Annotated in this window: 112 protein-coding genes, 1 tRNA gene, 1 pseudogene and 1 riboswitch (1 of these 115 only partly in view); of the genes and pseudogenes, 36 read left to right on the plus strand and 78 right to left on the minus strand. The window is 61.3% G+C overall.

The features are described 5' to 3' along the window. Positions 1-85: 85 nt before the first annotated feature. A complete protein-coding gene (locus V6766_RS07735) occupies positions 86-1,903 on the minus strand; it encodes an extracellular solute-binding protein (protein ID WP_448465171.1) in 1,818 nt (605 codons plus the stop codon). 247 nt (positions 1,904-2,150) lie between these two features. On the opposite strand from V6766_RS07735, the gene V6766_RS07740 reads away from it, so the two are divergent. After that, complete coding sequence (locus V6766_RS07740; protein WP_448465173.1) at positions 2,151-2,798, plus strand: invasion associated locus B family protein; 648 nt, start codon at positions 2,151-2,153, stop codon at positions 2,796-2,798. A gap of 77 nt (positions 2,799-2,875) precedes the next feature. Here the strand turns inward: V6766_RS07740 and hspQ are convergent, their stop codons facing one another. From hspQ to V6766_RS07755, 3 genes are all read right to left on the minus strand, one after another. Then, complete coding sequence (gene hspQ, locus V6766_RS07745) at positions 2,876-3,205, minus strand: heat shock protein HspQ (protein ID WP_448428824.1); 330 nt, start codon at positions 3,203-3,205, stop codon at positions 2,876-2,878. A gap of 129 nt (positions 3,206-3,334) precedes the next feature. After that, entirely contained in the window at positions 3,335-4,744 is a 1,410-nt protein-coding gene (gene glnA, locus V6766_RS07750; protein ID WP_448428826.1) for a type I glutamate--ammonia ligase, read from the minus strand. 69 nt (positions 4,745-4,813) lie between these two features. Continuing rightward, positions 4,814-5,152, minus strand: a complete 339-nt coding sequence (locus tag V6766_RS07755) for a P-II family nitrogen regulator (RefSeq protein ID WP_018063299.1) — start codon at positions 5,150-5,152, stop codon at positions 4,814-4,816. A gap of 631 nt (positions 5,153-5,783) precedes the next feature. Here V6766_RS07755 and V6766_RS07760 point away from each other — a divergent pair. Continuing rightward, on the plus strand, positions 5,784-7,247 hold the full coding sequence (locus V6766_RS07760; protein ID WP_448465697.1) for an NAD(P)H-hydrate dehydratase: 1,464 nt from the start codon (positions 5,784-5,786) through the stop codon (positions 7,245-7,247). Between the two features lie 41 nt (positions 7,248-7,288). Here the strand turns inward: V6766_RS07760 and V6766_RS07765 are convergent, their stop codons facing one another. Beyond that, complete coding sequence (locus tag V6766_RS07765; RefSeq protein WP_448465175.1) at positions 7,289-8,089, minus strand: DUF72 domain-containing protein; 801 nt, start codon at positions 8,087-8,089, stop codon at positions 7,289-7,291. A 10-nt stretch (positions 8,090-8,099) separates the two neighbouring features. After that, positions 8,100-11,021, minus strand: a complete 2,922-nt coding sequence (gene uvrA, locus V6766_RS07770; protein WP_448465177.1) for an excinuclease ABC subunit UvrA — start codon at positions 11,019-11,021, stop codon at positions 8,100-8,102. Between the two features lie 252 nt (positions 11,022-11,273). Between uvrA and V6766_RS07775 the strand changes: the two genes are divergently transcribed. Then, positions 11,274-11,774: a single-stranded DNA-binding protein gene (locus tag V6766_RS07775; protein ID WP_448428832.1), complete on the plus strand. Its 501-nt coding sequence runs from the start codon at positions 11,274-11,276 to the stop codon at positions 11,772-11,774. 67 nt (positions 11,775-11,841) lie between these two features. Here V6766_RS07775 and V6766_RS07780 read toward each other — a convergent pair whose 3' ends face one another. Next, positions 11,842-12,492, minus strand: a complete 651-nt coding sequence (locus tag V6766_RS07780; protein ID WP_448465179.1) for a MarC family protein — start codon at positions 12,490-12,492, stop codon at positions 11,842-11,844. A 226-nt stretch (positions 12,493-12,718) separates the two neighbouring features. Here V6766_RS07780 and gyrA point away from each other — a divergent pair, with 226 nt between their 5' ends. From gyrA to tgt, 6 genes are all read left to right on the plus strand, one after another. Further along, positions 12,719-15,535 carry a DNA gyrase subunit A gene (gene gyrA / locus V6766_RS07785; protein ID WP_448465181.1) on the plus strand — a complete coding sequence of 939 codons (2,817 nt, stop codon included), beginning with the start codon at positions 12,719-12,721 and terminating at the stop codon, positions 15,533-15,535. Positions 15,536-15,688: 153 nt separating this feature from the next. Next, entirely contained in the window at positions 15,689-16,183 is a 495-nt protein-coding gene (coaD, locus tag V6766_RS07790) for a pantetheine-phosphate adenylyltransferase (protein ID WP_448465183.1), read from the plus strand. 33 nt (positions 16,184-16,216) lie between these two features. Next, positions 16,217-16,780 (plus strand): peptidylprolyl isomerase, encoded by a 564-nt coding sequence (locus V6766_RS07795; RefSeq protein WP_018063291.1) that lies wholly within the window; start codon positions 16,217-16,219, stop codon positions 16,778-16,780. Positions 16,781-16,837: 57 nt separating this feature from the next. Further along, positions 16,838-17,347 carry a peptidylprolyl isomerase gene (locus V6766_RS07800; RefSeq protein ID WP_448465185.1) on the plus strand — a complete coding sequence of 170 codons (510 nt, stop codon included), beginning with the start codon at positions 16,838-16,840 and terminating at the stop codon, positions 17,345-17,347. A gap of 244 nt (positions 17,348-17,591) precedes the next feature. Continuing rightward, positions 17,592-18,662 carry a tRNA preQ1(34) S-adenosylmethionine ribosyltransferase-isomerase QueA gene (queA, locus tag V6766_RS07805; protein WP_448465187.1) on the plus strand — a complete coding sequence of 357 codons (1,071 nt, stop codon included), beginning with the start codon at positions 17,592-17,594 and terminating at the stop codon, positions 18,660-18,662. Continuing rightward, positions 18,659-19,792 carry a tRNA guanosine(34) transglycosylase Tgt gene (gene tgt / locus V6766_RS07810; protein WP_448465189.1) on the plus strand — a complete coding sequence of 378 codons (1,134 nt, stop codon included), beginning with the start codon at positions 18,659-18,661 and terminating at the stop codon, positions 19,790-19,792. Before queA ends, tgt begins: the two co-directional genes overlap by 4 nt. Here the strand turns inward: tgt and V6766_RS07815 are convergent. The 3 genes from V6766_RS07815 to V6766_RS07825 form a co-directional block, all read right to left on the minus strand. Then, entirely contained in the window at positions 19,785-19,934 is a 150-nt protein-coding gene (locus V6766_RS07815) for a hypothetical protein (protein WP_448465191.1), read from the minus strand. The genes tgt and V6766_RS07815 overlap by 8 nt on opposite strands. 13 nt (positions 19,935-19,947) lie before the next feature. After that, positions 19,948-20,325: a hypothetical protein gene (locus V6766_RS07820; protein ID WP_448465193.1), complete on the minus strand. Its 378-nt coding sequence runs from the start codon at positions 20,323-20,325 to the stop codon at positions 19,948-19,950. 172 nt (positions 20,326-20,497) lie between these two features. Next, positions 20,498-21,022 (minus strand): invasion associated locus B family protein, encoded by a 525-nt coding sequence (locus V6766_RS07825; RefSeq protein ID WP_448465195.1) that lies wholly within the window; start codon positions 21,020-21,022, stop codon positions 20,498-20,500. Between the two features lie 226 nt (positions 21,023-21,248). Between V6766_RS07825 and V6766_RS07830 the strand changes: the two genes are divergently transcribed. From V6766_RS07830 to V6766_RS07840, 3 genes are read left to right on the plus strand one after another with little or no spacing between them, the layout of a single operon-like run. Continuing rightward, positions 21,249-22,490 carry an efflux RND transporter periplasmic adaptor subunit gene (locus tag V6766_RS07830; RefSeq protein WP_448465197.1) on the plus strand — a complete coding sequence of 414 codons (1,242 nt, stop codon included), beginning with the start codon at positions 21,249-21,251 and terminating at the stop codon, positions 22,488-22,490. A 1-nt stretch (position 22,491) separates the two neighbouring features. Next, entirely contained in the window at positions 22,492-23,223 is a 732-nt protein-coding gene (locus V6766_RS07835) for an ABC transporter ATP-binding protein (RefSeq protein WP_448428854.1), read from the plus strand. Further along, the gene (locus V6766_RS07840) at positions 23,213-24,418 is read left to right on the plus strand and encodes an ABC transporter permease (RefSeq protein ID WP_448465199.1); all 1,206 of its coding nucleotides are present in this window, start codon (positions 23,213-23,215) and stop codon (positions 24,416-24,418) included. Before V6766_RS07835 ends, V6766_RS07840 begins: the two co-directional genes overlap by 11 nt. A 249-nt stretch (positions 24,419-24,667) precedes the next feature. Here V6766_RS07840 and V6766_RS07845 read toward each other — a convergent pair whose 3' ends face one another. The 5 genes from V6766_RS07845 to cysG all read right to left on the minus strand — a co-directional run bounded on the left by V6766_RS07845 (position 24,668) and on the right by cysG (position 29,639). Next, positions 24,668-25,480 (minus strand): ferredoxin--NADP reductase, encoded by an 813-nt coding sequence (locus V6766_RS07845; RefSeq protein WP_448465699.1) that lies wholly within the window; start codon positions 25,478-25,480, stop codon positions 24,668-24,670. Positions 25,481-25,703: 223 nt separating this feature from the next. Continuing rightward, entirely contained in the window at positions 25,704-26,207 is a 504-nt protein-coding gene (locus tag V6766_RS07850) for a DUF934 domain-containing protein (RefSeq protein WP_448465201.1), read from the minus strand. Positions 26,208-26,218: 11 nt separating this feature from the next. Beyond that, the gene (locus V6766_RS07855) at positions 26,219-27,874 is read right to left on the minus strand and encodes a nitrite/sulfite reductase (RefSeq protein ID WP_448465202.1); all 1,656 of its coding nucleotides are present in this window, start codon (positions 27,872-27,874) and stop codon (positions 26,219-26,221) included. A 6-nt stretch (positions 27,875-27,880) separates the two neighbouring features. Beyond that, positions 27,881-28,198, minus strand: a complete 318-nt coding sequence (locus tag V6766_RS07860) for a DUF2849 domain-containing protein (RefSeq protein WP_448465204.1) — start codon at positions 28,196-28,198, stop codon at positions 27,881-27,883. Next, on the minus strand, positions 28,188-29,639 hold the full coding sequence (gene cysG / locus V6766_RS07865; protein WP_448465206.1) for a siroheme synthase CysG: 1,452 nt from the start codon (positions 29,637-29,639) through the stop codon (positions 28,188-28,190). The genes V6766_RS07860 and cysG overlap by 11 nt, the downstream gene beginning before the upstream one ends. A 213-nt stretch (positions 29,640-29,852) precedes the next feature. On the opposite strand from cysG, the gene V6766_RS07870 reads away from it, so the two are divergent. Together V6766_RS07870 and mazG are read left to right on the plus strand one after the other, a co-directional pair. Continuing rightward, complete coding sequence (locus tag V6766_RS07870; RefSeq protein ID WP_448465208.1) at positions 29,853-30,440, plus strand: nucleoside deaminase; 588 nt, start codon at positions 29,853-29,855, stop codon at positions 30,438-30,440. Between the two features lie 34 nt (positions 30,441-30,474). Next, positions 30,475-31,314, plus strand: coding sequence for a nucleoside triphosphate pyrophosphohydrolase (mazG, locus tag V6766_RS07875; protein ID WP_448465210.1), 840 nt, complete (start codon positions 30,475-30,477; stop codon positions 31,312-31,314). Positions 31,315-31,586: 272 nt separating this feature from the next. On the opposite strand, the gene hflX is transcribed toward mazG, so the two are convergent. The 8 genes from hflX to dusB all read right to left on the minus strand — a co-directional run bounded on the left by hflX (position 31,587) and on the right by dusB (position 42,225). Beyond that, positions 31,587-32,930 carry a GTPase HflX gene (gene hflX / locus V6766_RS07880; RefSeq protein ID WP_448465701.1) on the minus strand — a complete coding sequence of 448 codons (1,344 nt, stop codon included), beginning with the start codon at positions 32,928-32,930 and terminating at the stop codon, positions 31,587-31,589. A gap of 13 nt (positions 32,931-32,943) precedes the next feature. Beyond that, the gene (gene hfq / locus V6766_RS07885; protein ID WP_018063272.1) at positions 32,944-33,186 is read right to left on the minus strand and encodes an RNA chaperone Hfq; all 243 of its coding nucleotides are present in this window, start codon (positions 33,184-33,186) and stop codon (positions 32,944-32,946) included. A gap of 180 nt (positions 33,187-33,366) precedes the next feature. After that, positions 33,367-34,743, minus strand: coding sequence for a Trk system potassium transporter TrkA (trkA, locus tag V6766_RS07890; protein WP_448465212.1), 1,377 nt, complete (start codon positions 34,741-34,743; stop codon positions 33,367-33,369). 56 nt (positions 34,744-34,799) lie between these two features. Continuing rightward, positions 34,800-36,164 (minus strand): nitrogen assimilation response regulator NtrX, encoded by a 1,365-nt coding sequence (gene ntrX, locus V6766_RS07895; protein ID WP_448465214.1) that lies wholly within the window; start codon positions 36,162-36,164, stop codon positions 34,800-34,802. Further along, positions 36,154-38,430, minus strand: coding sequence for an ATP-binding protein (locus tag V6766_RS07900; protein WP_448465216.1), 2,277 nt, complete (start codon positions 38,428-38,430; stop codon positions 36,154-36,156). Before V6766_RS07900 ends, ntrX begins: the two co-directional genes overlap by 11 nt. Positions 38,431-38,607: 177 nt before the next feature. Next, positions 38,608-40,059 (minus strand): nitrogen regulation protein NR(I), encoded by a 1,452-nt coding sequence (gene ntrC / locus V6766_RS07905; protein WP_448465218.1) that lies wholly within the window; start codon positions 40,057-40,059, stop codon positions 38,608-38,610. Between the two features lies 1 nt (position 40,060). Beyond that, positions 40,061-41,212 carry a two-component system sensor histidine kinase NtrB gene (locus V6766_RS07910; protein ID WP_448465220.1) on the minus strand — a complete coding sequence of 384 codons (1,152 nt, stop codon included), beginning with the start codon at positions 41,210-41,212 and terminating at the stop codon, positions 40,061-40,063. Then, positions 41,209-42,225, minus strand: a complete 1,017-nt coding sequence (gene dusB / locus V6766_RS07915; protein WP_448465222.1) for a tRNA dihydrouridine synthase DusB — start codon at positions 42,223-42,225, stop codon at positions 41,209-41,211. The genes V6766_RS07910 and dusB overlap by 4 nt, the downstream gene beginning before the upstream one ends. Here dusB and V6766_RS07920 point away from each other — a divergent pair. Genes V6766_RS07920 through V6766_RS07930 form a run of 3 tightly spaced genes read left to right on the plus strand, consistent with a single transcriptional unit; the run spans position 42,202 to position 44,073 of the window. Continuing rightward, entirely contained in the window at positions 42,202-42,384 is a 183-nt protein-coding gene (locus V6766_RS07920) for a hypothetical protein (protein WP_448465715.1), read from the plus strand. The two genes, dusB and V6766_RS07920, sit on opposite strands and share 24 nt — an antisense overlap. Then, positions 42,371-43,582 (plus strand): bifunctional 2-C-methyl-D-erythritol 4-phosphate cytidylyltransferase/2-C-methyl-D-erythritol 2,4-cyclodiphosphate synthase, encoded by a 1,212-nt coding sequence (locus V6766_RS07925; protein ID WP_448465224.1) that lies wholly within the window; start codon positions 42,371-42,373, stop codon positions 43,580-43,582. Before V6766_RS07920 ends, V6766_RS07925 begins: the two co-directional genes overlap by 14 nt. Then, positions 43,579-44,073 (plus strand): CinA family protein, encoded by a 495-nt coding sequence (locus V6766_RS07930; RefSeq protein WP_448465226.1) that lies wholly within the window; start codon positions 43,579-43,581, stop codon positions 44,071-44,073. The genes V6766_RS07925 and V6766_RS07930 overlap by 4 nt, the downstream gene beginning before the upstream one ends. Here V6766_RS07930 and V6766_RS07935 read toward each other — a convergent pair. Continuing rightward, a complete protein-coding gene (locus V6766_RS07935) occupies positions 44,064-44,510 on the minus strand; it encodes a type II toxin-antitoxin system RatA family toxin (protein ID WP_448465228.1) in 447 nt (148 codons plus the stop codon). The two genes, V6766_RS07930 and V6766_RS07935, sit on opposite strands and share 10 nt — an antisense overlap. A gap of 296 nt (positions 44,511-44,806) precedes the next feature. Beyond that, a riboswitch (glycine riboswitch) is annotated at positions 44,807-44,893 on the plus strand. A gap of 160 nt (positions 44,894-45,053) precedes the next feature. Here V6766_RS07935 and gcvT point away from each other — a divergent pair. The 3 genes from gcvT to gcvP are packed head-to-tail and all read left to right on the plus strand — an operon-like array spanning position 45,054 to position 49,444. Then, positions 45,054-46,196, plus strand: a complete 1,143-nt coding sequence (gcvT, locus tag V6766_RS07940) for a glycine cleavage system aminomethyltransferase GcvT (protein WP_448465230.1) — start codon at positions 45,054-45,056, stop codon at positions 46,194-46,196. Between the two features lie 18 nt (positions 46,197-46,214). Next, the gene (gene gcvH, locus V6766_RS07945; protein WP_448465232.1) at positions 46,215-46,580 is read left to right on the plus strand and encodes a glycine cleavage system protein GcvH; all 366 of its coding nucleotides are present in this window, start codon (positions 46,215-46,217) and stop codon (positions 46,578-46,580) included. Next, positions 46,580-49,444, plus strand: a complete 2,865-nt coding sequence (gene gcvP / locus V6766_RS07950) for an aminomethyl-transferring glycine dehydrogenase (RefSeq protein ID WP_448465233.1) — start codon at positions 46,580-46,582, stop codon at positions 49,442-49,444. The genes gcvH and gcvP overlap by 1 nt, the downstream gene beginning before the upstream one ends. Positions 49,445-49,530: 86 nt before the next feature. Here the strand turns inward: gcvP and V6766_RS07955 are convergent, their stop codons facing one another. The 9 genes from V6766_RS07955 to V6766_RS07995 form a co-directional block, all read right to left on the minus strand. Beyond that, the gene (locus tag V6766_RS07955) at positions 49,531-50,181 is read right to left on the minus strand and encodes a hypothetical protein (protein ID WP_448465235.1); all 651 of its coding nucleotides are present in this window, start codon (positions 50,179-50,181) and stop codon (positions 49,531-49,533) included. Positions 50,182-50,183: 2 nt separating this feature from the next. Next, positions 50,184-50,417 carry a DUF2188 domain-containing protein gene (locus tag V6766_RS07960; protein WP_448465237.1) on the minus strand — a complete coding sequence of 78 codons (234 nt, stop codon included), beginning with the start codon at positions 50,415-50,417 and terminating at the stop codon, positions 50,184-50,186. A gap of 83 nt (positions 50,418-50,500) precedes the next feature. After that, a complete protein-coding gene (locus V6766_RS07965) occupies positions 50,501-51,478 on the minus strand; it encodes a linear amide C-N hydrolase (protein WP_448465239.1) in 978 nt (325 codons plus the stop codon). A 76-nt stretch (positions 51,479-51,554) separates the two neighbouring features. After that, positions 51,555-52,646 (minus strand): AbrB family transcriptional regulator, encoded by a 1,092-nt coding sequence (locus tag V6766_RS07970; RefSeq protein ID WP_448465241.1) that lies wholly within the window; start codon positions 52,644-52,646, stop codon positions 51,555-51,557. Positions 52,647-52,800: 154 nt separating this feature from the next. Further along, complete coding sequence (locus V6766_RS07975; RefSeq protein ID WP_448465243.1) at positions 52,801-53,139, minus strand: hypothetical protein; 339 nt, start codon at positions 53,137-53,139, stop codon at positions 52,801-52,803. A gap of 87 nt (positions 53,140-53,226) precedes the next feature. Then, positions 53,227-53,817 carry an IMPACT family protein gene (locus V6766_RS07980; RefSeq protein WP_448465245.1) on the minus strand — a complete coding sequence of 197 codons (591 nt, stop codon included), beginning with the start codon at positions 53,815-53,817 and terminating at the stop codon, positions 53,227-53,229. Positions 53,818-53,863: 46 nt separating this feature from the next. Then, the gene (locus tag V6766_RS07985) at positions 53,864-54,277 is read right to left on the minus strand and encodes a DUF2177 family protein (protein WP_448465247.1); all 414 of its coding nucleotides are present in this window, start codon (positions 54,275-54,277) and stop codon (positions 53,864-53,866) included. A gap of 9 nt (positions 54,278-54,286) precedes the next feature. Beyond that, positions 54,287-54,961 (minus strand): ChrR family anti-sigma-E factor, encoded by a 675-nt coding sequence (locus tag V6766_RS07990; RefSeq protein WP_448465249.1) that lies wholly within the window; start codon positions 54,959-54,961, stop codon positions 54,287-54,289. Then, on the minus strand, positions 54,958-55,452 hold the full coding sequence (locus tag V6766_RS07995) for a sigma-70 family RNA polymerase sigma factor (protein WP_448465703.1): 495 nt from the start codon (positions 55,450-55,452) through the stop codon (positions 54,958-54,960). Before V6766_RS07995 ends, V6766_RS07990 begins: the two co-directional genes overlap by 4 nt. 298 nt (positions 55,453-55,750) lie before the next feature. Here V6766_RS07995 and V6766_RS08000 point away from each other — a divergent pair, with 298 nt between their 5' ends. Genes V6766_RS08000 through V6766_RS08010 form a run of 3 tightly spaced genes read left to right on the plus strand, consistent with a single transcriptional unit; the run spans position 55,751 to position 59,107 of the window. Beyond that, positions 55,751-57,109, plus strand: coding sequence for an NAD(P)/FAD-dependent oxidoreductase (locus V6766_RS08000; protein WP_448465251.1), 1,359 nt, complete (start codon positions 55,751-55,753; stop codon positions 57,107-57,109). Beyond that, positions 57,106-57,909 carry a DUF1365 domain-containing protein gene (locus tag V6766_RS08005; protein WP_448465253.1) on the plus strand — a complete coding sequence of 268 codons (804 nt, stop codon included), beginning with the start codon at positions 57,106-57,108 and terminating at the stop codon, positions 57,907-57,909. The genes V6766_RS08000 and V6766_RS08005 overlap by 4 nt, the downstream gene beginning before the upstream one ends. After that, a complete protein-coding gene (locus V6766_RS08010) occupies positions 57,893-59,107 on the plus strand; it encodes a class I SAM-dependent methyltransferase (protein ID WP_448465255.1) in 1,215 nt (404 codons plus the stop codon). The genes V6766_RS08005 and V6766_RS08010 overlap by 17 nt, the downstream gene beginning before the upstream one ends. On the opposite strand, the gene V6766_RS08015 is transcribed toward V6766_RS08010, so the two are convergent. The 12 genes from V6766_RS08015 to V6766_RS08070 all read right to left on the minus strand — a co-directional run bounded on the left by V6766_RS08015 (position 59,091) and on the right by V6766_RS08070 (position 71,248). Then, entirely contained in the window at positions 59,091-59,627 is a 537-nt protein-coding gene (locus tag V6766_RS08015; protein ID WP_448465257.1) for a hypothetical protein, read from the minus strand. The two genes, V6766_RS08010 and V6766_RS08015, sit on opposite strands and share 17 nt — an antisense overlap. Continuing rightward, positions 59,624-60,421, minus strand: coding sequence for a DUF1295 domain-containing protein (locus V6766_RS08020; protein WP_448465259.1), 798 nt, complete (start codon positions 60,419-60,421; stop codon positions 59,624-59,626). The genes V6766_RS08015 and V6766_RS08020 overlap by 4 nt, the downstream gene beginning before the upstream one ends. A gap of 63 nt (positions 60,422-60,484) precedes the next feature. Beyond that, positions 60,485-61,336: an ABC transporter permease gene (locus V6766_RS08025; protein WP_230721938.1), complete on the minus strand. Its 852-nt coding sequence runs from the start codon at positions 61,334-61,336 to the stop codon at positions 60,485-60,487. A 10-nt stretch (positions 61,337-61,346) separates the two neighbouring features. Continuing rightward, positions 61,347-62,603 (minus strand): ABC transporter permease, encoded by a 1,257-nt coding sequence (locus tag V6766_RS08030; RefSeq protein WP_448428918.1) that lies wholly within the window; start codon positions 62,601-62,603, stop codon positions 61,347-61,349. Between the two features lie 153 nt (positions 62,604-62,756). After that, positions 62,757-63,857, minus strand: a complete 1,101-nt coding sequence (locus V6766_RS08035; RefSeq protein ID WP_448465261.1) for an extracellular solute-binding protein — start codon at positions 63,855-63,857, stop codon at positions 62,757-62,759. Between the two features lie 80 nt (positions 63,858-63,937). Continuing rightward, positions 63,938-65,032 carry an ABC transporter ATP-binding protein gene (locus V6766_RS08040; protein WP_448465263.1) on the minus strand — a complete coding sequence of 365 codons (1,095 nt, stop codon included), beginning with the start codon at positions 65,030-65,032 and terminating at the stop codon, positions 63,938-63,940. 314 nt (positions 65,033-65,346) lie between these two features. Continuing rightward, entirely contained in the window at positions 65,347-66,162 is an 816-nt protein-coding gene (locus tag V6766_RS08045) for an MBL fold metallo-hydrolase (RefSeq protein ID WP_448465265.1), read from the minus strand. Between the two features lie 3 nt (positions 66,163-66,165). Next, positions 66,166-66,945, minus strand: coding sequence for a TatD family hydrolase (locus tag V6766_RS08050; protein WP_448465267.1), 780 nt, complete (start codon positions 66,943-66,945; stop codon positions 66,166-66,168). Between the two features lie 10 nt (positions 66,946-66,955). Next, entirely contained in the window at positions 66,956-68,503 is a 1,548-nt protein-coding gene (gene metG, locus V6766_RS08055; protein ID WP_448465269.1) for a methionine--tRNA ligase, read from the minus strand. Between the two features lie 126 nt (positions 68,504-68,629). Then, positions 68,630-69,658, minus strand: coding sequence for a DNA polymerase III subunit delta' (locus V6766_RS08060; RefSeq protein WP_448465271.1), 1,029 nt, complete (start codon positions 69,656-69,658; stop codon positions 68,630-68,632). Then, entirely contained in the window at positions 69,651-70,310 is a 660-nt protein-coding gene (tmk, locus tag V6766_RS08065) for a dTMP kinase (RefSeq protein ID WP_448465273.1), read from the minus strand. Before tmk ends, V6766_RS08060 begins: the two co-directional genes overlap by 8 nt. A gap of 74 nt (positions 70,311-70,384) precedes the next feature. Beyond that, positions 70,385-71,248, minus strand: a complete 864-nt coding sequence (locus tag V6766_RS08070) for a septal ring lytic transglycosylase RlpA family protein (RefSeq protein ID WP_448465275.1) — start codon at positions 71,246-71,248, stop codon at positions 70,385-70,387. A gap of 290 nt (positions 71,249-71,538) precedes the next feature. Between V6766_RS08070 and V6766_RS08075 the strand changes: the two genes are divergently transcribed. Beyond that, a tRNA-Ser gene (locus tag V6766_RS08075) sits at positions 71,539-71,628 on the plus strand. Between the two features lie 260 nt (positions 71,629-71,888). Here V6766_RS08075 and tenpIN read toward each other — a convergent pair. The 12 genes from tenpIN to V6766_RS08135 all read right to left on the minus strand — a co-directional run bounded on the left by tenpIN (position 71,889) and on the right by V6766_RS08135 (position 81,010). Next, complete coding sequence (tenpIN, locus tag V6766_RS08080; RefSeq protein WP_448465277.1) at positions 71,889-72,332, minus strand: type III toxin-antitoxin system TenpIN family toxin; 444 nt, start codon at positions 72,330-72,332, stop codon at positions 71,889-71,891. Positions 72,333-72,539: 207 nt separating this feature from the next. After that, positions 72,540-73,193, minus strand: coding sequence for a recombinase family protein (locus V6766_RS08085; RefSeq protein ID WP_448465279.1), 654 nt, complete (start codon positions 73,191-73,193; stop codon positions 72,540-72,542). A 110-nt stretch (positions 73,194-73,303) separates the two neighbouring features. Beyond that, positions 73,304-73,738, minus strand: coding sequence for a hypothetical protein (locus tag V6766_RS08090; protein ID WP_448465281.1), 435 nt, complete (start codon positions 73,736-73,738; stop codon positions 73,304-73,306). A gap of 2 nt (positions 73,739-73,740) precedes the next feature. After that, the gene (locus V6766_RS08095; RefSeq protein WP_448465283.1) at positions 73,741-74,085 is read right to left on the minus strand and encodes a hypothetical protein; all 345 of its coding nucleotides are present in this window, start codon (positions 74,083-74,085) and stop codon (positions 73,741-73,743) included. A gap of 11 nt (positions 74,086-74,096) precedes the next feature. After that, positions 74,097-74,585: a hypothetical protein gene (locus V6766_RS08100; protein WP_448465285.1), complete on the minus strand. Its 489-nt coding sequence runs from the start codon at positions 74,583-74,585 to the stop codon at positions 74,097-74,099. After that, positions 74,585-74,959, minus strand: a complete 375-nt coding sequence (locus V6766_RS08105) for a hypothetical protein (RefSeq protein WP_448465287.1) — start codon at positions 74,957-74,959, stop codon at positions 74,585-74,587. Before V6766_RS08105 ends, V6766_RS08100 begins: the two co-directional genes overlap by 1 nt. After that, entirely contained in the window at positions 74,952-75,209 is a 258-nt protein-coding gene (locus tag V6766_RS08110) for a hypothetical protein (RefSeq protein ID WP_448465289.1), read from the minus strand. The genes V6766_RS08105 and V6766_RS08110 overlap by 8 nt, the downstream gene beginning before the upstream one ends. Beyond that, positions 75,202-75,432: a hypothetical protein gene (locus tag V6766_RS08115; RefSeq protein WP_448465291.1), complete on the minus strand. Its 231-nt coding sequence runs from the start codon at positions 75,430-75,432 to the stop codon at positions 75,202-75,204. Before V6766_RS08115 ends, V6766_RS08110 begins: the two co-directional genes overlap by 8 nt. Before the next feature lie 577 nt (positions 75,433-76,009). Further along, positions 76,010-78,376 (minus strand): DUF5906 domain-containing protein, encoded by a 2,367-nt coding sequence (locus V6766_RS08120; protein ID WP_448465293.1) that lies wholly within the window; start codon positions 78,374-78,376, stop codon positions 76,010-76,012. 149 nt (positions 78,377-78,525) lie between these two features. Further along, entirely contained in the window at positions 78,526-78,966 is a 441-nt protein-coding gene (locus V6766_RS08125; RefSeq protein ID WP_448465295.1) for a helix-turn-helix transcriptional regulator, read from the minus strand. Between the two features lie 61 nt (positions 78,967-79,027). Next, positions 79,028-80,260 carry a tyrosine-type recombinase/integrase gene (locus tag V6766_RS08130; RefSeq protein WP_448465297.1) on the minus strand — a complete coding sequence of 411 codons (1,233 nt, stop codon included), beginning with the start codon at positions 80,258-80,260 and terminating at the stop codon, positions 79,028-79,030. A 267-nt stretch (positions 80,261-80,527) separates the two neighbouring features. Next, positions 80,528-81,010 (minus strand): M20/M25/M40 family metallo-hydrolase, encoded by a 483-nt coding sequence (locus V6766_RS08135; protein ID WP_448465705.1) that lies wholly within the window; start codon positions 81,008-81,010, stop codon positions 80,528-80,530. 131 nt (positions 81,011-81,141) lie between these two features. Between V6766_RS08135 and V6766_RS08140 the strand changes: the two are divergent. The 7 genes and pseudogenes from V6766_RS08140 to V6766_RS08170 all read left to right on the plus strand — a co-directional run. Then, positions 81,142-81,341: pseudogene (locus tag V6766_RS08140) on the plus strand (IS3 family transposase); the annotation flags it as partial. 278 nt (positions 81,342-81,619) lie between these two features. Further along, entirely contained in the window at positions 81,620-82,237 is a 618-nt protein-coding gene (locus V6766_RS08145; RefSeq protein WP_448465299.1) for a TetR/AcrR family transcriptional regulator, read from the plus strand. Positions 82,238-82,492: 255 nt separating this feature from the next. Continuing rightward, on the plus strand, positions 82,493-83,470 hold the full coding sequence (locus V6766_RS08150) for a TRAP transporter substrate-binding protein (RefSeq protein ID WP_448465301.1): 978 nt from the start codon (positions 82,493-82,495) through the stop codon (positions 83,468-83,470). Positions 83,471-83,588: 118 nt separating this feature from the next. Then, positions 83,589-84,065, plus strand: a complete 477-nt coding sequence (locus tag V6766_RS08155; RefSeq protein ID WP_448465303.1) for a TRAP transporter small permease subunit — start codon at positions 83,589-83,591, stop codon at positions 84,063-84,065. A 23-nt stretch (positions 84,066-84,088) separates the two neighbouring features. Then, on the plus strand, positions 84,089-85,399 hold the full coding sequence (locus V6766_RS08160) for a TRAP transporter large permease (RefSeq protein WP_448465305.1): 1,311 nt from the start codon (positions 84,089-84,091) through the stop codon (positions 85,397-85,399). A gap of 4 nt (positions 85,400-85,403) precedes the next feature. Further along, a complete protein-coding gene (locus tag V6766_RS08165) occupies positions 85,404-85,886 on the plus strand; it encodes a GAF domain-containing protein (RefSeq protein WP_448465307.1) in 483 nt (160 codons plus the stop codon). Positions 85,887-85,905: 19 nt separating this feature from the next. Continuing rightward, the gene (locus V6766_RS08170) at positions 85,906-87,141 is read left to right on the plus strand and encodes an amidohydrolase family protein (RefSeq protein WP_448465309.1); all 1,236 of its coding nucleotides are present in this window, start codon (positions 85,906-85,908) and stop codon (positions 87,139-87,141) included. Positions 87,142-87,226: 85 nt separating this feature from the next. Here V6766_RS08170 and V6766_RS08175 read toward each other — a convergent pair whose 3' ends face one another. From V6766_RS08175 to V6766_RS08220, 10 genes are all read right to left on the minus strand, one after another. Further along, positions 87,227-87,979 carry an SDR family NAD(P)-dependent oxidoreductase gene (locus tag V6766_RS08175; RefSeq protein ID WP_448465311.1) on the minus strand — a complete coding sequence of 251 codons (753 nt, stop codon included), beginning with the start codon at positions 87,977-87,979 and terminating at the stop codon, positions 87,227-87,229. A gap of 15 nt (positions 87,980-87,994) precedes the next feature. Then, positions 87,995-88,738, minus strand: a complete 744-nt coding sequence (locus V6766_RS08180; RefSeq protein WP_448465314.1) for an SDR family NAD(P)-dependent oxidoreductase — start codon at positions 88,736-88,738, stop codon at positions 87,995-87,997. Beyond that, complete coding sequence (locus tag V6766_RS08185; protein WP_448465316.1) at positions 88,735-90,222, minus strand: FGGY-family carbohydrate kinase; 1,488 nt, start codon at positions 90,220-90,222, stop codon at positions 88,735-88,737. The genes V6766_RS08180 and V6766_RS08185 overlap by 4 nt, the downstream gene beginning before the upstream one ends. A gap of 30 nt (positions 90,223-90,252) precedes the next feature. Continuing rightward, complete coding sequence (locus V6766_RS08190) at positions 90,253-90,591, minus strand: carboxymuconolactone decarboxylase family protein (RefSeq protein ID WP_448465318.1); 339 nt, start codon at positions 90,589-90,591, stop codon at positions 90,253-90,255. Continuing rightward, positions 90,584-92,137 (minus strand): alpha/beta fold hydrolase, encoded by a 1,554-nt coding sequence (locus V6766_RS08195; RefSeq protein ID WP_448465320.1) that lies wholly within the window; start codon positions 92,135-92,137, stop codon positions 90,584-90,586. The genes V6766_RS08190 and V6766_RS08195 overlap by 8 nt, the downstream gene beginning before the upstream one ends. Then, entirely contained in the window at positions 92,134-93,123 is a 990-nt protein-coding gene (locus V6766_RS08200) for an alpha-ketoacid dehydrogenase subunit beta (protein WP_448465322.1), read from the minus strand. Before V6766_RS08200 ends, V6766_RS08195 begins: the two co-directional genes overlap by 4 nt. Positions 93,124-93,127: 4 nt before the next feature. Then, positions 93,128-94,183 (minus strand): thiamine pyrophosphate-dependent dehydrogenase E1 component subunit alpha, encoded by a 1,056-nt coding sequence (locus V6766_RS08205; protein WP_448465324.1) that lies wholly within the window; start codon positions 94,181-94,183, stop codon positions 93,128-93,130. 10 nt (positions 94,184-94,193) lie between these two features. After that, a complete protein-coding gene (locus V6766_RS08210; protein ID WP_448465326.1) occupies positions 94,194-95,189 on the minus strand; it encodes an ABC transporter permease in 996 nt (331 codons plus the stop codon). Then, positions 95,186-96,706, minus strand: coding sequence for a sugar ABC transporter ATP-binding protein (locus V6766_RS08215; RefSeq protein ID WP_448465328.1), 1,521 nt, complete (start codon positions 96,704-96,706; stop codon positions 95,186-95,188). Before V6766_RS08215 ends, V6766_RS08210 begins: the two co-directional genes overlap by 4 nt. Before the next feature lie 93 nt (positions 96,707-96,799). Then, complete coding sequence (locus tag V6766_RS08220; RefSeq protein ID WP_448465330.1) at positions 96,800-97,747, minus strand: sugar ABC transporter substrate-binding protein; 948 nt, start codon at positions 97,745-97,747, stop codon at positions 96,800-96,802. 164 nt (positions 97,748-97,911) lie between these two features. Here V6766_RS08220 and V6766_RS08225 point away from each other — a divergent pair, with 164 nt between their 5' ends. After that, complete coding sequence (locus V6766_RS08225) at positions 97,912-98,886, plus strand: sugar-binding transcriptional regulator (RefSeq protein WP_448465332.1); 975 nt, start codon at positions 97,912-97,914, stop codon at positions 98,884-98,886. 107 nt (positions 98,887-98,993) lie between these two features. Continuing rightward, positions 98,994-99,116, plus strand: a complete 123-nt coding sequence (locus V6766_RS08230; RefSeq protein WP_448465334.1) for a hypothetical protein — start codon at positions 98,994-98,996, stop codon at positions 99,114-99,116. 103 nt (positions 99,117-99,219) lie between these two features. Here V6766_RS08230 and doeA read toward each other — a convergent pair whose 3' ends face one another. From doeA to ehuR, 9 genes are all read right to left on the minus strand, one after another. After that, a complete protein-coding gene (doeA, locus tag V6766_RS08235) occupies positions 99,220-100,407 on the minus strand; it encodes an ectoine hydrolase DoeA (RefSeq protein ID WP_448465336.1) in 1,188 nt (395 codons plus the stop codon). Positions 100,408-100,439: 32 nt separating this feature from the next. Further along, on the minus strand, positions 100,440-101,438 hold the full coding sequence (eutC, locus tag V6766_RS08240; protein ID WP_448465338.1) for an ectoine utilization protein EutC: 999 nt from the start codon (positions 101,436-101,438) through the stop codon (positions 100,440-100,442). A gap of 1 nt (position 101,439) precedes the next feature. Then, a complete protein-coding gene (gene eutB / locus V6766_RS08245) occupies positions 101,440-102,438 on the minus strand; it encodes a hydroxyectoine utilization dehydratase EutB (protein WP_448465340.1) in 999 nt (332 codons plus the stop codon). Then, positions 102,435-103,229, minus strand: a complete 795-nt coding sequence (locus tag V6766_RS08250; RefSeq protein WP_448465342.1) for an aspartate racemase/maleate isomerase family protein — start codon at positions 103,227-103,229, stop codon at positions 102,435-102,437. The genes eutB and V6766_RS08250 overlap by 4 nt, the downstream gene beginning before the upstream one ends. Positions 103,230-103,265: 36 nt before the next feature. Continuing rightward, positions 103,266-103,703 carry a universal stress protein gene (locus V6766_RS08255; RefSeq protein WP_448465344.1) on the minus strand — a complete coding sequence of 146 codons (438 nt, stop codon included), beginning with the start codon at positions 103,701-103,703 and terminating at the stop codon, positions 103,266-103,268. A gap of 16 nt (positions 103,704-103,719) precedes the next feature. Then, positions 103,720-105,003 (minus strand): TRAP transporter large permease, encoded by a 1,284-nt coding sequence (locus V6766_RS08260; protein ID WP_448465346.1) that lies wholly within the window; start codon positions 105,001-105,003, stop codon positions 103,720-103,722. Positions 105,004-105,013: 10 nt separating this feature from the next. Continuing rightward, positions 105,014-105,595 (minus strand): TRAP transporter small permease, encoded by a 582-nt coding sequence (locus tag V6766_RS08265; RefSeq protein WP_448432709.1) that lies wholly within the window; start codon positions 105,593-105,595, stop codon positions 105,014-105,016. Positions 105,596-105,682: 87 nt separating this feature from the next. Then, positions 105,683-106,705 carry a TRAP transporter substrate-binding protein gene (locus V6766_RS08270; protein ID WP_448465348.1) on the minus strand — a complete coding sequence of 341 codons (1,023 nt, stop codon included), beginning with the start codon at positions 106,703-106,705 and terminating at the stop codon, positions 105,683-105,685. A gap of 294 nt (positions 106,706-106,999) precedes the next feature. Next, complete coding sequence (gene ehuR / locus V6766_RS08275; RefSeq protein WP_448465350.1) at positions 107,000-108,388, minus strand: MocR-like ectoine utilization transcription factor EhuR; 1,389 nt, start codon at positions 108,386-108,388, stop codon at positions 107,000-107,002. Positions 108,389-108,451: 63 nt separating this feature from the next. On the opposite strand from ehuR, the gene V6766_RS08280 reads away from it, so the two are divergent. The 3 genes from V6766_RS08280 to V6766_RS08290 all read left to right on the plus strand — a co-directional run bounded on the left by V6766_RS08280 (position 108,452) and on the right by V6766_RS08290 (position 112,007). Then, positions 108,452-108,940, plus strand: coding sequence for an Lrp/AsnC family transcriptional regulator (locus tag V6766_RS08280; RefSeq protein WP_448465352.1), 489 nt, complete (start codon positions 108,452-108,454; stop codon positions 108,938-108,940). Between the two features lie 150 nt (positions 108,941-109,090). Then, a complete protein-coding gene (locus tag V6766_RS08285) occupies positions 109,091-110,581 on the plus strand; it encodes an NAD-dependent succinate-semialdehyde dehydrogenase (RefSeq protein WP_448465354.1) in 1,491 nt (496 codons plus the stop codon). 55 nt (positions 110,582-110,636) lie between these two features. Next, positions 110,637-112,007 carry an aminotransferase gene (locus tag V6766_RS08290; RefSeq protein WP_448465356.1) on the plus strand — a complete coding sequence of 457 codons (1,371 nt, stop codon included), beginning with the start codon at positions 110,637-110,639 and terminating at the stop codon, positions 112,005-112,007. A gap of 70 nt (positions 112,008-112,077) precedes the next feature. Here the strand turns inward: V6766_RS08290 and V6766_RS08295 are convergent, their stop codons facing one another. Beyond that, positions 112,078-112,899, minus strand: a complete 822-nt coding sequence (locus tag V6766_RS08295) for a creatininase family protein (RefSeq protein ID WP_448465358.1) — start codon at positions 112,897-112,899, stop codon at positions 112,078-112,080. Continuing rightward, on the minus strand, positions 112,896-113,091 hold the final stretch of the coding sequence (locus tag V6766_RS08300; RefSeq protein ID WP_448465360.1) for an ADP-ribosylglycohydrolase family protein. It continues 857 nt past the right edge of the window; the window shows 196 of its 1,053 coding nt (coding positions 858-1,053); its start codon lies beyond the right edge, outside the window; its stop codon occupies positions 112,896-112,898. The genes V6766_RS08295 and V6766_RS08300 overlap by 4 nt, the downstream gene beginning before the upstream one ends.

Genomic DNA, 113,091 nt, shown 5'->3' on the forward strand with positions numbered 1-113,091 from the left:
GTCGTGACCCTCAATGCAAGGTTCAGAGAGAAAATCATCCAACAGAGTTGATGACGCAAGAGAGAGGTCGAACATCTGGCAAGCCTCACTGCGCGGACCGATCCCACCAGGTGGGCAGCTGATAGCCGTAGATAGGTGTTTCCGCCGGATGTTCAATCCGCGCCCAGCGCGCCACCCACTGGCCTTCGCGGTGATAGAGCGGCAGCATGTAGTGGCCGTTGACCAGAAGCCTGTCGAAGGCGCGCACCGAATCGGTGAAATGCTCGGTCGAGCGGGCTTCCAGCATGTCGTTGATCATCCGGTCGACATCGGCGCTGGCGACGCCGGCGAAATTGAACGTGCCCTCGACATCGCGCGAGCGGCTGTCCCAGCGCCAGATCTGTTCCGCGCCCGGCGAAAGCGAGGACTGGTACCAGAAGCCCGGCGCCAGCAGCACGATCATGTCGTAGTCGAAGGTGTTGAGCCGTTTCTGATACTGGGCGTCGTCGACGGTGCGGATCGAGAGAGCAACACCGATCAGGTTCAGCGTATGCTGATAGGCAAGCGCCAGCTTCTCCTGGCCCTCATTCGTGGTCATGATCTCGAAGGCAAGCGGCTTGCCGTCCGGTCCGGTCATCTTGCCGTTCGTGATCCGGTAGCCAGCCTCGCCAAGCAGCTTGACGGCGGCCCCCAGCACCTTGCGGTCGGCCCCGGAGCCATCGGTCACCGGCATGGTGTAGTCGCCGGCGAGTATGGCCGGATCGATCACGTCGATCGCATCGCCCAGTAGCTCGCGCTCGGCTGCGCTCGCGGGATTGCCATAGGCGCCGAGCGCGGAGTTCTGCCAGTAGCTCTGCGTGCGCTGATACGCGTTGTTGAACAGCGTCCTGTTGACCCATTCGAAATCGAACACATCCGACAGCGCCTTGCGCACCCGGGCATCCTCGAATTTCGGCCGGCGGGTGTTGAACACGAAGCCCTGCATGCCGGTCGGCGTCTTCGGGTGGAACACATCCTTCACCACCTTGCCGTCACTGGCCGCGGGGAAATCATAGGCGCGCGCCCAGTGGCTGGGGTCATCGTCGAGATAGACATCGACAGCGCCCTTCTTGAAGGCCTCGAACAGGGTCGAATCCTGAAGGTAGTAGTCGATCGTGATCGTGTCGTAATTGGCAAAGCCTACCATCGAGGGCGCGTCCTTGCCCCAGTAATCGTCGCGGCGCTCGTAGACGATGCGCTGACCGGGCTCGATTTTGGCGATGCTGTAGGGTCCCGAACCGACCGGCGTCGACATCGTATCGGTGTCGAAGGTTTGCGCGTCGATGGCGTGTTCCGGCAGAACCGGCATCAGCGCGAAGATCAGCGGGGTTTCCCGGTTGGCGTCGGCATTGAAGGTAAATTTCACGCTATTGTCGCCGACCTTTTCCATCGTCTCGACCAGCGCAAGCCGGCGATTATAGGGCGGGCGTCCCTTCTCCTTCAAAAGGTTGAAGGTGAAGATCACATCATCGGCGTTGACCGGTTCGCCGTCCGACCATTTGGCGTCCGGGTTCATGTTGAACTGGACATAGCTTCTGTCATCGTCCCATTCCACGCTTTCGGCGAGCAGGCCGTAGAGCGTGAACGGCTCGTCGCGCGAGCGCTGCATCAGCGGTTCGAACACGAGATTGCCCAGCACCTCGTCCCACAGCCCTCTGGCCGACGAGCGCATGCCCTTCAGCACGAAGGGATTCAGCGCATCGAACGAGCCCACGACGCCATAGGTTATCGCGCCGCCCTTCTTGACATCGGGATTGACGTAGCTGAAATGCTGGTAATCTGCGGGCAGGGCAGGATCGCCATGCATGGCGATGCCGTGAACGGGTTCGGCCGCGGCCGCGCCCGAAAGCGCCGCTGAGAGGAGGAGAGTAGCAAGAAAGCGCATCGATTCGCCCTGTCGTGTCCATTCGTGGAAGAATGGTATCATGGCCGCTGACAAAGCTGAAATAGGCCGCGAAATCGCTTCAAGGCGTAAATTTTGGGCGCCGAGGGGGTAGATTGGCGTCCAATGTGGCGATATCAGAGGAAACACTGGCGGTTGAGGCCCGAAACAGGGGCGCTTTGCCGCATTTCGGTAACAATAGCGATGCAGGGTCCCCGGACCTTACGCAGATGAACCAGGAGAGATTTTGATGCTTTCACGCGCCAGTATTATCAAGCGTGTCGCGGTTTGCGCCTTCACGATTGCGGGCCTTTCGGCCGCCGGCGCTTCGGCTCAGGAACAACAGCAGGCCCAGCAGCCCCAGGCTGGCGCGGCTCCCACGCAGGGCTGGTTCAAGACCTGCAACGACAACGGCAATGGCGGCGTCTGCATCGTGCAGAACTATGCCCGCGCCGAAAATGGCCAGGTGCTGACCGCCGTCGGCCTGATCCAGCCGCAGGGCAGCAACGGCCAGGCCATGCTTCAGGTGACCGTCCCGACCTTCCGCCTGATCCCGGCCGGCGTCCAGATGCAGATCGATACATCCGCGCCGCAGAAGCTCGACTACGCCATCTGCACCAACGAACAGTGCATTGCCCAGGTGCCGCTGAACGATACGCTGGTCAACGCCATGAAGCGCGGCGGCAAGGTGACCTTTACCTCGGTCAACATGCGCCAGCAGCCGAACCCGGTCGACCTGACGCTTTCCGGCTTCACCGCCGCCTTTGACGGCGACCCGATCAGCCAGCCCGACCTGGTCGAAAGCCAGCGCAATCTGGACGAGTCGATCAAGAAAATGGCTGTCGATCGCCGCAAGAAGATCGAGGAAGCCCAGCAGAACGCCACGACAGGCAACTGATAGCTTCGGTCGTTTCGACTTACAAAAAAAGCCCCGGCTGAATATCTCAGCCGGGGCTTTTTGCTTTTCACGTCCGCTCAGTGCGTGCTGGCAAAGCGCGGCGCGAGATGGCCGCTGTCGGTTACCATGAATATTTCGCCGACCTGCGGGTTGCGCAATGGCTCGCCGCTCATGTCCAGCTCGAGATTGCCCTCGGAGACATAGGCGACATAACCCTTCTCTTCGTTCTCGGCCACGAGATGGTAGAACGGTTGATCCTTGCTGGGCCGGATTTCCGGCGGAATGGAGTTATACCATTCTTCGGAGCGGGAGAACTCCGCGTCGACATCGAATACCACGCCCCGAAAGGGAAGCGCGCTATGGCGGACGATATCGCCGATATTGTATTTCGCTTCGCGTATTTTCATGAGCATTTCCTTTCGTATTCTATATGGAAATGCGTTTTGCCAGGTGCAAGGGGTGTGTCCGCGGGGCACCAGGCACAAAAAAAACCGGCCGCCCGAAGGCAGCCGGCTCATCGTCATAACGGTCGGTGATCAGACCGAGTAGTACATGTCGAATTCGACCGGATGCGGGGTCATTTCGAAACGCATGACCTCTTCCATCTTCAGAGCGATATAGGCATCGATCTGGTCGTCATCGAAAACGCCGCCGGCGGTCAGGAACTCGCGATCCTTGTCCAGGCTTTCCAGCGCTTCGCGCAGCGAGCCGCAGACGGTCGGGATTTCCTTCAGCTCTTCGGCCGGCAGATCGTACAGGTCCTTGTCCATGGCATCGCCAGGATGGATCTTGTTCTTGATGCCGTCGAGGCCGGCCATCATCAGCGCGGCAAAGGCGAGGTAGGGGTTCGCGCCCGGATCGGGGAAGCGAACTTCAACGCGCTTGGCCTTCGGCGAGGAGCCGAACGGAATGCGGCAGGAGGCCGAACGGTTGCGGGCCGAATAGGCGAGCAGAACCGGCGCTTCGTAGCCAGGGACCAGACGCTTGTAGGAGTTGGTCAGCGGGTTGGTGAAGGCGTTGATCGCCTTGGCATGCTTGATGATGCCGCCGATGTAATAGAGGCAGGTTTCCGACAGGCCGGCATAGCCGTCACCGGCAAACGTCGGCTTGCCGTCCTTCCAGATCGACTGGTGCACGTGCATGCCCGAGCCGTTGTCGCCGAAGACCGGCTTCGGCATGAAGGTGGCCGTCTTGCCATAGGCATGGGCAACCTGGTGGACGCCGTACTTGTAGATCTGGGTCTTGTCGGCCATGCGGGTCAGCGTGTCGAACACCATGCACAGCTCGTGCTGGGCCGAAGCCACTTCGTGGTGGTGCTTTTCGACGGTGATGCCCATTTCGGCCAGAACCGTGAGCATTTCCGAACGCATGTCCTGAATGCTGTCGACCGGCGGAACCGGGAAATAGCCGCCCTTGGTGCGCGGACGGTGGGCCATGTTGCCGGTTTCATATTCGGTGAAGGCGTTCGACGGCAATTCGATGCTGTCGAGCTGGAAACCGGTGTTGTAGGGCTCGGCGTTGAAGCGCACGTCGTCGAACACGAAGAATTCCGGCTCGGGACCGAAATAGGTGGTGTCGCCGATGCCAGTCGACTTCAGATAGGCTTCCGCCTTCTTGGCCGTGGTGCGCGGGTCGCGGTTATAGGCTTCGCCGGTGAGCGGCTCCAGAATGTCGCAGAACACGACCAGGGTCGACTGGGCGAAGAAGGGGTCCATATGGGCGGTCGCCGTGTCGGGCATCAGCACCATGTCGGACTCATTGATGGCCTTCCAGCCGGCGATCGACGAACCGTCGAACATGATGCCGTCGGCAAACAAATCTTCATCGACAGCCGAAATGTCCATCGTCACGTGCTGCAGCTTGCCCTTCGGGTCGGTAAAGCGCAGATCCACGAACTTGACGTCGTTGTCTTTGATTTGTTTCATAATTTCAGAAGCTGTCGTCATTTAACGTTTTCCTTGCATAAGAAGATGACGATAGGGATGCCCCATCTTTGTCAAAAGAGGAGGGATGGATCAGATGGCGTCAACGCCGGTTTCGCCGGTGCGGATGCGCACGACGCCCTCGACATTGGAAACGAAGATCTTGCCGTCGCCGATACGCCCGGTTTGAGCGGCATTGCGGATGGCTTCGATGACCGCGTCCACGTTTTCGTCTGCCAGAACGACCTCGACTTTGACCTTGGGAAGAAAGTCGACGACGTATTCAGCGCCCCGGTAGAGCTCCGTGTGACCCTTCTGGCGCCCGAAGCCTTTGGCTTCCGTGACAGTGATGCCCTGCAGGCCGACGTCCTGAAGGGCTTCCTTCACTTCGTCGAGCTTGAAAGGCTTAATGATCGCTTCGATCTTTTTCATGAGAAAATTGCTCTCCGCTTCTCCCGTTGAAGCAGGCGTCAGCCCGCTCGGAACTTCTAATGCACATTGCATGCCAAGTTCGATTGTTCTTCGTGCAAATCCACCGAAATGAAATTGCGGCCTCGCGATTGCCGCAGCATTTCGCATGTGGCACCGAAATCAGGTTCGCCAAAAGGCGCCTTCAGGTCAATAGCGCGGCATTTCAAGGGCGTTGACGGCGAGGGCGCATGATTTTTGAGCAGCAACCTGTGTTCAATTAATAGGCAATTGATTACCAACTAGCCAGCATTAATACCAAGGACCGAGGATTATCACCCATATGACTGGAGCGATTTTGAAAGCCGGCTAGGCGAAAGCCGCAGTCGTAGCCATAGCTACGGCGAGGACTTTCAACGACGCAGGCTTTCAAAAGCGCCCGGCCCCGAAGGGGTGCGGCTGGAATGGCCCCCGAGGGCGTCAAAATCCTCGCGCGATGCTCAAGCATCGCTCTGCGGTATTTTCCTACCCGGACGACCATTCCAGCGCGCATCATATGGGTCATAATCATCGGTCCTTGGTATAAGTCGCCTCTTGCATCAGCACGCGGTTTTCCGCTCTATTCACCCGCAACAAAGGAGTGCCGGCCTTGCTGATGACACCGGAAGAAATGGGGCGCGCCGACGCGCTGGCCGCTGAAAGCGGAATCGACAGCTACGCGTTGATGGTGAGCGCGGGACGGGCGGTCGCGGCTTGCCTGCTGCGGCATTATCCGGCGGCGCGGCGCGGCGTGGTGTTGTGCGGGCCGGGCAATAATGGCGGCGATGGCTATGTCGCGGCCCGCGCGCTTTCCGAAACCGGCATGGAGGTAGCGCTGTTTCACCTTGGCGATCCCGCCAGACTTTCCGGCGATGCCCTTCGGGCGCGGGAGGATTGCGACCTGGACAGCAAGCCGCTGGAGGCCTTTCGGCCGAAACAGGGCGATGTCATCGTTGACGCGCTTTTCGGCGCGGGCCTGGCACGGCCGCTTTCCGACGAGATTGTCGCCGTGATCGCACGGGCGGAGGGACTGCCGGTGATCGCCGTCGACCTACCGTCCGGCATCAGCGGCCTCACGGGCCAGGTGCTTGGCGCTGCCTTCAAGGCGGCGCATACGGTCACCTTCATGGCGGCCAAACCCGGCCATTACCTGCTGCCCGGACGCGCGCATTGCGGCCGGCTGGAGGTGTTCGATATCGGCATTCCGCGCCGCATCCTGGCGCAAGCGGCCGGCGACCATCGGCTCAACACGCCGGCGCTGTGGGCCGAGCGCCTGCCGCGCGCGGGCGCCGACTCGCACAAGTTCAAGCGCGGTCATCTCGGCGTGTTTTCCGGTGGCGCCTCGGCCACGGGCGCCGCTCGGCTTGCCGCGGTGGCGGGTTTGAAGGCGGGCGCCGGGCTTGTCACGATCGCGGCCGCGCCGCAGGCAATCCTCGTCAACGCCGCGCATCTGACGGCGATCATGCTGAAACGCATCGAGGATGTCGCGGCGCTCAGAGACTGGATCGCCGACAAGCGGCTGTCGGCCTTCGTTCTCGGCCCCGGATTCGGCGTCGGCGCGGAAACCCGGGATTATGTGGAGACGCTGATCGGACGCCCGCTGGTGCTCGACGCCGACGGGCTGACCGCCTTCGCGGAGCAGCCAGAAGCGCTGTTCGACCGGCTGGGTGCGGCCCCGGAAACCTGCGTCATGACCCCGCATGCTGGCGAATTCGCGCGGCTCTTTCCCGACCTGGCCGAGGACGGCGACCTCGGCAAGCCCGAAAAGGCATTGCGGGCGGCCCGGCGCGCCCATGCGGTGGTGCTCTACAAGGGCGCCGATACCGTGTTCGCATCGCCGGACGGCCGGATCGCGATCAATGCCAACGCCCCGCCATGGCTTGCCACCGCCGGCTCCGGCGATGTGCTTTCCGGCATTATCGGCGGGCTGCTGGCGCAGGGCGTGCCGACCTTCGAGGCGGCCGCGGCCGGGGCATGGCTGCATGGCGAGGCGGGGAACCGGGCAGGCGAGGGGCTGACGGCGGAGGACTTGCCGACCCACCTGCCTCCCATCCACGAGATTATCGAGGGCGGACGCTGAAGCGCATTGCCGCTGAAAGAGCCTGAGCCCTCAGGCCAACCTCACTCGTCGACCAGGCTTTGCAGCTTCTGCGCACCCGCTGGGGCGCGGACCTTGCCGCCGGTGATGAAGAACGCATAGACGTCGCGCGGCTTTGCCTCCGGCGCATCGCCGGCAAGACGCGGCAGATCGTCGGGCGCGCCGCCCTTTGACCAGAGTTTCAGCTTGTCCGCCCATTCCTTCAGCGCCTTGTCGGGATAGCAATGCGGATTGTCCTCCTCACCCTTCTGCAGGCGGGCATAGACGAAATCGCCGGTGACATCTGCAATCATGGGGTATTCGGGATGATCCGCGCAGACGATCGTCGCGCCGTATTTGCGGGCGAGCGCCACGAAATCCGGATCGAGAAAGGAGGGGTGGCGGACTTCCAGCGCATGTTTGAGGGCAATACCGTCCCGCTCTTTCGGCAGTAGCTTGAGGAAATCCTCGAAATCCTCCGCCTCGAATTTTTTCGTCGGCATGAATTGCCACAGGATCGGCCCCAGCCTGTCGCCAAGCTCGGTGATGCCCTGGCCGAGAAACTTGTCGATCGAGCCCTCGGCCTCGGCGAGCTTCTTGCGATTGGTGCAGAACCGGCTCGCCTTCAGCGAAAAGATGAATCCGTCCGGCACGCTCGCCGCCCATTTGGCGAAGGTGGCGGGCTTCTGCGACGAATAATAGGTGCCGTTGACCTCGATCACCTTCAGCTTCTCGCCGGCATATTCAAGCTGGCGCGTCTTCGGCAGCTTGTCCGGATAGAAACTCTCGTTCCATGGATCAAAGGTCCATCCGCCGATACCCACACGAATTGCGCCTGCCGCCATGTCCCGTCTCCTATTCCGCCGCTTCCGTCTTCTTCGGCGGCCGCCGCTCCAGAAGCTCCTGAAGATACTGGCCGGTGTAGGAGGCCTTTTCCTTCACGATGTCCTCCGGCGTCCCGGATGCGACGATCCGGCCGCCGCCATCGCCGCCCTCGGGTCCGATATCGATCACCCAGTCGGCGGTCTTGATGACCTCTAGATTGTGCTCGATCACCACCACGGAATTGCCCTGTTCGACAAGCTGGTGCAGCACCTCCAGCAGCTTCGCGACGTCGTGGAAATGAAGCCCGGTGGTCGGCTCGTCGAGGATGTAGAGCGTCTTGCCGGTGGACCGGCGCGACAGCTCCTTGGCGAGCTTGACGCGCTGCGCCTCGCCGCCTGACAGCGTGTTGGCCTGCTGGCCGACCTTGATATAGCCGAGGCCGACATCCTGAAGGGTTTGCAGCTTGTCGCGCACAGAGGGAACGGCGGAGAAGAACTGGACGCCTTCCTCCACAGTCAACTCCAGGATATCGGCGATCGACTTGCCCTTGAAGCGCACCTCCAGCGTCTCGCGATTGTAGCGCTGGCCGTGGCAGACGTCGCAGGTGACGTAGACATCCGGCAGGAAGTGCATCTCGATCTTGATCAGCCCGTCACCCTGGCAGGCCTCGCAGCGCCCGCCCTTGACGTTGAACGAGAACCGGCCCGGCTGATAGCCGCGCGCCTTGGCTTCCGGCAGGCCGGCGAACCACTCGCGGATCGGGGTGAAGGCGCCGATATAGGTGGCGGGATTCGAGCGCGGCGTGCGGCCGATCGGCGACTGGTCGATATCGATGACCTTGTCGACGAATTCCAGACCCTCAATGCGGTCGTGCGGGGCCGGATTCTCGCGCGCGCCCATGATGCGGCGCGCCGCCGCCTTGTAGAGTGTCTCGATCAGGAAGGTGGATTTGCCGCCGCCGGAAACGCCGGTGACGGCGGTGAACAGGCCGAGCGGGATCGAGGCGGTGATATCCTTCAGGTTATTGCCGCGCGCGCCGACCACCTTAAGCGCCTTGCCCTTTTTCTGCGGCCGCCGCTCGGCGGGCACGGCAACGGCGCGCGCGCCGCTCAGATATTGCCCTGTCAGCGATTTCGGATTGGCCATGATCGCCTGAGGCGTGCCCTCGGCTACCACCTCGCCGCCGTGAATGCCGGCGGCGGGGCCGATATCCAGCACGTAATCGGCGGTCAGGATCGCGTCCTCGTCATGCTCGACGACGATGACGGTGTTGCCGATATCGCGCAGATGTTTCAGCGTGTCGAGCAGCCGCGTATTGTCGCGCTGATGCAGGCCGATCGAGGGCTCGTCGAGCACATAGAGCACGCCGGTGAGCCCCGAGCCGATCTGCGAGGCGAGCCGGATGCGCTGGCTCTCGCCGCCGGAAAGCGAACCGGAATTGCGCGACAGCGTAAGATATTCCAGCCCGACATCGTTCAGGAACCGCAGCCGCTCGTTGATTTCCTTGAGGATGCGCACCGCGATATCGTTCTGCTTCTGCGAGAAGTGCTTCGGCAGGTCCTCGAACCAGTCGCGCGCCGCGCGGATCGAAAGCTGGCTGACCTCGCCGATATGGCGCTTGTCGATCTTGACCGCCAGCGCCTCGGGTTTCAGCCGGAAGCCGTTGCAGGCCGGGCAGGGGGCCGCCGACATATAGCGCTCCATCTCCTCGCGCGCCCAGGCGGAATCGGTTTCCTTCCAGCGCCGCTCGAGATTCGGCATAATGCCCTCGAAGCTCTTGGTGGTCTTGTAGCTGCGCGCGCCGTCGGCATACTGGAACTCGATCTTGTCCTCGGTCCCGTTGAGGATCGCGTTGGTGGCCCGTTCCGGCAGCTTGTCCCAGCGGTCCGTCATCTTGAAGCCGAAATGCCGGCCAAGCGCCTCCAGCGTCTGCTTGTAATAGGGCGACGAGGATTTCGCCCAGGGCGCGATCGCGCCATCTGACAGTTTCTTGGCCCGGTCGGGAACGACCAGCCCCTCGTCAATCTTCTGCTGGAAGCCGAGCCCGTCGCAGGTCGGGCAGGCGCCGACGGGGTTGTTGAACGAGAACAGGCGCGGCTCGATCTCCGGAATTGTGAATCCGGAAACAGGACACGCAAATTTCTCCGAAAAAACAACGCGCTCATGGGTTTCGTTGAGAGATTTGTTCTTCGCGCCGCCGGCCGCCGTCTCGTTCTCCGGCAACGGCTTGTCGGCAAATTCGGCGACCGCCAGCCCGTCTGCGATTTCGAGGCAGGTTTCCAGGCTGTCGGCAAGCCGGGTTGCCAGATCGTCGCGCACAGCAACGCGGTCGACCACCACGTCGATATCGTGCTTGTATTTCTTGTCGAGCTTCGGCGCCTCGGCGATCTCGTAGAATTCACCGTCGATCTTGACGCGCTGGAAGCCCTTCTTCATCAGATCCGCCAGTTCCTTGCGGAACTCGCCCTTGCGGCCGGTCACCAGCGGCGCGAGGATGTAGAGCCGCGTGCGCTCCGGCAGCGCCAGAATGCGGTCGACCATCTGCGTCACGGTCTGGCTTTCGATCGGCAGTCCGGTCACGGGCGAATAGGGCACGCCGGTGCGCGCGAACAGAAGCCGCATATAGTCGTAGATCTCGGTCACCGTGCCGACGGTGGAGCGCGGGTTCTTCGAGGTGGTCTTCTGCTCGATCGAGATCGCCGGCGACAGGCCCTCGATCCGGTCGACATCCGGCTTCTCCATCATCTCCAGGAACTGGCGGGCATAGGCCGACAGGCTCTCGACATAGCGGCGCTGCCCCTCCGCATAGATCGTATCGAAGGCCAGCGATGATTTGCCGGAGCCCGAAAGCCCGGTCATCACGATCAGGCTGTTGCGCGGCAGGTCCACGTCAATGCCTTTGAGATTATGCTGGCGCGCACCGCGGATGGAGATATTCTTCAGTTCGCTCATGGGATCAGGCTTCTCGAGAAGGGAAATTGCTTCCTATGTAGTTCGCGCCGCGGCTCTGTCGAGGTGCAGCAAAACAGACAGCTTGAATGTCCAACGTTGAATCGCTTGACTCGATCATAGCAGAGCGATAGAACAAATAAAGAACATTTTTAATTGTGGATTGTCCCGTATCGGTTGATCGCTTTTGGAGAGATCGTCTATGCTGCCGAAAATTCTCTAAAGCGCCGCAACGCGGTTATACAGGTGGTAGTCATGGCAGGTAGTGTAAACAAGGTCATCCTCGTCGGCAATCTCGGAGCGGACCCGGAAATCCGGCGTACACAGGATGGTCGGCCGATCGCCAACCTGCGGGTGGCCACGTCGGAAAGCTGGCGCGACCGCAATTCCGGCGAGCGCAAGGAGCGCACGGAATGGCACCGCGTGGTGATCTTCAGCGAAGGTCTCTGCAAGATCGCCGAGCAATATCTGCGCAAGGGCTCCAAGGTCTATATCGAAGGCCAGCTGCAGACCCGCAAATGGACCGACCAGGGCGGCCAGGAGCGCTATTCGACCGAGGTCGTGCTGCAGGGCTTCAACGCCACGCTGACCATGCTGGACGGCCGCGGCGAAGGCGGCGGCGGGCAGGGCGGCAACTTTGGCGGAAGCCAGGGCGGCGGTGGCTATGACGATTACGGCTCGCAGCCGTCTTCCGGTGGCGGCGGTCGCAGCGGCGGCGGCTTCTCGCAGGATCTCGACGACGACATTCCGTTCTGATCGACCTCGGATCGCTTTTTTGAGGCGGTCTGACAGTCTTCCCGCCATCGGCGGCAGAGCATAGATTTCAGCCGGCGACCGCGGGCGGCGGAGCGTGCATCACCGTCGTAACGCCGTCGATGACGAACTGCACTGCCAGCGCCGTCAGCATCATGCCGAGAATGCGGGTGAGAATGTTACGTCCGGTTTCGCCGAGAAGCCGGTCGATCAGGCCGGCGGCGAGCATTGCCAGCAGCACGACCAGCGTGGCGACGAAGATCACCAGAACGAGCGCCAGCTTGTCCAGCACAGTTTCCATCTTGGAGCCGAGCAGGATCGTCGCGGAGATCGCGCCGGGGCCTGCGATCAGCGGCATGGCCAGCGGGAAGGCGGCGAGATTGGCCAGGCCATCCTTCGTAATGGCGGTTTCCGTGGTTTTCTCCTTTCTTTCGACGCGTTTTTCGAAGATCATTTCCACGCCGATCCAGAACAGAAGAATGCCCCCGGCGATACGGAACGCGCTCATGGAAATACCGAGCGCGTTGAGGATGTCATCGCCCAGCAGGGCAAAGGCCAAGAGCAGAAAGAACGAAATCAGGCTGCCTCGGATCGCCACCTTGCGGCGCTGCGCCTGGGTCATGCCCACCGTCAGCGCCAGGAATACCGGCACCATGCCGGGCGGATCCATGGTCACCATCAAGGTGGTGAAGCCGTTTATCAGCGTTGCCAGTTCGTTCATCCGCCCGTTTCCGCCTGTTTTTCTTCTTGATGGGCCACGCCGCCGCGGCAAACCGCAGGCGGCATAAGCAGCGCTCTTGCCAGCTTGCCACAAGATCACCACCTGACACGAATAAAAACTTGGAATCCGCCGTCTGTCCACTGTCAGGAGGCTTGCGCAATTGGCGTCAGCCATCGGATTCGGCTATAAAAAACCAGATGATTCTAGCTTGAGATCGTGATTCACATTGACTGATCAAACGACACCTTCGGGCGGCGGCCTGCCGCCGGGCATCGAGCCCATCTCCATCATGGAGGAAATGCAGCGTTCCTATCTCGATTACGCCATGAGCGTGATCGTCAGCCGCGCGCTGCCGGATGTTCGTGACGGCCTGAAGCCGGTGCACAGGCGTATTCTCTATGGCATGTCCGAAATGGGCGTGGACTGGAACAAGAAATACGTCAAATGCGCCCGCGTCACCGGCGATGTCATGGGTAAATACCATCCCCATGGCAACGCCGCGATCTATGACGCGCTGGCGCGCATGGCGCAGGACTGGTCGCTGCGCCTGCCGCTGATCGACGGGCAGGGCAATTTCGGCTCCGTCGACGGCGACCCGCCGGCGGCCGAACGCTATACCGAGTGCCGGCTGCAGAAGGTCGCGCATACGCTGCTCGACGATCTCGACAAGGAGACCGTCGATTTCCGCGAGAACTATGACGGCACGCTGTCTGAGCCGTCGGTTCTGCCGGCGAAGTTCCCGAATCTTCTGGTCAATGGCGCGGGCGGCATCGCCGTCGGCATGGCCACCAATATCCCGACCCACAATCTGGGCGAGGTGATCGACGGCTGTATCGCGGTGATGGAAAATCCCGCGATCGAACTGCCGGAACTGATGCAGATCATCCCGGGACCGGACTTCCCGACCGGGGCGCAGATTCTTGGCCGTGCGGGCATCAAGTCCGCCTATGAGACCGGGCGCGGCTCGGTGATCATGCGCGGCAGGGCCACGATCGAACCGATGCGCGGCGACCGCGAGCAGATCATCATCACCGAGATTCCCTATCAGGTGAACAAGGCGACGATGATCGAGAAGATGGCCGAACTGGTGCGCGACAAGCGCATCGAGGGCATTTCCGATCTGCGCGACGAAAGCGACCGCGAAGGCTATCGCGTCGTCATCGAACTCAAGCGCGACGCCAATGCCGAGGTCATCCTCAACCAGCTTTATCGCTACACGCCGCTGCAGACCTCGTTCGGCTGCAATATGGTGGCGCTGAATGGCGGCAAGCCGGAACAGCTTACCCTGCTCGATATCCTGCGGGCCTTCGTCGCCTTCCGTGAAAGCGTCGTCAGCCGGCGGACCAAATATCTGCTGAGAAAAGCGCGCGAGCGCGCCCACGTGTTGGTTGGTCTGGCCATCGCCGTTGCCAATATCGACGAGATCATCAACCTGATCCGCCGCGCGCCCGATCCGCAGACGGCGCGCGAGCAGTTGATGGAGCGCCACTGGCCGGCCCAGGATGTGGAGGCGCTGATCCGCCTTATCGACGACCCGCGCCACAAGATTTCCGAGGACGGCACCTATCAGTTGTCCGAGGAGCAGGCCCGCGCCATTCTCGAACTGCGGCTGTCGCGCCTGACCGCGCTCGGTCGCGATGAGATCGGCGACGAGTTGAACAAAATCGGCGATGAAATAAAGTCTTATCTCGAAATCCTGTCATCGCGGATGAAGATCCAGGCGATTATCAAGGAAGAGCTGATCGCGGTCCGCGACGAATTCGGCACGCCCCGGCGCACCGAAATTCTCGAAGGCGGTCCGGACATGGACGACGAGGATCTGATCGCTCGCGAGGACATGGTCGTCACTGTGTCGCGCAACGGCTATATCAAGCGCGTGCCGCTGACCACCTACCGCGCCCAGCGTCGCGGCGGCAAGGGCCGCTCGGGCATGTCGATCCGCGACGAGGATTTCGTCACCCGGCTGTTCGTGGCCAACACCCACACGCCGGTGCTGTTCTTCTCCTCGCGCGGCATCGTCTACAAGGAAAAGGTCTGGCGCCTGCCGATCGGCACGCCGCAATCGCGCGGCAAGGCGCTGATCAACATGCTGCCCCTGCAGCAGGGCGAGGCGATCACCTCCATCCTGGCGCTACCGGAGGATGAAGAAAGCTGGTCCGAACTCGACGTGATGTTCGCCACCACGCGCGGAACCGTGCGCCGCAACAAGCTGTCGGATTTCGTGCAGGTGAACCGCAACGGCAAGATCGCGATGAAGCTCGACGACGAGAACGATCGCATCCTGTCGGTCTGGACCTGTACGCCGGATGACGACGTGCTGCTGACGACCGCCATGGGCCAGGCGATCCGCTTCCCGGTTCCCGCCATCCGCGTCTTTGCCGGCCGCAACTCGATCGGCGTGCGCGGCATCGGTCTGGCGGAAGGCGACGAGGTGATCTCGATGACCATCGTCAGCCATGTCGACGCCGAGCCTTGGGAGCGCGCCGCCTATCTGAAGCGGGCAGCGCTCGAACGCCGCACCGAAACCGGGGAGGGCGAGGATATCGCGCTCGTCGGCGAGGACGTGGCGGAAGAGGGCGTGCTCAGCGATGACCGCTATGAGGAGCTGAAGTTCCGCGAGCAGTTCATCCTGACCGTTACGGAAAAGGGCTTCGGCAAGCGGTCGTCCTCCTACGACTTCCGCATCTCTGGACGCGGCGGCAAGGGCATCCGCGCCACCGACACCTCGAAGACCGACGAAATCGGCAAGCTGATTGCCGCCTTCCCGGTTCTCGACGGCGACCAGATCATGCTGGTTACCAATGCCGGGCAGCTGATCCGGGTGCCGGTCTACGACATCCGCATCGCCAGCCGCACTGCCAAGGGCGTCACGGTGTTCAAGACCGGCGCCGAGGAAAAGGTGGTCTCGGTCGAGGTCATCAGCGAGCCGGACGACGATGAGGTGATCGAGGATGCCGTGGAAGCCGGTGTCGATGTCGAGGCCGGCAGCGAAGGCGCGGCCGAGGTGACGGACGCCCCTGACGACGGAACCGACGAGACCTGATCGGCAAACAACGGGAATGAACACTGGAGCCGGGCCTTGCGCCCGGCTTCTTCGTTTCACGTCACCGTTTGCAGCCTGAACCGGCTTGCAGACCGGCACTTTCCATGACAAAAGGCCGTGACCGGAAACGGGGCCGAGGACGCGACGAAGCATATGGCGAAGGCATTTTACACAGGCTCATTCGACCCGATGACCAACGGGCATCTCGACGTCGTGCTGCAGGCGCTGAACGTCGCGGAAAAGCTCGTGATCGGCATCGGCGTGAACGCCGGCAAGACGCCATTGTTCACCTTCGACGAGCGGGCCGATTTTCTGAAGCGCGGCGTTGCCGAAAACCTGCCGGAGCGGGCAGGGGATATCGAGGTGATCGCTTTCAGCGGCCTTGCCGTGGATGCCGCGCGCGAGGCAGGCGCCAGCCTGATCATCCGCGGACTGCGCGATGGCACGGATTTCGACTACGAGATGCAGATGGCCGGCATGAACGGCGAGATGGCCCCGGACATCCAGAGCGTGTTTGTCCCGGCAAAACCGGCCTCGCGTCCGATATCGGCCACATTGGTGCGGCAGGTCGCGGCCATGGGCGGCGATGTGGCGCGCTTTGTGCCGGACTATGTAGCGGCGGCGCTGAAGGCAAAACACTCGCGGTAGCCTGGTGAGGAAACCTTTTTCAAGGAGAACGACATGCGCAAGATGATTGCGGGACTGGCAGCGGCGACGCTGATTTCGACATTCGCGGGTACGGCCATGGCCGCCGACACGCTGACCTTCAACACCACCGAAGGCCCCTTCACCATCGAGCTTTTCGAAGATCTCGCGCCGCAGAATGCCGCGCGCGTGAAGGAGCTTGCAGAAAGCGGCGCCTATGACAATGTGGTGTTCCACCGCGTGATCGACGGCTTCATGGCGCAGACCGGCGATGTCCAGTTCGGCGATACCGAGGACGGCTATGACCTCAACCGCGCCGGCATGGGCGGTTCCGACATGCCGGACCTGCCGGCCGAATTCTCCGACGTGCCGTTCAAGCGCGGCGTCGTCGGCATGGCCCGCGCCCAGGATCCGAACTCGGCCAACTCGCAGTTCTTCGTCATGCTCGAGGACGGCCCGTTCCTGAACGGCCAGTACACCGTGATCGGCGAAGTGGTCGACGGCATGGACAATGTCGACAAGATCAAGAAGGGCGATCAGGCCCAGAACGGCAAGGTTAGCGATCCGGACCGGATCCTGGACGTCACCGTCGGACAGTAAGTATTGAGCCCGCCTTGCCGGACCGGCGGGGCGGGTAAACCGCCACAGGAGAAAATGATGGCCGAAATCAAGGACCCGGAAAACACCTTCATCATGGAAACGACCAAGGGCAAGGTCGTGATCGAGGCGTTTCCGAACGTCGCGCCCAAACATGTCGATCGCATCCGCGAACTGGTGCGCGAGGGCGCCTATGACGGCGTCGTCTTCCACCGCGTGATCGCCGATTTCATGGCCCAGGGCGGCGACGTCGAGCACGGCAACACCAATTCGGACAAGTTCAACCCGGGCCGCGCCGGTACCGGCAGTTCCGACAAACCCGATCTTCCGGCCGAGTTTTCCGCCACCCGCCACGTGCGCGGTACCTGCTCCATGGCGCGTTCGCAAAACCCGAATTCCGGCAACTCCCAGTTTTTCATCTGCTTTACCGACGCTCCCTGGCTCGACAAGCAGTATTCGGTCTGGGGTCAGGTCATCGAGGGCATGGACGCCGTCGACAAGTTCGAAAAGGGCGAGCCGGTCCGCAACCCTGACCACATCATCACGATGAAGGTTGCGGCTGACGTTTGAGGCGGGAGCCGCCCTTCAATCTCTCCCCTTGAGGGAGAGATGCCCCGACAGGGGCAGAGAGGGGTGAAACCTCTCCGAGAGCACAGTGTTTGCGGCTTCTAGGGCTTACGCCCTTTACCCCTCTCTGTCGCTTTCGCGACATCTCCCCCTCAGGGGGGGAGATTGGTTGGAGCAAAGCTGAAAAGCCATCGACCCGTCCGGCCAAGGCCGGCGGGTTTTCGAATTTGAGAAATGTCCTGATACAATGCGCGTAGACCTCTTCGATTTCGACCTGCCGGACGAGAATATCGCCTTGCGGCCTGCTAGCCCGCGCGACAGCGCGCGGCTTCTGGTGGTGCGACCGGGCGAGGGGCTTGGCGATCATGTCGTCTCCGAACTCCCGTCCTTCCTGAGGCCGGGCGACGCGCTGGTATTCAACGACACGAAAGTGATCCCGGCCCAGCTCGAAGGCGTACGGCTGCGTGAGGGCGGCGAGGCGGTGCCGGTTTCGGCCACGCTGCATCTGAGGAAGGCGGACAACGTCTGGCACGCCTTTGCCCGGCCGGGCAAGCGCATCAAGCCTGGCGATGTGCTGCATTTCGTTTCCGCCGATGGTGCGACGACACTTTCCGCGATTGTGGAGGAAAAGCGCGACGGCGGCGAGGTGGTGCTCAGCTTCGAAGCGCGCGGCGGTGCGCTTGATGAAGCGATGATGCGCGTCGGCCACGTGCCGCTGCCGCCCTATATCGCCTCCAAACGCGCCGAGGACGGCAAGGATCGCGACGACTACCAGACAATCTACGCCCGCGAAAACGGCGCGGTTGCCGCGCCCACGGCCGGCCTGCACTTCACGCCGCGCTTGATGCAAGCGCTGGAAGACGCCGGGATCGAACGCCATTTCGTCACGCTCCATGTCGGCGCCGGCACCTTTCTGCCGGTCAAGGCCGATGACACCGACGACCATGTGATGCATTTCGAGCGCGGCATCGTAACTGCGGAAACCGCCGAGGCTCTGAACGCGGTCAAGGCGCGGGGCGGGCGGATCGTCTCCGTCGGCACCACCTCCCTCCGGTTGCTCGAAAGCGCGGCTGGCGAAAACGGCGAGATTGCGCCGTGGGAGGGCGAGACCGGCATCTTCATCACGCCCGGCTATCGTTTTCGCGCCGTCGACATGCTGATGACCAATTTTCACCTCCCGAAATCGACGCTTTTCATGCTGGTTTCGGCCTTTTCCGGTCTGGAGACCATGCGGGCGGCCTATGCCCATGCGATCGAAACCGGCTACCGATTTTATTCCTACGGCGATTCCAGCCTGCTGTTCAGGAAAGATAGATGAGCGACGATTTCCGTTTCACCCTGAAGGCCACCGACGGCAATGCCCGGCTTGGCGCGATCACCATGCCGCGCGGCGAGATCCGCACGCCGGCCTTCATGCCGGTCGGAACCGCCGGCACGGTCAAGGCGATGTATCTCGACCAGGTGCGCAATCTCGGCGCCGACATCATCCTCGGCAACACCTACCACCTGATGCTGCGCCCGGGTGCGGAGCGTGTCGCGCGCCTTGGCGGTCTGCACTCGCTGATCCGCTGGCCGCACCCGATCCTGACCGATTCCGGCGGGTTTCAGGTGATGTCGCTGGCTGATCTCAGGGAAATTGACGAGAAGAAGGGTGTCACGTTCAAGTCCCATATCGACGGCAGCGTCCACCATATGAGCCCTGAACGCTCGATCGAGATCCAGGGGCTTCTGGGCTCCGATATCCAGATGCAGCTCGATGAATGCGTCCGGCTACCCGCCGAGCGCGCCGAAATCGAGAAATCCACCGAGATGTCGCTTGCCTGGGCAGAGCGCTGCCGGGAAGCCTTTGGTGATCAGCCGGGCAAGGCGATGTTCGGCATCGTCCAGGGCGGCGACATCCCGGACCTGCGCGTCCGCTCGGCGCGCGGCCTCGCCGGTCTCGACCTCAAGGGCTATGCCGTCGGCGGCCTAGCCGTCGGCGAGCCGCAGGCGGTGATGCTGGCGATGTTGGAGACAACGCTTCCCGAGCTGCCAAGCGAAAAACCGCGCTACCTGATGGGCGTGGGCACGCCGGACGATATCCTGAAATCGGTCGCGCGCGGCATCGACATGTTCGATTGCGTGATGCCGACAAGGGCAGGGCGTCACGGTCTCGCCTTCACGCGTCGCGGCAAGGTCAACCTGCGCAATGCCCGCCACGCCGAGGATCTGCGCCCGCTGGACGAGGAAAGCGACTGCCCCGCGGCCCGCGACTACTCACGCGCCTATCTGCACCACCTGGTGCGTTCCAACGAGTCGCTGGGCGGCATGCTGCTGACCTGGAACAACCTGCATTATTACCAGAAGCTCATGCAGGGAATCCGCAAGGCGATCGCCGAGGGTCGCTACGACGATTTCGTGGCGGAGACCCAGGAAGGCTGGGCGAGGGGCGATGTCGCCGCTATCTGACCGGCGGCAATTCCCACCACCGGTAAAGCTCGTCAAGCGCCTTTGCGCTATGGCATTCGACCGTCGGCAGGCCGGAGCGGCGTAAGGCCTCGGCGTATTTGGTCGCGCTGTTTCGGGTCTTAAACAGGATCCAGTCAATCATCTCCCATTTAATGCTATCCTGCGCGCCTTCCAGGTGGCCGGCGCGTTCGGCCCGATTGACCGTTGTTCGCCTGATATAGCGCGCCAGCCGGCGCCAGCGGCTGGATGCGATTGAGGATCGCGCCGGTCGCACGCGCAAGGCGCTGCGGCATCAGCCGGCTGTAATTGCCGTCCATGACCCAGCGCTCGCCCATGATGGCGTCATCGTGCAGTCTGGCAAACTCGGCCTCGGGGCGCGGCTTCCAATCGGTGTTGGGCAGATGCTGGAACTGATCAAGATGGATCGCCGCGATATCCAGCTTTCTGGACAGGGCGACGGCCAGGGTCGATTTGCCCGCATTGGAGGGGCCGAGGACGACGATCCGCGTCCCGAGCGAATCGAGATCAAGCATGAGTGCACGCAGTCTGTTTTGCAGATTGTTTCTATGTGTCCCGCAGGGAACAGCACAAGGCGGACTCACTGCAATAAAGATCACATAATGTGGATTATGGAACTTATGGATGCCGCCGACGACCTGATTGTGCAGTCGCCGGTGCTCGCATTCCCGCTTTGACGAGCGGCGCTTAACGTAGCTCCATCAGTCGCTTGTGCGCAGCAGTGAAACCTTTCAGTGAAGCGCCAATGCTGAACTTCTCGTTGCCGTCGATCGGCTGGGCGATGATGTTCAGCGCGCCGCCATTCTTCATCCGATCGGCCATCGCTGCGTCGAATTCAACGGGCACGAGGCAGCCCTGCGGCAGACATGTCGAGAAACCGAATGTCTTGCCCTCGGTGGCGTCATCGATCGTCAGCGTCACGCCCTGGGCCAGCGCCAGGCCGAACGGCATGATGACGACGCCCTGGAACTTGTCATCCGGCGTCACCGACAATTCAACCGTCATCACCCGCTGGCCGCTATCCTTGGCCACCTGATTGTGGATCATCGCGCAGCGGTCGACGCCTTCGTTGGAAATGCAGGTGACGCGCCAGTCCTGATAGGTCTCGTTGATGGAGCTCGCGCCTTCCGGCAAGGCCGAAATGGCCGGGCTCGCGGCTGCGCCGAAAAGAAACGCCGAAACGATGCCGGCTGCGATGTGACGAGGTTTCACCAGGAATCTCCCAAATCCGTCTGATTTTCGCGTGAAACTAGCATGATTCGTCGGATGCCAACACCGGCAACCCGCTTGCGCGATACGCATGTTTTCGGGTTCCGCGCAAAGATGTGTGCGGCGATGCCGCGACGCCCGGTTTAATCCGCGGCAATGCTTGCATGGCCGCCGGTTCCTCGCCATAGTCGCCGGCAAATCGTAAGGCGTACAGACAGGAGAATTCCCGATGTCCTCGCACGGAAGGCGCGATGAACAGGAAGGCCATGCGCGGCCGCCCGTTCCCGATATCATGGCGATTCTCGGCGAGAACAAGCCGCGCCGGCGCTTCCCCTGGGGTTGGCTGGCGCTCGTTATCGTCCTTATTGCCGCGGGCTATGGCGGCTACCGCTTCTACCAGAGCGGCGACCTGCAACTGGTCGCGGCCCGGCCGGGATACACGACCGCCGAGGTGATCCGCGGACTGATGAACATCACCGTGCGCGCCACAGGTGCGATCGAGCCGATCAACCGTGTCGAGATTTCGAGCGAGCTTTCCGGCACGGTGAAGGACGTGCTGGTGGATTTCAACAGCGAGGTCAAGGCCGGTGACGTGCTGCTGGAACTCGAGACCGACGAACTGACGGCTGATATATTGAGCGCCAAGGCCAAGCTTGCCGCCGCCAATGCCGACGTCGCGTCGAGCGTCTCGGATGTCGAATCCGCCAAGGCGACCATGGATCGCACCGAGACTCTGGTGAAGCGCAATGTCGCGCCGCGCCAGGATTTCGAAGATGCGCAGTTTGCCTATGCGGCCGCCGTCGCCGACCGGCAGAGCGCGGAGGCGCGGCTCGATGTCGCCAAGGCCGAACTGGCACTGGCGGAACTGCGGCTCAGCAAGGCGACGATCCGCTCGCCGATCGATGGCATCGTGCTTTACCGCAATGTCGATGTCGGCCAGACCTTCACCACCTCGCTGGAGGCCCCTACTCTGTTCGTCATCGCCGGTGATCTCGGCCAGATGGAGCTGCGCGTCGATATCGATGAGGCCGATGTCGGCAAGGTCGAGCCGGGACAGAAGGCGAGCTTCACCGTCGAGGCCTTTCCGGATAAGCGTTTCCCTGCCGAAATCGCCTCGATCCGCTATGCCTCCGAGCTCAATAGCGACGTTGTGACCTACAAGGCGGTGCTGCTGGTCGACAACTCCGAGCGCCTGCTGCGCCAGGGCATGACCGCCACAGCCGATATTCTGGTGAGCGAATCCGAGGACGTCATCCTGGTGCCGACGGCGGCGCTGCGCTTCGTACCGGCCGGCGTTGATGCGCCGACCTCTTCGGGCGACGAACGCACCGCCTGGCTGCTGCGGAACGGCGAACCGCTGCCGGTTCCGATCACGGTCGGCGCCAGCGATGGCCGCTATACCGCCGTCGTGGATGGCGATCTGCGCGTAGGCGACATGGTGGTCACGGGCAATGGCCGGGAGGTTCGATGATATGAACGCAGCTCCTCCCCTTATCGAATTCCGCAAGGTCTCGCGGATCTACGGCTCCGGCGAAGCTGAAATCGCGGCCCTGAACAACGTCGATTTCTCGATCGAGGCCGGCGAATTCCTCTCGATCATGGGCCCGTCGGGCTCCGGCAAATCGACGGCGATGAACATTCTCGGCTGGCTCGACCGGCCGACCAGCGGCCAGTTCTTCTTCCAGGGCGTCGACACGACCGAACTGCCCGGCCCCAAGCTGACCCTGCTGCGCCGCCATCTGCTGGCCTTCGTGTTCCAGCGTTACAATCTTCTGCCGCGCTCCTCGGCGATCGAGAATGTCGAACTGCCCCTGCTCTATCGCGGCATCAGCCGCACCGAGCGCCGCGAACGCGCGGAAAACGCGCTCGATCAGGTGGGCCTCGGCGACCGGCTGCACCAGCGCACCATGGAGCTTTCCGGCGGCCAGCAGCAGCGCGTGGCGATTGCCCGCGCGCTGATCACGGAACCCGCCGTTCTGCTCGCCGACGAGCCCACCGGCAATCTCGATACCAAATCCAGCAACGAGATCATGGAACTGGTCACCAGCCTCAACGTCGATATCGGCATCACCGTGGTCATGGTCACCCATGACGAGAACGTCGCGCGCTACGCCAGCCGGCGTATGCATTTCCTTGATGGCAGGGTCGATGGCAGCTATCGGCCGGGCCGCGGCGAACGGCGGGAGGACGACCATGTTTCTTGAGATGCTGAAACTCGCGCTGCGGGCCGTCAGGCGCAACCTGCTGCGCTCGTTCCTCACCGTGCTCGGCGTCATCATCGGCGTTTCGGCGGTGATCGTCATGGTCACGGTGGCGAACGGCACGGCGGAACAGGTGCGCACCGAAATCGCACGCCTCGGCACGGATGTCCTGTTCGTGCGGCCCGGCCAGCGCGCGCCCGGTGCGGCCTCCGAAGCCGCCAAGGGCTTCACCGAGCGCGATATCGCGGCGCTTCGCAACCAGATACCCGATCTGCGCGCCGTTGCGCCCCAGAACATCATCGACGCGACCGTGGTCGCCGGCGGCAACAACCGCAAGACCGTGGTCATCGGCACCAGCGACGCGTTTCTCGATGCCCAGGACTGGACCATCGAAAGCGGCAGCGATTTCGCCGGCGCCGAGGTCGCGGCCGGCGATACCGCCTGCATTCTCGGCGCGACGGTGAAACAGGCGCTCTTCGCCGACGAGGATCCGGTCGGCCGCAATGTCCGCGTCGGCACTATTTCCTGCGCCGTTATCGGCACGCTCGGCGCCAAGGGCGAGGCCGGCATGGGCCGCGATCAGGACGATATCGTGCTGATGCCGATCGCCACCTTCCAGCGACGGCTCGGCGGCGACAGCTATATCGAAAGCATCGTGCTCGCCGCGAAAGACGGCGTTTCCACGCAGGATATGAAGGCCGAAGTCGGCGAACTCCTGCGCGAGCGGCGCAACATCCTGCCGGGCCGGCCGGATGATTTCGAGGTGAACGACATGACCGAGATCACCAACGCGGTCTCCGGTACCCGAAGCCACCTCACGGGCATGCTGGCGGCGATTGCCGGCGTCAGCCTGCTGGTCGGCGGCATCGGCATCATGAACATCATGCTGGTTTCGGTCACCGAGCGCACCCGCGAAATCGGCCTCCGGCTCACCGTCGGCGCGCTGGAGCGGCAGGTTCTGCTGCAGTTCATCGTCGAGGCGCTGGTGCTGTCGATATCGGGCGGCGTGGCCGGCATCGTGATCGGCCTCGGCCTTGCCTATGCCGCCGTGCAGTATCTCTCCCTGCCCTTCGTCATCGACCCCTGGATGATCGCCGGCGCATTCGGCTTCTCGGCCCTGATCGGCTTGATTTTCGGCTATTTCCCGGCAAGGCGGGCCGCACGGCTCAGCCCGATCGATGCGCTGCGGTTCGAGTGAGTAAGCCGAGGCCTCTCGGCCCACAATCTCCCCCCATGAGGGGGAGATGTCGCGAAAGCGACAGAGAGGGGTAAAGGGCGTAAGCCCTAAAAGCGCATGCTCCGTGCTCTCGGAGAGGGTTCACCCCTCTCTGCCCCTGTCGGGGCATCTCTCCCTCAAGGGGAGAGATTGATGGCTGCAACGCCTCGAGAAAACACGATGACTATGAGGACTTGGCGGGTTTCAAACGGCGGGATAGGCTGAAGCGCCTTACCCCACAAAAGCCCGTTCGATCACGAACTGCGACGGCTTGTTGTTGGCGCCTTCGGTCAGGCCGGCGGCTTCCAGAAGCGCCTTGGTGTCCTTCAGCATCTCGGTCGAGCCGCAGATCATGGCGCGGTCCGTTTCCGGGTTCAGCGCGGGAACGCCGAGGTCCTCGAAAAGCTTGCCGCTGGCGATCAGGTCGGTGATGCGGCCGGTGCGCACGAAATCCTCGCGGGTGGCGGTGGCGTAATGGTGCAGCTTGCCGCCGACGACTTCGCTCAGGATTTCGTCATTCTCGATCTCGTTGACGAGGTCGAAGCCGTATTTCAGCTCGGCCACTTCGCGGCAGGTGTGGGTCAGGATCACCTCGTCGAACTTTTCAAACGTTTCCGGCTCGCGGATCAGGCTCGCGAACGGGGCAATCCCGGTTCCGGTCGAGAACATGTAGAGCCGCTTGGCCGGCGTCAGTGCGTCGAGCACCAGCGTGCCGGTCGGCTTCTTGCGCATCAGCACCGTGTCGCCGGGCTGGATCTTCTGCAGATGCTGGGTCAGCGGACCGCCCGGAACCTTGATCGAGAAGAATTCCAGCGTGTCGGCCCAGGCCGGACTTGCGATCGAATAGGCGCGGTAGATCGGCTTGCCGTCGACCATCAGGCCGATCATGGCGAACTCGCCCGAGCGGAAGCGGAACCCGGCCGGTCGCGTCATGGTGAAGCGGAACAAATGGTCGGTGTAATGCTCCACGCTCAGCACGGTCTCGCCGTAAACCCCGGCGGGCAAGGCAGTCGCAAGATCGTCGGTATTGGTCTGCACGTTCATGTCTGGTCCTGTCATTCTGTCTCGTCGGCGCCTTCGATCCGCTTGCGGGTCATCTCCTCCAGCGCTCAAATACTACCGCTCGCCGACAATTGCAAAGTCAGCGAAAAATTCTTAGAGCGCCGTGCATCCATTCGGATGCACTAAGGACGCTCTAAGCTATTGAATCTACGCATCGTGCTTTCCGAAAATCGATTTCGATTTTCGGGCCGATGCTGTAGGCTTTTCACGCGCCCGCCTGGCGCCGCCAGCTATAGCCGGGCACCGCGGCGGCGGGTTTTGCTGCGGGCTGATAGTAGCGCGTCACCGCCGGCAACCGCCCCTCCCCGAGCCGGCGGATCGCCGTCTCGTTGGTCACGGCGAAGCTGTCGAAACCGCAACGCAGCATATGCACCAGCGGATCGATCAGCACGTCGCCGATCGCGCGCAGTTCGCCGGTATAGCCCAGCCGCTCGCGCAAAAGCGTCGCCTGCGAAAACGCGCGGCCATCGCTGAAGGCCGGGAAGGTGAGCGCCACAAGCGCGATCCGGTCGAGATAGGGTGCCAAACGCGTGGGATCGTCGAACGGGCCGAGCACCACGCCGACGGGTTCATTGCCGTCGACGCCATGCTCGATGATCTCGGCGTAGGGCGTCAGAGCGCGTTCGCCCTCGCCGGCCTTGCGTTCTTCGGTTTCCGCCACCCAGGGGTCGTTCTCGACGAAGCCGCCTTCTTTCCAGATTGCAGTCATGCGGTGTCTCCTCAGGCAGCCCTGGCTTTTTCGGGATAGAGCGCATCCTTGAAGGGCTGCGCGCCGAGCCTGCGATAGGCTTCGATGAATGTTTCGTCCTTGGCCGATCGCAGCGAAAGATAGGTATCGACGATCGTCTCCACCGCATCCGTCACCTTGGATGGCTCGAAGCCGCGGCCGACGATCTCGCCGATAGAGGTGTTCTCGTCCGCCGAGCCGCCAAGCGTGATCTGGTAGAGTTCCGCGCCCTTCTTCTCGACCCCCAGAAGGCCAATATGGCCGACATGGTGATGGCCGCAGGCATTGATGCAGCCGGAAATCTTGATCTTCAGATCGCCGATCTCGGCCTGACGCTCGGCATTGCCGAAACGGCTCGAAAGTTCCTGCGCCAGCGGGATCGAACGCGCATTGGCGAGCGCGCAATAGTCGAGCCCGGGACAGGCGATGATGTCGGTGATCAGCCCGGCATTGCCGGTTGCGAGCCCCGCTTCCTCAAGCGCGCGATAGACGGCCGGCAGATCGGCGCGGGCGACATGCGGCAGCACCAGGTTCTGCTCGTGACTGACGCGTATTTCATCGAAACCGTAACGCTCGGCGATATCGGCGACCGCTTCCATCTGCGCGTCGGTCGCATCGCCGGGAATACCGCCGATCGGCTTCAGCGAGATCGTCACCATCGCATAGTCGTCGCGCTTGTGGGCGACTGTGTTGCGGGTCAGCCAGTTGATGTAGCCGGCATCGGCGGTATCGAACCGGTCGCGCTCGCGGGCCGGCAGTTCCGGCGGCGCGAAATAGGCGCGGATCGCCTCGACATCGCCTTCCGGCAGCGTCAGTTCGCCGCCCTTCAGCGCCTCGAACTCCTGTTCGATCTGCGCCTTCAGCTCCTCGGTTCCGGTCTCGTGGACGAGGATCTTGATACGCGCCTTGAACTTGTTGTCGCGGCGGCCATTGAGGTTGTAGACGCGCAGGATCGCTGTCGCATAGGTCAGCAGATCGGCTTCGGGAAGGAAGTCGCGCACCTTCTTGGCGATCATCGGCGTGCGCCCCTGCCCGCCGCCGACATAGACGGCAAAGCCGAGTTCGCCGGCCTCGTTCCGCTTCAGATGCAGGCCGATATCGTGAACCTGGATCGCCGCCCGGTCGCGTTCCGCGCCGGTCACGGCGATCTTGAACTTGCGCGGCAGGAACGAGAATTCCGGATGCAGCGACGACCACTGCCGCAGGATTTCCGCATAGGGTCGCGGATCGGCGACCTCGTCGGCGGCCGCGCCCGAAAAATGGTCGGCGGTGACATTTCGGATGCAATTGCCCGAGGTCTGGATCGCGTGCATTTCCACGCTCGCGAGATCGCGCAGGATCGCCGGAATGTCGGAAAGCTTCGGCCAGTTGAACTGGATGTTCTGGCGCGTGGTGAAATGGCCATAGCCGCGGTCATAGGTCCGCGCCACATGGGCGAGCATGCGCATCTGTCGGGCATTCATCGTGCCATAGGGCACGGCGATGCGCAGCATGTAGGCGTGAAGCTGGAGGTAAACGCCGTTCATCAGCCTCAGGGGCTTGAACTGGTCCTCGGTGATCTCGCCGGAAAGGCGGCGCTCGACCTGGTCGGCGAACTGGTCCACCCGCTGGGCGACGAAATCCTTGTCGAATTCATCGTAACGATACATGAGGTCTTACGCCTCCACGCGTTCTGGTTTGGCGGCGGCATAGCCGGCCGCATAAGGAATGGTCGGGCCTTCGGCGCGGATGCGCTCGCGCAGCCTGAGCGGCCAGATGCGCCCGTCGGGGCGCTCCTCGACGTCGATGACGGCAAGATCGACCACCTTGTTGGCGGAGAAATCACGCTTGCCGATCTCGTCGAGGCTATCGATCGCCGCGTCGTGGCGGGCCACCAGAGCGGATTGCAGATCCTCGCACCAGCAGCCATTGGCATCGAGCCAGACGGCAAGGCCATCGGTCAGGCGATTTGCGGTCAGAACCTTAGCGGACATGGGCAACTCCCTTGAATTTCGTCTGGGCGACCTGGTTATCCTGCGAAAGCGCGCTCGAATGCTTCAGATTGGCGCCGGCCACCGCGTCGCCAATGATCACCATGACAGGGCCGGAAAGGTCCTCGCGGGCCTCAAGCAGCGCCATCTCGGAAAGCACGCCGTGGAACAGGCGTTGATTGCTGCGGCTGGCGTTTTCGATCACCGCGATCGTGGTGTCGGCCGGAACGCCCGCCTCCTGAAGCCGGGCGCCGAGCTTGGCGGCAACGGAACGGCCCATATAGACGGCAATGGTGGCGCCCCGGACCGCGAGCGCGGCCCAGTCCGGCAGGGTGTCACCATTGAGGTCGTGGCCGGTCGTAAAAACCAGGGTCGAGGCGACGCCGCGCAACGTCAGCGGCAGTTCGAAATCGGCGGCCGCAGCCGTGGCGGACGTGATGCCGGGCACAACCTCATAGGAAACGCCGGCCGCGCGCAGCGCCGCCATCTCCTCGCCGGCGCGGCCGAAGATCAGCGGATCGCCGGATTTCAGCCGCACGACGCGCTTGCCTTCTTTGGCAAGATCGACCAGCAGATCGTTGATTTCGTTCTGAGACTTCGAATGGCAATTCTTGCGCTTGCCGACGGCAATGCGCTCCGCATCGCGGCGGCCCATATCGACGACGGCCTGGGGAACGAGCGCATCATAGGCGATCACATCGGCTTCCATCATCAGCCGGTGGGCGCGGATCGTCAGCAGGTCCTCGGCGCCGGGGCCTGCGCCGACAAGCGCCACGTGACCGGAGACCTTGCTGCCGTCGGCGATGATCTCGTCGGCAAGACATTCGGCCTCGAGCGCCCTTCCCTTTTCGATGGCGTTTGCCACCGAACCGTTGAAGAAGCGTGACCAGAAAGCGCGGCGCGCAGCGCCGCGCGGGATGTTGGCGTCGACCTTGTCGCGCAGGCGATTTGCGAGCTGTGCAAGGGGCCCGAGGGAACGCGGCAGCATGGTATCGATCTGGGCGCGGATCATCTGGGCAAGCACGGGGCCGGCACCTTCGGTTCCGATGGCAACGGCGACCGGAGGACGCGCGACCAGCGCCGGCGTGTAGAAATCGCAATCGTCCTTCTGGTCCACGGCGTTGACAGGGATGGAAGCCGCGCGGGCGGCCTCGGCTATCAGGTGATCCTGATCGCTGATCCCGGTCGCGGCAAACACCAGCACCGCGCCTTGAAACTGTTCCGGAGCAAAGGATGCTTCCACAAGCTCATAGCCGTGCTCGGCGAGAAACGCCCGGTAGTCGTCCTCCGCGCTCTCGGCATAGGCCATGATCGCGGCGCTGGTCTTGGCCATCAGCCGGGCCTTGGCAAAGGCCTCGTCTCCGCCGCCGAAAATCGCGACCTTGCGGCCATCGACCCGGAAAAACGCCGGGAAAGTCGTCAACAAATCGTCTTTCGTGCCCATTGCGCACAGTCCTTCTCAAGATTGGCACAACAATCGCTCTGTGTTGGCAATGTTTGAAGAAACGAAAATGCGCGGGCGCGCGGGATGGAACATTTCATTCCTCAAATCCGTGCAATGCAGGGCAAATTTACCCGCAGTGTCAGGCCGAGGCTTGCGCTCGCATGCCAATGTCCTTTTAAATCGGGTTCTCCAATCTGCCGAACTGGAATCACCGTGGACGACCAGACCCTCACCGACCGCCTCCTTGCCGTGATCGAAGACGATATCCTGCCCAAGACGCTCAAGGGCGTCAGCGGCGGCAACAAGGTTTTCGGCGCGGCCATCCTGCGCAAGGACGATCTGTCGCTGGTGATCGCCGGCACCAATGACGAGACCAGCAATCCGCTCTGGCACGGCGAGGTGCATACGCTGAAGCAGTTCTACGAACTGCCCGACCCGCCCACGACGCGCGATCTGATCTTCCTGTCGACCCACGAACCCTGCACAATGTGCATGTCGGCGATCACCTGGGCCGGATTCGACAATTATTTCTATTTCTTCAGCCACGAGGATTCGCGCGACAGTTTCGCCATTCCCCATGACCTCAAGATCATGAAGGAACTTTACGGTCTGGAGCCCGGCGGCTATCGCCGCAAGAACGCCTTCTTCACCGCGCGCTCGATCATCGACATGGCCGAGGCAAGCGCGGAGCCGGCGCGCAGCGGGTTCATGGAACGGATCGACGCTATCCGCAAAACCTACGCCCTTGCCTCCGACACCTATCAGGCGCACAAGGGCGACACCAAGATACCGCTCGGCTAAAGCCCGATCGCACAGCAATACGGAGTCCGAACCCGTGGAAGCCTCCCGCGACATCACGCGTCTTCTCGAGATCATGGCCGCCTTGCGCACGCCCGAAACCGGCTGCCCGTGGGACCTGAAACAGGATTTCGACAGCATCAAGCCCTATACGATCGAGGAAGCCTATGAAGTGGCCGACGCGATCGAGCGCAAGGATTTCGACGATCTTTGCGATGAACTCGGAGATCTGCTGCTTCAGGTGGTGTTCCACGCCCGCATGGCGGAGGAAAAGGGCCTGTTTTCCTTCGGAGACGTGGTTCACGCCATCACCGCCAAGATGATCCGCCGCCACCCGCATGTCTTCGCCGTCAACGCGGCCGATACGCCGGAAGCGGTCAAGATCCAGTGGGACGAGATCAAGCGGCAGGAAAAGGCCGAGCGCGCCGAACGACGGGCGAAAAGCGGGATCACCGAAGACTTCAAGGCCGGACATCTCGGCGGCGTCCAGCGCTCCTTTCCCGCGCTGACGGAAGCGCTGAAGCTGCAGGAGCATGCCGCCCGCGTCGGCTTCGACTGGTCCGAACCGGAACCGATCCTCGCCAAGTTCGAGGAGGAGATCGGCGAGTTGCGCGAAGCGTTTCAGACAGGCGACAAATCCCGCATTTCCGACGAGCTCGGCGACCTGATCTTCGCCGCCGTCAACCTCGCCCGCCACACAAAGACCGATCCCGAACAGGCGCTGCGCGGCACCAACACGAAATTCCGCCGACGATTCAATCATATCGAAGAAACGCTCAATGCCTCCGGCGAGACCCTCGACGAAGCGACGCTGGAACGTATGGAAGCGCTGTGGCAGGACGCCAAGGCCATCGAGCGTCAGCTTGCCGGCGGCTGAGGGCACTTATCCAGCTATTAGCCGTTAAAGGTGGGCCCCAAAATATGCCACACGGCCGAACAATCTCCCCTCTTGAGGGAGAGATGCCCCGACAGGGGCAGAGAGGGGTGCAGCGAACACCGCTCACTCTGAGCTGATCGGAAAGGGTTAACCCTCTCTGTCGCTTTCGCGAAATCTCCCCCTCAAGGGGAGAGATTGGGTGAGGCGACGCATTACATCATATCGAGGGCTTTGGTTTTGCACGACCTCATCACCGTCAAAACCTGAGCGCATCACTCCGCCAGCATGCTCTCCAGCCGCTGCGCCTCGCCGCCGGCAAGGCGCAGGTCGAGGCTGACGGAGCCGTCCTCGAGATCGCGGCGTTCGTCGACAAGCGCGTGTTCGTAAAGCCAGGGGAGCAGATGCAGCTGGTCGGGCGAGAGCGTGATCGTGGTCTCGGTCAGCACGCCCGCAAGCCGGTCGGCGATGCGGTCGACAAGCGCGTCGACGCCCTCGCCGGAAATGGCGGAGACGGCCATGACGTTTTCGGTGGAGGACGCCCGCGCCATCATCACATCGTGTTCTTGCGGACCCAGCAGATCGACCTTGTTCCAGACCTCCAGAATGCGGGCATTCTGCTCGGCCTCGTCAATGCCGAGTTCGCCGAGAATGCGTAGCACATCGGCCGATTGCGCATCGCGGGCGGGATCGGCCATGTCGCGGACGTGGAGGATAAGGTCCGCTTCCAGCACCTCTTCCAGCGTGGCGCGGAAGGCGGCGACCAGGTGGGTCGGCAGGTCCGAAATGAACCCCACGGTATCGGACAGGATCACGGTGCGCCCATGCGGCAGCTTCATCCGGCGTAGCGTCGGGTCGAGGGTCGCAAACAGCATGTCCTCGGCCAGCACCCCTGCCCCGGTGATCCGGTTGAACAGCGTCGACTTGCCGGCATTGGTGTAGCCAACGAGAGCCACAATCGGATGCGGCACCTTCTTGCGCTTGGAACGGTGAAGCTGTCGGGTGCGGACCACCTGCTCCAGCTCGCGTTCGAGCTTGGTGATGCGCTCGCGCAGCATCCGCCGGTCGGCCTCGATCTGGGTTTCGCCGGGGCCGCCCATGAAGCCGCCGCCGCCGCGCTGGCGCTCAAGGTGGGTCCAGCTTCTGACCAGACGGCCGCGCTGGTAATTGAGATGGGCGAGTTCGACCTGAAGCCGCCCCTCCTTGGTGGAGGCGCGCTCGCCGAAGATTTCGAGAATCAGCCCGGTGCGGTCGATGACCTTGGCGACCCAGGCCTTTTCGAGGTTGCGCTGCTGCACCGGCGAAAGTGGGTGATCCACGACCACGAGACCGATATTGTTCTCGTCCAGCAGGGCATCGAGCTCTTCGATCTTCCCGGTTCCAAGCAGGGTTGCCGGCCGCGGATCATTGATCGTCACGATTTCGGAGGCCGCAACCTCGAGCCCGATCGCGCGGGCAAGGCCTTCGGCCTCCTGCAGGCGGCTTTCAGGCGCGCGCGCGGACAGCGCGGTGCGTTCGGCCTCGGCCCGCGACTGTTTGATGACCGGCACGATCACGAGAACGCGGGAGGAATCCCTGTTCTCGTATTCGCTCTCGGGAAATTGGGTATTGTCGGAAATGGAAGCTCACCTATCAGGAAGCGTTGTCATCGCCTTCGAACATCTGCACCGGCTGGCCCGGCATGATCGTCGAAATGGCGTGCTTGTAGACAAGCTGCGAATGACCGTCACGGCGCAGCAGAACACAGAAATTGTCGAACGACGTCACCACGCCGGTCAATTTCACGCCGTTGATCAGGAAGATCGTCAGGGAAATTTTCTGCTTGCGAACCGTGTTGAGAAAAAGATCCTGCAAATTCTGAGAACGTTCCGCCATAGCGCCGCTTCTTTCTTTCTCTTGCCGGCCGGGGCCGGTTCCACCTCTTCGTTGCCATCGAAAACGTCAGGGCAACAGATCATGAACTTTTGGTAGCAAATCACCGGCGCTTCCGCAACGGCGAAAAACATGAGCCGCCGAGACTCCTTTTTCGTGGGCCATGCGGGCAGGCCTGATCGCTCAGAAATACTGGATCGAAACCCGGAAAAGCTGCTCGACGTGACGCACTGCGGAAGCCGCCGCAAACAGGATCACCCGGTCATGCGCCTTGATCTTGAGGTCGCCATGCGGTCGGATCACATCCTCGCCGCGGTAGATCGCGCCAATACGGATGCCGTCGGGCAGGTCGAGGTCGCGGAACGGAGTGCCGACCAGTGGCGATGTCGCCAGCGCCTCCGCCTCGATCACTTCGGCGGCGCCCTTCTGCACGGCATAGACCGAGCGGATGCGGCCCTTGCGCACATGCTGCAGCACGCGCGAAATTGTGACAGCGCGCGGATTGATATAGGCATCGATGCCGAGCGACTTGGTGACGTCGTGGAACGAGGGATTGTTCAGAAGCGCCAGATTGGACTTGCAGCCGAGCTGCTTGGCGATCACCGAGGACAGGATATTGGTCTGGTCGTTATTGGTCAGCGCCACCATCAGATGGGCGTCGGGCACGTCCGCCTGCACCATGATGTTCTGGTCGAGCGCCGAACCCTGGATGACGATCCCGTGGTGGAGCGCGTCCGAGACCGCCACCGCCTTGTCGCGGTCCTGCTCGATCATCTTGATGCGAGTCTTGGGCTGCAGATCCTCGATCGACTTGGCGACGAAGAAGCCGATATTGCCGCCGCCGGCAATCACGATCCGCCGCGCCTCTTGTTCCTCATGGCCGAACAGCGCCAGCGTGCGCCGGATATGCTCATGTTCGCACACCACATAGACGAGGTCGCCAGCGAGGATCTGATCGGTGGAGTGCGGAATGATCACCTCTTCATGGCGATAGATGCCGGTCACCGTCGCGTTCAGGTCCGGAAAAAGCTGGCTGAGCTGGACGAGCGGCGTGTTCAGCACCGGGCAGTCGTCATTGCATTCAACGGCGAGCATCGCGATCTTCTCGTCGGCGAACCGCACGATATCGGTGGCGCCGGGGAAGGAAATGCGCCTGAGCACCATCTTGCCGACTTCGACCTCGGGCGAAATCGTAACGTCAATCGGCATGTGGTCGCGCGAAAACAGGTCCGAATAATGCGAATGCAGATAGCTTTGCGAACGGATGCGGGCGATCTTGGTCGGCACGTTGAACAGCGAATGCGCCACCTGGCAGGCCACCATGTTGATCTCGTCATGCAGCGTGACGGCGATGATCATGTCGGCCTGATCGGCGCCGGCCTTGGCCAGCATGTCCGGATGGGCACCGTGGCCGACATAGCCGCGCACATCCAGAAGCTCGGTGATGGCGGTGATGAGCGAGGCGGACGTATCGATAACGGAGACGTCGTTATATTCCTGGGAAAGCCGCTCGGCGATGCCGAAACCGACCTGGCCAGCGCCGCAGATGATGATTTTCATAAGAACCCCTCTGGGGTTTGGTATGTTCAGTTGGCCGCAATCTGCCCGGTTTTGGCTTAAATGCCAAGCGACTTCAGCTTGCGGTGCAGCGCCGACCGCTCCATCCCGACAAATTCGGCGGTGCGCGAAATGTTCCCGCCGAAGCGGTTGATCTGCGCCATCAGATAGTCGCGTTCAAAGCGCTCTCGGGCCTCTCTCAACGGCAGCGTCATGATATGCGCGTCACCCGAGGTCTGGATCTGCGGCAACACGTCGGAAAGATCGGCCGGCAGCAGATCGGCGGAGATCGGCGCGGACGCATCCTCTTCGCGCGACAGGATCAGCAACCGCTCCAGATTGTTGCGCAACTGCCTGATATTGCCCGGCCAGTCATGGGCCTGCAATATCGCCATCGCGTCATCGCCGATCGAGCGCTGGCGGATGCCGGCCTGCTCGCAAAGCTGGCGCATGACGAAATCGACGAGGAAAGGGATATCCTCGCGCCGCTCGGAAAGCGACGGGATGCGCACCGGCACCACCGCCAGCCTGTGAAACAGGTCCTGCCGGAACTGTCCCTCCTGGATACGCGCCTGAAGATCAAGCGCAGTGGAAGACAGGATGCGGACATCGACCGACACCCGCCGGCTGCCGCCAACCCGCTCGAACTGCTGGTCCACCAGCACGCGCAGGATCTTCTTCTGGGTTTCGAGCGGCATTTCGCCGATCTCGTCCAAATAGAGCGTGCCGCGATGTGCGCGTTCCAGCGCGCCGGTCTTGCGCGTCCGTCCGCCGCCCGCTTCCACCCCGAAAAGCTCTGTCTCCATGTTTTCAGGCGTGATGGCCGCGGCGTTCAGCGCCACGAACGGGCCCTCGGCGCGCAGGCTCTTCTTGTGCATCAGCCGGGCCACGACCTCCTTGCCGGAGCCGGAGGGCCCGAAGATCATCACGCGGGAGTTGGTGGGGCCGACCTTGTCCACCATCTGGCGCAGTTGCGAGACCAGCAGCGAAGAGCCGACGAGTTCTTCCGGGTCGCCGCTCTTGCGCTTGAGTTCCTGCACCTCGTTCTTCAGGCGCGAATTTTCCAGCGCGCGTTCGGCGATCAGAACCAGCCGGTCGGCCTTGAACGGCTTTTCGATGAAATCGAACGCGCCGCGCTTGATCGAGGAAACGGCGGTTTCGATATTGCCATGGCCGGAGATCATGACCACCGGCAGATCGGCATAGCGCGACTTGATTTCCTCCAGCAGCGCCAGCCCGTCGAGCCGGCTTCCCTGCATCCAGATGTCAAGGAAGATCAGGCGCGGAACCCGGTCGGCGATCGCCGCCAGCGCGCTGTCGCTGTCATGCGCGACGCGGGTTTCGTGTCCCTCGTCGGACAGGATGCCCGATACGATATCGCGGATATCGGCTTCGTCGTCGACGACAAGAATATCAGAGGCCATCTTGTTTCTCCTTGTCCGTTTCCTGGCGCTCGCCGTCGTGGATATGCGGCAGTTCAACGCGGATCATCGCCCCTCGCCCGCCGGCGAAGTCTTGCGGCGCATCATGCAGTTCGAGTTTGCCGCCATGCTCCTCGATGATCTTGCGAACGATCGCGAGACCAAGGCCGGTCCCCTTTTCGCGCATGGTGATGTATGGCTCAAGGATCATGTGGCGATTTTCGACCGGTAGTCCCTTGCCGTTGTCGATGAAGTCTATGACGTAGCGATCACGGGTTTCGTCATGCGCGGCACGCACCAGTATCTTGCGCTCGCCGTCGAACTCATTTGTTGGAACCGCTTCAATGGCTTCGACGGCGTTCTTGATCAGATTTCCGAAGGCCTGGCCCAGCATGCGATCGTCAAACAGGCCCGTTAGCGGCTCGTCGCCAAGATCGCGCAGGAAGGTCACGTCGGTGCGGCCCATTTCCAGCAGGAAAATCGCGTCGGAAAGGATCGTGCGCAGGTCGCCTTGCGTCTTGGACGGCTTTGGCATGCGGGCGAAGGAGGAGAACTCGTCCACCATGCGGCCGATGTCGCCCACCTGACGGACGATTGTATCAGTACACTGATCGAAGACCTTGCGATCTTCCTCGTCCTCGATCTTCCGCCCGAAGCGCCGCTTGATCCGTTCCGCCGAAAGCTGGATCGGGGTCAGCGGGTTCTTGATCTCGTGGGCGATGCGCCGCGCCACATCGGCCCAGGCGGTTGAGCGCTGGGCAATGATGAGGTCGGTGATGTCATCAAGCGTGATGACATAGGCGTTCGAACCATCACGCGAATCCTCGCGCGTCACCTGAACCGAAAGCGTACGTTCCTTGCCAAGCCGCACGAGATTGATCTGCTGGCGGAAGTTCTGCCGGCTGCGCCGCATGGCGGCGGTCATCACCAGATCGATCTCAGGCGATATCTCCTCCAGCCTGCGACCGAGCAATTCGTCGTCACGTGCCGCCAGAAGCTCGCCTGCGGAGACGTTCACGATCGTCACCATTCGGTTTTCATCGACGCCGATCACCGCGGCGGTCACGCCGGAAAGCACCGCCTCGATAAACCGACGGCGGTCATCGACCTCGTCCTTGGCCACCAGAATCTCGCGCTGCTGTTCGCGGATTTCGGCGACCATCTTGTTGAACGTGCTGGAAAGCCTGCCGACATCGCCGTCGATGGAGCGCACCGGCACGGCAACCTTCATGTCGCCGGAGGCGACCTGGTCCGCGGCCCCTATCAGCATGCGGATCGGCAGCACGATGCGGTCGGCGACCGCGATGCCAGTCCAGATCGCGGCGAGCAGAACGATCAGCGCGAAACCGAGATAGAGCACGGCGAAGGCGACCTGGATCGAAACCCGGCCTTCCTCCATCGAACTGTATTCGGAGACGTTGTCCTCGATCATCCGCATCGCGCCCATCACGGTCGGATCGACGGCGCGGACGGTGTAGAGCAGGCTGTCGGGTATTGCTTCAAGTGCGATGATCGCGCCGACCAGATTGGTGTCGCCCGGCGGGATCAGCGTCGGCGTGCCGGCAGCGGCCTTCTCCAGCGCGTCCTTCGGAATATCAGGCAGCGGCTTGTCGTCGCCGAGATCGGCCTCGACGATGACGCTGCCATCCGCGCGCACCAGCGAGGCGCCGAGCAGGCCGCGTCCCCGCGCCTGCCGCGTCATCAGGTCCGAAAATCCCCGCCGGTCGAGCAGATAGAGCGAGCGATTGCGCTCCAGATCGTTGCCCATGGACAGCGTCTGGCCCTGCAGGTAGCTGGCATTCTCCATCATATAGGCCTGCGCCACATTCAGCGAGGACTGAACGATGGACTGGGTCCTGAGCGCAAACCAGCGATCGAGCCCGGCATTGAGCGTCAGCGTGGCGAAGATCGCGACCAGAATGGCGGGCGTGATCGCGACGATCGAAAACAGCGCCACGATGCGGATATGAAGCTGGGCCGCCGCCCGGCCGCGTCTTCGGGCCTTCAGCAGGTGGCTGACCTCCCGCCCTATCAGGAAGGCCATGGCGATGACGAACAGGGAGTTGGTCGCCACCAGCGCGATCACCACCTTGCCGGTAGGCTTGATCGGCGTCAGGCCCAGCAGAATGAAAAGCGACAGGAAAGCGGTGATCAGCGCGCCGCTGACAACGAACATGCCGGGCGATCTGAGAATAGCCCGCGCGCCGCCGCGCCCGTATGGCGCGCCATCGTGGCTCCCCTCCTGATGGACGGAGTGCGTCTCCGCCATGCTGCCCTCTGCAGTCATTATCGCCCTTCTTGTCAGGGCCGGCCCATCATCATGCACCGCCCATGGAGCGGGTGAACGCAAGCCGTCATGCCGACTCGCGCGTTTCCCTTATGAGGAGGATATGCAACAGATTGTGGCACAATTGCAACGGAAAGCTGCAACCGGCGGCTCGCAGCGTCAGGAACTGCGGGAGCTGCGATAGACCGAGACGCCGAGTTCGCGGATCTTCTTGCGCAGCGTGTTGCGGTTGAGGCCGAGAAGGTCGGCGGCGCGGATCTGGTTGCCGCGCGTGGCCGTCAGCGCCGCCAGGATCAACGGATACTCAACCTCATTCAGCACCCGCTCGTAAAGGCCGGAGGGCGGCAGTCCGTCGCCGAAGCCGGCGAAATAGGTGCGCATGTTTTCTTCCACCGCCTGGGCGATGGTTGGCATGCCGTTCCTGACCGATGTACCCTCGGCGGGCGCTTCCGGCTGATCGGCCTGCAATTCCTGTTCCACGATCTCGCGGGTGATCACTTCCTGCGGATAGAGCGCCATCAGGCGGCGGACGAGGTTTTCCAGTTCGCGGACATTGCCCGGCCAGGCGTAGGATTTCATCGCGTCCAGCGCCTGCTGCTCGAAGCGCTTGCCGCCAAGCCCCTCGACCTCGCCCTCATTGACGAAGTGGCGCACCAGATCGCCGATATCCTCCGCCCGTTCACGCAGCGGCGGCAGGCGCAGCGGCACGACGTTGAGGCGATAGTAGAGGTCTTCGCGGAACAGGCCCTGATTGATCGACTGCTTCAGATCCTTGTTGGTCGCCGCCACGATCCGGACATCGGTGCGGATCGGCGTGCGCCCGCCGACGGTGGTGTATTCGCCCTGCTGCAGCACGCGCAGAAGCCTTGTCTGCGCATCCATCGGCATATCGCCGATTTCGTCCAGAAACAGCGTGCCGCCCTCGGCCTGCTCGAACCGGCCGGAAGACCGCGTCTGCGCGCCGGTGAAAGCGCCCTTCTCGTGGCCGAAAAGCTCCGATTCGATCAGATCGCGCGGGATCGCCGCCATGTTGATCGCAACGAACGGCCCGTTGCGGCGCTTTCCGTAATCATGCAGCGCACGGGCCACCAGTTCCTTGCCGGTGCCGGATTCGCCGGTGATCATCAGCGTCAGGTCGGTCTGCATCAGGCGAGCCAGCACCCGGTAGATTTCCTGCATCGCCGCCGAGCGGCCGACAAGCGGCATGCCGTCCTGCATGTCGTCGCCGAGCTTGGCCGGCTTGCGCTTCGGTTCCGACAGGGCGCGGCCGACGATCGCGATCAGCTCCGTCAGGTCGAAAGGCTTCGGCAGATAATCATAGGCGCCCTTCTCCGAGGCGCGCACCGCCGTCATGAAGGTGTTCTGCGCGCTCATGACGATCACTGGCAGTTCGGGTCGCGATTTCTTGATGCGCGGCAGAAGGTCGAAGGCGTTTTCATCGGGCATCACCACATCGGTCAGCACCAGATCGCCCTCGCCGGCGGAGACCCAGCGCCACAACGTGGCGGCGTTCGAGGTGATGCGGACGTCATAACCGGCCCGGCTCAGCGCCTGGTTCAGCACGGTGCGGATCGCCGCGTCGTCATCGGCAACAAGGATCGTAGCTGTCATGTCATGTATCCATATTCGGGCTGGCCATCTCCGGCGGCAGCGGCAATACGTCTTTCGAGACCGGCATGAGGATGCGGAAGGTGGTGCGGCCGTTCATGTTCTCGCACTCAATGATGCCACCATGACCGCCGATGATCTTGGCGACCAGCGCAAGGCCGAGGCCGGTGCCGTTCGGCTTGGTGGTGATGAACGGATCGAACAGATGCGGCATCAGGTCGGCCGGCACGCCGGGGCCATTGTCCTGCACGCAGAACTCCAGCGGCAGCGAAATCTTCTCCCGTGTGCCGGCAACCGACATGCGGATGCCGGGACGATAGGCCGAGGTCAGGATGATTTCGCCATCCGGCTTGTCGCCCACGGCTTCCGATGCGTTTTTGATCAGATTGAGGAACACCTGAACCATCTGGTCGCGATTGGCGAAGACCTGCGGCAGCGAGGGATCGTATTCCTCGGTGATCTTGATGTTGCGGGCAAAACCGGCCTTGGCGACCGCCTTCACATGATCGAGCACGGAATGGATGTTAAGCGGCACCCGGTCGATCGGCCGCTCGTCGGAAAACACCTCCATCCGGTCGACCAGCGAGACGATCCGGTCCGATTCATCGCAGATCAGCCGGGTCAGCGCCCGGTCGTCGTCGCTGGCATTGGTTTCCAGAAGCTGGGCCGCGCCGCGAATGCCCGACAGCGGGTTCTTGATCTCGTGGGCGAGCATCGAGGCGAGCCCGGTCACCGAGCGCGCGGCGGCGCGATGCACAAGCTGCCGGTCGATCTTGTCGGCCATGGAGCGGACCTGGAAGACGAGGACCACCGCCCCCTCCTCGCCCACCGGCGCGACATAGATGTCCACCAGCTTGTCCTGCCCAAGGCGCGGTGAGGACAGGTCGACGCGATATTCGTTGACCGGCGCGCGACGCTCGCGCACCTGCGCGATCAGCGCCAGAAGCGGGCTGTCGAAGGGAATGAAATCGGACAGCGTCTTGCGCGACAGGTGTGATGCGCTGGCACCGAAGAAAACCTCCGCCTCCCAGTTGGTATAGGAGATGCGGCCATCCTCCTCGACCAGCACGACGGGGTTTTGAATCGCGTTCAGAACCTGAAGAGCGACGGCTTCCGCGCCGAGGCGCTGGCTGCCATTGCCGATGACGGAATTCATGCCGCTTTCCTTTCGGGCGATGCGTGTTCGAAGATGGCGGCAAGCTGCGCTGACACGAAATCCGGGTCGTCGGCGGTCATGATCGAGGACCGCGCCTCCGCGCCGATGCCGGGCGCAAGCCGCTCAAGGTACCAGCCGAGATGCTTGCGCGCGTGACGGACGCCGACGGCGGGACCGTAGAAGCCGATCATGGCCTGATAATGCTCGATCGCGATCCGCGCCTTTTCGCCAAAAGCGGGTTCGTTCCGGCCCGCCAGATAACCGGCATGCCAGGGACGGCCCTGACACGACCGACCGACCATCACGGCCGTGATGCCGGGTCGCGACAAAAGATACGCTGCGTCTTCCCGGCCTTCGATATCGCCATTGGCGATGAAGGGAACGGAAACGACATCGGCAACGCGCTCGATCGCCTGCCAGTCGGCTTCGCCCTTGTAGAACTGCATGCGGGTGCGGCCGTGGACGGTGATTGCCTGGACTCCGGCTTCTTCGGCGCGCTTTGCCAGATAGGGCGCGTTGATGCTGTCATGGTCCCAGCCGAGCCGCATCTTGACCGTGACCGGCACGTTGACCGCGCCCACCGTCGCCTCGATGATTTCGAGCGCCCGCTCGGGCTCGCGCATCAGCGCCGATCCGGTATAGCCGCCGACAACCTTCTTGGCCGGGCATCCCATGTTGATGTCGATGATATCCGCGCCGTTGGCCTCGGCGATCCGCGCCGCCTCCGCCATGTAATGCGGATCGCGCCCGGCGAGCTGCACCATATGCGGCTTCAGCCCCGCGCCGCGCAGCCGAACCCAGCTTTCGGCGGTGTTGAACGTCAGCTCGCGGCTTGCGATCATCTCCGTCACCACGAGCCCCGCGCCATGCCGCCATGCAAGCGCGCGAAACGGCAGATCGGTGACGCCCGACATCGGCGCCAGAATCACCCGGTTGCGGATCTCGATCTGGCCGATCCGAAAGGAATCAGAGAGATTGCGGTGAGGCAAATGGCTATCTTTCATGCAGCACATCACGTTGCCCTATTTTTAGACAAGACGCCAATCCTTGCCAAGCGTTTTCGCTGGCGCCTTACAAAATTTAGGCAGATGCTGGAAAATTGGGTCAATCCGGGTAAGTTCCGGCCAACAGGAATCAACACGCAGGTTCTAGCCGAACATGGCAGCAGGTGAAAGCTACAATCCAGGGGTGGTCGTGGTTGCCGCCGGACGCGGCGAACGCGCCGGCGTGCCTGAGGAAGGGCCGAAACAGTATCGCCTGATCGGCGGCATGCCGGTGATCGCCCACACCTTGCGTGAATTTGCCGCATGGGGCGGAGCGACAGCCGGCATCGTGGTCGTCATTCACCCGGACGACGAGGCCCTGTTTGCCGAAGCGCTTTCTCACCTGACGAACCACGTCGGCATCCGCTTCGTCCACGGCGGCGTGACACGGCAGCAGTCCGTCCTTAACGGCCTCGAGGCGCTCGCGGCCAATGCGCCGAGCCATGTCCTGATCCATGACGCCGTCCGCCCCTTCTTCGATGCCGCTCTGCTTGAGCGGGTGTCCGATGCGCTCAATGCTGGCCACGCCGCGGTCCTTCCGGCCGTGGCCGTTGCCGATACGCTGAAGAAGGCGGATAGTGACGGCAATGTCGGCGCCACCGTCTCGCGCGCCGGCCTTTATGCCGCCCAGACCCCGCAGGCCTTCAGCTTTCCGCTCATTTGTGACGCCCATCGCAAGGCGGCCGCCGAGGGCCTCACCGATTTCACCGATGACGCCGGCATCGCCGAATGGGCCGGTCTTCCGGTGCGGCTGGTGGACGGGCTCGCCGACAATGTGAAGCTGACCTACAGGAGAGACATTGCCATGGCCGACGAGAAGCTGTCGCGCACCCTGATCGCCGATATCCGCACGGGCAATGGCTATGATGTTCATCAACTGGTGCCAGGCGACGGCGTCACACTCTGCGGCGTCAAGATACCGCATGACATGGCGCTTTCCGGCCATTCCGATGCCGATGTTGCCTTCCACGCGCTGACCGACGCACTGCTTGCCACCTGCGGCGAAGGCGATATCGGTGATCATTTCCCGCCATCCGATCCGCAGTGGAAAGGCGCTGCTTCGCACATCTTCCTGGCTCATGCCGCGAAGATCGTGCTCGAACATGGCGGCGTGATTCTCAATGCCGACGTCACCCTGATCGCGGAAGCGCCGAAGGTGGGGCCGCATCGCCTTGCCATGCGCGAGAATATCGCGGTCTGCCTCGGCATCGATCTCGCCCGCTGCTCGGTCAAGGCCACCACCAACGAGACCATAGGCTTTGTCGGCCGCCGCGAAGGCATCGCGGCTATCGCCACAGCCAGCGTGAACTATGGAAATGTGACATGATCGACGCCGATATCACCGAACGCGCCCGCACGCTGATCGAACATTGCAAGGCCGCCGGCCTCACCATCGCCACCGCCGAATCCTGCACCGGCGGGCTGGTGGTCGCAGCGCTTACGGATATCGCCGGCTCCTCGGCGGTCGTCGATCGCGGCTACATTACCTATTCCAATGAAGCGAAGATGGAGATGCTGGGCGTCAGCGCCCGCACGCTGGAGGCCCATGGCGCTGTCTCGCGCGAGACGGCGCTGCAGATGTCGGCGGGCGCGCTGCTGCGCTCCGGAGCTGATCTGGCGGTCGCGGTCACCGGCATCGCTGGCCCGTCTGGCGGCAGCCCGGAAAAGCCGGTCGGTCTCGTCCACCTCGCCGCGCGCGATCGCCGGGGGCACCTGCACCATATCGAAAGCCGCTACGGCGATATCGGCCGCCACGGCATCAGGCTTGCCACCGTGCAGACGGCGCTTGGCATGCTGGAAGGTCTGATTCAGGCGTAGATTTCGTCCGCCCGCGCCTCGAAGGCCTCGGAAAACTTGCGGAACGCCCGCTCGAACATCGAGCCCATCATCGCGCCCAGGATCCGGTTCTTGAACTCGTAATTGATATAGAATTCAACGGCGCAGGCGCCCTCGCCTTCCGGCTCGAACCGCCAGCGATTGTCGAGAAAGCGGAACGGCCCGTCGACATAGCTGACATCGATCTTGCGCTCGGCCTGGTTCAGCAGCACCTGGGTAGTGAAGCTCTCGCGGATGCCCTTGTAGCCGACGGTCATGTCGGCGATCAGCAGCGTCTTGCCGTCCTTCTCGCGCGAGGAGCGCACGGTCAGCGCCTCGCACAGCGGCAGGAATTCGGGATAGCGTTCGACGTCTGCAACCAGATCAAGCATGCGATCGGCGGAATGGCTGACGTGGCGGGTTGTCTTAAACTCTGGCATGATGTTTCAGCTAATGCGGCAAAACGCGGATGGCAAGTCTTTCGTTTCGGGAAGCCGGAAGTTTGAAGGCTGCAACAGGTGTCTAAGGCGTGGTCGTGCGATGGTTTGCGGCCTTTCACACCCCACTCGGGTCACCCTCGGGCTTGACCCGAGGGTCCAGGCGGCATTCTCCGTGCGGCCTGGATGCTCGTGTCAAGCACGAGCATGACTCATCAGCGAGGCTTCCCGACAGTGGATTTCGCACCTGCAACACGCTTCCCCCTTGCAAATTGCGCCGCATACCGGATAATCCATGTCGTATCGCGCTGGGAGAAGCCACGATCAGTGGTGCCGAAGGAGCAACCGCCCCGGAAACTCTCAGGCAAAAGGACCAGCGCGAGGTTCTGAACTCTGGAGACGAGGTCGCGGTTCGCTGTGGCTGGCCGAAGGGATAATAATCTCAGGCAAACGGGACAGAGGGGGCTCATTCGCTTCGGCGTTCTTTGGAACGTCGACCCTTGAGCCGGCGTTTTTCTGGGAAAGACGCAATCCGGAGGCAATCTCGTGGTCTCGCAAGAACCGTTGAAACAGACCCCGCTTCACGCGCTTCATCTGGAGCTCGGCGCCCGCATGGTGCCGTTTGCCGGCTACGACATGCCGGTTCAATATCCGATGGGCGTTCTCAAAGAACATCTCCATACCCGGCAAAAGGCCGGCCTTTTCGATGTCTCGCATATGGGGCAGGTCTGGCTGAAGCCGATTTCCGGCAATCTTGCCGATGCGGCATTGGCGCTGGAAAAGCTGGTGCCGGTGGATATCGCCGGGCTGAAGGCGGGCCGCCAGCGCTATGCCTTCTTCACCAATGACGACGGCGGCATTCTCGACGATCTGATGGTCGCCAATCGCGGCGACCACCTTCTGGTGATCGTCAACGCCGCCTGCAAGGCTGCCGATCTCGCCCATATGAAGGCGCACCTTTCCGACCTCTGCAATGTCGAGGCCTTCTTCGAGGAAAAGGCGCTGCTGGCGCTGCAGGGCCCGAAGGCGGAGGGTGTGCTCGCGCCGCTCTGCCCGGCGGTGACGGAGATGAAATTCATGGATGTTCGCGCCTGCGAGGTCCTCGGCGTCACCGTCGTCATCTCCCGCTCCGGCTATACCGGCGAGGATGGCTTCGAGATCTCGGTGCCGGCCGACAAGGCCGAGGAACTCGCCCGCGCGCTGCTGGCGCATGAGGATTGCGAGGCGATCGGCCTTGGCGCGCGCGATTCGCTCAGGCTCGAAGCCGGGCTCTGCCTCTATGGCAACGACATCGACGAAACCACCACGCCGGTCGAGGCGGCGCTCGTCTGGGCCATCCAGAAGGCGCGCCGGCCAGGCGGCATCCGGGGCGGCGGCTTTCCCGGCCAGGAGCGGATATTCCGTCAGCTTGAGGACGGCGTGCGCCGCAAGCGCGTCGGCCTGAAGCCCGAGGGCCGCGCCCCGGTGCGCGCGCCGGCGAAGCTCTTTGCCGATGACGCCGGCGAGCATGAACTCGGCCACGTCACCTCCGGCGGCTTCGGCCCTTCCGCCGAAAGCCCCGTCGCCATGGGGTATGTATCCGCCGAACACGCCGCCATCGGCACCACGATTTTCGCCGAGGTGCGGGGCAAGTACCTGCCCGTCACCATCGCCGACATGCCTTTCGTTACACCCACCTACAAGCGCTAATCAGCGGGAACACTGTCAATGACCATCAAATTTACCGAAGAACATGAATGGCTGAAGATCGAGGGCGATGTCGCCACCGTGGGCATTACCGCCCATGCCGCCGAACAACTCGGCGACCTCGTCTTCGTCGAACTGCCCGAGGTGGGCGCGACCTTCTCCAAGAATGACGATGCCGCGACCGTCGAATCGGTCAAGGCCGCTTCCGACGTCTTTTGTCCGCTCGATGGCGAGATCACCGAGGTCAACCAGGCGATCGTCGACAATCCCGAGCTCGTCAACTCCGCGCCGATGGGCGATGGCTGGTTCTTCAAGCTGAAGCTCGCCAACCCCGCCGATGCCGACGCGCTGATGGACGAAGCGGCCTATAAGGAGTTCATCGCCTGATGACGACGCCTTCGGAATTCCAGTTCACCGACTACCAGCCCTACGACTTCGCCAACCGCCGCCATATCGGCCCCTCGCCTGCCGAAATGGAGGCGATGCTGGAGACGATCGGTTATGACAGTCTCGACGCGCTGATCGACGACACCGTGCCGGCCGAAATCCGCCAGCAGGAGCCGCTAGTCTGGGGCGCGCCGATGACCGAGCGCGAGGCGCTCGACAAGCTGCGCGAGACCGCCAACAAGAACAGGCCGCTCGTCTCGATGATCGGCCAGGGCTACAACGCCACCATCACGCCGCCGGTGATCCAGCGCAACATTCTGGAAAACCCGGCCTGGTACACCGCCTACACGCCCTATCAGCCGGAAATTTCCCAAGGCCGCCTCGAGGCGCTCCTGAACTTCCAGACGATGATGGCCGACCTCACCGGCCTCGACATCGCCAACGCCTCGCTGCTCGACGAGGCGACCGCCGCCGCCGAAGCCATGGCGATGGCGAACCGCGTGGCGAAATCCAAGGCGACCGCCTTCTTCGTCGACGAAAACTGCCATCCGCAGACGATCGCCCTGATCAAGACCCGCGCCGAACCGCTCGGCTGGGATGTCATCGTCGGCAACCCCTTCGAAGACCTGAAACCCGACGCCGTCTTCGGCGCGATCTTCCAGTATCCCGGCACCTATGGCCATGTGAGCGACTTCACCGGCGTCATTGCCGATCTGCACGAGGCCCAAGCGATTGCCACCATCGCCGCCGATCCGCTGGCGCTGACGCTTCTGAAATCACCGGGCGAAATGGATGCCGATATTGCCATCGGCTCGTCGCAGCGCTTCGGCGTTCCGCTCGGTTATGGCGGTCCGCATGCCGCCTATATGGCCGTCAAGGATGCCTACAAGCGCTCCATGCCCGGCCGTCTCGTCGGCGTCTCGGTCGATAGCCGCGGCAACCGCGCCTATCGTCTGGCGCTGCAGACCCGCGAACAGCATATCCGCCGCGAAAAGGCGACGTCGAACATCTGCACCGCCCAGGTGCTGCTCGCCGTCATGGCCTCGATGTATGGCGTGTTCCACGGCCCGGACGGGCTGAAGGCGATCGCCCAGCAGGTGCACCGCAAGGGCGTGCTGCTGGCGAAGGGCCTCGAGGCGCTCGGCTTCACCGTGGAGCCGGAAACCTTCTTCGACACCGTCACGGTCGAGGTCGGCGCGTTCCAGAGCCTGATCATGAAGAACGCCGTCGAAAACGGCATCAATCTGAGGAAGGTCGGCGACACCAAGCTTGGCATCTCCGTCAACGAGCGCACGCGGCCGGCCCATGTCGAAGCCGTCTGGGATGCCTTCGGCGGCAAGTTCTCGATCGCGGAGTTCGAAGCCGATTACCGCCTGCCGCAAAGCCTTTTGCGGACAAGCGCTTACATGACGCATCCGATCTTCCACATGAACCGCGCCGAAAGCGAGATGACCCGCTATATGCGCCGCCTCGCCGACCGCGATCTGGCGCTCGACCGGGCGATGATCCCGCTCGGCTCCTGCACGATGAAGCTCAATGCCACGGTCGAGATGCTGCCGATCACCTGGCCGGAATTCGCCGACATTCATCCCTTCGCGCCGGAAAGCCAGACGGCCGGCTATCGCGAGATGATCGCCGATCTGTCGGAAAAGCTCTGCCAGATCACCGGCTATGACGCCTTCTCGATGCAGCCGAACTCGGGCGCGCAGGGCGAATATGCCGGGCTTCTGACGATCCGCCGCTATCACCGGGCGAATGGCGAGGGCCACCGCAACATCTGCCTGATCCCGACGTCCGCGCACGGCACCAACCCGGCCTCCGCCCAGCTTGCGGGCATGAAGGTCGTGCCGGTGAAATCGCGCGACAATGGCGATATCGACCTCGACGATTTCCGCGCCAAGGCCGAGCAGTATTCCGCCGAGCTGGCAGCGTGCATGATCACCTACCCCTCGACCCATGGCGTGTTCGAGGCGACGGTATCGGAAGTCTGCGACATCACCCACGAACATGGCGGCCAGGTCTATCTCGACGGCGCCAACATGAACGCGATGGTCGGCCTGTCGCGGCCGGGCGATATCGGCTCGGATGTCAGCCACCTGAACCTGCACAAGACCTTCTGCATACCGCATGGCGGCGGTGGGCCGGGCATGGGGCCGATCGGCGTCAAGGCGCATCTGGCCCCGCACCTGCCCGGCAATCCGGCAACGGATGCGGACGGCGGCGCGGTCTCGGCCGCCCCGTTCGGCTCGCCCTCGATCCTGCCGATCTCCTGGAGCTACTGCCTGATGATGGGCGGCGAAGGGCTGACGCAGGCAACCCGCGTGGCGATCCTCAACGCCAACTACATCGCCGCCCGGCTGAAGGGGTCCTACGCGGTGCTCTACAAGTCGGACAGGGGCCGCGTCGCGCATGAATGCATCATCGACACGCGCCCGCTGAAGGATAGCGCCGACGTCTCCGTCGACGATATCGCCAAGCGCCTGATCGACTGCGGCTTCCATGCGCCCACGATGAGCTTCCCCGTCCCCGGCACGCTGATGATCGAGCCGACGGAATCGGAGACCAAGGCCGAGCTGGACCGCTTCTGTGACGCCCTGATCGCGATCCGCGCCGAGATCACCGAAATCGAGGAAGGCCGCGCCGACCGGGACGACAACCCGCTGAAGAACGCCCCGCACACGGTGGAAGATCTCGTCGGCGAATGGACCCATTCGTACTCCCGCGAACAAGCCTGCTTCCCCCCCGGCGCCTTCCGCGTCGACAAATACTGGCCGCCGGTCAACCGCGTGGACAATGTCTATGGGGATCGGAACCTGGTGTGTGCGTGCCCGCCGATGAGTGAGTATGCGGAGGCTGCGGAGTAAGGGACTGGGACTATTGGAAGAGTAAAAAATACTAGGCCGGCGGCAACGCCGGTTTTTTACAGGCGCAGCCTATATGTGTCGACAATTCAGCCGGCAACAATGAAACGTTCTGGATTCCCCGCTTGAATCCAGTTTCGCATCTCCTCAAGACGCTCACTGGTAGGGAGATTCAGTGCTTCCTTTTCTGAATGTCCCTCGTATATCTTTTTTTCCGTCATCCAACCCAGAAATGTCTCATAGTCGGCTTTGATCAAAGCAGGACCAGAGACATTGGCAAGCGCCGCCTCAACTTTAAAGAAGTCGCGAACGTGCTTTATCACCAATTCATAATCATCGCGATGAAAAGCAACATCCTGCCCCGCTGCATCCGAAAGAGCTGCCTTCAAGTCGTAAGCATCACGCTCGAATATGAGAAATTTTTTAAGATGTAGCGACCCGCTCCCGCTTCGTCTCAGCCCCAAATCGGCGCCATATTCAAACGGCATATTCATTCGAAAACATTCGTCGACTTCACGCGCTCGACAACGTGAAAGATCATGAATGGAATATTGTGAATTACGCATCAGCTCGATAATTTTGTCGAGTCTGTTCTCGCCCGCTTCCAAACGCTCAGTAGCCAGTCGCGGAACAAAGCCAAAATAAACAATACAAAAGAGCGCCGCCTCAAGAAGCGGCGCATAGGCCTCGTCAAATGGACAGTTGATGAATACAGATTTTTCAAATGGCGAGACTGCCATGCTCAACCTTTCGGTGGAAATGGATCCTTCCCGAAAGAACTGCGCTCGCGGATACGCCCGTCCCTTCCGTGAATATAAAGCTCTGTTCCTTGCTTCCGGGCTTTTTCACGAGCGTTATCAATCGCCTCTTGCTGCGTTGAGAATGTTTTGCTTGCTCGTTCTGCACCTGACGTTCTCACACTCCATTTGCCGCCGTTGGGAACTACATGCTGACCTTTTTTCACATGTCTGACCATTAAACGCTCCTTGACGCCAAATATAACTGATCAAGCTATTATATAAACGATATCCTCATGCTTTGGTAGGCCGACCAAAGCCCTCACGGCACCAGAAACTCAAACGGCGCCGCCTCTTTCATCAGCCCCGCGACATCCCCGCCCGGCAGGGCCGGATCGTTCAGCCCCAGCGTCTTCGCCGGAGCCCCCTCGGAAAGATCGAAATCCGCAAGATCGACCCAGAACATCGACGGGTTGATGACGGAGTCGAAATAGTAGCGGCGGTGGTCGTGTTCGGCGACGGTGCGCCAGAGGGTGGAGGCGATGTTGGGTTTTTCGGGGTCGGACATGCCGAGCGGGGTCGAGATCGCGCGCACCTGCGAGAACACGGAGGCGAGTGCCGCGCGGCGGTCCTTGAGCGGCGTTGCGGATTTCAGGTTGTAGCTGGCGCGGGCGAAGCGGTCGGCGGCGTTCACCGTGCCGGGCAGGAAGCTCTTGCCGCCGACAAGGTTCCAGTAGGAGTTGATCGCAAGCTGCTGGTCATAGGTCGGCGAATTGGTCATCACCCTGTAGTCGCGGCCGTGGTGGATGGTGAGCTTGCCGCCGACGAATTCGAAGATCGCGCTGTCGCCGGAGGCATCGGAGAGCGCCAGATGCACGGTCGCCGGCGCGCCGTTCGGCGCCTCGCCGGTGATCACCGTCAGCGGGTCGCCGGCCATGGCGTCTGCTGCTTCCGCAACGGTCGCGAAATTGTCGAGCATGTATTGCAGCCAGGCGCCGACCGAGATCAGCGGTTTGCCGCGCGCGGCCGGATCGCCATAGGACGATTCCACCAGATAGAGCATGTTGCCGGCAAGGCCCGCCTCGTTCATGCCGTCGGAGGTGGCGAGATTGTAGATCGCGACGATCACCGAGCCGTATTTCGAGGTCCATGTGGCCGAGCCCTCGCCCACCCCGCCATCGCGGGCAAGCCCGCGCGGAAACACCCAGAGGTCGGATTGCATGGTCACGTCGCGCCAGTCCATCGAGCGGCCGGTGATGTAGGTTGAGGTTCCGGTCTCGTAGAAAATCCGCGTGCACATGATCTGTCCTCCGTCGCAGCTGTTATCGTTGGCGAAGGCTAACCCGGCAGCGGGCGGCGGACAATCGAAAATTGCGTCAGAACCGGCTTCGCGCCGCCACGAATTTGGCGAGGATCGGCCCGAGCGCCATCACGAAGAAGAACCGCGCGATCTGCATCGACATCACGAAGGCGACGTCGACATCGGTGGAGGCGGAGATGACGGCGATCGAATCCGCCCCGCCGGGGCTGGTGGCGAGATAGGCCGACAGCGGATCAATGCCCGTGAGCCAGACGAGGAGCGCCGCAAGCAGGCCGCAGATCGCGACCAGCGCGAGGATCGAGGCGATGACGCGCGGCATGGCGCGGCCGGCATCGACGATCACCGCGCGATCGAACCGCGCGCCGATGCCCCAGCCGAGCGTGGCATAGGCGATGGCGAGCAGGATCTGCGGCAGCTCGATCTCGATCATGCCAGTGACGTTCAACACCGAGCCGGCGATCACCGTCGACAGCATAGGCCCGGCCGGAAGCTTCAGCCAGCGGCCGAAGAACACGCCGACAAGGATCAGGGCGAGCGTCTGGGCAAGCGGGCCCCATTGCGGCTCTGCGAACCAATAGACCGGCACGGCCGTTTCCGCTGCGCCCCCGGTATAGAACCGCGCGAAGGTGGCGGCGATGAGGGTGACGATGACGACCCGGGTATATTGCATGAAGGCGACGAGCCGCATGTCGGCCCCGAACGAGGCGGACATCAGCGTCATCACGCTCGCCGCGCCCGGAAACGCGCCCCAGATCGCGGTGGTGCCGGGCAACACCTGATAGCGCGCCAGCATCCAGCCGATCGCGATGCTGGCAAACACCACGGAGAGCACGCCGGCGACGAAGATCATCCAGTCGGCGGCGATCTCCTGCAGCACCGGCCATGTCATGGTCTGCGCGATCAGGCAGCCGAGCACGCCCTGCGCCAGGTTGAACGGCAGGCGCGGCATGGTGATCCGCCGCCCGGAAAACACGATCGCGATCGCCGCCAGCATGGGGCCGAGCAGCAGCGATGCCGGCAGCGCCACGAGCTGCATCAGAACCACGAGAAGGACGGAAAGCGCCAGAAGCGGAAGCCAGACGCGCAGAAGCTGCCTTTTGCCGCCTGCGGCGGATGCCGGTTCTTCCGGTTCTTCTGCGGAATTCATCGTGCGGTCAATCCTGAAACGCGGAAACGCCCGCGCGCGCGGACGTCCTCAATCGCCGGCATGGGCCAGCCTGCCGGCTCCACGCGCTATCTCGTCAGCCGAGAATCGGCTTGCCCGCTTCTATATCCGCTAGCGCGGGGGGCATGCAATCGCGTCACATCGGGCAGTTCTTCCGGCGCATCGCGATATCCAGCGCGTTCACCCGGCCCTTGGCATAGGCAATCGCGGTTTCCTGGTTCTTGATGTTCTGCTCCTCGGACATGCTGCCGAGGCTTGCGCCGAACATGCGCACATCGCCGACGATCTCGCTGTCCTGCTCCTGCGAAAGGTCCTTCAGCCTCGCGTTCTCGTCCTCGTATTGGCTGAGCAGCGTCTCGCAGCTCGCGCCTGCAAATTCCTCCGGCGAGACCGGGATCGCGCCGATCGAATCGGCGCGCTGAGTGCAGGCGGCAAGCGTGGCTGTAAGGGCGATGACGGTGAGAGCAGAGCGCATGAAGGTGACCTTTGCGAAAGAGAGGGGCGACAGCGTATCAACGCCGGCGCATGCGGCGGGTTCCCGCACCATAGCGGATAAATCCGCTCAGTCGTCATCGAATTTCACGACGCTGCGGCCATTCGTGAGTTCGCGCACGAGTTCGGCCAGCGCCGCGGCCTCCGCCTCGGGTACGCGCAGGTGAAAATTGGCGCCGGTCTCGGTGAAATCGCGGCTGGCGATCACAAGGTCTTCGAAATCCTGAAGCCTTGCCTCAACCAACGCCAGATCGGAGAATGCGACCGGCAGAACCCCCGCCGCCATCGCCACGATCGGCAGCTTGTCCGCAAGCCGCAGACATTCCGCGGCGCTGCCGCCATAGGCCCGCGCCAACCCGCCCGTGCCGAGCTTCACGCCGCCGAACCAGCGCGATACGACCACGGCGACGCAATCGATCTCCTGGCCCTCGATCGCCTGCAGGATCGGCTTTCCGGCCGTCCCGCCCGGCTCGCCATCGTCGGAAAAGCGATAATCCGCGCCAATGCGCCAGGCCCAGCAATTGTGCGTGGCATCGGCGAAGCTGTTGTCGGCAATGAAGGTCTTCGCCGCCGCCTCGTCATCCACCGGGGCGGCGATCGTGGCAAAGCGGCTTTTCTTGATCTCCCGCTCCGATGTCGCGGGACCTTTGAGCTTGAACATGAGGATCACCCTTCCGCGCCTTTCAAACGGCACGGCAAGGGCGAAGTCAAGCCGGGCGGCTGGTGAGCTTCAGGGTGGCGAAAGAGGCGACAAGCCCGGTCAGTCCGGTCGCGAACGCGCCCCAGGCCATATCGACGAAAACAACGGTCCAAGACCAGCCGGCAAGGGTTGCCATGTTGGTGAGATCGTAGGTGCCATAGGCCATCAGCCCGAAAACCGCGCCGTTCATGAGCCCCTTCAGCGCCGATCCGGCCCTCACGCCCGGCAGAACGGCGAAATAGAAGATGCCGATCAGATACATGAAATAGAAGCTCAGGCCCGCCGTCCAGTTGGGCGAAGGCAGCAGCAGCGGCCCGATCTCGGACTGGTAGAACGGGAAGGCGATCGTGCCGAGCCAGATGAAATCCAGCAGGGAAAAGCAGATGGCCGTGGCCACGAAAGCCGTCAGGGCGCGTTTCAAGGGGTCACCTCAGATGTTCAGCAGCGGTTGCAACACGCGCATGAAACGGCTCTGGAATTTCAGCGGCGCATCGGTGACGGCAAGGCAAATGCACTCGGACTCCGGCCCGACCACCGGCTGGTGGAGCGTATCCTCGTCCTCCTCCTCGAAATCGCCGGGCCCGAAGACCTCGCCTTCCGAGGTGAAGCTGCCGTGCAGCACCAGCGTCAGCTCGCGCCCGCCATGGCTGTGTTCGGGCAGCGGCTTTCCGGCATCGACGCGCAGCAGGCGCACCTGGATGCCCTTGTCTTCGGTCTCCAGAAGCGCCTGATGAGCATAGAGCCCCAGCCGCCGCCACGGCGCATCGTCAAAGGTCGCGCCGACATAGGAGCGCAGCGGCTCGGGTATCAGCGCCGCACCCGGCGCGGCCGGCGCCGGCTTGGCTGTTGCTTCGACTTCCGTCGCCTGCAGCCGCGCCTGAAGCGCCGCCCAGGAGGCGTCTTCGGACGTCGCGGCCTCTTCCGGCGCCGCCTGTTCCATCAGCGCGCCGCCGGCGGCCTCCATCATTCGAAGCTTGGCGCGACAATGCGGGCAGAGCGCCAGATGGGTTGCAACTGCAAGCGACCAGCTTTCTTCGAGGCTGCCAGAGGCATACTCCAGCAGAAGCGGTTCGCTGATATGGTGATGAATGGTGCCTGTCTTCATCGATTTTCCCCAAGCGCGGCTCGTAGCCTGGAAAATGCTGCTCTTATTCTGGATTTGACCGTGCCCAGCGGAAGGTCCAGGCGTTCGGCGATGATGCTGTGGGAGACTTCCTCGAAAAACGACATGCGCAGAAGCTCGGCCTGTTCCGCCGGCAGGCCGGAGAGTGCTGCTCGCATCCGCGCGGCATTCTCGTCCTGCTCGAACTGGACGTCCGGCGCTTCCGGTCCGTCCGGCACCAGGGCCGGGTCGTCCGGATCGAATTCCGGCCGCCGCGCCTTTCTCAGGCTGTCGACCCTGACATTTCGCGCGACGGTGAAGATCCAGGCCGATGCATTGCCGCGGGCGGGATCGAAAAGTTCCGCCTTGCGCCAGACCATCATCATGGTTTCCTGCATCAGTTCCTCGGCAAGCGCCGGGTCAGACGCGCGCTTCATCATGTAGCTGCGGATGCGCGGGCCGAAATGGCGGAACAGACGTTCATAGGCCTCCATGTCCCGCGTCCGTCCGACGCTGATCAGGCAGTGCGACATTTCCTCTACCGATAGTTCGGGCAAACTCCTCACCTTCCCGGTGCGCATCCGTTTTCGCATGGCGCGGCCTGCCGCCCCTTTTCGGGACGCTGCAGGGATCGGACCGGTGACCGGCATGGAGTGGGCGCTTTCAAGCATACCGGCTATTACGGCCGCGATTTCCGTCCGGATTACAGGTTCCGATAAATTTTGCGCCTTTTCAATCCATCACGCGGGTGGTCGCGTAATTCATGGTGAACAACAAGGCGGAAACAACAAGATGCACCACCCCCAGGAAAACGCTTACAGAAAGCTTCGCGCCGACAGGAAGGTCGCGGTCATCGGCTCCGGCATTTCTGGACTTTCCGCCGCCTGGTTGTTGAGCCGGTCCTGCCATGTCACGCTGTTCGAGGCTGACGACCGGCCGGGCGGACATTCGAATACGGCCGATGTCGTCGCGGGCGATCGCACGATCCCGGTCGATACCGGCTTTATTGTTTATAACGAGCGCAACTATCCGAATCTGACGGCGATGTTCTCCTATCTCGGCGTCGAGACCGAGCCCTCCGAGATGTCGTTTTCGGCCTCATTGGACAATGGCGCGTTCGAATATGGCGGCAGCAATATCGCGACGCTCTTGGCGCAGAAATCGAACATATTGCGCTTCAGCTTCTGGCGCATGGTCTATGATATTTTCCGCTTCTACCGCCATGCGCCGTCGGCCGCCAGATCGGAAGCCGACCAGGAACTGACCCTTGGGGATTATCTCGATGCGCGCGGCTATTCCAAGCGGTTCGTGCGCGACCATATCCTGCCCATGGGCGCTGCGATCTGGTCGACGACGCCGGAACAGATGCGCGCCTATCCGCTCGCCGCCTTCACCCGCTTCTTCGAAAGCCACGGCCTGCTGACGCTGGTGGACCGCCCGCAATGGCGAACCGTCACCGGCGGCAGCCGCTCCTATGTGACCCGTATGCTGGATCAGATCAGCGGGCCGGTGCGGCTCAACACGCCGGTTGATCGCATCATCCGGGAAGAAGGCGGCGTCAGGCTGGTTGCCGGTGGCGCGGAGGAGCGATTTGATGCCGTGGTCGTCGCAACCCATGGCGATCAGGCGCTGAAACTGCTCGACAATCCGGCAGAGGAAGAGCGAAGCCTGCTTTCCGCCTTCCGCTACACCACGAATGAAGCCTGGCTCCACAGCGACGAACGGCTGATGCCGGCCCACCGCAAGGTCTGGTCGAGCTGGAACTATATCGAGCGACGGGATGGCGGTTCGCCGAACCTCTGCGTCACCTACTGGATGAACCGGCTGCAGAACATCGACGAGCGCGTTCCGCTGTTCGTGACGCTCAATCCATGCGAGGAGATCCGGCCCGAACTTGTGCATCAGCGCTTTACCTACATGCATCCGCTGTTCGACAAGGCGGCGATTGATGCGCAGCGCGATCTCTGGCGCATTCAGGGCAAGGGCAATGTCTGGTATTGCGGCGCGCATTTCGGCAGCGGATTTCACGAGGACGGGCTGCAATCCGGTCTTGCCGCCGCGGAGGCGATCGCCGGCGTCAGACGCCCCTGGAACGTCGAGGACGAATCCGGCAGGATATTCCTGGAACCGCAGCGCGTGGCCGCCGAATGAGTTTTCGTTCCGCAATCTTCAGGGGCAAGGTCGTTCACCGGCGTCACCGGCCGAAGAAGCATGCGCTTGATTACCGGGTCTTTTCGCTGCTGATCGATCTCGACGAACTGCCCGCCATTGGGAAAAAGCTGAAACTCTTCGCCCATAACGGGTTCTCGCTTTTCAGCGTGCATGATCGCGATCATGGCGCGCTTTCCGGGGGCGATCTCAAGGCGTGGGCGCTTGGAGAATTGGAAAAGACCGGCCGCAGCGCCGCGCGCGTCGAGATGCTCTGCTATCCACGCATTCTCGGCTACGTGTTCAATCCGCTCACCGTCTATTTCTGCTACCGGGAGGATGACCGGCTGACGGCCATTCTCTACGAGGTCTGCAACACCTTCAAGGAACGCTTCACATACATCATTCCGGTGGACAACGAGGCCCGGCCCATTCGCCAGACGGCGGACAAGCAGCTCTATGTCTCGCCCTTTATTCCGATGGAATGTACTTACCATTTCACCATCCAGCCGCCGGACGACAGGGTGAAGATCGCCATCAACGAAACGGATGCTGAAGGACCCTTGCTCTATGCCTGTTTCGACGGCCGGCGCATGGCGCTTGGGGACCGCGCTCTGGCGCGGGCATTTTTTTCCTATCCGCTGATGACCGTGAAGATTATTGCCGGTATTCACTACGAGGCATTGAGGTTGATATTGAAAGGCATGCCGGTATTCAGACACCGGCCTGCGGCCCATCGCGTGCAAAGCGCGGTTGCGGGCGGCGCGACAGGGGACAAGGGATATCATGAGCGAGAAGCCTGAACATCACAGCCATCGCGGCCTCAAGCTTTGGCAGCGGCTGATCGCCGGCATGGCCGATCGGATTAGCGCCGGCGCGCTTACGCTCACCTTCCCGAACGGCCGGGTCTACAGGGCGGAAGGCCGCCACGCCGGGCCCGAGGCCGCCATCCGCCTGAAGAACGCCCGGCCCTTGCTGGAGCTCATGAAGGACGGCGATCTCGGTTTCGCCCGGGCCTATATCGATGGCCACTGGGATACGCCGGATCTTGCCGCCGTGCTCGACCTTGCCATGGCCAATGAGAGCGAACTTTCCAGCGCGCTTTCCTCATCCTTCCTGTTCCGCAAGATCAGCCTTCTCAGGCATAAGCTGCGGCGCAACAGCAAGTCCGGCAGCCGCCGCAACATCGCCTTCCACTATGATCTCGGCAATGCGTTCTACAAGCTCTGGCTGGATGAAACGATGACCTATTCGAGCGCGCTCTACGAGGATCGCGATCGTTCGCTGTCGGAGGCCCAGACCGCCAAATACGACCGGATCATCGCACGGCTGCAGATCGGACCGGAGGACCGGGTGCTGGAGATTGGCTGCGGATGGGGCGGGTTTGCGGAGCATGCCGCCGCCCGCACCGGCTGTCATGTCACCGGGCTTACGCTTTCCAAGGAACAGGCGAAATATGCGCGCGAGCGTCTCGCCGCCAAGGGGCTCTCCGACAGGGCCGATATCCGGCTGGAAGACTATCGCGATTGCAAGGGCACGTTCGACAAGATCGTCTCGATCGAGATGTTCGAGGCCGTCGGCGAGGAAAACTGGCCGGTGTTTTTCAACACCGTCAACGAGCGCCTGACGCCCGGTGGCACGGCCGTGATCCAGTCGATCGCGATCGAGCACCACCGCCTCGACGATTATCGCCGCAATCCCGATTTCATCCAGGCCTATATTTTTCCGGGCGGCATGCTGCCCTCGATCGAGAGCTTCAAAAAAGGCGCGGGCAGCGCCGGGCTCGCGGTCAAGGACCTGTTTTCCTTCGGCAAGGATTACGCGCGCACGCTGCTCGAATGGGAGCGCCGGTTTCTGGCCGAATGGGATGCTATCCGTCCCCTCGGCTTCGACGACCGGTTTCAGCGTATGTGGCGCTATTACCTCAATTACTGCGCGACAGGCTTCGATTCCGGCCGGATCGACGTGGCGCAGTTCCACCTGATCAAGCCGGCGGTGTGACGGTCTCTCCGCGGCTTCCGAAGAAGCGCAGTGCGATAAAGGCGGCGAGTGCTGCCGCGCCGGTCGTGTTGAGATAGTCGAGCGTCTGCATATCTTCCGGCGAGACGGGTCGGATGGGCGCTCCGATCCTTCCGTAGAGCGCGACAAACAGCACGAAAATCAGGCCGATCAATCCGCGTGAAAGCCATACCTCGCGGGCATGAAAGGCCATGCCGGCCAGCGTGAGACAGGCAAACAGGAAGATCAGCGTTCCGCTTTCTCCGCCAAGGACAAAGGCGATGAAGATGGTATCGGCGGTTCCGACCGCGACCATGCCGAGCCTTGCCGCAAACGACCTGCCGCGATGGGCAAACCACCAGACCGCGATGTAGAACGGCATCGAAAGCGCCGTGAGGAGGGAGATCTGAAAGGCGCTTTCGGCGAGGAACCAGACATAGAGCGGATAGACAGGCTTGTTGAGGGCCGGAACCAGGGCGACCGACCCGCAGGCCTCCGCCAGCGGATCGCGCGCCTTTGTCATGCGTCAGCCTTCTTGGGGATCGGGAAGAAAGCCCTGACGCGCTTCTTGTATGCGCGGAAGGCATCCCCTCGGGACGCTTCCATATGCTCTTCCAGATAGGGAATGCCGGAGACGTAGTTGAGCAGCCAGTACATCATGATCGGCGCGAGCAACGAGACGGCGAAGGGGAAGAAAGCCTCAAAACCGGAAAGCGCCAGGCACGGCCATGCGCACCACCAAAGCCATTCGAAGAAGTATTTCGGGTGGCGCGAATAGCCCCACAGCCCGATATCGCAGACCTTCTTGCCCTCCGGCTTTTCCTTCTTGAATTTGGAAAGCTGCCAGTCTGCCGTGCCCTCGCCCGCAATTGCGATGATCGCGATCGCCAGGCCGACGAAATCGAGAATGCCGGGGAACGGCGCGGGATTGCGGATCGCCGCGTAAATCGAGAGCGCCAGAACGAAGCTCGCGAAGGCCTGGATCATCAGGAACCACCACAGCCGGAAGCTTGCGGACGAGCCCCATTCTTGGATCAGCGCGGCGTAACGCGGGTCGTCCTTCTTGCCGGCGCTGCGGGTGGTGATGTGGGTTGCGAGCCGCGCGGCCCATAACCCGACCACCACGCCGGCGAGCCATTTGCGCGCGGGGTTGCCGTCCACGGAAAATACGATCACCGAAAGACCGGCGAGGCCCGTCAGAACCGACCAGATCGCGTCGATCCAGCCGCTGTTTCCGGTAATCCGCTGAACCGCCCAGGCTCCGGTCATGCCGATGCAAAGGCCCGCCAGGACCAGGATCAGAAGGGTTATCGACATCGTCATCTCCGCGGTAAATGTGCTTTGTGCATTACTACGGAGGATGACGAGGACCGGATTTGATCAGCCCGGAGAAAGTCCGCGCTGGCGTTCGGACCGCCGCCGCATGAATTCGAGGAAGGTCAGCAACACCACGGAGAGCGCGACGAGAATCGAGGCGACCGCCAGGATCGTCGGCGATATCTGCTCGCGCAGCCCGGTAAACATCTGCCACGGCAGGGTTTTCTGCGAGGCGGAGCCAAGGAACAGCACGACCACCACCTCATCGAACGAGGTGATGAAGGCAAACAGCGCGCCGGAAATGACGCCCGGCAGGATCAGCGGCATCTGCACCTTGAAGAAGGTCGTGACCGGGTTCGCGCCAAGGCTCGCCGCCGCCCGCTCCAGCGAACGGTCGAAGCCGACAAGTGTGGCGGTGACGGTGATGATCACGAAGGGCGTGCCGAGCACCGCATGGGCCAACACCACGCCCCAATAGGTGCCCTGAAGGCCGATGCGCGAATAGAAGAAATACATGCCGGCAGCCGAAATGATCAGCGGCACGATCATCGGCGAAATCAGGATCGCCATGATCGCGCCGCGGAACGGCACATGGCTTCTGGCAAGGCCGATCGCGGCCAGCGTGCCGAAGCCGGTGGCGAGCAGCGTTGCCGCCGGCGCGATCATCACCGAGTTCCTGAGCGCCTGCTGCCAGTCGGGATTGTGGAAGAAATCCTGATAGTGCTTGAACGAGTAGCCTTCCGGATCGAGCGCCAGCATTTTCGGCGTGAAGGTGAAGAAATCCTCGGCGTTGAAGCTCAACGGAATGATCACAAGGATCGGAAAGATCAGGAAGAAGAAGATCAGGCCGCAGATGACGAGGAAGGCATAGTGCCAGATTTTCTCGAGCGGCGAATCATAGGGCTGAATGGCCACGGTCCCTCTCCTATCCGAGCTTCACATTGTCGATGCCGACGATCTTGTCGTAGAGCACGAACATGAACATCACGACCACCAGAAGCAGCGTGCCAAGTGCTGCCGCGAGCCCCCAGTTGAGCGAACTGGAAATGTGGTACGCGATGCGGTTGGAGATGAAGATCCCCGACGTGCCGCCGACCAGTTCGGGCGTGATGTAATAGCCGATCGACAGGATGAAGACGAGCACCGCGCCGGCCCCGATACCGGGCACGGATTGCGGGAAATAGATGCGCCAGAAGGCCGTCCAGCTCGTGGCGCCCAGGCTGCGGGCGGCGCGCACATAGGTTGGCGAGATCGTCTTCATCACCGAATAGAGCGGCAGGATCATGAACGGCAGCAGGATGTGGGTCATGGCGATGATCGTGCCGGTGGCGTTGTTGATCATCACCAGCCGGCCCGCATTGTCGACGATGCCGCTCCACACCAGCAGATCATTGATGACGCCCTGCTGCTGCAACAGCACCTTCCATGCCGATGTGCGCACCAGAAGCGATGTCCAGAACGGCAGCAACACCAGCACCATCAGGAGATTGGCGCGGCTGAGCGGCAGATGCGACAGCAGATAGGAGATCGGATAGCCGAGCACGAGGCAGGAGCAGGTGATGATGATCGACAGCATCAGCGTGCGGCCGAACAGGAACAGATAGATGCGCTCGTTTTCCGGCTTCATGCCGATGCCGTCCGGCCCCATTTCGGCATCGACGGCGTTCAGGAAATAGCCCGGCGTATAGGCCGGCGAGTACATCTTGAGGATCGCCCAGGTGTCGAGATTGCCCCAGTCCGCGTCGGATTCGATCAGTTGCGCCTTGATGTCCCCCGAGCCGGGCTCGATGTTGCGCACCGTGCGGCCGGCCTTGCGGAACAGGCTGGACATGCCGGCCTGCTCGTAATTGAGGCGCGAGCCGAGACGGGTGTGGATCTTCTTCTCCACCGCGACCGTCAGGTCGTCGTAAAGCGCCACATAGGCCGCCTCATCCGGCAGTTCGCCGGTTGACGGGTCCCAGTCCTGCAGCGCCGCGGTGGTCTTCGGCAGGGTGTCGGAGACGATATTGTTCTCCACCGAGCGGAACAGCATATCGCCGATCGGCGCGATGAAGGCGACGAGTACGAAGGCAAGTAGAGGCGCTATCAGCAGAAGAGAGCGCATCTTCTCGCGCCTCAAGGCCTTCCGCAGCGCCTGTTTGAGCGGCTTTCCCTCGCTGGTCAGAATTTGTTGCTCAGCCACGCCGGTCGGTTCCCCTGTTTTTATTCGGTCTGAAGCGGATTGCGCAAAAGGGCCGGATCGCCGATTTGCGCAATCGGCTCCCTGCCCCGGCATACCGGGACAGGGGTATCGAAAGCAGGAATGCGCCCGGCCCAGCCGGGCGCTCTCCGGAGATTACTGGGCAAGCCAAGCCTGGAACTTCTGCTCCACGTCGTCCTGGTTGTCGGCCCACCACAGGATGTTGTTGACCAGATAGTTGCCCATATTGTCCGGGTTGGTCGGCATGTGAGGGCCCATCGGAATGCCGAGCTCGGCATGCTCGCCGACGAGCGGCTGAGACGACGCACGGGCCGGACCATAGGAGATGTACTTGGCCTGGTCGGCAAGGCGCTGGGTGTCGGTGGCGAACATGATGTATTCCTTCACCAGAGCCAGCTTGTCGTCCGGCAGACCGGCGGGAATGATCCAGCCGTCATAGTCGAACACCTGCCAGTCCCACAGCATCTTCACCGGCTGGTCCTGCTCGGCGATCACGCTGAACAGACGGCCGTTGTAGGTCGAGCCCATGACGATTTCGCCATCGGCGAGGAGCTGCGGCGTTTCGGCGCCGGCCGACCACCAGATGATGTCGTCCTTGATGGTGTCGAGCTTGGCGAGCGCCCGGTCCACGCCTTCGGGCGTCGACAGCACGTCATAGAGGTCTTCCTTGGCGACGCCGTCGCAGATCAGCGCCCATTCCAGGTTCTTCTTCGGACGCTTTTCAAGCGCGCGCTTGCCCGGGAAGGTTTCGGTGTCGAAGATATCGCACAGCTCGGTCGGCTCATTGCCGTTCCAGGCGGCGACATCGGTGCGGTAGCCGAAGGTGGTCGAGAACACGATCTGCGGAATGAAGCAGTCGTTGATCACGGCGTCGCCGAAATCTTCCACGGCCGGTGTGCCGTCGGGCGCTGCCTTGGTCCACTCGTTGAGGTCGATTTCCATGGCCAGGCCCTCGTCGCAGAGACGCTGGCTGTCGGGGCCTTCGACGTCGACGATGTCCCAGGTGACGTTGCCGGTTTCGGACATGGCGCGCAGCTTGGCGACGGCCTCGTTGGAGGATTCGTCGTTGATGATCGTGACATCGGGATGTTCGGCCATAAACGGCTGGTGGTAGGCGTTATCCTGCGAGGCCGAATAGGCGCCGCCCCAGGACACGATCGTAAGGTCCTCGGCGAGCGCCGCATTGCCCATCGCCACGGTGGCGGCGGAGGCCAGGATGATAGTACGGAGTTTCATGTCAGTTCCCCTTTTCACAGATTTCACTGGTTACGTTTATCTGAACGGCCGCCATGGCGGCCGCTACGGTTCACCGCAGGTCAGGCGGCGTAATCGAGGGCCTTGCAGTCGCGGGCGGCAAAACCGACCGTGCGCGTCTGGCCGACCTCGAGATCCCAACGTTCGCCGCGGTTCCTGACCTTGACGATGAATTCGTCATTGCCGCACACGTTCATGCGCACTCGGATATGGTCGCCGAGATAGATCAGTTCTTCGACCCGGCCTGTGACCTTGTTTTCCACGCTATCGGCAGCGATCAGCTCCACCCGCTCGGGCCGGAGCGACAGCGTGGTGCGGTCGCCTTCGCTCGCGACATTCACCTTTTCGGCCACGAGCGTGGTGCCGTCCTCGACGCGCACCCTGCATTCATTGCCCTCGATGGAGGTCACGATCCCGTTCAGCGTGTTGTTCTCGCCGATGAACTGAGCGACGAAGGAATTGCCGGGGCTCTCGTAAAGCACGTCGGGCGCCGAAAGCTGCTGGACGATGCCGTCGTTGAACACGGCAACCCGGTCCGACATGGTCAGCGCCTCGGTCTGGTCATGGGTGACGTAGACGAAGGTGACGCCGAGATTGTCGTGGATGTGCTTGATCTCATACTGCATCTGCTCGCGCAGTTGCTTGTCGAGCGCGCCGAGCGGCTCGTCCATAAGCACCAGTTCGGGATCGAACACCAGCGCCCGGGCCACGGCGACGCGCTGCTGCTGGCCGCCGGAAAGCTGGCCCGGCCTGCGATTGCCGAACTTGCCGAGCTGGACCATGTCGAGCGCGCGCCTGACCTTCTCCTCCTGCTCAGACTTGCTCATCTTTCGCAACTGCAGCGGAAAGGCGAGGTTCTCGGCGACCGTCATATGCGGAAACAGGGCATAGTTCTGGAACACCATGCCGATGCCGCGCTTGTGCGGCGGCACGTTGTTGATCGGTCGCTCGTTGAGGTAGATTTCGCCGCCGGTCGCGGGCTCGAAGCCGGCGAGCATCATGAGGCAGGTGGTCTTGCCGGACCCGGAGGGTCCCAGCATTGTCAGAAATTCGCCTGGCGGGATATCAAGATTCAGCTTTTTGACGACCAGGCTTTCGCCATCATAGCTTTTTTGAACATTCTCGTACTTAACCGATGCGCCACGGTTATTCGCCATATTGTCCCCATCTGTTTTGCCCATCGCTTTCTCATGCGCGATTTTTAGGCAGGCCGTACCCAATACTGCAATTCACGCGCGTCAAATCAACCTCAAATTTCAGTCCTCCCGGAATGAACGGTCGATTTTGCCTTGAAGCTCAAGCGAAGCGCCGGGCACTTAAGACTTTGGTATAATGATTTCGCATAACGTCAAACTGGCGGCGCTCCGCCGTTGAACCGGCGAAAAGTCAGTGTCGAGGATAGCGCGGTCGCCAACGCGCCCCGCGCCTGTTTGCGACGCTGGATGACGCTGCCTGCGGCGGCAGACCGAGGCTAAATCGAATCGAATTCGATCGTCAGTCCGTCATAACCCGGCTCCACATGGCCAGGCGTTTCGGCCATCACCGTGTCGTAGTCGAGCGGCGTGTGCATATGGGTCAGCACCGCGCGGCGGGCGGCGAAGCTTTCGATCCAGCCGAGCGCCTGCGACAACGACAGATGGCTCGGGTGGCCGTGATATTGCAGCGCATCAATGATGATCAGGTCCAGGTCCTGAAGCTTCGCGATCGCCTCGGGCGGAAAATCGCTGACATCGGTGCAGTAGGCGACGTCGCCGATACGGAAGCCGAGCGAAACGATATCGCCATGCTGCTGGGGGAAGGCCTGGAATTCGATCGCCCCGCCCGGCCCCTCGATTCTGACGGGCGCGTCGAGATCCTCGATAAGATACGGCTCGGCGATCGCCGGGTAGTTGCTGCCCCCGGGAACCCGCAGGCAGTAGGAAAAGCCATCCAGTATCCGCCCCATCGTCACCGGCTCCGCATAGACCGGAATGCGGCGACGCTGGGCATGGAAAAAGCCGCGGATATCATCGATGCCGTGCAGATGATCGGCATGAGCATGGGTGAACAGCACTGCGTCGATCCGGGTGACGCCCGCGCGAATCATCTGTTCGCGGAAGTCCGGGCCGGTATCGATCACCACGGTCGTCACGCCACCGTCCGGCCCGATCTGCTCCACCATCAGCGAGGCGCGGGTGCGCCGGTTCTTCGGATTTGCCGGATCGCACGCGCCCCAGTCCCCGGTGATCCGGGGCACGCCGGGCGAGGACGAGCAGCCGAGTATGGTAAAACGTCGCCGGTATCCCAAGGGTCACACCCGCTTCATCTTGGAAAAGCAGCGAAACGCATTTTCGGTGGTGATCGCCGCGATCTCGTCCTCGCTGACGCCCTTCACCTCGGCGAGAACCCGGGCGGTGTTGACCACATAGGAAGGCTCGTTGCGCTTGCCGCGAAAGGGCGTCGGCGCCAGATAGGGCGCATCGGTTTCCACCAGCAGCCGGTCCATGGGCACATCGGCCGCGATATCCCGGATCTCCTGCGAATTCTTGAAGGTCAGGATGCCGGAAAACGACACATAGCCGCCGAGCTTCACGCCGGTTTCGGCAAGCCCCCTGCCCGATGAAAAGCAATGCAGGATGAAGGGAAACGCCCCGGCCTCGCTCTCCTCGGTCAGGATGGCGGCCATGTCCTCATCCGCGTCGCGGCTGTGGATCACTAGCGGCAGGCCGGTGCGCCGCGCGGCATCGATATGGCGGCGAAGCCCGGTCTTCTGCGCCTCGGCCTTTTCCGGCTCGTAGTGGTAGTCGAGCCCGGCTTCCCCGATCGCGACGACCTTGGGGTGCGCCGTATACGCTATCAGGTCTTCCGTGGTGATTTCCAGCTCCTCATCGGCATTGGCGGGATGGGTGCCGACGGAGCAGAAGACATTCTCGTATTTTTCAGCGATATCAATAATCTGCTGAAATTTCTTAACGCGGGTTGAGATCGTCACCATCTCTGCGACGCCCGCCCCTTTCGCGCGCGCGACCAGTTCGTCGCGCTCGGCGTCGAAATCCGGGAAGTCCAGATGGCAATGGGTATCGATCAGCATGAAAGTCTCTCTATTCCTCTGGTGCGACATAGCGCGGGAAAACCGGCGCGGGTTTTTCCAGCGGCGTGCCAGCTTTAAGACGGCCCGCCTCTCCCAAATGCGCGAAAGAGCGTTCTGTTTCCGGAACGGCGACCAGATCGAGCAATTTCGCCGCCGATTCCGGCATGGCCGGCTGCAGCAGGATCGCGACCTGACGCACCACCTCGCCCGTGACGTAAAGCACGGTCGCCATGCGTTGCGGGTCGGTCTTCTTCAGCGCCCAGGGCTCCTGGCCGGCGAAATAGCGGTCGGCATCGGAGACCACGCCGATGATCGCGGCAAGCGCGCGATGGATCGCAAGCTTGTCCATATCGGCGCGCACCGTCGCGATCACGCCATCGGCGGTGGCGAGCATGGCCTTGTCCTCGTCGCTCAGCGGGCCGCATTCCGGCACCTGGCCGTCGCAGTTCTTGACGATCATCGACAGCGAGCGGCTGGCGAGATTGCCGATCCCGTTGGCGAGATCGGAATTGATCCGCATGCCGATCCCCTCGTCGCTATAGCTGCCGTCCTGGCCGAAGGAGACCTCGCGCAGGAAGAAATAGCGGATCGGATCGAGCCCGAAATGCTCGACCAGATTGAACGGATCGACGACATTACCGACCGATTTCGACATCTTCTCGCCCTTGTTGAGCAGGAAGCCATGGGCATAGACGCGTTTCGGCAGCGGCAGACCGGCGGACATCAGGAAGGCCGGCCAATAGACGGCATGGAAGCGGATGATGTCCTTGCCGATGATGTGAATGCCGGGCCAGAAATCCCACAGTGCATTGGTTTCATCCGGAAAGCCGAGCGCGGTGATATAATTGGTCAGCGCATCGACCCAGACGTACATCACATGATCGGGATTGCCCGGCACGGGAATGCCCCAGTCAAAGGTGGTGCGCGAGATCGACAGATCCTTCAGGCCGGATTTTACGAAGGACACGACCTCGTTGCGGCGCTCATTGGGGCCGATGAAATCCGGGTGCGCCTCGTAATACTCGAGCAGTCTGTCGCCATAGGCGGAGAGCTTGAAGAAATAGCTCTCCTCCTCGACCCATTCCACCGGCGAGCCCAGCGGCTCGCGGCGCACGCCATCCTCGCCGACCGTGGTTTCGCTTTCGTCGAAATAGGCCTCCTGACGGACCGAATACCAGCCGCCATATTTGCCCAGATAAATGTCGCCGTTTTTCTCCATGCGCTTCCACAGCGCCTGGACGGAGACGCGATGGCGCTCCTCGGTGGTGCGGATATAATCGTCATTGGAGCAGTTCAGACGCGCCAGAAGGTCGCGGAACACCGCGGAGTTGCGGGTCGCAAGCTCGATCGGCGGAATGCCCTCCTTCTCGGCGGTCTGCTGCATCTTCTGGCCGTGCTCGTCCGTGCCCGAGAGAAACCGCACATTCCTGCCGTCGAGGCGGGCAAAGCGGGCCAGCACATCGGTCGCGATCATCGTATAGGCATGGCCGATATGGGGTGTGCCGTTCGGATAGAAGATCGGCGTCGTGATGTAGAAATTATTGGCCTTGTCGCTCATGTCCGAAACCCGTCCGCTTGACTGCTGCTGCCGGCCGCCAAAAAAAGCGGCGCCGGCCTCGATCGTTTCGCCGGTCTTAACGCCAGTGCCGCATTGCATCAAGTCAAACCGACCGGCGCGCTTCGTTCAATTGACGGCGGCGCGGATCCGGGTGAGCAGGTCGAGCATGAGCTGCTTGCGGTCGAGATTGTAGGCATCGGCCGTCGCCACATCATTGCCGAGCTCGGAGGAGAGCGCTGCCAGCCGCTCGGCCCGCGCGATCTCGCCCGCGCCCGCTGCCGCGCGGGCCCGGCTGCGGATATCCTCCTCGACATGGGCGAGCAGGAAGGCGAACACCGTCTCGTTGTCGCGCTTGGCAAGGGTATCGGCAAGCCGGTGCATCAGCGCCCTCGCCTCGGGCTCCGACCCGGCGAGCGTCTCATGATAGGCCTCGATGATCTCGCCGCCGCCGTAATTCACCAGCTTCAGCGCTTCCGAAACGCTGCCGTTTGCAAGTGCCGCAAGCCGCTCCGCGTCCTCGCCGCCGGCATCGACGCCGAGCGCCGCAAGCGCCTTCAAAAGGCCGGCCGGTTCCAGCGGGCGCAAACGCAGCGGCAGGCAGCGCGACCGGATCGTCGGCAACAGCCGGCCCGGCGTATGCGAGATCAGCAGGAACATCGCGTGCTTCGGCGGTTCCTCGAGGATTTTCAGGATGGCGTTGGCGGCCGAGCGGTTGAGGTCGTCGGCAGCATCGACGACGACGATCCGCCAGTTGCCGGTGCCCGAGGTCTGCGACAGGAAGTGCCCAGCCCGGCGGACCTCGTCCACCGTGATGGCCGTCCGTCGCTTGCCGGTCTTCACGTCAACGGGTCGTTCCAGATGGAGCAGGTCGTGGGAGGCGCCGGCAATGATCTGGCGCGTCAGCGGCGCTGCGTGATCCGGCGCGATGATATGATCGGGCGCTGTATGGGGCTCGGGGTAGTGCAAAACGTGGTTCGCGAACCGGAAGGCAAGTGTCGCCTTGCCGATCCCCTCGCCGCCTTCCAGCAGGATCGCGTGATGCCCCTTGCCGGAGCGATAGGCCGTCGCCAGATAGGCCTCCGCCTCCTCATGGCCGAAGAGATTGGGATTGGCCGCCGGATGCACGGCGCCTTCCAGAACCATATCGTCAGCCATCGCCGCGCGCCTCCAGAAGAGATGAGACCGCCTGCCAGACCGCTTTCGCCACCGTTTCCGGCGCATCGTCGGCGCGGATCACGCGGCACCTTTCCGGCTCCGCCTCGGCGATCTTCAGGAATGCCCTGCGCCGCGCCTCGTGCACCGCGATATCGTCCTTCTCGAACCGATCCGGCGTGCCGGCAAGCGCCTGTTCGGGCGAGCGCGCCTTCACGCGCTGCAATCCCTCAAGGGCATCGAGATCGAAAATAAGGGTGAGATCCGGAATGGTGCCGTCGACGGCGACCCGCTCCACGGTCGAGATGAAATCGGGCGCAAGCCCGCCGGCTGTGCCCTGATAGACGCGCGAGGAATCCATGAACCGATCGCACAGCACGATGCTGCCCTCTGCCAGCGCCGGCTTGATGATTTCCTCGACGTGATCGTTGCGGGCCGCGGCAAACAGCAGGACTTCCATGCCGACGCCGAACGGTTCGGCAGCCCCCGAAAGCAGCACGTGGCGCACAGCTTCGGCGCCGGCGGAGCCGCCGGGCTCACGGGTGACGACCACCGCGCGGCCAAGGCCGGTGAGTCGTTCGGCAAGAAGGCGTATCTGCGTCGACTTGCCGGCGCCCTCACCGCCTTCAAAGCTGATAAATACCCCGCGTTTCAAGCTCTCACATTCCTCCGGCCATCGCTTCGTCGTCGTTTAGACGAATTCAGGCCGAGGCAAAAGGTCTGTACGAGCTATCTTTTGAACGGGATCGGAACGGAGTAGCCGGTATTGTCCGCCAGAATGGTCTCGGTCGCGGCACTGGCGTCGCTTGCCGTGACGGGCTTTGCCTCCTCGACCAAGGCAAGCTGCGCGCTTGCTTCTTCGGGCTTCACCGAAGTTTCGGCAAGCTCGACGGGCTTTTCGGCGGTCTCTGTCTTGGCAACCAGCGTCTCGGTCTTGGCAGCATCGGCGGCAACCGGCGCTTCAGCCTTGGCAAGCTGCACCTCGCCGAAACGTCCCGGATCGACGCCTTCCGGCACTTCTTTCTTCTCGTAGGAGGCCATCAGATAGTTCATGTCGTCGGCATTGCGCGAGGCGGGACCGACATAATCGACCTTCACATTGGCAACGCCCGCGCTGGTCACATCGAGCATCTCGGCGGCCTTCTTGGAAAGGTCGATGATCCGGCCGGAGACGAACGGTCCGCGATCATTGACGCGCACGATGACGGAACTGTCATTGTCGAGATTTGTTACCCGGACATAGCTTGGCAGGGGCAGCGTCTTGTGGGCGGCCGACAGGTGGTTCATGTCGTAGATTTCGCCGCTCGCGGTCTGGCCGCCGTTGAACTTAGGCCCGTACCAGGAGGCGAGCCCGGTCTTGGAATATTTGGTGTCTGACTTCGGCGTGTACCATTTGCCCTTCACCTGATAGGGCTTGCCGATCTTCTGGTAGGAAAGCGCATCCGCTTCGGAAATGCCGCTTTTGGCAGCATCGGCAACTTCCGCCGCGTCATCCTTGATGTCTTTGGATGTATCGCCCGTGGTCGTGCACGAAGCCATCAATGCAGTCATAGCCAGCATTGCCAGCGAGGTGGAAAACCGGATTTCTTTCATGCCAACATTTCTTCCGTCTATGTCGATGTACCGTCAGGATTGCTTGCCGGAACCCCTGGACCTTGAAACTGTGTCAAACTCTCCTATGCGGATGCTTGATGGCCTCTTTGTGGCGCGTTAACAAAATTGGCGAAATTGCGCAACCCGAAATTGCCCCGGTCGGGTTTTGACCGCCCCCGCGTGTCCGCATCGAACCGGCACATATCCCGGGATTGACCCGCAAGAGAACACGGTGCTAAAGGCCATCCTCTAAGCGACATCTACGAATATTTCGTGAATGCGCTCCAGCCGGAGGAGTGGCCGAGCGGTTTAAGGCACCGGTCTTGAAAACCGGCGTGCGTGAAAGCGTACCGTGGGTTCGAATCCCACCTCCTCCGCCATTTATCGAGTTACCATGTCATTGATTTTAAAGGAAATTCAGTCGATTTTTCGATGTGGTTTTCGTTTGCATTCCACAGATTTTCCACAAACTTAGACAGCATTTATGATTACGATTTTTGCTTCATCATGTGCACGTTTCGAACTATCAGCGACAGGCCATTGCTGAGGGTCGCCTAACACCAATTGAAGCTGGACTAAACGCCTATTAAATCGAGTGCTATGATGAGTAGCCTCAACCGACATTACAAGCAGGCAGAATCTAAACACCAAGCTCCGAATGGTAGTTCACAAGCGTGGTGAACCGATACCGAACAGCAATTACGGGGTGATTTCCCTCTCGGACAGCCCGCACATACCCGTCAACGTATCTACCAAATTGCCTACATATGAAGGCATTTTTTTCACGGATGTAGGTTAGCTCCTCGTTTGGAATCTTGAAGGGCATCTCCGATATATACGCATCATTCATGAGCAGCACGGCTTTGCTATAATCGAGCCCCTTGCTACCAGACGTTATGAAACAATGCTTATGCGAGATATGAGAGCGAAGCGGTATCCCAAACCTTAACTTACGAAAATCAATCAGGGCGATTCCATAGCCTCGGGTTTTCCTAGGCGTCCACTCACCATCAACCTTATCAAGAACTTCAGTGAGCCCAGAATTTTCGTGATAGAAAACCTCTGTCAGCTTCTTTAACTCCACCGCGCCCTCCTGCCGCAGGCATGAAAAAAGCCCCTTTCGGGGCTTAGATCATTCTAGTTGTTTACTTCTTTTTTTAACGTGGCGCTAAACTACGTCCACATCAGTCTAATTGAGCGCTTCTTTTTTTAACGTGGGGAACACTCTTCCTCCACATCACAAGGGTAGATATAGGAACCTTGTACAAAAAGTCAACAGAAAGTTGACTACTCAACTCCGAGCCAAAACTCTTTTAACCGCTGTCGCGGTCCATTGACCGCCACGCGGAGAGCGCTTGCCAGCAGCGTTTAGGCTATCGGCTATCGACTGAAGCGTTTCGCCACTGGAGCGCAGTTTCTGGACAAGAGGCAAGACACTGGAAGCAAACTTGTCGGCCTTGTCCTTGGCAGCCTCATTGCGCTTCATGGTCGCATCACGCAAACCGCCGAGCTTAACGCCACGGGCTTTCGCTGCCTGAAGCGCGGCCTTCGTACGCTTAGATATAAAGTCCCTCTCCTGCTCTGCAAGAGCAGCATAGATATGAAGCTGAAACTTGTCAGCAAAGGGCATTGAAGCCACACGAAGCCTAACTTTCGAATCTTCCATCAGCGCAGCAATAAAGGCAACCTTGCGCGAAAGTCGGTCGAGCTTTGCAACCAGCAACTCGGCCCCGGTCTTTCGAACCATCGCGAGGGCGCTTTCCAGCTCCGGCCTGTCATCATCAGTCCCGGACAACACATCCTGAAATTCGCCTATAATTTCATACGGCACATCTGAAAAGCTTTCCAGAAAAACCGCGATATCGCGTTTTTGGGCCTCAAGCCCAAGGCCGCTTTTGCCCTGTTCGTCGGTACTTACACGTGTGTAAATGACGTATTGCTTCATGATGATTGCCCTCAGTGTGAAGGCAATTTATCAAACACAACGCATAAATGTCAATCGTCAACGTTCGTTGTGAACGATAAAACCCGGCCAATCGACCGGGTTTCCTTTAATCAGCGCCAAATCAGCGAGTGGCCATAGTCGCGAATAACCCGCGATCTCGGTTGCGGTTTCTTTTCGCCGTACAAAATCTCCCGCTCTAGCCATAGCATTTCATCGGCTCCAATCGGCCAACTCAAATTTTCGGCCTTTTCGACATAGCTTCCCGGTCGATATTTCAGCTTCTGCCACTCCACGACCAGTGCATGCCAATGGGCCTTCGCCTCATCAACCGACTTGACCACCTTGACTTGCTCAATCGGAAAACCGTCCAACGCCGAAAGTTCGGAAGAATTAAGCTCCTGATCCGTGACAATGATCTGGCGCTTCTCATTTTTCGAAAGGCATGCGACGACGCTTTCAATCGACCTGCGAACGACATGGCAACGCATGGCAGTCATAACGTCCGCATTCTTTTCTTTCTGGAGGTATCCGACAACAAGCGCCATGATCAAAACCCCTTCTGAATTTTGGCAATCATCACCTGACCTTCATCAAGCGCATATCGCTTGGCAATAGAAGTCACAGTTTCGCCGTTCTTCAGTCGCTCGTTCATTTCCGCCTCTTCCTCGACGGTGAGCGGCAACTGATCCGTGGCCTTCTCGATCTTCGCCCCGACTGTTTCGGCGAAAGATTTCAGCAACTTAGTTGGCGGGTCTTCATCGTGCAGAACGATCTTGTCGCCTTTCTTCACTCGCGCACGGTCGATAAACGCCTTCTCGTTTTCGTAAATATCCTTGGAAAAAGCGCCGCGTTTGAGCATCTTTTCTTTATTGCCGATTGCAAATTTCGTCATATAAAATATTCCTATGTATTATCGTCATCGTGATTGATGACTTTGGTTTGTGATTGATTGTATAATGTTTCGAGTTGCTTGAGTTGTTCGTCTGAAAGGTTCGAAAGATTCAACGGTTGTGCATCTACAACCTGAAAGGTTACGCTGTCGATTTGGTTGTGTGACGGGAGACCTATGTGATTGTTTTCAATCTCTTTTCTATCGCGCCAGTCTCGCGGAAAGCGATTTTTCATTTGAAATATATAACTCAAGGCGTTGAAGCCGCTGATCTTGCCGGTGGTGCCTTCGCGGCCTAACCGTTCCCAATAAGATTGAGAAAGCTCGCTGGCCCTTTTTAAGGCGTCGAAAAACTCTGCGTGAGTGTCTGCCCACGAATAGATCGTGTCACGAACGACACCAATGTCGGCAGCCATCTCTGTGAGCGATGCACCTTCAGCCCCGAGTTCAACAACACGCTCGCAGAATGCGGGATCATATTTGGATGGTCGGCCTCCGGGCATTACGCGACCACTTCAAACCGCTGAAAAGCGCCGCCCTTTCGCGGAATCTTGACCGGTCGAACCACGGGATCAGATGCAAAACGCAAACCGGCATCAATCCGGCTTGTCCATCCACGACCGGAAACGTGATAAAGGTGAAAAACAGATTTTCCATCGATTTCAAAGTATTGTCGCGACCATTCACCATTGTGACAAGTAACTACGCGAATGTTCTGATTTACACCCTCCGTCAAAATCGACAATTCACCTTCGCTGAAGCAGGCAAACTGCGAAACTGTGCCGTCGTCAAAACGAAAGAGCGCACTATTGCCCACAGTCAGAACATCAGCCCGGATCAGGTCAGAAATCGAAAGACGTTTCAGTGCCTTAATCATTGCGCGTCACCTTGTTTGCTTTCGACTTTGAAAGAAGGTACGCATTGTCAAATGCCATCGATAAATTGAATAGAGCATCGACGGCGATAGAAGCATGTTCATCGAGGCTCATCTGTTGCTTTACAGTGATGCCTTTGATTGTCTTGTGTTTCAGCGCAAATTTGTTTTGCCAAGCGTCCATTTGAACCGAAAGTTCGTCAAAATACTTTGCTACGGCAAGAAGATCGTCGAATGGAGGGAGCTTATTCATTGGCGAACTTCTCCTCCAGTTGTGCGCACTCAGACCAAAGCCAACTGTTGCGCTCGCTCATCGTTTCGATGAAAGCGAGCCAATCGCGTTCCTGTGCAGTCAGTTGGCGACCGCCAACGGTCCACTCGATGAACATTTCTTCAGCCTTGGTGCGGAGGGATTCGCTGATATTGAAAAGTCGCCTGCGCGTCACCGCGACCTCTTCATGTGAAAATGAAGCCATGTGAAGATCCTGATTTGAAAGGGGAAAGGTGACGGCGGAGGAAGAACGAAAACTCAACACCGTCACCAACATCGGCGACAAGGATGAGGAAAGCTGCCGCCGAATTGAAATGAGTTTTGGGGAAAGAGGCTGAGGCGTCCGAATTCCTCAGCCTCTCCCGCCTTGCGCGCAGTTGACAACGCGCAGTCCCTGTACATCCAACCGGATGGAGAAAGTCCTAGATGTACAGGGAATATAAAAACAAGAATGACTGAAGCGCGTTAAGCGTCGTTCTCGATTTTACCCATGCATTATATCATAGTTTTAAGTATTTGTCAAGAGTTTATTTTAGATTTTGTGATTTTTGTTTGGGGAATATTATAAAATCTGATTTGTTTATTATTGATGAATAATGAAGGGGGGAATGAAAGGCGAGTGACTGCAGGTTCCAAAGTTCCAAAGTTCCAGCAATCACCCCTTTTTCTTTTTAGATGAGTTATTTTTATAATATTACTCATTCATTTTGATTTAGTGGGAATGGACGGAACTTTGGAACTTTGGAACCTGAAAAAATAGGGCCGAAGCCCTATTGCATTCATCAAAACTTTGGAACTTTATAGTCGCGCGAAAGATTCCACTTTTCTCCTATTGCCCGAAGAGCATCGTTTTCAGCGTCGTCCGGGCTTTTGATATCGAGTTTTTCCAACGCTCTTTTGTTGGCAATGGCGTACATCGTCCGGTTGTCTTTCTTTATCTTGATTTTGCCGACTGAAAGCTTATCCAGTTTACTGGCGATGTTGCGAACAGTTTTAGGCTTCTCCCAAATCTTCACCTTGTTCATTTCGGCTTCCGATTGCAGCCACGAGACAACCTCGCTATCAAAAACAACGATTGGCCGATTATCATTCGCGATCTTCGCGAACGCAGCCGACAAGACCCGCTGACTCCATGTCATAGACGATTCAACGATTTCGTCCTTCAGCGCGCTTCCTGCCGGAGCTTCACTCTCATTCAGGTATTTCATCGCGCTGACGCTGCCCTCGATATCAAAAGCGTTTTTTGCAAATCGATAGTACTTCCCGTAAACGGGCCTCAGGTCGGAATGGCCCGAGTGCGCAAAAGCAAATCCGGAGAAATTGTCAAAGAACCATTTCACAATCTCCAGTCCACCGTTGTTCAACCATGCGATGAACCCGCTGAATTTCTCTTTCGGCCATGGGTCTTCAGTCGCGGCAACACATAGCCAACGCCTATCTTCCGGCGGGATTTTGATCGGTTCGGCATCGTTCGAATTAATCAAAATCTGGCACCAATTCTCGCGCGTCGTTTGCTCTTGATAGAGCTTGCGTAGCGGAACCTGATCGTCGGTGACAATCGCTTTTAGCGCATTATAAGCCGCGATGCCGCCGATGTGCAGTTCGGAGGCAATCGCCAAACGCTTCTGAAACCACCAGCCGTTGAACTCCGACGTGAGCGAGCTTTCCTTAAGGAATTCGACGTTCTGACTTCCCACCAAAGGGGCCATGATCTTTGATGAAAAAAGCGTCTTCCCGGTACCTTGCGTGATCGATGATAGGATTACGGCAAACGGCGTCTTGATTTCGGGCTTTGAAACCATCGTGGCCGCCCATCGAAGCAGTTCGATACGCTCTTTGTCATCTGGCACCAGATAGTCCATAAATTCAAGAAACGGCGTAACGTCGCCTTGGCGAGCTTCTATCTTTGCAGGACGGAAGGTGTTAATTCCGTAGTCCCCCGTTGCGCGGTCAAGGATGCGCTGGCGAGGCTTCGCATCGGGACGGTAGGCAATCCGGTCAACGTCACCGGAGTAGACCTCGGCGAATAGATCGCTCACCTTCCTCGTGTCGCTAAACGGTCTGAGCTTAAGGTCCAGCGTCTCCGCGTCCAGTTCGATTGGCAAGTTGGCATGAGCGAACAGCCCATCTTTGGCGCAATAAATCCATTCACGCTTGACGTTATCCCGGAGCTTGATGATTTCTTTCGGTTTCGCCCTCGATCCTGGCTCAGGCAAAAGTGTAAGCTTATAGGTGAGCCAACTTGCCGGACGCTTCATCTCGTCAATCGACGGCCCGACATAGACGCCATTGCGCATCAGCGATTCCGGAATATCGTTTGCGATATCCCAACCGACCGGAAAGCAATCATCGGACGGCAAAATAGCGACAACCTTCGAACGCAAATTTTTCGCAATCGTCGGAACGCTTTCAATCGACACATGATCGTTGTCGGGCCACACGTATACAGTCGAGTCGGAACCAAGGAACCGGTTTAGGTCGGCCCAGTCTGCCCGAGCAACGGCGTGCGCACCACCTTGGAAGGCCACTGGCGTCACTGCATTCAAGAACGCGTAGAATGGATGAGTAGGGCAATTCTTGGCGATGTTCCGGGCGGCTAGAACCTTGCGTTCGCCCTCAAGGATGAGAAAAGCCTTCCCGTCCTTCGCATTTTCCATCCCGAATAATGGCAGAAGTCCCGGATATCCGGTCTTCAGCCAACTAATCTCACCGTCAAATTCGCACGGAACCCATGAAGGAAATGTTTTGCCGGTTCCATCGAGTTTATCGACACGCGCACGGAGCATAAGAATATTGTCGTCAGCATCACGCGTTACGAATTGATAATCGGCTGGCGCATCGAGAAATTGGCTAATGTCGCCGTCAGCATCATCGAGTCGCTGAATCTTAACAGGGGCCGGAAACTTGGCGGCGCGAAGCTGCGCATTGATCTTATCAAACAGAACACCGTCAGGATGGATATCTTCCGGAAGGTCATCCAGATTGGAAATTCCATCGGCACTCCACTTCACGCGGATTGTTTCGCGCCAGTAGCCGTCAACCATTTCACCAGCGCTTGCATGCCAAAAGCTATCAGCTGTCAGGCCAATTTCCGTCAGCCAATCGGCAAGAGCCGGAATTTCTTTTTGAATAAAATCGTTGTAGTTCATAACATTCATGCTATTAAATTCTCCAAAAGCGCAATACAATTTGACAAATCCGTTTAATTATTGTATAAATAGCGCAATATTGTACATTGCCCGTTGCCGATATTCTCCACGGTGACGGGCATTTTTTTTGTTTAAAGTTAGGTTTAAATCTACGCAGCAAGAGCCATTGCTTGCTGTTCACGCTCGCTAATCCAGCGTTCCAACGTCGAGCGGCGAACGAAATTAGTTTTGCCGATTTTAAAAAACGGGGGCAATTCGCCTGCGGAAACGAGCCGATAGACGGTGCTTCGCGCAAACCCGAATTCGTGTGCGACTTTGTCGAGCGTCAGCAGTTCATGGGGGTTCCGGGGCATTTCAAGTACATCATTCATATTCATAACTCTCTGTTTTATAATGACATTCGCGACCTCGCGAATTTTTCTGGGAAAATTGCTTGACAGAATTGAACTCACTTCGTATAAACAATTTATCAAACACCGGCGACGGTTGTGTTCATTAAATACAACAAAAGCCGGATTTGCCTTATAACATAGTTTTGCATCCGATGCAAGTGACAAATTGTTAATGTTTGTAACATTCCGTGAACGCATAAAGCCGCCTGTCGAGGGCGGCTATTTTATTTATGGAATGTATTGCAAGGCAGCGGCTGAGCTAGTCGCCTGCCAGCTTCGTGACGAAGTTGGCCCAATTTTGCATAACCGTACGACGCTCATCGATTAAGTCTGTGCGGTAGTATGCTCTAGACGTTTTATTTCCGATTTCGTGGCCAAGGCACATCTCAGCCACATCGAACGAAACGCCGCTTTCTGCCGCCCAATCTCGAAACGCCGAACGGAAGCCATGCACCGTCAACGCCCTGCCCTCTTTGTCCTTATATTTCCCACGACGAAGGAAAGCCGATAGCGTCATATCGGAAAGCGGCTTATCGGCCTTAGTGCCTTTGAATATGAGGCCGTCAGAGCCCTCACCGTATAAGCCCGTTAACAGCTCCACCGCTTGCTCCGACAACGGAACGCGATGTTCTTTCTTGGTTTTGTATCGAACAGCCGGAACCGCCCAAACATCAACGTCGAAATCAACTTCATTCCAAACAGCATTGCGGGTCTCGCCGGATCGCGCAGCACTGAGGATTGTGAACATGAGCGCTTTCGCGCCTGTCGAGTTGCTGGCCGCTAGTTTGGCATAGAACGTTGGCACATCAGAGAAGGCCATTGCCGCGAAGTGATTGACCTTCCCCTCCTCTTCAGATCGTGAAGGCATGACACCGTTCAACAGTCGTGACGTCGCCGGATTCCGCTCCCTGCGCCAGCCTTCCGCAATAGCGTAATCAAGCACGGCCTCAATCCGCATCCGCAGCCGGTCGGCTGTCTCTGGCCGCTCGTGCCAATGAGGGAGAAGTACCGCTTTCACATCAGACGTGCGTATATCAGCCACAGAGAGCGCGTGGAGCGGTTTCGCGTAACGGTTCAACGTCATATGCCATTGCGCCCGGTGCTTGTCGTTGCGCCACCGCTTTTCCTTGTTGGCGAGAACGGCCTGCATCGCGTCCGCGAAGGTTTTTTGTGCTTCTTCTTCAGTCTCGCCTTTCGCCCTCTTGCCCTTGATTTCAACACGGGGGTCACGACCTTGGCGAATAAGGACACGCCATTCCTCCGCCGCCTCTCTCGCCTCTTTGAGCGTCAGTCCGGGTCCGGGGCCTTTCGTCGCCTTAAACGCCCCTAGCCCATCCTCTCGGCTCTTGCCGTCAAACGTGTAGCGAAAGACGAATGATTTCGTGCCACTCTTTGAACTGAAGACATAAAGCCCCCGCCCGTCATGAAGCTTCTTTCCGGGTGCCAAGCTGGCGATAGTGGCCGCCTTTGGTTTTGGTTTGCTGTCCGCCATAGCCCAAATCCTTTCCACATATTTTCCACAACTTCACTAGCTATATGGCGAAATATCGTGAAACGCAATCGGACATGAAACAACCGAAAAGGAATAAGGTGATGGACGATAAGCCTGTTGTTTTTATTGCATTATTTTATAATTCGTACGGAGTTTCAATGACTTATGAAACAGCGGTAAGATTGATAGTTATACGCCCACCTCCTCCGCCATGCTTTTGTGTATCAAGCTATTGAAATATAGAGCGTATTTCTAACCTCATGCGCATCACTTGGCGATGGCGATGGCCTTGGTGCAATCGACCAGGTCGCGGATGGACACCTGCTCGTTGGGCTGATGCGACTGGGCCGGATCGCCGGGGCCGAAATTCACTGTCGGCGTGTTGCCGAGCGAGGTCGGCAGGCCGATGTCACTATGCGCGCCAAAGCCGGAAAGCGCCGGTGACAGGCTTGAGGCTTCCGTTGCTTCCTGGAAGACTTTGACAAATGGGCTGTCGGCCGGGATTTCCGCGCAGTCCGCGTCGAGAATCCATTCGACCCGTGCGGGATTCTGGCGCAGATAAGGGTCTGCCTGGCAGATATTTGCGACATGCTCTTCGATCTCGCGCTTGAGGGCGCCACCAAGACCGAATTCATCCTTTTCGTGGGGCAGATATTGAGCGTCGATGACGATTTCACCGCGGCTCGCCATGGAGGACGGATGCTCGCCAACATTGACCTGGGTAACGATGATCTGGTTCGCAAGGTCCATCAAGTGATGGTTCTTGCGAGGATCAGGACCAGCGCCGGTCCCTCGAGTTTGCGGAGTTTCATCTTTCCATCCACCCCGCTTTGGCGAGGTTCAATCGATTACCACGAACTGGAAGGGCTTAAAACCGGGGACTGCATGTCACCGCACTGATGAAGAAGATGAGTATATCGAGGCGATCTATCGTCGGCGAACACCTCGAACCCGGCGCCCGGGCACAAAATCTATTCCCACCTCCTGCGCGAGCTTTCGGTCACCCGGCCCAACCAGATCCGGGCAATGGACATAGCCTATGTTCCGATAGCGCGCGGCTTCGTCTATCGCTGCGCCGTCGGAAACCCCTTTAACGAAACGCCCGAAATTGTTCGGACGAACCAAGCCGCTTCGGTGCTACTCTCGTCAACGGAAATCCTCAGCGCCGGGCGTCACCGAACAGCAAGGCGTGGCGGGCATTTGCGGATGGGTTGTCACCTGGCAGCGAGAGGCCGGCAACCCTGAGCGCATTCGTCGTAACCTCCACCCTTTACTCAACTTCGAACGAACCGGATGCGGTTTGCAAAGTCCGCAAAAACAGGTAGACCGGTTCGCAACTTCATGAGTACGGGACGGGACATGAGCGCCGAGGCCGAACAGCCGCCTTTCGCAAGACCACGACGCACGCAGGCGGAACGATCGCAGGAGACCCGCAGCAAGGTCTGCGAAGCGACACTGCTGGCGCTCGTCGAATTCGGCTACGAGCAGATCTCGACCACGCTGATCGCCCAGAAGGCAAAGGTGTCGCGCGGCGCCCTCACCCACCAGTTCCCAACGCGTAACGACATGCTGGTCGCGGCCTTTGAAAAGCTGGTGGGCGAGTGGCGCGACGGTTACCCTTTCGGTCTCGATCCGGAAAAACAGCAGCTCACGATGGACGAATTGATCGATGCGCTGTGGAACTACATCTTCTCCGACGGGCGCTACATCGCGGCGATGGAACTGATGCTCGCCGCGCGTCAGGACAACGAACTGGGCCGTGCGCTGCGTGATATTCTCGTGTCCTGGATTCGAGAGCGCGACCGGATCACCGTGCGGCTCGTCGGCGGCGATGTCGATGACGATGAAGCTGATCTGAAAATTCAGCTCCATCTTTCGGTCCTCAGGGGAATCGCCATGCATCAGAGCTTCGATTCCGACCCTCGCACGGCTGGCAAATTGATCGACCTCTGGAAGAGGATCGCCGCCAAGGCCTGATCTGACGCTTCACCCGCAACGACAACTGCCTCCAAACCAGCTTCCCTTGGTCAAATGATTCCAGTGGCTTGCGGATTGGCGTGTGGATTTTGCCTTTTTTTTTGAGCTGAGACGCAGTTTTTGGCTGGCAAGAGGTTGATTTACGAACAGAACTGATCGCATGATGCGGACAGGAATGTTCGTAAGTTTCGCATACCCCGCGAACAGACTGGAGAGAGACCGCCCGCTCGCACGGGCCGCAACAGGGAAGACCACATGACTATGAAGATGCTACTTGCCACCGTCGCAACCTTCGGCCTTGCGGCCGCACCGGCCTTGGCCACCACATGGGATCTGTCGAGCGAATATCCCGCTGGTTCGCTCCAGGGACAGACTGCCGATTTCTTCGCCAAGGCCGTGGCGGAGAAGACCGATGGCGAAGTCGAGGTGGTCGTCCATCATGGCGCGGCGCTCGGCTACAAGAGCGTTGATAATTTTGACGCTGTCGGCGACGGTGCGCTGCAGGCCGCTTCTTCGGCCTTTGTGTTCTGGACCGGCATCGATCCGATCTTCCAGCTGTCGTCGCTTCCCTTCCTCGCCCCGAGCGCCCAGGATGTTCATGATCTCTATGAGCTGGCCAGGCCGGAATATGAAAAGGTTCTTGAGGACAACAACCAGATAATGCTGCTGGCAACGCCGTGGCCCTCCTCCGGGCTTTGGGGCAACAAGGCGTTCACCTCGACCGCCGACCTTGAGGGCGTGAAGGTGCGCACCTATGATGTCGCATCCACCGAAACGATGAAGAATGCCGGCGCCTTTCCGATCCAGATCTCCTGGGCGGATGTGCCCGCGCAGCTTTCGACCAATGCCATTGACGCCGTCCTGACATCGCCCAATGGCGGCGTCGGCGTTCAGATGTGGGAGCTGCAGTCGAACTTCACCAATGTCAACTACGCCTCCTCGCTTCAGGCGATCCACCTCAATCTCGACGCCTGGAACGATCTCAGCAAGGAACAGCAGGAAGCGGTCAAGGAAGCCGCCGCCGAAGCCGAAGACTTCGGCTGGGGCCTTCTGGCCGACGCCACGACCAAGGACTTCGACACCATGCGCGAGAACGGGATGACCGTGACCGAGGAAATCCCCGCCGCGTTCTCGAAGGCACTGACGGCAGCCGCGCAACCCTTCATCGACCAATGGGTCGAGGCCACCGGGCCGCGTGCGCAGTCCATCATGGATGCCTACGAGAACCGCTGATCATCTGCAACCGGCGCGGGCGGGCTCAAGCCCTGCCCGCGCACTTTCGCTTCCTTTCCCGGAGCTCCGCATGACCCGCTTCTATTCCAGCGTTTTTGCCTTGTCGCGCGCAGCTGCAGTGATCGCTGCATGTGCGCTGGTCTACATGGTAGGCCACATCGCCTACGAGATCATACTGCGGAGCCTGTTCGCCACTTCCACATTCGTGCTCGACGAGTTCGTGGGCTACGCGATCAGCGTCTGCGTGATCTGGTCGCTCGGCTACGTGCTCGAACATGGCGACCTCATCCGCGTGGGGCTGGTGCTCGACCGCCTGCCCGAGCGTGCGCAACAACTGATGACCGCCGCAGCGGCGCTTGTGACCTGCGCACTTTCTGCGGGCCTTGCCTGGATGTTCTGGATCCGCGTTGCGCGGGCCTGGTCGCGCGGGACAGTCTCCTCCTCGGTTGCCGCCGTGCCGACCTGGATCCCCGAGAGCGCCATGATGGCGGGGCTGGTGCTATTTGCACTTGCAGCGCTCGCCCATGGTCTGCGCCACATTACCGGGCACCCTTCCCCTGCCCCGCGCACGCCACTCGTCACCCCGGTCGAATAAGCTGCCCCACTGAGAGAGACCACATGGATACGCTCCTGACCGCGGCCGCGACGCTGGCCTTCCTTCTTCTGTTTCTCAGCCTCGGGATCTGGGTCTTCATTTCGCTGGCCCTCGTCGCCACCGCGGCACTGTTCCTCCTGCACGGAATGGACCTGTCGCGGATCGGCTCGATCGCGGCCGGCATCATCTATCGCTATTCCACCAGTTGGGAGCTTTCGGCGATCCCGATGTTCATCTGGATGGGCGAGATCATCTTCCGCACCGATATTTCGAGCCGCCTGTTCCGCGGCCTGTCACCCTTCGTCGATTACATCCCCGGCCGTCTGCTGCACACCAATGTGCTGGGCTGCACGCTATTTGCCGCAGTCTCCGGCTCGTCGCCGGCGACGACCGCGACAGTGGGACGAATCACCACGCGCGAGTTGGGCAATCGCGGTTACGATGACCGGCTGTCTCTGGGTTCGCTCGCCGGCGCGGGCAGCCTTGGCCTCCTGATCCCACCGTCGATCGTGATGATCGTCTACGGCATTCTCGCGGAACAGTCGATCTCGCGCCTCTTTGCCGCCGGCGTGCTGCCGGGACTGATGATCACCGCGCTCTATTCAGTCTACATCATGGCGCGCGCCAGGCTCAACCCGGCACTCGTGCCGGCTGCGCGCGAGGCCCGCAGCGCGAAGGACTTCCTGCACGCTGTCTGGAATCTGGCGCCGCTGGTGGTGCTGATGGCCATCGTTCTGGGTTCGATCTACTCGGGTATCGCGACGCCCTCCGAAGCCGCCGCCGTCGGTGTGATCACTGCCATCGCCATCGCCGCCGCCACCCGCCAGCTTTCCCTCACGCTCTTGCGCGACACGGTGACGGGGGCGCTCAGGACCTCGACCATGGTCTGCTCGATCCTCATCACCGCCGCCTTCATGTCGACAGCGATCGGTTACCTGCACATCCCGGCCGATGTCGCGGACGGCATCGCAGCACTGAACCTGCCGCCCTGGGGTCTGCTGGTGGTGCTGTCGCTGTTCTATCTCGGCCTCGGCTTCTTTCTCGACGGCACGTCGATCGTGGTGATGAGCCTGCCGATCTCGCTGCCGCTCGCGCTTCAGGCCGGGTTCGATCCGATCTGGTTCGGCGTCTATCTCGTGCTGATGGTCGAGATGGCGCAGGTGACGCCTCCGGTCGGCTTCAACCTCTTTGTGCTGCAGGGCATTTCGGGCCGCTCGATCGGCTATGTCGCGCGCGCGGCCTTCCCCTTCTTCGTGCTGATGCTCGTCGGGGTCGCACTGCTGGCCGTCTTCCCGGGCATCGCCCTTTGGCTCCCGAACTATTTCTACGGATAAGACAATGCCCTCCCCCGCTACTTCTTCCGCCGTTCTTGCGGCCCTGCTACGCGCGCAGGCACAGCTCAACCAGCCCCACACGCTATTCCGCGCTGTCGAGGATACCTGCCGCGATCGGTTCGGCTTTCGCTTCCTGACGGTGCTGAAAAACCTTCCGGGCACCGGAAACGTGATGCGGATGCATAGTTCAGAACCCGACTATCCGACCGGCGCGCTGAAGCCGATGGGCCTTACCGAGTGGGGCAAGGTGGTGCTCGACGGCGGCAAGAGCTGGCTCGGCAACTCGCGCGAGGACGTACTCTGGGCCTTTCCCGATGCCGAACTGATCCTGTCCAAGGGGTGCGAGGCCTGCGCCTGCGCACCCGTGATCTGGGCCGGGCGCTGTGTCGGCGTGCTGTCGCTGAATGCAGAGCGCGATACCTACACGCCAGATCAAATGGACGAAATCACCCTCGTTGCGCAGACCCTGGCGCCGGCGCTGATCTGAACTTCGAAAGGACAACCAAATGACTACCTTGCTGATCAAAAACGCCCGCATCGTTGACGGCACCACGCCTGAACCGACCGCTCCGATGCAGGTCGCCATTGAAGACGGCCGCATCCGTGAGGTGGCTCCCGCCGTCGCGTTCAGCGCCGATCAGGAACTCGACCTCTCCGGTCTGACGGTGATGCCGGGCCTGATCGACTGCCACGTTCACACCATCGCCTCGACCGCCAATCTCGGCCTGAACGCATCACTCCCCTCTTCGCTGGTGGCCGCGCGCGCGGCAACTCTGATGAAGAATATGATCATGCGCGGCTTCACCACCGTGCGCGACCTTGGTGGCGCCGACCGCGGCCTGCAGCTGGCCGTGGAAGAGGGGCACTTCACCGCGCCGCGCCTGGTGATCTGCGGCAAGGCCCTGTCGCAGACCGGCGGCCATACCGATTATCGCGGCCCGTACGACAACCGCGATGTCAGCTGGTATGCGCAGACGCTCGGCGCTCTCGGACGGATTTGCGACGGCAAGCCCGACCTCATGCGCGCCGCGCGCGAAGAACTGAAGGGCGGCGCCCAGTTCCTCAAGGTGATGGCGGACGGCGGCGTGTCTTCTCCCTCCGACCCGGTCGGCTATCTCGTCTACTCGGTCGATGAGCTGAAGGCCCTGGTGGAGATCGCCAACGGCTTCGGCACCTATGTCGCCGCCCACCTTTACGCGGACGAAGCGATCGTGCGCGCGCTCGATTGCGGCATCACCTGCATCGAGCACGGCAACCTGATCGGCGACGAGACCATCAAGCGCGTGGCGCGCGAAGGTGCCTTCGTCGTGCCGACCAACATCACCTACGACCTGCTGGCCCGTAAGGGCGCCGAATTCGGCCTGCCGCCCGAATCGGTCGCCAAGGTAGCGGATGTCCGCGAGGCCGGGCTTGAGCGCCTGGTGAAGCTTTTCGAAGCGGGCGTGACCATGGGCTACGGCTCAGACCTTCTGGGCGGCATGCAGACCGAGCAATCGGGCGAATTTCCGCTGAGGGGCCGCTATATTCCCGCCGATGCGGTGATCCGGTCCGCCACCGTAGACGCGGCCAAGGTTCTGCGGATGGAAGGCACAGTCGGCGTCATCGCACCCGGCGCCCATGCCGACATCATCGCCGTCGCCGGCAACCCGCTCGAAAACCTCGACCTTCTGACCGGTCAGGGCGCCCACATGCCGCTGATCATGCAGGGTGGCCGCGCCATCAAGAAGGACTCGAGCCTCTGACGCCGTCAGTCAAAGCCTGATCTAAAGAGTGTAAGATTGCCCGGCTGATCAGCAGCCGGGCAAGTGCCAGCCTTTGCCACTCTTCTCAGGAGAACACGATGCCGCCATCGACATTCAAGGTCTGACCGGTCACGAAGCCCGCATCGTCTGACGCGAAGAATGCGACGGGGCCGACGACATCCTCCGGGGCGCCGATCCGCGCCATGGCGGTCTTCTCCTGCCAGGCCTCGCGCACCGCCGGGTCGTCGAGGTTCACGCGGCCCATATCCGTCAGGATAATGCCCGGGCAAACGCAGTTGACAGTGATGCCGAGCGGCCCGACCTCCTGCGCCAGAACGCGAGAAAAGCCCATGACCGCCGCCTTGGACGCGGAATAATGCGCCTGTTGTGGCGCGCCATGCTTGCCCCCGATGGAAGCGATGTTCACGATCCGGCCGTAACCGCGTTTCTTCATCGACGGCAAAAGCGACTGAATGACCATGAACGAACCCTTGGCGTTGATGTCCATCACAGCATCCCAGCTCGCTTCGGGAAGGCCGTCAACTTCACCCGCGATCAGAATGCCGGCATTGTTCACCAGAGCATCGATCTGGCCGAAGGCGTCGAGCGCCTTGCGGGCCATCGCTTCCACCTGTGCCTTGTCGCTGACATCGGCGAATACGATTTCGACACGCCGACCCATGCCGCGAATGTTTTCCGCGACGGTCTCCAGATCGGCCTTCTGCCGCTCGATATCGTTGAGAACGAGATCATAGCCGCGCCTTGCCAGCCCCGTCGCGATGGCGGCGCCGATGCCCCGGCTTGCGCCCGTAACGAGCGCCGTTCTTGTTTCCGTCATTCTCTCCTCCATTCTTCAAAGGGCCGTGTAGCCGCCATCGACGGTCAGCACCGTGCCGGTGATGAAACTTGCGGCCGCCGAGCACAGGAACAGCACGCTGTCCGCGATCTCCCGCGGCTCGCCGAGACGTCCCATGGGAGTGCGCTCCATCCAGACATCGAACCATTCCGGCCTGGAGCGCCCGGCAAGGGTCAACTCCGTGGCGGTGTATCCGGGCGCGATCGCGTTGACCCTTACCCCAGAACGCGCCCATTCCACGGCGGTGGACTTGACCAGAAGGTTCACGCCTGCCTTCGCCGCGTTGTAGGCGGCCTGTGGCTGCGGCCACACCGAAACTTCGCCGCACATGGACGAGGTGCAGACACAGGCGCCCGATCCCCGCGCCACCATCGCCGGGCCGAACGCGCGGAGCGTATTGAAGACGCCCGAAAGGTTGACGTCGATCACGCGCCGCCAATCGGAGGGGTCGACCTCCGCGATCGGCGCGTTGTGAACAATCCCCGCGTTTGCCACCAGAACATCCGGCGTGAGGGACTGCGCGGCGGCCGCGCACGCGTCGAAATCCGTGACGTCCAGTCGCATGAAGCGGCCGCCAAGACGGTCAGCCAACGCCGCACCCTCGACGGCGTCGAGATCGGCTATCGTGACCCTCGCGCCCGCTTCCGCGAGCGTCGCCGAAATCGCGGCGCCAATGCCTTTTGCTCCGCCGGTGACGAGCGCCGTCTGGCCTGCAAGTGAGAACCTCTCCTGCAATGTCATGCGAGTATCTCCTTCAGCGCCGGATAGAGGGCGATATAGCGCGCGTAGATTTCATCGTATTTCGCGACGTTCTCGCTGCGCGGCTCGATCATCCGGCCCCGCCGCACCATTGCGCCAATCCCCTCATCGATGGATGCGAACCGACCCGCTCCGACGCCGGCGAGCACCGCGGAGCCGGTCGATGGCGCATCCGGCGAGGCCGGCACGCTTACCGGAATGCCTGCCGTATCCGCGTGAATCTGCAGCCAGAGGTCTGAGGCTGCCGCTCCGCCACCGACCGTCATTTCCTCGCCGGAATAGCCGGCGGCCCTGAACGCATCCAGAATGGCGCGCGTGCCAAACCCGATCCCCTCCATAACGGCACGGAAGATGTGGTGCATCTCATGGCCGAGGGTCAGGCCGACAATCGCCCCGCGCGAAAGGGGATCGGTATGGGGCGCGCGGTTGCCCTGAAAATGATCCTGCACCAGCAGGCCTTCGCATCCGGGTTCAAGGGCGGCTGCCTTCCGGTTGAGCTCATCGAGATCCAATGGACCGCCAGCCAGGCGCGAAAGCCAGTTGATGATCGATCCGGTTGAGGTCTGGCCGCCTTCCACGATCCAGCGATCCGGGTAGACGATATCGGCATAGCTGCCCCAGACGCCGGGCGCGTGAATCGGGCTTTCGGTGACGCCGAACTGCAGATGCGAGGATCCGGTAATCATGGCCAACTGGCCTGGCTTGTGCACGCCGAGACCGATCATTCCGATCAAGGCGTCGGCGCCGCCCTGCACCACCTTGACCGAGGTTGAAAGACCGAGTTCATTCGCCGCAGAAGAGCTCAGCGTGCCGATCACATCGCCGGGGGCGACCACCCGGCTCGGCCATTTCCGCTCCAGTTCACCAAGGTCAAGCGCCCTCAGGAGTCCGGTGGCAAAACCACCCTGGCGCGAGCGGTAGTGCCAGCGAAGACCGGCATTGTCGAGGCTCGCTGCCCATTCGCCGGTCAGGCGGTAGGTCAGAAAGTCCTGATATTCGCAAATACGGTGCGCCTTTTCGAAGGTGTGCGGTTCGTTTCGCTTGAGCCAGAGCGCTTTCGGTATCATCCATTCGGCCGACACCGGCCCGTGGCCAGCCCCGTTCAGTTCCAGCGCCGCGTCGCCCGTCGCCAACACCGCCTGCGCTTCGTCATGAGCGCGGACATCCATCCACATGATCGCCGGGCGCAGCGCGCGCCCGTTTTCATCGAGCGCGACCACAGTGCAAGAGGTCGTTGCATAGCAGATCCCCTCGATCTCTGCCGGACTTACGCCTGATTGCGCGATCGCGCCGCGCGCGGCGGCGACGAAATTCGCCCACCAGTCTTCAGGATTCTGCTCCACCCGTCCGGGCTTGAAATCCGTCTGATAGGCGACCGCCTGTGTCCCGAGGCATTTGCCTTTCAGATCGTAGACGCGCGCGCGCAGACTTTCCGTGCCGCCATCGGCTGTCAAGAAATAGGCCATGGTCTCCTCCCATATTGCGGCTTGAACCGGTTAAATAACGCGGAAAGCCTCCAGCGCCTTTCCGGCATACATCACCGCCGGTCCACCGCCCATCTCCACCGCCACCTCCAGCGCTTCGACAAGAGCCGCCTCTTCGGCGCCGTGGCGTTTCGCTGCCTCCACATGGTAGAGAATGCAGTCCTCGCAAAGTGTCGCAACCGCTATCGATACGGCGAACAGTTCCCGATCCGCCGCGGAAAAATGGCCGGCTTTCGTTGCTGCGCCGGAAACTGCGGCAAAGCCCCGCATCAGCTCCGGCGCCGATTTGGCGAAAGCTCCCATGCGGGACTTCGCGGTTTTCAGCTTATCGGAAAATCCTGTCTCAGACATGATGCAGTTCCTTTTCCAGGATTGTGGCGACCTCGGCGAGAGCATCCCAGTGCGGCATATGGCCGGCACGTGGGAAGACATGGACGGCTATGGCCGGTGAAACGTCTATGGCGTCGCGCCAGTCCACGATCCGGTCCTGCATGCCGACGAGGGCACGGACTGGGATCTCGCGGGCAAGCTGCGCCAGATCGGTCCGCACATTCACGGATTGCTGGCCGCCTCTGCAGATATCCTGCGCAAGATCCGCAAGACGCCCCTTCGCAAGTTCCGCATGGATTTCGGCTACAATTTCACGCGAGAACGTTTCCGCGCGCTGCGACAGACGCCGCAGAAGATGCCCGATGGCGCCCGCGCTTTCAGCCCGCGCCATGCCGAAAATGAATTCCGCGTCGATACCCAGGCCCAACCCAGCGGGTGCGATCAACGTCAGCGACGCCGCGCCGCCATGGCGGGCCGCAGCAGCAACACAAGCGGCTGCACCAAGCGAATGGCCAACGAGATGCACGGGGCGCTGTGGGGCCAGTTCGCCCATCAGCGCGGTGACGATATCTTCGAAATTGCGCGCCGGAACCTCGGTCTTGCCGTGGGAGGGCAGATCGACCGCGCGCACGGACAGCCCGGCCCGTCCAAGCGCCTTGCCCAACTGATCGAAAGTCAGCCGGTCTCCGGCAAACCCATGGACCAGTAGCACCTGCGCACCCGAAGCCGGACCCCAACTCTCATATGCCAAGTTGCCTTCGCGGCCGGTTAGCGCCCGTTCAACATCGGCAAGCTCGATGCGTCCGCGCCGGCCCGTCCCGCTGACCGAAGCGATATCGAGACCGGCCCGGCGTGCAGCACGGCGGGCAAGCGGCGTTGCCCGCAGAGGTCCGCCGGTACGCGCCTGATCCGCCACGGCGGGCTGCCGGTGTGGGGCTTGCGTTTCAGGAGAAACGGTTGCGGGCTTGGCAACTTCACCGCCGTGCGGCGCATCCGATCGCGCGATCTCAATACGGGCGATCGGCATGTCAACCTTGACCATCTGGCCGGGTTCGACGAGGGTTTCAACAATCCGGCCTGGCACAAGGGCGGGAAACTCGGCCTCGGTCTTGTCCGTTTCAACCTCAAGGATAGAGGCGCCGCGTTCGTAATGCTCGCCGATGGCGACCATCCAGCCCATGATCCGGCCTTCCTCCATCGTCTCTCCGAGACGCGGCATCAGAAGGTCGATGATCACGGAATCGCCCTGCCCTTCGTCGGCCGAACCTTTATCCGGATCAGCTATATCCGGTGTCTCATCGCCGGCGCTGACCCAGTCCTCGCCACCCATGAGGTCGATTTCCGCGATCGGTTCGCCAAGACGGATCAGATCGCCCTTGGAAGCAAGCTGCTTTACCAGCCGGCCTCTGCCCAGCGCCGGATATTCCACCGCCGTCTTGTCGGTCTCGAACTCGATCAGCGCTGCGCCGCGCTCGAATTCCTCGCCCTCGGCAACAAGCCATCCCGAGACCGTGCCTTCCTCCATGGTTTCGCCAAGGCGCGGCATGGTAAGGGTGACGGTTGTCATGCCGCTCTCCTGTCCGCGAACAGCCGCTGGGCGACATCCTCAATGAAGCGCGCGGTCGGGACCGAATTCTTCTCCAGCTCGACCGACACGGAAATCGGAATATCCTCCCCGCAGACACGGATGACCGGTTCCGCGAGGAAGTCGAAGCATTCCTCGTGGATACGCGCGGAAAGCTCCGCCCCAACCCCGGCCGTCATCACGCCTTCGGAGACGACCATCGCCCGCCCGACCCGCTCGACATGCGCGCGCACGGTGTCGAAATCCAGGGGATTGAGCGACCTCAAGTCGATCACCGTCGCTTCTATTCCATTCTTCGCCAGGGCCTCGGCCGCCGCCATGGCGTTATGGACCTGGCGGGAATAGGTCACGATCACAAGGTCATCGCCCATACGACGCACTGCGGCCTTGCCCCAGTCGGGCGCAGGCGCGCTCAGGTCGACGTCCTCCTTCAGCGTGTAAAGCGCCTTGTGCTCGATGAAAACGACCGGGTCCGGCTGCTTCAGGGACTGGCGCAAAAGGTGATAGGCGTCGAAAACCGTCGCCGGCATGACGAGCCGGAGGCCCGGCGTATGCATGACATAGGCTTCCAGCGACTGGGAGTGCTGCGCGCCGGCCGAACGTCCGGTCCCGCCCTGGGTTCTGAGCACCATCGGAACGCCGATCTGGCCGCCGAACATATAGCGGATCTTGGCAGCCTGGTTGCCAAGCTGGTCCATGGTCATGCCGATGAAGTCGACATACATCAGTTCCGCAACGGGCCGCATGCCCGACATTGCCGCACCGACGGCTGCGCCGACGATCGCCGGCTCGGAAATGGGGGTGTCGATCATGCGCTCCGCGCCGAAGGTCTCGTAAAGCCCCTTGGTCACGCCATAGGCGCCGCCATAGCGTCCGACTTCCTCGCCGATGACGACGACACTGTCATCCTCGGTCATTGAGTCGATCAAGGCCTGCTTGAGCGCGTCTCTGTAAGTCATCTCGACCATTGGCTCACTCCCCTGCCAGAATTCGGTCAATGCGCGTGGCCACCGGCTCGGGCTCGGGCTCGCCCGGCGCATAGACATCCCGGAACATCGATCCCAGCGGCGGCTCGGTGCTTGCGACGGTGAAGTCGATGGTCGCGTCCATCTCGCGCGCGATCTCGGCGTCGATCGCATCAAGCGCCTTTTCATCGGCCTCGCCGTGGTCGAGCAGAGCCTTGCGGGCGTGAAGCACCGGGTCCTTGGCCCGCCCCTTGGCTTCATCCTCTTCGCTGCGATATGGGCTCTTGTCCATTCGCGCATGTCCGAAGAAACGGTAGCACTCGATCGCGAGGAAGCCCGGCTTGCCGTTGCGCGCTTCATCGATGAAACGGGCTGCCGCGTAACGGACATCGCGAACGTCGAGGCCGTCCACCGTTTCCGCGTTCAGTCCGAAGGCCAGTCCGCGTTCATGCAAGGCGCGGCCCTTGGTGGCCTGCTCGATGCGCGTTCCCATGCCGTACTGATTGTTGATGCAGACGAACAGGACCGGCAAATCCCAGAGCGCGGCCATGTTCATGCTCTCGTAGAGAATGCCCTGCTGCATCGCGCCATCGCCGAAGAAGGCCACGGAGACAGCGCCCTTCCCGGCCCGTTTGGAGGCGAGCCCGGCGCCGACCACCGCGGCGATGCCGCCGCCAACGATGGCGTTGGCGCCGAGATGGCCAAGCCCCATATCCGCAATGTGCATCGACCCGCCCTTGCCCCGGCAATAGCCTTCTTCCTTGCCGCCGATCTCCGCCATCATCCGCTTCGGATCCGCGCCGCGGGCCAGGAAGATGCCATGGCCGCGGTGATGGGTCGTGAAGGTGTCGCCATCGCGCATCAGCGAGGCAACGCCAACAGCGGCAGCTTCTTCGCCGATCGACAGGTGCAGCATGGAGCCTGCGGACTGGCCGCGCACAAAGAGTTCGCCGACACGTTCCTCGAAAGTCCGGACGCGGCGCATTTCCCTGTAAAGCGGGAGAAGCTCGGTGTTCGAACGCGGCGCCTTGTCCGATACGGCGGTATCGCTGGGTGCAGTCATGATGGCATCCTCAGAGAAGATTGAGTTTGGTGGTGCGCGATACGATCGCGACCGCGATTAGAATGATGACGCCCTTCACGATGTTCTGGATGTAGGTATCCATCCCGATCAGGTTCAGCCCGTTATTGATCACGCCGATAAAGAGCGCGCCGCAAAGCGTGCCGAGCACGGTAGCCGTGCCGGGGCGGAACATCGTCATTCCGATAAAGACGGTGGCAAGCCCGTCGAGCAGGTAGCGTTCCCCCACATTGGGCTGCCCCGAACCGAGGCGGGAGGCGAGAAGCGCGCCGGCGACGACCGCAAAGACGGAGACGAGCACCAATGCGGCCATCCGGTAAAAGGTGATGCGCACGCCTGAAAGCTCGGCCGCCTTCTGATTGCCGCCGACGGCATAGACGTAGCGCCCGAAAACCGTCCGCTCCATCACGAACCAGGCGATCGCCACGGCGATCACCATGAAGAAGGCAAGGTTCGGAATGCCGAAAATGCGTCCCTGGCCGAGCGCGAGATAGGCGTCGGGCAGGCCGCCGTAGATCGCACGGCCGCCGGTCATCAGAAAGTTGATCCCGAACAGGATCGATCCCATGGCAAGCGTTGCGATCAGGGATGGAATCCCCACCTTGGTAATAAGGAAGCCGTTAACGAGGCCGACCAGAACGCCCGCCGCCAGCCCCGCCAGAAGCGCCACTGCGATAGAAAATCCGGACGTCAGGAGAAGGGGAACGAGGATGCCGGAAAGCCCCACGGTGAAGCCAACCGAAAGATCGATCTCCTTTGCAGCGAAGCCGATGGTCAGCCCCGAGCCGACGATCGTCAGGATCGCGATCTGCTGCAGGATATTGGTCAGGTTGAACGGCGTCAGGAACCTGTCCACGAACAGCGAAAACCCGATGAACATGAGGATGAGAACGCCCAGCGTGGAATAACGCTGGATAAAATCCGAACGAACGGGTCTGCCTGCGGACGTTTTGACGGGTTCGGACGGCGAAGAGCTGTGCGGCGTCATGCGGCATCTCCAGAAATGGCTTGAATGAACCGGCCTTCGGAAAATTCGGATGCCGGAATGTCGGCACCTGGAAGGCCATGGACGAAGGGAATGGCGCGATCACAGACCTGCGCGATTTCCCCGAGATCGGAAGACGCGATCAGGATTGCGGCGCCATCGGCGGCAAGCCTGCGCATGTGAGCGTAAATCTCCATTTTCGCGCCGATATCGACGCCTTCGGTGGGCTCAATGAAAATCAGGACCTTGTAGGGGTTACCGGTCCCGTAGAGCCATTTTCCGATCGAAACCTTCTGCTTGTTGCCACCGGACAGGTTGCGGATGAGCTGTCTCTGGCTGGGCGTCTTCACGTTCAGAAGCTTGATGATGCGGCCGGCCTCCCGGCGCTCCTTGCCGTGGCTGAGAACGCCGGCCGTCGCGGCGAAGCCGGAATGGACCATGGTCAGGTTCTCGACCACGGTTCCGTCGCCGGCCAGCGCGTTTTCCATGCGATGGTCCGGCACGAAGGCGACGCCCGCGCACTGCATCGCCCGCACGCCGGAATGACGAATCTCCGTTCCGGCAACCGAAATCTTGCCCTTCACGACGCCCTGTCTTGTGTAGAGAGAACGGGCGAAGCCGAAATGCCCGGCCCCGGTCAGCCCGATCAGGCCGACGATCTCGCCGGCCCGCAACGCGAAACGGTCCACCCGAATGTCGGCAACCCGCCAGTCGGAAACGGACAGGACGACGCTGCTCCCGCCTGGCGTAGTTTGTTTCCCGACCGGCGCTTCCGCTGCCGGCGCGTCCTGCATGTTGTCGCGGCGGAGCATCAGATCCGTCAGAACAGCCTCGCTGGCATCCGCGCCCTCAAGCGTGCCGACATGCTTTCCGTCGCGCAGAACCGTGACCTTGTCCGAAAGCGCGACGACTTCCGAAAGGAAATGGGAAATGAGGACAACGCCGACGCCCTTTTCCGGCAGCAGGCGGATAATGTCCCAGAGCCGCTTCTTTTCACGCGCCTCAAGCGTTGCCGTCGGCTCGTCGAGGATCAGAAGCCGGATATCGCCCCTGAGCGCGCGGACGATCTCGATGACCTTGCGCTCCGCCATCGGCAGATCGACGATCGGACGGTCCAGATCGATCTCGACGCCGGGAAACCACTCCGCCAGCAGGCGCCGGGCCTCGGCGCGCAGCGCGCTGCGGTGAAGAATTCCGAAACCGTGTTTCGGTTCGCTGCCCAGCATGATGTTTTCCGATCCCGTCAGCGAGGGAACTAGGCTGCCCTCCTGGCTGACATGGGCAATGCCATGCGCCAACGCGGCGCGCGGGCCGGAAAGAATGACCGGTTTTCCGGCAATGGAGACGCTGCCCGCGGTCGGCTGAAGCGAACCGCCAAGAATATTGACGAAGGTGCTTTTACCAGCGCCGTTTTCACCCACGAGCCCGTGAACCTCGTTGAAGCCGAAGGTTACGTTCACGCCGTCAAGCGCCCGCGTTCCGGGAAATTCCATAACAATATCGGAGAGATGCACGGACATGCGTGCCTTCCTGTCGAAGCGTTGGATTGGGATATCTGACAGCCGACAGGCCGCGAAAACAAAGCGCGGCCCGCCTGCCGGGGAGGAACCGGACTACATGAAGTCCTTGCAGTTCGCCTTGGTCACCAGCGGCGCGTCGAGATAGACGATGTCGCTCGGGATAACATCCGCGCGGGCCTTGCCCTCGCCGACGATCTGCTCGATCCAGTCGCCGACCTGCGCGCCCATTTCCTCAAACGGCTGGCTGACGGTCGCGATCATCATGCTGTCGGGCTTGCAGACCTCGGCAACGGCCTGGGGATGGCCGTCGATGCCGATCACCTTCACATCGGTCAGGCCGGCGGACTTCATCACATTGATCGCGGCCTGGGCCGGCTCGTCCCACGGCGCCCATACGGCGTCAATGTCCTCACCGAAGCGGGCGACATAATCCTGCATCGTCGAAGTCGTGTCCTCGAAGAAGGCGGTATAGTCGATATTGTGCTCCGCGAGCACGTTCACGTCGCCATATTCCTGCAACACCACCTGCATGACATCGCCGCGCTTGCGGGTGCCGTGATGCTCGGCCATGCGCAGGAAGATCAGGTTGCCCTCACCGCCCATCTGATCGAGCAGATAGGGGGATACGTCAGCCGACATGGCCCAATTGTTCGTCGTCACATCCACCTGCACGCCGTCGATATAGCCGCTGTCGACGGAAAAGACCGGAATGCCGGCTTCAAGCGCAACATCGATCGCGGCCTTCGAAGCGCGCAGATCCGACATGGTGATGATGATGGCGTCGACCCCGCGCGAAACCGCGTCCTGCAGGTTTGATGCCGTCGCCTCACCCGAGCCCTGGCTGTCCAGGAAGCTCACATTCCAGTCATAGCCGTTCTCGCCCAACCACTCCTCAAAGCCGGCCTTCACCCGCTGTTCGGATTGCGCCGCGGCGTTGGAATGAACCCAGGCGACATCGAGACTGTCCTGGGCCATGGCAGCGCCGGAGCCGAAAGCAAACAGCGAGGCGCCGATGACATAAGCGGACATGTATCTGGACATAATCTATTCCCTCCTCTTCGGAATTGAAGCGTGCGCAGTCCTCCTAACCGCGTCCACTCCTTAACATTGCGACCATCAATTACTTTTGTCAAGCGCCGATACAAATGTAATTTAGTGCGATTCGGTGAATTGTCAGAACTTGAGACAACGGCTAAAAGTGAAGCATGAAAGACAGTGATGATTACGAACTGATGGGCCGTGCGGCTTGGCTCTACTATGTCGGCGGGCTCAACCAGGAAGAGACGGCCAATCGCCTTGGCACGACTCGCGCCCGCGTCAACAAGCTGCTGCAAGAGGCCAAGGACGCAGGCATTGTCTCAATTTCAATCGATCCAGGGAGCACCGGCCTTTTGGGGATCGAAAACAAGCTCCGGCAGCGATTCGCGCTCGAGCGCTGCATCTGTTCGCCGACTCTTGGCCTTTCAGGCAGCGATGCATTACCCGGGCATTTCGTGGACTACCCGCGCCGGGCCGTGGGCTCGCTCGCCGCCAGGCTTCTCCGCGAATATCTTCACCACCATCCCAAAGCGACAATCGGCACGGGATGGGGACGAACGCTGGACCAGATCACGCGCAACCTCGCCGGCGTCAACGCGCCGCACGCGCGGTTTGTCAGCCTGATGGGATCTCTGACCGCCAATAGCGCCTTCAATCCATTCGAAGTGGTTCAGGCGCTTGCCCGCGCGACGGGCGCCGAAGGCTACTTTCTGGCAGTGCCTTTCATTGCGAACACTCCCGAAGACCGCAACGTGCTCCTGTCGCAGACGACCGTGCGATCAGTGCTGAACATGGCGCGCCAGCCGGATCTGGCGATCATTTCCGTGGGCGAACTCACGAAGCGCTCACTTCTGCGGCAGTCCGACATGATTTCGCAAGCCGAACTCGACGAGTTGCATGCCGCCGGAGCGGTCGGCGACACGAACGGCATTTTTTTCGACAAGGATGGAACGCCGGTGGATCACGAGTTGAATCATCGCACGCTTGCCGTTGATTTCGAAACGCTGCGCGGGACCCATACGGTCCTGCTATCGGGCGGCCTGGAGAAGGCTGATGCAACGCTTGCCCTTCTGAAGAGCGGCATCGTCAAGACACTCATCGTCGACGGCGATACGGCATGTCTGCTGGCTGAAATGTCCTGAAAATGCAATAACGAAACGCCCGCCAGGGTATTGGATGACTTCGGACCAAATGCGCATTGGTCGACCGCAGACAGTCACTACCCGGCAGGTCCGCAAGAACAGGGTCGTTGAAGCATAACGTCGTCATGGGCGTCAGCAACAGCGGCAAGAGCACCCTTGGAAGCCGGCTCGCCAGCCGGCTTGATTTTCCGCTCATTGACGGCGACGATCCGAAGCCCGCTCCGCTTTGAAGAAAGCTATCGGCGCACGCTTTCGGCTGGCGGTTTGATCTTCTTCATCCATCCGAAGGTCGCGCAGGCGATGGTTGGCGAAATCGGACTGGTCGCCATGTCTTCAGCCCTTCACGAACAATTTGCGCGGCACGTTGGCGAGGCACTCCGGCCCGCCTTCCTTGATGACGATGCTTTCGGTGATCTCGAAGCCCCAATCTTCCATCCACAGGCCGGTCATGAAGTGGAAGGTCATGTTTTCCTCAAGCACCGATTTGTCGCCCGGGCGCAGCGACATGGTGCGTTCGCCCCAGTCCGGCGGATAGGAGAGACCGATCGGGTAGCCGGTGCGATTGTCCTTGGTGATCCCGTATTTCTTCAAGACGCCGAAGAAGGCATTTGCGACATCCTCGCAGAGATTGCCGGCGCGCGCCATTTCGAGCCCGGCTTCCATACCCTCGAGCACGGCTTTTTCCGCGCTGAGGAAAGTCTCTGTCGGCTTGCCGAGGAAGACCGTGCGCGACAGCGGGCAGTGATAGCGGCGGTACACGCCGGCGATCTCGAAGAAGGTGCCTTCGCCCAGCCGCAGCGGCTCGTCGCTCCAGGTCAGGTGCGGCGCGGATGCGTCGATACCCGATGGCAGGAGCGGCACGATCGCCGGATAGTCGCCGCCGAAGCCTAAATCATCGTCGAACCTGAGGGAGGCGTCGTAGATATCGGCCACCAGATCGCATTTGCGAACGCCGGGCTCGACCTTCTCGAAGATCCGCTGGTGCATGCGCTCGACGATGCGGGCCGCACGGTGCATGTAGAGAAGCTCCTGATCAGACTTCACCGCGCGCTGCCAGTTCACCAGGCTGTTGGCGTTGACGAAGGTGGCATTGGGCAGGTGCTGCCGCAGCGAGGCATGGGCCTGCGCGGTGTACCAGTAATTGTCCATCTCCACGCCGATTCGCTTCCTGTCCCAGCCGCGCTCGGCGAGCCGCGCGGCGAGAAAATCCATCGGATGGCGAACATCCGACTGCACATAGTGATCCGGATAGCCGATCATGTCGTCTTCCGCCATGAAACAGGTGCGTCTGGCGCCGTTGCGGTCCTGATCGCGGCCGAACCAGATGGGGTCGCCGTCGGGACCGACGATGACGCACTGATGCACGTAGAATGACCAGCCGTCATAGCCTGTCAGCCAGGCCATGTTGGACGGGTCCGAGACGATCAGGACCTCCACCTCACGGTCTTCCATGGCCTTGCGCGTCTTCTCGATGCGCTCGGCAAACTCGCTGCGTGAAAAGGCTAGTTGCGGTGCGGACATGCCTGTTGCTTTCTGTGCCGTATGACTGCCGATCATGCCTCGGAGTCGAACGCTACGCCGAGATCCAGTTGAGCTGCCCTCTTGAGGGCGAGCGTTGCGATGGCCGTGTCCTGAACCCCGGTTCCGGTCAGGTCGGCAATGGTGAGGTCGGAAGGCGCAAGACGGGCCCTGGCGGCGCCCGTGATGATGTCTCCGAGTTCCGCGAACTTCTTTTCGGCAGGCACAACGCCCGCCGCAATCGCCGAACGCAGTTCGCCGAGTTCCGCGGTCTGCGACTGGCGGTCGGGCACATAGGCATCGGCCCTGGCGAGACATGCCGGCTCGATTTCGTTCTTGGAATGCTGGTCGGAACCCATGGCGGTGACGTGCTGGCCGGGTTTCAGCCAATCCGCTTTCAGGACGGGCTCGGTCGCGGGCGTCGTGGTGATCACGATATCGGCCGCGCCGACGGCGGCTTGCGGATCGACCACCGTCACAGCCGCAATGCCGTCCTCGCGGGCGACACGCGTGGCCAGCGCCTCGGCCTTGGCAATATCGCGGGCCCAGATCAGCGCCTTTTTTACCGGACGGACGAGCATCAGCGCCTGCAATTGAAGCCGCGCCTGCATGCCCGCGCCGAAAATGCAGACCGTCGCGGAATCCTCGCGCGAGCAGTGCCTGGACGCCACCGCGCCGGCGGCCGCCGTACGCACGTCGGTCAAATAGCCGTTGTCGAGGAGCAGCGCTTCGAGAACTCCGGTCCTGGCCGAGAAAACCATCATCAGCCCGGACGTGCTCGGCAGACCGATCTTTGGATTGTCGAAGAAGCCGGGCGAGACCTTTATGGCAAAACTGTCGAGACCGGGCACATAGGCCGTCTTCACGTCGACTTCGCCATTCGCTTCCTTGATCGCGAGGCTCAGGATCGGAGGCATGACCACTTTTCCGCCGGCAAGGGCCGCAAAGGCGTTCTCGACGCAATCGACGGCCTCGCCGTCGAGCGGCACGGCTTTCATAAGATCGGACTGGGTGAGGATCTTGATCTTCGGCATCTCAGGCAACCCCTTTCATAAGGTCGACATCCTCGCCGCCGATGACCCGGAAATGCTGCTCCATGTCCACATTGCCGCCGGACAGGATGAGCGCGACCGGCCCTCTCGGCTTGAAGGTTTGCGCGAGGATCGCGGCAATCCCCACCGCCCCGGACCCTTCGACGATCTGCCGCTCCTGCCAATAGGCGTGGCGCATGCCGGTGGCGATCTGGGCTTCGTTGAGCAGAAAGGTTTCATCGACGAGATCGCGGGTCATGGCGAAGGTGTAGCGGTTCGACAGTCCGATCCCGCCGCCAAGGGAATCGGCAAGCGTCGGCAGTTCCTCGACCGCGATCGGCGCGCCCGCCTTCAGGCTTGCAATCATCGCTGCGCCGCGCTCCATGGTGATGCCGACGATACGAATATTCTTGTTCCGCGCCTTGCAGGCGGCTGCCACCCCGGCAATCAGCCCGCCGCCGGAAAGCGGCACGACGACGGTTTCGACATCGGGGATCTGCTCGACGATTTCGAGGCCCAGCGTTCCCTGCCCGGCGATCACCGCGGGATGATCGAAGGGCGGGATCATCGTCATGCCCTCGGCGACCAACTTCTCGACTTCGGCCTGGGCTTCGTCCTGAGACCTGCCGACGATGCGGACCTCCGCGCCAAGCGAGCGGATGCCGTCGACCTTCACCTGCGGCACCAGCCGCGACATGCAGATCACGCAGCGCACGCCGGAGGCCTTCGCGGCATACGCCAGAGCCCGGCCGTGATTGCCGGTGGACACGCCGACAACGCCTGCCGCCCGCTCCTCGTCTGACAGAAGGGATACAGCATTGGCCGCTCCGCGCAGCTTGAAACTGCCGGTATGCTGCAGATGTTCGAGCTTGAGGTGCACCGGCACGCCGGAAATCGCCGAAAGCGTTTCGGAGACATTGACCGGCGTCTGACGGATGGTCGCAGCAATGCGTTCGCGCGCCGCCTCGATTTCTCCGATACCGATGAAATCCGATTGGGTCATGCCGCAAATCCTGCGTTCACGCCGTCAAGCTGAAGCGTGAACAGTCGCCCGTACGCGGTGGGGCGCCAGTCATTGAACCCGCCGCGGCGCAGCATTTCCCAGGCGCTCGCCTGGTTGGATGTCACCACCGGCTTTCCGGTTCGCTCCTCGATTTCGGCAATCGCGCCGACCGCGGGCATGGCTGTGCACGAAAGGAATATCGCCTCGTTATCGGGGCCGTCGGCCGCCATTGCCGCCTCGACGATCGTCTGCTTCGAGAGCCTCGCCATGTCGCGATCATCGGCCAGCCCCAGGCAGTGATGGCTGGCGACATCAAAGCCCTGCGACGCAAAGTATCCGGCAACGGCCTCGCTTGCTTCCGGCAGATAGGGCGTGACGATGGCAATACGGTGCACGCCAAGCGCCTTGAAAGCGAGCGTCGAGGCGCCGGTGGGCAGCACCACCGGGATGCCGGGCCGCACGGCATGGATCGACCGCTCGACCGTCTCGACCCCGATCGTGGCCGAAGCGGACGTGCAGGAATAGCAGATGCCGACGAGCGGGACGCCCGGCGTGATAAGGGCCGCGGCATCGGTGAGAAGCGGCGCCATCTTGCGCAGGTTTTCCGGCGTCGTCGGATTGGCGTAATGCACGCGCGTCGTGTGCACGATGGCCTCGGGCGGAAAGATCCGCACGAAGTCCGGCTCCGTCGTCATGTCGGTCGCAAGGGCGATGAGGCCGAAGCGCGCGGTTGCGCCAGGGCTCTCATAGCCGATCTGTTGTGGCGACATGGTAACTCGTGGCTCTGCCATCATGCTCTCCGGGAAACGCACAGACGCGCCGCGGCGTCAGACGACCAGTACTGGACACGACGCCAGGCTCGTCACCTTATGGGAAACGCTGCCCAGCAGAAAACCCTCAATATCGCCCATGCCCCGGCTGCCGACCACGATCAGATCGGCGCCGTGATCGGCGGAGAACTTCACGATGGTGCGCGCCGGCTGGCCGCTCTTGATGAAGGCGCGAAACTTGGTGGCGCCGGCTTCCCTGGCCAGCACCTTGGCCTCGTCCGCCACTTCCCTGGCATAGCCGCGCATGGCGTCGTCGATATTCTCCGGGGTCTGCGGACGCACCATCGACATCGAGCCCTCGAGCAATGAATGGTGCCGGTATACGGTCAGCATGAGAAGCTCGCCCTCATACTGCGCCTGCATCTGGGCGCCGTAACGGATGGCCTTCTTCGAGCCTTCCGACCCGTCGACGGCAACGACAATCGTTTTGAACATTCCTTTTCCTCCCGGTTTATCTGAATGCCAGATCGCGCGCGAAGAGTGCGATCTGCGGGAAGAAGATCAGGGCCACCGCGACACCCATAAGAATGAGGATGAAGGGCGGCGTCCCGCGGATCACCTCGATATAGGGCCGCTTGAACACCGCGATCGCCGTGAAAATGTCACAGCCGAATGGCGGCGTGGCCGAACCGATTGCAACCTGCAGCGTGATGATGGCGCCGACAAGCACCGGATCGAGACCGACGGCATCCACGACCGGCGCGAAGATCGGCACCAGCACGAGGATAACGACGATCGGATCGACGAACATGCAGCCGACGAAGAAGGCGATCGAAATGACGAACAGCACGCCGATCGGCCCCATCTCGGTAATGCCGATGGCGCCGAGGATCGCCTGCGGCACCTGCGCAAACGAGATCACCCATGAAAAGGCAGCACCTGCGCCCACCAGGATGAACACCACGGCCGTGATCAGGCCAGTCGACTTGGCGGTCTGGTAGACCTCGCCAACCGTGATCGAACGGAAGATCACGACTTCGAGAAGCAAGGCATAAAGCACACAGGCCGCTGCAGCTTCGGTCGGGCTGAAGACCCCGCCATAGATGCCGCCGATGATGATGACGGGAAAGCCCATCGGCCAGAGGGCTGCAAGCAGCGCCCTGCCGCGCTCGGACCATGTTGCCCGTTCCTCGGTCGGCACGTTGTTGCGCACCGCGTAGATGTAGCTGTAGATCGAGAACAGCACGAGGATCAGCAGGCCCGGGCCGATGCCGGCGATGAACAGCTCGGCGATCGAGGTATTGGACACGACGCCGTAGATGATCATGCCGATCGACGGCGGGATCAGGAAGGCGATGTCGGAGGCGTTGACGATCAGCGCCAGGATGAAGCTGTCCTTGTAGCCTGCCTTCAGCATACGCGGCCGAAGCGGCGAACCGACGGCCACCACCGTCGCCTGCGTGGAACCGGAGACCGCGCCGAAAAGCGTGCAGGCCGCCGCCGTGGAGACGGCGAGACCACCACGGACATGGCCCACAAAAGCCATCACAAGGTCGATCAGACGTCCGGCCGACTGTCCGCGCGTCATGATGTCGGCGGCGAAGATGAACATCGGAACCGCGATCAGCGACGCCGGACGGATGCCGGCCAGCATCTGCTGGACCATGGTTTCCATCTGCCCCATGCCGCCGAACATCGCGAAGAACCCGATGAAGGCGCCGACGATGAGCGGGATCATCATCGGAAAACCCAGAAGCAGTAGGACGATCATCGCGATGAAAATTGTAGCTGCCATGATTGCGTCCTCAGATCTCTAGTTCGTCTTCTTCGTATCCCTCAAGCACACTGGTCGAGAGATAGATGTCCCGCGAGGTCATGTTCTTGATGGCGGTCAGCACATATTGCGCGCCGGTCATGAAGAAGCCGACCGGCACCCAGACGAGGGTGATCCAGACGGGAATCTGAAGGGCGGGAAGCACGCGACCGCGCGATGCCTGCGTCAGAAGGTAGCCGATCGAGTAATAGCAAAGGCCGAACATGAAGAGCGCGGTCACCAGCGCGATGCCTATCATCAGCGGCTTCCGGACATTGCTCGGCAGGGCATCGTAGATCGCCGACATCCGGATGTGGCGTCCGTGCCGCGCTGCATAGGAGATGCCCGCGAATGTGATGAGAATGATGAGAATGCGGTTGAGTTCTTCGGAGAAGAAAATGCTTTGCTGAAACGCGAAACGGCCCACCACATTGGCGACCGTATTCAGTGCCATCAGCAGGACGCCGGTGGCGAGAAAGAAGGATTCTATTCGGCTGATGGTCGTGTCGATCACGCCCAGAACGCCGGGTAAAGTGGATTCATGCCGGTCAATACTGTCGCCGCTGTCGGTCATCTCATAAGTTCCCGATACTGAAAGAGACCGGGCGGGCTGCAACCCGCCCGGTCCTGTTCCTTGGTGTTGGTCCGGACGTATCGGGCCTTAGCCTTTTTCGGCAGCCTTCAGATCGGCCTTCATCTGGTCGAGAATTTTCTTGCCGGACTCGCCGGTCATCTCGATAAAGGTCTCTTCCACGTCCGCAGCGGCTTCCTTGAAGCACTTGCGCTGCTCTTCATTCAGCACCGTCACCGTCATCTCGGGCTTGGCATCCGTGATCTTCTTCAGCTCGGAGTCGGCAAGACCCTTCTGGTAGTCGACGATGTAGTCGTAGGCTTCATTCGAGGCCTTCTCGATGAGCGCCTGGTCTTCCTCGCTCAGTCCGTCGAAGAAGTCCTTGTTGGCCATCACCGCCGTGGTGAAATTGTTGTGGCCGGCATAGGTGATGTAGTCGGTCACCTCGTAGAGCTTCGTCGAATAGAGGAAGAAGGTCGGGTTTTCCTGACCCTGAATGATGTTCGTCTGCAGCGAACCGTAGACCTCGCCCCAGGGCAGCGGAGTGGGCGTCGCGCCGAATGCCTTGTAGCTCTCGACGAGCAGCGGGTTGGTCATGACCCGGAATTTCACGCCCTCAAGGTCGGCGCAGGTTTCCACCGGCTCCTTGGTGGTCATGGCGACTTCGCCTTCGGGGAACATCGTGAGGAGTTCAAGACCCTGCTCGGCATAGAGCTCGGGGAACATCTCGTTGACGGCCTTGGAGTCCTTGTAGAAACGCGCAAGCTGTTCCTGGTCGGTCGGCAGCAGGTACGGCACGAAGAAGACCTGGGCTTCCGGAATCAGCGAACCGGTGAAGCCCGGCGACTGGTCAACGAACTGAAGGATACCGGACTGGGCCTGCTCCATGATGTCGGCGGATTCACCGAGGGTGCCGAACGGGAAGAGCTGGATCTGGTGGTCGGAATTGGCCTCGATCACTTCCTTGAACTTCTGGGCGTATTTGCCCTGCACCTCGTCCATGGCTTCCTCGAAGGCGTACTTCCAGGTGGCTGCATGTGCACTACCGAGACCGGCGACGGTCATCACGGTCGCAGCAATGGAACTGAAAAGGATCTGCTTGTTAATGCGCATAAATGGTTGCTCCCATTGTGTTAGTGCGCGACCGCAATGGCATACGGGCCTGCCACGGCGATACCGGGCAGGAATATTGCCTTGAATTCGGTCTGCGCTCTCTCCGGCTTCGACGATCCGAATTGATCGTGCCGGTGTTTCCCGCTCTAGTTTTATTATTGTTCTGATTTGACAACGGTGAAACAATGACAATTTAGAGTCAATGATTATATTAAATCATTACAATTCCGAGCAGGGGCGGACGGCAGGCTTGGCTTGGCCTTGGAACGAACGAACCGGCAGCAGGCGGCAACCCTAGTTGGTCAAAAGCGCCGGCTCGAAGCGGCTCCGGATAATCCGGCTGATGACCCTCAAACCACTGTCAAGCGTCTCGATCGACTGCCCTCCGAGGCACACGCGCACCGCCGGCTCCGGATAGTCGTCGGCGATCGCGAATGCGCCGCCGGGTGCCACCGCAACGCCTTGCTGGCGGGCATGGGAGACAAAATCGTCCTCGCTCCAGCCGGGGGGCATAGGCAACCAGATATGCATGCCGTTCGGCGAGGATCTGAAGGGGACGCCCGCCAGAATGATCTCGGCCAGCCGGTTGCGTTCGGCGAAGGCCTCGGCCTGGTAGCGCGCAAGCTTCTCGGCGGTCCCGTCCTCGATCCAGCGCGCGGCTATTTCCGCAAGCATGGGCGTTGCCATCCAGTTGACAACGAGATGGCGGTTGGCGGTCGCGGCCTCCAGCGCCTCGGGCATGACGAGAAAGCCCAGCCGCAGGCCCGGCATCACGCATTTTGTCAGTCCGGTGAAATAGAAGGTCCGCTCGGGCGCCATGTTGGCGATCGGCGCCGGCCGCTTGGCCTGCATCGGCCCCCAGGCATCGTTCTCGATGATGATGATATCGCGTTTCCGGGCGACCTCGACGAGCGCGCGCCGCCGCTCTTCCGGCATGATCCGGGCCTGGGGACCAAGGCCTGCGGGCATCAGGTAGACCGCGCGAACGGTCTCGCGCTGGCTCAGCCGTTCAAGCGCTTCGGGGATCATGCCCTGGTCGTCGGACGGCACCCCGCGCAGGCGATAGCCGAGATAGCCGGCAAGGGGTTTGAGCGTATGATGCGTGAGTGTCTCGGCTGCGATCAGGTCTCCGCAATTGGCCGCGGTCAGAACTGCCAGCGCCATTGCGGGGCTCGACCCGTTGGTGATCATAACCCCCTGCGATTGCAGCTCGATTCCGCAATGCTTTAGCCACTTTATGGCGTTCTCCCGGTATTTCCCGAGCGCGGTGGCCGGCCTGAACGACGCGTAGATCGTTGTTGGCAGATCGTCAGCGAGATCCTTCAGAGCCTGCTTCATCAACGCGGCATGCATAGGCTCGAGCACCGGCTTCAGCAGCGACAGATCGATCATCGGGCCGTCGGGATTGCGCGGTAGATAGGGTGTGCGGGTCTCGTTGCCGGTGCCCCGCACGAAGGTGCCGCGACCCACTTCGCCGCTGATGACGCCGCGCCTGATCAGCTCGTCATAGGCGCGCCCCACCGTCTGCACGCTGAGTCCCAGATCGTAGGCGAGATTGCGATGGGTGGGCAGACGGTCACCCTGCTTGAGTTGACCGCTTTCAATTGCTTGCATAACCGCGTCGGCCAGCGAACGATAAGCGGGACGACGAAGCGTCCCGGGTTGTGGAGGCCATATTGTCATGATTTAGTGTGACCCGAAAAAGGGACAATTGACAAGCCCCTCGCCATTCTTTGGAAACCCGCAATGATCAAGCTCGACGACCGCGATATCAAGATCCTGTCCGTTCTCGACCGCGAGGGACGCATTTCCAAGACGGAGCTCGCCAGGCGCGTTTCCCTGTCGGCCACGCCCTGCTGGGAACGGCTTCAGCGGCTGGAGAAGGCCGGCATTATTTCCGCCTACCGTGCGGAAATCAGCCTGAAGAAAATCGCCGCCCATGTGGAAGTGTTCGTCATGGCGGAACTCGAAAATCACCGTGTCGAAACCATGCAGGGTTTCGAGCGCGCCGTCGAGCGCTACGACGAGATCGTCAATTGCTGGGCGCTGGGGGGCGGCTACGACTATCTGCTGCATGTCGTCTGCAGGGACATCGACACCTATCAGCGCATGATCGACCAGTTGCTCGGCGAAGGCGCGGGCTTTGCGCGCTACTTCACTTATGTCGTCACCAAGCCCGTCAAATCGGGCCGCATTCCCTTCGAGGCCCTGCTGCCGCCCCCCGGCAAGGGTTGATTTCTCTCCCTTTCGCCCCGCAAAAAAGAGGAATCCTCTGCCCGGGACATTCCGATAAGAGGAACCGACTGCCGGCCGCCCGATAGTCTCGACGCATCCGATCGCTCCGCCCTGAGCGGCGATCCACCACGGACAAAACGGGAGAGAGACATGGCAGAAGCGCACCGCATCGATACCGACCGCCGGGACATGTCACGTCTCGACGATCCCAAACTGCTCCGCAGCTTCTCATACATTGACGGAAAGTGGACGGCTGCAACCGACGGCGCGTCGCTCAGCGTGACCAACCCGGCGGACGGCTCCGAATTCGGCGAAATCGCGGCGCTGAGCGGTGACGACAGCGCCGCCGCAATCGACGCCGCGCAGACGGCCTTTCCCGCATGGGCGAGCCTCCTGCCGCAGGAGCGTTCGACGATCCTGCGGCGCTGGTTCGCGCTGATGGGCGAACATCGTGAGGACCTGGCCCGCATCATGGTGCTCGAACAGGGCAAGCCGATCTCGGAAGCACGGGGCGAGATCGACTATGCTGCGGCCTTCATCGAGTTCTACGCCGAGGAAGCCAAGCGCCCCAATATCGAGAGTGTGACCTCGCACCTGCGTGATGCCGAAGTCGAGGTTTGGCGCGAGCCGCTCGGCGTCGCAGCGCTCATCACGCCGTGGAACTTCCCCTCGGCGATGATCACCCGCAAGGCCGCGGCGGCCCTTGCCGCCGGCTGCACCGTGCTGGTTCATCCCTCCGCCGAGACCCCGTTCTCCGCGCTCGCATTGGCCGAACTTGCCGAACGCGCAGGACTTCCCGCCGGCGTCTTCAACGTCGTCACCGGGAGTGCCGCCACAATCGTTGAGCCCTGGCTCAACGATCCCCGCGTTCGCGCGCTGTCCTTCACCGGCTCCACCGAGATCGGCAAGCATCTCTATCGGCGCTCCGCCGACACCGTGAAGCGCCTCGTGCTTGAACTCGGCGGCCATGCGCCCTTCATTCTCTTTGCCGATGCCGACATGGACCAGGCCATCGACGAGGCGATCAAGGCCAAGTTCGCAACCTCGGGCCAGGATTGCCTCGGCGCCAACCGCTTTTTCGTGGAACGCTCGGTTTACAAGACTTTCTGCGAGAAATTCGCCGCCCGCACCGCCATGCTCTCGGTCGGCATCGGCATGGACGATCCCGATATCGGCCCGCTGATGAACGAAAAGGCCGTCGCCAAACAGCGCCAGCATGTCGAGGACGCCGTCAGCAAGGGCGCGCGCGTGCTGACCGGCGGCAAGGGGCACGAGGCGGGCGATCTCTTCTTCCAGCCGACGGTGCTTGCCGATGTGCCCGCCGACGCCGTCATCATGCATGAGGAAACATTCGGCCCCGTGGCCGCGATCGCGCCCTTCGACACCGAAGAGGAAGCGCTAGCCCGCGCCAACGACACCGAATACGGCCTCGTCGCCTATCTTCATACACAGGACCCGCGCCGCATCTATCGCGCCAGCCGGGCGCTGCAGTTCGGCATGGTCGCCGTCAACCGCACCAAGGTCACCGGCGCGCCGATCCCCTTTGGCGGCATGAAGCAGTCCGGCCTCGAACGCGAAGGTTCGCGTCTCGGCATGGAAGCCTTCACCGAAGTCAAATATGTCTGCCGCGACTGGGCGTGAGCCCGCGGCGGACCCTCGCAACAACACGCACGGACGATAATCGAAAGGAAAGCCGATGCTTCGCAACGACCAGCTTGACCAGTGGGATCACGACCACTTCTTCCACCCCTCGACCCATCTGGGCCAGTTCGCCCGTGGCGAAATGAAGAACCGGATCGTCACCGGCGGCGAAGGCGTCCATATCTCGGATCGCGAGGGCAACAGGCTGCTGGACGCCTTCGCCGGCCTCTACTGCGTCAATATCGGCTATGGCCGCCGGGAAGTCGCCGACGCCATCGCCGAGCAGGCCAGGGAGCTGGCCTACTACCACTCCTATGTCGGCCATGGCACCGAAGCCTCGGTCACGCTCGCCAAGATGATCATCGACCGCGCGCCCGTGAACATGAGCCGCGTCTATTTCGGCCTGTCGGGTTCGGATGCCAACGAGACCAACATCAAGCTCGTCTGGTACTACAACAACATCCTCGGTCGCCCCGAGAAGAAGAAGATCATCTCCCGCTGGCGCGGCTATCACGGCTCGGGCCTGATGACCGGTTCATTGACCGGGCTTGAACTGTTTCACAAGAAGTTCGACCTGCCCCTCGATACCGTCATTCACACCGAAGCGCCTTATTACTATCGCCGCGACGACCTGGCGATGTCGGAAGATGATTTCGTCGCGCATTGCGCCGGTGAACTCGAAGCCCTGATTGAGCGGGAAGGCGCCGACACGATCGCGGCCTTCATCGGCGAACCGGTGCTTGGAACCGGTGGTATCGTGCCGCCGCCCGCCGGCTACTGGGAAGCCATCCAGAACGTGCTGAAAAAGCACGATATCCTGCTGATCGCCGACGAGGTGGTCACCGGCTTCGGCCGCCTCGGCACCATGTTCGGCTCTGCCCGTTACGGCATCGAACCCGACATCATCACCATCGCCAAGGGGCTGACCTCGGCCTATGCTCCGCTGTCCGGCTCGATCATCTCCGACAAGGTGTGGAAAGTCCTCGAGCAGGGTACCGACGAGAACGGCCCGATCGGCCATGGCTGGACCTATTCCGCGCACCCGATCGGCGCGGCGGCCGGCATTGCCAACCTGCAGCTTCTCGACAAGCTGAACCTTGTTGCAAATGCCGGCGAGACCGGCGCCTATCTCAACAAGGCCATGTCCGACGCGCTCGGCGACCACGCCAATGTCGGTGAGATCCGCGGCGAAGGCATGCTCTGCGCCGTCGAGTTCGTCGAGGACCGCGACAGCCGCGCTTTCTTCGATCCGTCCAAGAAAATCGGACCGGCGGTGTCCGCCGCCATGCTCAAGCGCGGCGTCATCGCCCGCGCCATGCCGCAGGGCGATATCATCGGCTACGCCCCGCCCTTCTGCCTGACCCATGCGGAAGCCGACACCATCGTCTCGGCCACCGTCGACGCGGTGAAAGAAGTGCTCGGCTAAGCATCGTCGCGGGTAGTGGGTCGAGCACGATGGTAACGCGCGCGGAGGGGTGGCTATCAACACCCAGCCCTCAAGCCCGATATTTCTCGGGCGGCCAGTTGTCCGCAGGCATCGGCGCGTTTGAGAGGTCCTCGATCAAGGTCGCGAGGCGCTGCGCCGTATGGTTCAGCAGCGCCTTGCCCTTTTCGGCCGTTGCCCGGCTCGCATCGCCGGTCACGCCGTCAGGGTTGAGGTCCTGCGCCTTCCAGCCCAAGCCTCCGAGGCGCCCGCCGCCGGGATTGGCGGAAAGCTGCCCTGTGCTTGCTTCGATTTCATCGACCGATGAGCGAAAATCATCAAGGTTTTCCCTGACGACCAGGTCCGGGTACAACGCCAGCATCAGCGATGTCTCGATATCGCCGCCGTGAAAGCCGGTGCGGATCTCGTCCTCGGTGAAAAGCCCATCGGGATAGCCGGCATCGAACCAGGTGGCATAGGCGCCGAGGATATTGTGACGCACGCGCTGGTCGAGCGCGACGGCCGCAAGCAGCCCCGACTGTCCGCCATGGCTGTTGAAGATCAGGATGCGTTTCAGCCCCGTGGAGCGTACCGCACAATCGAGCACCCGCGTCCAGGACTGCATCAAATCGGACGCGGGATGGGCGAGCGAACCGGCATAGTCGAGATGTTCCTGCGACGCGCCAACCGGCTGCAGCGGCAGGACCACGGCGGGGATGTCGTCGCCGAGCCTCTCAAGCGCGGCTGCGACGATGCCGTTGTTGATCAGGCAATCGGTTCCGACCGGCAGATGCGGGCCATGTTGCTCGGTCGCCCCGACGGGCAGCACCGCGACGGTGTTTTCCGGCAGCGCCGCATGTTCCGGCGATGTCATCTCCAGCCAGTAGCGTTTCATCCCTGCTCTCCTGCAATCACCTGTGCGTTGAATGTTGCCAGCCCCTCGGCAATGCGCGCGAGATCAAGCCCGTTGACGCGCGAGACCTCCTCGATCAGCGCAGCGGGAATGGTTTCCGCGCCGTTCCAGGCGGCGGCAATCGAACCGGCGATCATCGCGATCGTATCGCTGTCATTGCCGCCATTGACGGCT

The sequence above is a fragment of the Martelella sp. AMO21009 genome (assembly GCF_053484295.1).

Excerpts from the sequence above, each read along its gene's own strand:
- eutC (WP_448465338.1), bottom strand. The coding sequence starts at position 101,438 with ATGCCGAAGATCAAGATCCTCACCCAGTCCGATCTTATGAAAGCCGTG.
- ntrC (WP_448465218.1), bottom strand. The coding sequence starts at position 40,059 with ATGACAGCTACGATCCTTGTTGCCGATGACGACGCGGCGATCCGCACC.
- hfq (WP_018063272.1), bottom strand. The coding sequence starts at position 33,186 with ATGGCGGAACGTTCTCAGAATTTGCAGGATCTTTTTCTCAACACGGTT.
- V6766_RS08165 (WP_448465307.1), top strand. The coding sequence starts at position 85,404 with ATGCCCTCCCCCGCTACTTCTTCCGCCGTTCTTGCGGCCCTGCTACGC.
- V6766_RS07735 (WP_448465171.1), bottom strand. The coding sequence starts at position 1,903 with ATGCGCTTTCTTGCTACTCTCCTCCTCTCAGCGGCGCTTTCGGGCGCG.
- V6766_RS08180 (WP_448465314.1), bottom strand. The coding sequence starts at position 88,738 with ATGACATTGCAGGAGAGGTTCTCACTTGCAGGCCAGACGGCGCTCGTC.
- V6766_RS08145 (WP_448465299.1), top strand. The coding sequence starts at position 81,620 with ATGAGCGCCGAGGCCGAACAGCCGCCTTTCGCAAGACCACGACGCACG.
- V6766_RS08225 (WP_448465332.1), top strand. The coding sequence starts at position 97,912 with ATGAAAGACAGTGATGATTACGAACTGATGGGCCGTGCGGCTTGGCTC.
- V6766_RS08095 (WP_448465283.1), bottom strand. The coding sequence starts at position 74,085 with ATGACGAAATTTGCAATCGGCAATAAAGAAAAGATGCTCAAACGCGGC.
- V6766_RS07765 (WP_448465175.1), bottom strand. The coding sequence starts at position 8,089 with ATGGCGGCAGGCGCAATTCGTGTGGGTATCGGCGGATGGACCTTTGAT.
- V6766_RS07925 (WP_448465224.1), top strand. The coding sequence starts at position 42,371 with ATGGCAGCAGGTGAAAGCTACAATCCAGGGGTGGTCGTGGTTGCCGCC.
- V6766_RS08070 (WP_448465275.1), bottom strand. The coding sequence starts at position 71,248 with ATGAAAGAAATCCGGTTTTCCACCTCGCTGGCAATGCTGGCTATGACT.
- V6766_RS08210 (WP_448465326.1), bottom strand. The coding sequence starts at position 95,189 with ATGACGCCGCACAGCTCTTCGCCGTCCGAACCCGTCAAAACGTCCGCA.
- glnA (WP_448428826.1), bottom strand. The coding sequence starts at position 4,744 with ATGACGACAGCTTCTGAAATTATGAAACAAATCAAAGACAACGACGTC.
- V6766_RS07800 (WP_448465185.1), top strand. The coding sequence starts at position 16,838 with ATGGCCGAAATCAAGGACCCGGAAAACACCTTCATCATGGAAACGACC.
- V6766_RS07780 (WP_448465179.1), bottom strand. The coding sequence starts at position 12,492 with ATGAACGAACTGGCAACGCTGATAAACGGCTTCACCACCTTGATGGTG.
- V6766_RS08020 (WP_448465259.1), bottom strand. The coding sequence starts at position 60,421 with ATGTCGATAACCCTTCTGATCCTGGTCCTGGCGGGCCTTTGCATCGGC.
- V6766_RS08120 (WP_448465293.1), bottom strand. The coding sequence starts at position 78,376 with ATGAACTACAACGATTTTATTCAAAAAGAAATTCCGGCTCTTGCCGAT.
- V6766_RS08130 (WP_448465297.1), bottom strand. The coding sequence starts at position 80,260 with ATGGCGGACAGCAAACCAAAACCAAAGGCGGCCACTATCGCCAGCTTG.
- V6766_RS07850 (WP_448465201.1), bottom strand. The coding sequence starts at position 26,207 with ATGACTGCAATCTGGAAAGAAGGCGGCTTCGTCGAGAACGACCCCTGG.
- V6766_RS07755 (WP_018063299.1), bottom strand. The coding sequence starts at position 5,152 with ATGAAAAAGATCGAAGCGATCATTAAGCCTTTCAAGCTCGACGAAGTG.
- cysG (WP_448465206.1), bottom strand. The coding sequence starts at position 29,639 with ATGGGCACGAAAGACGATTTGTTGACGACTTTCCCGGCGTTTTTCCGG.
- V6766_RS08150 (WP_448465301.1), top strand. The coding sequence starts at position 82,493 with ATGACTATGAAGATGCTACTTGCCACCGTCGCAACCTTCGGCCTTGCG.
- V6766_RS08005 (WP_448465253.1), top strand. The coding sequence starts at position 57,106 with ATGAGTTTTCGTTCCGCAATCTTCAGGGGCAAGGTCGTTCACCGGCGT.
- V6766_RS08115 (WP_448465291.1), bottom strand. The coding sequence starts at position 75,432 with ATGGCTTCATTTTCACATGAAGAGGTCGCGGTGACGCGCAGGCGACTT.
- V6766_RS08290 (WP_448465356.1), top strand. The coding sequence starts at position 110,637 with ATGCTTCGCAACGACCAGCTTGACCAGTGGGATCACGACCACTTCTTC.
- queA (WP_448465187.1), top strand. The coding sequence starts at position 17,592 with ATGCGCGTAGACCTCTTCGATTTCGACCTGCCGGACGAGAATATCGCC.
- V6766_RS07900 (WP_448465216.1), bottom strand. The coding sequence starts at position 38,430 with ATGGCGGAGACGCACTCCGTCCATCAGGAGGGGAGCCACGATGGCGCG.
- V6766_RS08190 (WP_448465318.1), bottom strand. The coding sequence starts at position 90,591 with ATGTCTGAGACAGGATTTTCCGATAAGCTGAAAACCGCGAAGTCCCGC.
- V6766_RS08265 (WP_448432709.1), bottom strand. The coding sequence starts at position 105,595 with ATGACCGACAGCGGCGACAGTATTGACCGGCATGAATCCACTTTACCC.
- V6766_RS08170 (WP_448465309.1), top strand. The coding sequence starts at position 85,906 with ATGACTACCTTGCTGATCAAAAACGCCCGCATCGTTGACGGCACCACG.
- V6766_RS07760 (WP_448465697.1), top strand. The coding sequence starts at position 5,784 with ATGACACCGGAAGAAATGGGGCGCGCCGACGCGCTGGCCGCTGAAAGC.
- V6766_RS07835 (WP_448428854.1), top strand. The coding sequence starts at position 22,492 with ATGAACGCAGCTCCTCCCCTTATCGAATTCCGCAAGGTCTCGCGGATC.
- V6766_RS08050 (WP_448465267.1), bottom strand. The coding sequence starts at position 66,945 with ATGCTGATCGATACCCATTGCCATCTGGACTTCCCGGATTTCGACGCC.
- hspQ (WP_448428824.1), bottom strand. The coding sequence starts at position 3,205 with ATGAAAATACGCGAAGCGAAATACAATATCGGCGATATCGTCCGCCAT.
- V6766_RS08200 (WP_448465322.1), bottom strand. The coding sequence starts at position 93,123 with ATGGTCGAGATGACTTACAGAGACGCGCTCAAGCAGGCCTTGATCGAC.
- V6766_RS08040 (WP_448465263.1), bottom strand. The coding sequence starts at position 65,032 with ATGGCGAATAACCGTGGCGCATCGGTTAAGTACGAGAATGTTCAAAAA.
- V6766_RS08105 (WP_448465287.1), bottom strand. The coding sequence starts at position 74,959 with ATGATTAAGGCACTGAAACGTCTTTCGATTTCTGACCTGATCCGGGCT.
- V6766_RS08295 (WP_448465358.1), bottom strand. The coding sequence starts at position 112,899 with ATGAAACGCTACTGGCTGGAGATGACATCGCCGGAACATGCGGCGCTG.
- V6766_RS08205 (WP_448465324.1), bottom strand. The coding sequence starts at position 94,183 with ATGACTGCACCCAGCGATACCGCCGTATCGGACAAGGCGCCGCGTTCG.
- V6766_RS07830 (WP_448465197.1), top strand. The coding sequence starts at position 21,249 with ATGTCCTCGCACGGAAGGCGCGATGAACAGGAAGGCCATGCGCGGCCG.
- V6766_RS08255 (WP_448465344.1), bottom strand. The coding sequence starts at position 103,703 with ATGTTCAAAACGATTGTCGTTGCCGTCGACGGGTCGGAAGGCTCGAAG.
- V6766_RS08135 (WP_448465705.1), bottom strand. The coding sequence starts at position 81,010 with ATGGACCTTGCGAACCAGATCATCGTTACCCAGGTCAATGTTGGCGAG.
- V6766_RS08000 (WP_448465251.1), top strand. The coding sequence starts at position 55,751 with ATGCACCACCCCCAGGAAAACGCTTACAGAAAGCTTCGCGCCGACAGG.
- tgt (WP_448465189.1), top strand. The coding sequence starts at position 18,659 with ATGAGCGACGATTTCCGTTTCACCCTGAAGGCCACCGACGGCAATGCC.
- V6766_RS07855 (WP_448465202.1), bottom strand. The coding sequence starts at position 27,874 with ATGTATCGTTACGATGAATTCGACAAGGATTTCGTCGCCCAGCGGGTG.
- V6766_RS07860 (WP_448465204.1), bottom strand. The coding sequence starts at position 28,198 with ATGTCCGCTAAGGTTCTGACCGCAAATCGCCTGACCGATGGCCTTGCC.
- ehuR (WP_448465350.1), bottom strand. The coding sequence starts at position 108,388 with ATGACAATATGGCCTCCACAACCCGGGACGCTTCGTCGTCCCGCTTAT.
- V6766_RS08015 (WP_448465257.1), bottom strand. The coding sequence starts at position 59,627 with ATGACAAAGGCGCGCGATCCGCTGGCGGAGGCCTGCGGGTCGGTCGCC.
- V6766_RS08125 (WP_448465295.1), bottom strand. The coding sequence starts at position 78,966 with ATGCGTTCACGGAATGTTACAAACATTAACAATTTGTCACTTGCATCG.
- V6766_RS08060 (WP_448465271.1), bottom strand. The coding sequence starts at position 69,658 with ATGGCTGACGATATGGTTCTGGAAGGCGCCGTGCATCCGGCGGCCAAT.
- V6766_RS07740 (WP_448465173.1), top strand. The coding sequence starts at position 2,151 with ATGCTTTCACGCGCCAGTATTATCAAGCGTGTCGCGGTTTGCGCCTTC.
- V6766_RS08035 (WP_448465261.1), bottom strand. The coding sequence starts at position 63,857 with ATGAAACTCCGTACTATCATCCTGGCCTCCGCCGCCACCGTGGCGATG.
- V6766_RS07935 (WP_448465228.1), bottom strand. The coding sequence starts at position 44,510 with ATGCCAGAGTTTAAGACAACCCGCCACGTCAGCCATTCCGCCGATCGC.
- V6766_RS07975 (WP_448465243.1), bottom strand. The coding sequence starts at position 53,139 with ATGCGCTCTGCTCTCACCGTCATCGCCCTTACAGCCACGCTTGCCGCC.
- dusB (WP_448465222.1), bottom strand. The coding sequence starts at position 42,225 with ATGTGCTGCATGAAAGATAGCCATTTGCCTCACCGCAATCTCTCTGAT.
- uvrA (WP_448465177.1), bottom strand. The coding sequence starts at position 11,021 with ATGAGCGAACTGAAGAATATCTCCATCCGCGGTGCGCGCCAGCATAAT.
- V6766_RS08215 (WP_448465328.1), bottom strand. The coding sequence starts at position 96,706 with ATGTCCGTGCATCTCTCCGATATTGTTATGGAATTTCCCGGAACGCGG.
- V6766_RS08085 (WP_448465279.1), bottom strand. The coding sequence starts at position 73,193 with ATGAAGCAATACGTCATTTACACACGTGTAAGTACCGACGAACAGGGC.
- V6766_RS08185 (WP_448465316.1), bottom strand. The coding sequence starts at position 90,222 with ATGGCCTATTTCTTGACAGCCGATGGCGGCACGGAAAGTCTGCGCGCG.
- eutB (WP_448465340.1), bottom strand. The coding sequence starts at position 102,438 with ATGACCCAATCGGATTTCATCGGTATCGGAGAAATCGAGGCGGCGCGC.
- V6766_RS07960 (WP_448465237.1), bottom strand. The coding sequence starts at position 50,417 with ATGGTCAGACATGTGAAAAAAGGTCAGCATGTAGTTCCCAACGGCGGC.
- V6766_RS07955 (WP_448465235.1), bottom strand. The coding sequence starts at position 50,181 with ATGGCAGTCTCGCCATTTGAAAAATCTGTATTCATCAACTGTCCATTT.
- V6766_RS07845 (WP_448465699.1), bottom strand. The coding sequence starts at position 25,480 with ATGAACGTGCAGACCAATACCGACGATCTTGCGACTGCCTTGCCCGCC.
- V6766_RS08280 (WP_448465352.1), top strand. The coding sequence starts at position 108,452 with ATGATCAAGCTCGACGACCGCGATATCAAGATCCTGTCCGTTCTCGAC.
- V6766_RS08100 (WP_448465285.1), bottom strand. The coding sequence starts at position 74,585 with ATGCCCGGAGGCCGACCATCCAAATATGATCCCGCATTCTGCGAGCGT.
- V6766_RS08010 (WP_448465255.1), top strand. The coding sequence starts at position 57,893 with ATGAGCGAGAAGCCTGAACATCACAGCCATCGCGGCCTCAAGCTTTGG.
- V6766_RS08285 (WP_448465354.1), top strand. The coding sequence starts at position 109,091 with ATGGCAGAAGCGCACCGCATCGATACCGACCGCCGGGACATGTCACGT.
- V6766_RS08195 (WP_448465320.1), bottom strand. The coding sequence starts at position 92,137 with ATGACAACCGTCACCCTTACCATGCCGCGCCTTGGCGAAACCATGGAG.
- V6766_RS08270 (WP_448465348.1), bottom strand. The coding sequence starts at position 106,705 with ATGCGCATTAACAAGCAGATCCTTTTCAGTTCCATTGCTGCGACCGTG.
- V6766_RS08110 (WP_448465289.1), bottom strand. The coding sequence starts at position 75,209 with ATGAATAAGCTCCCTCCATTCGACGATCTTCTTGCCGTAGCAAAGTAT.
- V6766_RS07815 (WP_448465191.1), bottom strand. The coding sequence starts at position 19,934 with ATGATTGACTGGATCCTGTTTAAGACCCGAAACAGCGCGACCAAATAC.
- ntrX (WP_448465214.1), bottom strand. The coding sequence starts at position 36,164 with ATGGCCTCTGATATTCTTGTCGTCGACGACGAAGCCGATATCCGCGAT.
- V6766_RS08160 (WP_448465305.1), top strand. The coding sequence starts at position 84,089 with ATGGATACGCTCCTGACCGCGGCCGCGACGCTGGCCTTCCTTCTTCTG.
- V6766_RS07840 (WP_448465199.1), top strand. The coding sequence starts at position 23,213 with ATGTTTCTTGAGATGCTGAAACTCGCGCTGCGGGCCGTCAGGCGCAAC.
- V6766_RS07920 (WP_448465715.1), top strand. The coding sequence starts at position 42,202 with ATGGCTATCTTTCATGCAGCACATCACGTTGCCCTATTTTTAGACAAG.
- V6766_RS08220 (WP_448465330.1), bottom strand. The coding sequence starts at position 97,747 with ATGTCCAGATACATGTCCGCTTATGTCATCGGCGCCTCGCTGTTTGCT.
- V6766_RS07980 (WP_448465245.1), bottom strand. The coding sequence starts at position 53,817 with ATGTTCAAGCTCAAAGGTCCCGCGACATCGGAGCGGGAGATCAAGAAA.
- V6766_RS07910 (WP_448465220.1), bottom strand. The coding sequence starts at position 41,212 with ATGAATTCCGTCATCGGCAATGGCAGCCAGCGCCTCGGCGCGGAAGCC.
- trkA (WP_448465212.1), bottom strand. The coding sequence starts at position 34,743 with ATGAAAATCATCATCTGCGGCGCTGGCCAGGTCGGTTTCGGCATCGCC.
- V6766_RS08175 (WP_448465311.1), bottom strand. The coding sequence starts at position 87,979 with ATGACGGAAACAAGAACGGCGCTCGTTACGGGCGCAAGCCGGGGCATC.
- V6766_RS07820 (WP_448465193.1), bottom strand. The coding sequence starts at position 20,325 with ATGCTTGATCTCGATTCGCTCGGGACGCGGATCGTCGTCCTCGGCCCC.
- V6766_RS07795 (WP_018063291.1), top strand. The coding sequence starts at position 16,217 with ATGCGCAAGATGATTGCGGGACTGGCAGCGGCGACGCTGATTTCGACA.
- gcvP (WP_448465233.1), top strand. The coding sequence starts at position 46,580 with ATGACGACGCCTTCGGAATTCCAGTTCACCGACTACCAGCCCTACGAC.
- gcvH (WP_448465232.1), top strand. The coding sequence starts at position 46,215 with ATGACCATCAAATTTACCGAAGAACATGAATGGCTGAAGATCGAGGGC.
- V6766_RS07775 (WP_448428832.1), top strand. The coding sequence starts at position 11,274 with ATGGCAGGTAGTGTAAACAAGGTCATCCTCGTCGGCAATCTCGGAGCG.
- V6766_RS07990 (WP_448465249.1), bottom strand. The coding sequence starts at position 54,961 with ATGAAGACAGGCACCATTCATCACCATATCAGCGAACCGCTTCTGCTG.
- metG (WP_448465269.1), bottom strand. The coding sequence starts at position 68,503 with ATGAGCGACAAGGCCAATAATTTCTACATCACGACGCCGATCTTCTAT.
- doeA (WP_448465336.1), bottom strand. The coding sequence starts at position 100,407 with ATGTCCGCACCGCAACTAGCCTTTTCACGCAGCGAGTTTGCCGAGCGC.
- V6766_RS07995 (WP_448465703.1), bottom strand. The coding sequence starts at position 55,452 with ATGGAGGCCTATGAACGTCTGTTCCGCCATTTCGGCCCGCGCATCCGC.
- V6766_RS08090 (WP_448465281.1), bottom strand. The coding sequence starts at position 73,738 with ATGGCGCTTGTTGTCGGATACCTCCAGAAAGAAAAGAATGCGGACGTT.
- coaD (WP_448465183.1), top strand. The coding sequence starts at position 15,689 with ATGGCGAAGGCATTTTACACAGGCTCATTCGACCCGATGACCAACGGG.
- V6766_RS08250 (WP_448465342.1), bottom strand. The coding sequence starts at position 103,229 with ATGGCAGAGCCACGAGTTACCATGTCGCCACAACAGATCGGCTATGAG.
- V6766_RS07930 (WP_448465226.1), top strand. The coding sequence starts at position 43,579 with ATGATCGACGCCGATATCACCGAACGCGCCCGCACGCTGATCGAACAT.
- V6766_RS07965 (WP_448465239.1), bottom strand. The coding sequence starts at position 51,478 with ATGTGCACGCGGATTTTCTACGAGACCGGAACCTCAACCTACATCACC.
- V6766_RS07970 (WP_448465241.1), bottom strand. The coding sequence starts at position 52,646 with ATGAATTCCGCAGAAGAACCGGAAGAACCGGCATCCGCCGCAGGCGGC.
- V6766_RS08260 (WP_448465346.1), bottom strand. The coding sequence starts at position 105,003 with ATGGCAGCTACAATTTTCATCGCGATGATCGTCCTACTGCTTCTGGGT.